Source organism: Mesorhizobium sp. CNPSo 4671, from assembly GCF_057784245.1.
Map to the genome: position 1 here is coordinate 664,977 of NZ_JBWLUW010000002.1, position 89,681 is coordinate 754,657.

80 protein-coding genes and 1 pseudogene (1 of these 81 only partly in view) are annotated in these 89,681 nt (G+C 65.1%); 51 read left to right on the top strand and 30 right to left on the bottom strand.

The genetic code is table 11. The annotated features are described in order from the left end of the window. The 5 genes from AC04SF_RS07765 to AC04SF_RS07785 form a co-directional block, all read right to left on the bottom strand. Positions 1-857 carry the 5' portion of a glycosyltransferase family 2 protein gene (locus tag AC04SF_RS07765; protein WP_488477251.1) on the bottom strand. The gene continues 181 nt to the left of window position 1, outside the view, so only the first 857 of its 1,038 coding nucleotides appear in the window; it begins with the start codon at positions 855-857; its stop codon lies off the left edge, out of view. Positions 858-861: 4 nt separating this feature from the next. Beyond that, the gene (locus tag AC04SF_RS07770) at positions 862-1,968 is read right to left on the bottom strand and encodes a glycosyltransferase family 2 protein (RefSeq protein ID WP_488477252.1); all 1,107 of its coding nucleotides are present in this window, start codon (positions 1,966-1,968) and stop codon (positions 862-864) included. Beyond that, complete coding sequence (locus AC04SF_RS07775) at positions 1,965-3,122, bottom strand: acyltransferase family protein (RefSeq protein WP_488477253.1); 1,158 nt, start codon at positions 3,120-3,122, stop codon at positions 1,965-1,967. Before AC04SF_RS07775 ends, AC04SF_RS07770 begins: the two co-directional genes overlap by 4 nt. 540 nt (positions 3,123-3,662) lie before the next feature. Beyond that, positions 3,663-4,904 carry an ATP-binding protein gene (locus AC04SF_RS07780; RefSeq protein WP_488477254.1) on the bottom strand — a complete coding sequence of 414 codons (1,242 nt, stop codon included), beginning with the start codon at positions 4,902-4,904 and terminating at the stop codon, positions 3,663-3,665. Then, positions 4,901-5,626, bottom strand: a complete 726-nt coding sequence (locus tag AC04SF_RS07785) for a response regulator (RefSeq protein ID WP_488477255.1) — start codon at positions 5,624-5,626, stop codon at positions 4,901-4,903. The genes AC04SF_RS07780 and AC04SF_RS07785 overlap by 4 nt, the downstream gene beginning before the upstream one ends. Positions 5,627-5,833: 207 nt before the next feature. On the opposite strand from AC04SF_RS07785, the gene AC04SF_RS07790 reads away from it, so the two are divergent. From AC04SF_RS07790 to AC04SF_RS07820, 7 genes are all read left to right on the top strand, one after another. After that, positions 5,834-6,535 (top strand): hypothetical protein, encoded by a 702-nt coding sequence (locus AC04SF_RS07790; RefSeq protein WP_488477256.1) that lies wholly within the window; start codon positions 5,834-5,836, stop codon positions 6,533-6,535. A 136-nt stretch (positions 6,536-6,671) separates the two neighbouring features. Continuing rightward, positions 6,672-6,884 (top strand): hypothetical protein, encoded by a 213-nt coding sequence (locus AC04SF_RS07795; RefSeq protein ID WP_488477257.1) that lies wholly within the window; start codon positions 6,672-6,674, stop codon positions 6,882-6,884. Then, on the top strand, positions 6,865-8,007 hold the full coding sequence (locus tag AC04SF_RS07800) for an efflux RND transporter periplasmic adaptor subunit (protein WP_488477258.1): 1,143 nt from the start codon (positions 6,865-6,867) through the stop codon (positions 8,005-8,007). Before AC04SF_RS07795 ends, AC04SF_RS07800 begins: the two co-directional genes overlap by 20 nt. Further along, complete coding sequence (locus AC04SF_RS07805) at positions 8,004-11,153, top strand: efflux RND transporter permease subunit (RefSeq protein ID WP_488477259.1); 3,150 nt, start codon at positions 8,004-8,006, stop codon at positions 11,151-11,153. Before AC04SF_RS07800 ends, AC04SF_RS07805 begins: the two co-directional genes overlap by 4 nt. Next, the gene (locus AC04SF_RS07810) at positions 11,137-12,396 is read left to right on the top strand and encodes an efflux RND transporter periplasmic adaptor subunit (protein WP_488477260.1); all 1,260 of its coding nucleotides are present in this window, start codon (positions 11,137-11,139) and stop codon (positions 12,394-12,396) included. Before AC04SF_RS07805 ends, AC04SF_RS07810 begins: the two co-directional genes overlap by 17 nt. 4 nt (positions 12,397-12,400) lie before the next feature. Beyond that, the gene (locus tag AC04SF_RS07815) at positions 12,401-15,538 is read left to right on the top strand and encodes an efflux RND transporter permease subunit (protein WP_488477261.1); all 3,138 of its coding nucleotides are present in this window, start codon (positions 12,401-12,403) and stop codon (positions 15,536-15,538) included. Positions 15,539-15,549: 11 nt separating this feature from the next. Then, positions 15,550-17,040: an efflux transporter outer membrane subunit gene (locus AC04SF_RS07820; protein ID WP_488477262.1), complete on the top strand. Its 1,491-nt coding sequence runs from the start codon at positions 15,550-15,552 to the stop codon at positions 17,038-17,040. Positions 17,041-17,089: 49 nt separating this feature from the next. Here the strand turns inward: AC04SF_RS07820 and AC04SF_RS07825 are convergent, their stop codons facing one another. Continuing rightward, positions 17,090-17,749, bottom strand: coding sequence for a response regulator (locus AC04SF_RS07825; RefSeq protein ID WP_488477263.1), 660 nt, complete (start codon positions 17,747-17,749; stop codon positions 17,090-17,092). A 683-nt stretch (positions 17,750-18,432) separates the two neighbouring features. Here AC04SF_RS07825 and AC04SF_RS07830 point away from each other — a divergent pair. From AC04SF_RS07830 to AC04SF_RS07855, 6 genes are all read left to right on the top strand, one after another. Further along, a complete protein-coding gene (locus tag AC04SF_RS07830; RefSeq protein WP_488477264.1) occupies positions 18,433-21,237 on the top strand; it encodes a beta strand repeat-containing protein in 2,805 nt (934 codons plus the stop codon). A gap of 286 nt (positions 21,238-21,523) precedes the next feature. Further along, positions 21,524-23,335 (top strand): type I secretion system permease/ATPase, encoded by a 1,812-nt coding sequence (locus tag AC04SF_RS07835; RefSeq protein WP_488477346.1) that lies wholly within the window; start codon positions 21,524-21,526, stop codon positions 23,333-23,335. Positions 23,336-23,346: 11 nt separating this feature from the next. Next, positions 23,347-24,642 carry an HlyD family type I secretion periplasmic adaptor subunit gene (locus tag AC04SF_RS07840; protein WP_488477265.1) on the top strand — a complete coding sequence of 432 codons (1,296 nt, stop codon included), beginning with the start codon at positions 23,347-23,349 and terminating at the stop codon, positions 24,640-24,642. Positions 24,643-24,850: 208 nt separating this feature from the next. After that, on the top strand, positions 24,851-25,537 hold the full coding sequence (locus AC04SF_RS07845; RefSeq protein ID WP_488477266.1) for an aspartyl/asparaginyl beta-hydroxylase domain-containing protein: 687 nt from the start codon (positions 24,851-24,853) through the stop codon (positions 25,535-25,537). Between the two features lie 104 nt (positions 25,538-25,641). Beyond that, positions 25,642-26,727, top strand: coding sequence for a histidine kinase dimerization/phosphoacceptor domain -containing protein (locus AC04SF_RS07850; RefSeq protein ID WP_488477267.1), 1,086 nt, complete (start codon positions 25,642-25,644; stop codon positions 26,725-26,727). Positions 26,728-26,915: 188 nt separating this feature from the next. Continuing rightward, positions 26,916-27,797, top strand: coding sequence for an EamA family transporter (locus AC04SF_RS07855; protein WP_488477268.1), 882 nt, complete (start codon positions 26,916-26,918; stop codon positions 27,795-27,797). A gap of 109 nt (positions 27,798-27,906) precedes the next feature. On the opposite strand, the gene AC04SF_RS07860 is transcribed toward AC04SF_RS07855, so the two are convergent. From AC04SF_RS07860 to AC04SF_RS07870, 3 genes and pseudogenes are all read right to left on the bottom strand, one after another. Next, the gene (locus tag AC04SF_RS07860) at positions 27,907-28,509 is read right to left on the bottom strand and encodes an autotransporter outer membrane beta-barrel domain-containing protein (RefSeq protein WP_488477269.1); all 603 of its coding nucleotides are present in this window, start codon (positions 28,507-28,509) and stop codon (positions 27,907-27,909) included. Between the two features lie 13 nt (positions 28,510-28,522). Beyond that, positions 28,523-28,873, bottom strand: a pseudogene (locus AC04SF_RS07865) (autotransporter outer membrane beta-barrel domain-containing protein); the annotation flags it as partial. A gap of 317 nt (positions 28,874-29,190) precedes the next feature. Next, the gene (locus tag AC04SF_RS07870) at positions 29,191-30,381 is read right to left on the bottom strand and encodes an AraC family transcriptional regulator (RefSeq protein WP_488477270.1); all 1,191 of its coding nucleotides are present in this window, start codon (positions 30,379-30,381) and stop codon (positions 29,191-29,193) included. Between the two features lie 207 nt (positions 30,382-30,588). Here AC04SF_RS07870 and AC04SF_RS07875 point away from each other — a divergent pair, with 207 nt between their 5' ends. The 6 genes from AC04SF_RS07875 (at position 30,589) to AC04SF_RS07900 (ending at position 36,964) form a co-directional block, all read left to right on the top strand. After that, entirely contained in the window at positions 30,589-31,734 is a 1,146-nt protein-coding gene (locus AC04SF_RS07875; protein WP_488477271.1) for a helix-turn-helix transcriptional regulator, read from the top strand. Positions 31,735-31,973: 239 nt separating this feature from the next. Then, the gene (locus tag AC04SF_RS07880) at positions 31,974-32,678 is read left to right on the top strand and encodes an outer membrane protein (RefSeq protein ID WP_488477272.1); all 705 of its coding nucleotides are present in this window, start codon (positions 31,974-31,976) and stop codon (positions 32,676-32,678) included. Between the two features lie 73 nt (positions 32,679-32,751). After that, complete coding sequence (locus AC04SF_RS07885) at positions 32,752-33,471, top strand: outer membrane protein (RefSeq protein ID WP_488477273.1); 720 nt, start codon at positions 32,752-32,754, stop codon at positions 33,469-33,471. 131 nt (positions 33,472-33,602) lie between these two features. After that, on the top strand, positions 33,603-35,006 hold the full coding sequence (locus AC04SF_RS07890) for an NfeD family protein (RefSeq protein WP_488477274.1): 1,404 nt from the start codon (positions 33,603-33,605) through the stop codon (positions 35,004-35,006). Continuing rightward, positions 35,003-35,767 (top strand): slipin family protein, encoded by a 765-nt coding sequence (locus AC04SF_RS07895; RefSeq protein WP_096448118.1) that lies wholly within the window; start codon positions 35,003-35,005, stop codon positions 35,765-35,767. Before AC04SF_RS07890 ends, AC04SF_RS07895 begins: the two co-directional genes overlap by 4 nt. A 75-nt stretch (positions 35,768-35,842) precedes the next feature. After that, a complete protein-coding gene (locus AC04SF_RS07900) occupies positions 35,843-36,964 on the top strand; it encodes a hypothetical protein (protein WP_488477275.1) in 1,122 nt (373 codons plus the stop codon). A 34-nt stretch (positions 36,965-36,998) separates the two neighbouring features. Here AC04SF_RS07900 and AC04SF_RS07905 read toward each other — a convergent pair whose 3' ends face one another. After that, positions 36,999-37,928, bottom strand: a complete 930-nt coding sequence (locus tag AC04SF_RS07905; RefSeq protein ID WP_488477276.1) for a LysR family transcriptional regulator — start codon at positions 37,926-37,928, stop codon at positions 36,999-37,001. Between the two features lie 96 nt (positions 37,929-38,024). Between AC04SF_RS07905 and AC04SF_RS07910 the strand changes: the two genes are divergently transcribed. Further along, positions 38,025-39,035 (top strand): zinc-dependent alcohol dehydrogenase family protein, encoded by a 1,011-nt coding sequence (locus tag AC04SF_RS07910; RefSeq protein ID WP_488477277.1) that lies wholly within the window; start codon positions 38,025-38,027, stop codon positions 39,033-39,035. Positions 39,036-39,224: 189 nt separating this feature from the next. On the opposite strand, the gene AC04SF_RS07915 is transcribed toward AC04SF_RS07910, so the two are convergent. From AC04SF_RS07915 to AC04SF_RS07940, 6 genes are all read right to left on the bottom strand, one after another. Then, entirely contained in the window at positions 39,225-41,537 is a 2,313-nt protein-coding gene (locus tag AC04SF_RS07915; protein ID WP_488477278.1) for a xanthine dehydrogenase family protein molybdopterin-binding subunit, read from the bottom strand. Further along, the gene (locus tag AC04SF_RS07920; protein ID WP_488477279.1) at positions 41,534-42,517 is read right to left on the bottom strand and encodes an FAD binding domain-containing protein; all 984 of its coding nucleotides are present in this window, start codon (positions 42,515-42,517) and stop codon (positions 41,534-41,536) included. The genes AC04SF_RS07915 and AC04SF_RS07920 overlap by 4 nt, the downstream gene beginning before the upstream one ends. After that, on the bottom strand, positions 42,514-42,987 hold the full coding sequence (locus tag AC04SF_RS07925) for a (2Fe-2S)-binding protein (protein WP_096448104.1): 474 nt from the start codon (positions 42,985-42,987) through the stop codon (positions 42,514-42,516). Before AC04SF_RS07925 ends, AC04SF_RS07920 begins: the two co-directional genes overlap by 4 nt. A gap of 105 nt (positions 42,988-43,092) precedes the next feature. Next, positions 43,093-45,351, bottom strand: a complete 2,259-nt coding sequence (locus tag AC04SF_RS07930; protein ID WP_488477280.1) for a xanthine dehydrogenase family protein molybdopterin-binding subunit — start codon at positions 45,349-45,351, stop codon at positions 43,093-43,095. Then, the gene (locus tag AC04SF_RS07935) at positions 45,341-46,399 is read right to left on the bottom strand and encodes an FAD binding domain-containing protein (protein ID WP_488477281.1); all 1,059 of its coding nucleotides are present in this window, start codon (positions 46,397-46,399) and stop codon (positions 45,341-45,343) included. The genes AC04SF_RS07930 and AC04SF_RS07935 overlap by 11 nt, the downstream gene beginning before the upstream one ends. Beyond that, positions 46,396-46,893, bottom strand: coding sequence for a (2Fe-2S)-binding protein (locus tag AC04SF_RS07940; protein ID WP_096448098.1), 498 nt, complete (start codon positions 46,891-46,893; stop codon positions 46,396-46,398). Before AC04SF_RS07940 ends, AC04SF_RS07935 begins: the two co-directional genes overlap by 4 nt. Positions 46,894-47,172: 279 nt before the next feature. Here AC04SF_RS07940 and AC04SF_RS07945 point away from each other — a divergent pair, with 279 nt between their 5' ends. Further along, on the top strand, positions 47,173-47,787 hold the full coding sequence (locus AC04SF_RS07945) for a TetR/AcrR family transcriptional regulator (RefSeq protein ID WP_488477282.1): 615 nt from the start codon (positions 47,173-47,175) through the stop codon (positions 47,785-47,787). A gap of 102 nt (positions 47,788-47,889) precedes the next feature. On the opposite strand, the gene AC04SF_RS07950 is transcribed toward AC04SF_RS07945, so the two are convergent. Together AC04SF_RS07950 and AC04SF_RS07955 are read right to left on the bottom strand one after the other, a co-directional pair. Next, a complete protein-coding gene (locus AC04SF_RS07950; RefSeq protein WP_488477283.1) occupies positions 47,890-48,519 on the bottom strand; it encodes a DUF2272 domain-containing protein in 630 nt (209 codons plus the stop codon). Between the two features lie 10 nt (positions 48,520-48,529). After that, positions 48,530-49,420, bottom strand: a complete 891-nt coding sequence (locus AC04SF_RS07955; RefSeq protein ID WP_488477284.1) for a hypothetical protein — start codon at positions 49,418-49,420, stop codon at positions 48,530-48,532. 379 nt (positions 49,421-49,799) lie between these two features. Here AC04SF_RS07955 and AC04SF_RS07960 point away from each other — a divergent pair, with 379 nt between their 5' ends. The 4 genes from AC04SF_RS07960 to AC04SF_RS07975 all read left to right on the top strand — a co-directional run bounded on the left by AC04SF_RS07960 (position 49,800) and on the right by AC04SF_RS07975 (position 54,462). Further along, positions 49,800-50,543, top strand: coding sequence for a DeoR family transcriptional regulator (locus tag AC04SF_RS07960; protein WP_488477285.1), 744 nt, complete (start codon positions 49,800-49,802; stop codon positions 50,541-50,543). A 118-nt stretch (positions 50,544-50,661) separates the two neighbouring features. Beyond that, positions 50,662-52,233: a sugar ABC transporter ATP-binding protein gene (locus AC04SF_RS07965; RefSeq protein ID WP_488477286.1), complete on the top strand. Its 1,572-nt coding sequence runs from the start codon at positions 50,662-50,664 to the stop codon at positions 52,231-52,233. Next, a complete protein-coding gene (locus AC04SF_RS07970; RefSeq protein WP_488477287.1) occupies positions 52,230-53,231 on the top strand; it encodes an ABC transporter permease in 1,002 nt (333 codons plus the stop codon). The genes AC04SF_RS07965 and AC04SF_RS07970 overlap by 4 nt, the downstream gene beginning before the upstream one ends. A 79-nt stretch (positions 53,232-53,310) precedes the next feature. Beyond that, positions 53,311-54,462: a substrate-binding domain-containing protein gene (locus tag AC04SF_RS07975; protein WP_488477288.1), complete on the top strand. Its 1,152-nt coding sequence runs from the start codon at positions 53,311-53,313 to the stop codon at positions 54,460-54,462. An 80-nt stretch (positions 54,463-54,542) separates the two neighbouring features. Here the strand turns inward: AC04SF_RS07975 and AC04SF_RS07980 are convergent, their stop codons facing one another. The 4 genes from AC04SF_RS07980 to AC04SF_RS07995 form a co-directional block, all read right to left on the bottom strand. Continuing rightward, on the bottom strand, positions 54,543-54,815 hold the full coding sequence (locus AC04SF_RS07980; RefSeq protein ID WP_199641784.1) for a hypothetical protein: 273 nt from the start codon (positions 54,813-54,815) through the stop codon (positions 54,543-54,545). Between the two features lie 220 nt (positions 54,816-55,035). Continuing rightward, positions 55,036-55,476, bottom strand: coding sequence for a VOC family protein (locus AC04SF_RS07985; protein WP_488477289.1), 441 nt, complete (start codon positions 55,474-55,476; stop codon positions 55,036-55,038). Between the two features lie 53 nt (positions 55,477-55,529). After that, positions 55,530-55,955 carry a BA14K family protein gene (locus AC04SF_RS07990; RefSeq protein WP_488477290.1) on the bottom strand — a complete coding sequence of 142 codons (426 nt, stop codon included), beginning with the start codon at positions 55,953-55,955 and terminating at the stop codon, positions 55,530-55,532. Between the two features lie 36 nt (positions 55,956-55,991). Beyond that, on the bottom strand, positions 55,992-56,414 hold the full coding sequence (locus AC04SF_RS07995) for an EF-hand domain-containing protein (RefSeq protein ID WP_488477291.1): 423 nt from the start codon (positions 56,412-56,414) through the stop codon (positions 55,992-55,994). 251 nt (positions 56,415-56,665) lie between these two features. Here AC04SF_RS07995 and AC04SF_RS08000 point away from each other — a divergent pair, with 251 nt between their 5' ends. From AC04SF_RS08000 to AC04SF_RS08030, 7 genes are all read left to right on the top strand, one after another. Further along, positions 56,666-57,100, top strand: a complete 435-nt coding sequence (locus tag AC04SF_RS08000; RefSeq protein ID WP_488477292.1) for an EF-hand domain-containing protein — start codon at positions 56,666-56,668, stop codon at positions 57,098-57,100. Between the two features lie 39 nt (positions 57,101-57,139). After that, positions 57,140-57,523, top strand: coding sequence for a hypothetical protein (locus AC04SF_RS08005; RefSeq protein WP_488477293.1), 384 nt, complete (start codon positions 57,140-57,142; stop codon positions 57,521-57,523). A gap of 96 nt (positions 57,524-57,619) precedes the next feature. Then, positions 57,620-58,216: an RNA polymerase sigma factor gene (locus AC04SF_RS08010; protein ID WP_488477294.1), complete on the top strand. Its 597-nt coding sequence runs from the start codon at positions 57,620-57,622 to the stop codon at positions 58,214-58,216. Next, the gene (locus AC04SF_RS08015) at positions 58,213-58,647 is read left to right on the top strand and encodes a hypothetical protein (protein WP_488477295.1); all 435 of its coding nucleotides are present in this window, start codon (positions 58,213-58,215) and stop codon (positions 58,645-58,647) included. The genes AC04SF_RS08010 and AC04SF_RS08015 overlap by 4 nt, the downstream gene beginning before the upstream one ends. Next, the gene (locus AC04SF_RS08020) at positions 58,644-59,045 is read left to right on the top strand and encodes a periplasmic heavy metal sensor (RefSeq protein WP_488477296.1); all 402 of its coding nucleotides are present in this window, start codon (positions 58,644-58,646) and stop codon (positions 59,043-59,045) included. Before AC04SF_RS08015 ends, AC04SF_RS08020 begins: the two co-directional genes overlap by 4 nt. 75 nt (positions 59,046-59,120) lie before the next feature. Then, positions 59,121-60,281, top strand: coding sequence for a hypothetical protein (locus AC04SF_RS08025; RefSeq protein ID WP_488477297.1), 1,161 nt, complete (start codon positions 59,121-59,123; stop codon positions 60,279-60,281). Then, on the top strand, positions 60,274-61,032 hold the full coding sequence (locus AC04SF_RS08030; protein ID WP_488477298.1) for an ATP-binding cassette domain-containing protein: 759 nt from the start codon (positions 60,274-60,276) through the stop codon (positions 61,030-61,032). Before AC04SF_RS08025 ends, AC04SF_RS08030 begins: the two co-directional genes overlap by 8 nt. Positions 61,033-61,096: 64 nt before the next feature. Here the strand turns inward: AC04SF_RS08030 and AC04SF_RS08035 are convergent, their stop codons facing one another. From AC04SF_RS08035 to AC04SF_RS08045, 3 genes are all read right to left on the bottom strand, one after another. Then, a complete protein-coding gene (locus AC04SF_RS08035; RefSeq protein WP_488477299.1) occupies positions 61,097-62,101 on the bottom strand; it encodes a zinc-dependent alcohol dehydrogenase family protein in 1,005 nt (334 codons plus the stop codon). Between the two features lie 48 nt (positions 62,102-62,149). After that, positions 62,150-62,401, bottom strand: coding sequence for a hypothetical protein (locus AC04SF_RS08040; protein WP_488477300.1), 252 nt, complete (start codon positions 62,399-62,401; stop codon positions 62,150-62,152). Positions 62,402-62,512: 111 nt separating this feature from the next. Continuing rightward, positions 62,513-63,262 (bottom strand): DUF899 domain-containing protein, encoded by a 750-nt coding sequence (locus tag AC04SF_RS08045; RefSeq protein ID WP_488477301.1) that lies wholly within the window; start codon positions 63,260-63,262, stop codon positions 62,513-62,515. A gap of 373 nt (positions 63,263-63,635) precedes the next feature. On the opposite strand from AC04SF_RS08045, the gene AC04SF_RS08050 reads away from it, so the two are divergent. From AC04SF_RS08050 to AC04SF_RS08060, 3 genes are all read left to right on the top strand, one after another. Further along, complete coding sequence (locus AC04SF_RS08050; RefSeq protein WP_488477302.1) at positions 63,636-64,856, top strand: helix-turn-helix domain-containing protein; 1,221 nt, start codon at positions 63,636-63,638, stop codon at positions 64,854-64,856. Between the two features lie 36 nt (positions 64,857-64,892). Then, complete coding sequence (locus AC04SF_RS08055; protein ID WP_488477303.1) at positions 64,893-65,525, top strand: Vgb family protein; 633 nt, start codon at positions 64,893-64,895, stop codon at positions 65,523-65,525. A gap of 143 nt (positions 65,526-65,668) precedes the next feature. Then, the gene (locus AC04SF_RS08060) at positions 65,669-66,499 is read left to right on the top strand and encodes an aldo/keto reductase (protein WP_488477304.1); all 831 of its coding nucleotides are present in this window, start codon (positions 65,669-65,671) and stop codon (positions 66,497-66,499) included. A gap of 17 nt (positions 66,500-66,516) precedes the next feature. On the opposite strand, the gene AC04SF_RS08065 is transcribed toward AC04SF_RS08060, so the two are convergent. Further along, a complete protein-coding gene (locus AC04SF_RS08065) occupies positions 66,517-68,667 on the bottom strand; it encodes an alpha/beta fold hydrolase (protein ID WP_488477305.1) in 2,151 nt (716 codons plus the stop codon). 171 nt (positions 68,668-68,838) lie between these two features. On the opposite strand from AC04SF_RS08065, the gene AC04SF_RS08070 reads away from it, so the two are divergent. Then, positions 68,839-69,147 carry a hypothetical protein gene (locus AC04SF_RS08070; RefSeq protein WP_488477306.1) on the top strand — a complete coding sequence of 103 codons (309 nt, stop codon included), beginning with the start codon at positions 68,839-68,841 and terminating at the stop codon, positions 69,145-69,147. 96 nt (positions 69,148-69,243) lie between these two features. On the opposite strand, the gene AC04SF_RS08075 is transcribed toward AC04SF_RS08070, so the two are convergent. Then, a complete protein-coding gene (locus AC04SF_RS08075; RefSeq protein WP_095203923.1) occupies positions 69,244-69,552 on the bottom strand; it encodes a hypothetical protein in 309 nt (102 codons plus the stop codon). A 174-nt stretch (positions 69,553-69,726) separates the two neighbouring features. Between AC04SF_RS08075 and AC04SF_RS08080 the strand changes: the two genes are divergently transcribed. Then, positions 69,727-70,383: a glutathione S-transferase family protein gene (locus AC04SF_RS08080; protein WP_488477347.1), complete on the top strand. Its 657-nt coding sequence runs from the start codon at positions 69,727-69,729 to the stop codon at positions 70,381-70,383. Positions 70,384-70,699: 316 nt separating this feature from the next. Next, complete coding sequence (locus AC04SF_RS08085) at positions 70,700-72,202, top strand: helicase HerA domain-containing protein (protein WP_488477307.1); 1,503 nt, start codon at positions 70,700-70,702, stop codon at positions 72,200-72,202. Positions 72,203-72,228: 26 nt separating this feature from the next. Here AC04SF_RS08085 and AC04SF_RS08090 read toward each other — a convergent pair whose 3' ends face one another. After that, positions 72,229-72,618, bottom strand: coding sequence for a Ros/MucR family transcriptional regulator (locus AC04SF_RS08090; RefSeq protein ID WP_488477348.1), 390 nt, complete (start codon positions 72,616-72,618; stop codon positions 72,229-72,231). A gap of 400 nt (positions 72,619-73,018) precedes the next feature. On the opposite strand from AC04SF_RS08090, the gene AC04SF_RS08095 reads away from it, so the two are divergent. The 4 genes from AC04SF_RS08095 to AC04SF_RS08110 all read left to right on the top strand — a co-directional run bounded on the left by AC04SF_RS08095 (position 73,019) and on the right by AC04SF_RS08110 (position 77,923). After that, the gene (locus tag AC04SF_RS08095) at positions 73,019-73,888 is read left to right on the top strand and encodes a DUF6502 family protein (RefSeq protein ID WP_488477308.1); all 870 of its coding nucleotides are present in this window, start codon (positions 73,019-73,021) and stop codon (positions 73,886-73,888) included. Beyond that, the gene (locus tag AC04SF_RS08100) at positions 73,885-74,958 is read left to right on the top strand and encodes a DUF5666 domain-containing protein (protein WP_488477309.1); all 1,074 of its coding nucleotides are present in this window, start codon (positions 73,885-73,887) and stop codon (positions 74,956-74,958) included. The genes AC04SF_RS08095 and AC04SF_RS08100 overlap by 4 nt, the downstream gene beginning before the upstream one ends. Before the next feature lie 647 nt (positions 74,959-75,605). Beyond that, complete coding sequence (locus tag AC04SF_RS08105) at positions 75,606-77,102, top strand: glycosyltransferase (RefSeq protein ID WP_488477310.1); 1,497 nt, start codon at positions 75,606-75,608, stop codon at positions 77,100-77,102. Continuing rightward, positions 77,102-77,923, top strand: a complete 822-nt coding sequence (locus tag AC04SF_RS08110; RefSeq protein ID WP_488477311.1) for a hypothetical protein — start codon at positions 77,102-77,104, stop codon at positions 77,921-77,923. The genes AC04SF_RS08105 and AC04SF_RS08110 overlap by 1 nt, the downstream gene beginning before the upstream one ends. 67 nt (positions 77,924-77,990) lie before the next feature. On the opposite strand, the gene AC04SF_RS08115 is transcribed toward AC04SF_RS08110, so the two are convergent. Next, positions 77,991-78,677: a GntR family transcriptional regulator gene (locus AC04SF_RS08115; protein WP_488477312.1), complete on the bottom strand. Its 687-nt coding sequence runs from the start codon at positions 78,675-78,677 to the stop codon at positions 77,991-77,993. Between the two features lie 309 nt (positions 78,678-78,986). Here AC04SF_RS08115 and AC04SF_RS08120 point away from each other — a divergent pair, with 309 nt between their 5' ends. The 8 genes from AC04SF_RS08120 to atzF are packed head-to-tail and all read left to right on the top strand — an operon-like array spanning position 78,987 to position 87,318. Beyond that, on the top strand, positions 78,987-80,114 hold the full coding sequence (locus AC04SF_RS08120) for a BMP family ABC transporter substrate-binding protein (RefSeq protein ID WP_488477313.1): 1,128 nt from the start codon (positions 78,987-78,989) through the stop codon (positions 80,112-80,114). A 46-nt stretch (positions 80,115-80,160) separates the two neighbouring features. Next, positions 80,161-81,276, top strand: a complete 1,116-nt coding sequence (locus tag AC04SF_RS08125; RefSeq protein ID WP_488477349.1) for an ABC transporter permease — start codon at positions 80,161-80,163, stop codon at positions 81,274-81,276. Then, complete coding sequence (locus AC04SF_RS08130; protein ID WP_488477314.1) at positions 81,276-82,202, top strand: ABC transporter permease; 927 nt, start codon at positions 81,276-81,278, stop codon at positions 82,200-82,202. Before AC04SF_RS08125 ends, AC04SF_RS08130 begins: the two co-directional genes overlap by 1 nt. A 28-nt stretch (positions 82,203-82,230) precedes the next feature. After that, entirely contained in the window at positions 82,231-82,932 is a 702-nt protein-coding gene (gene biuH, locus AC04SF_RS08135) for a biuret amidohydrolase (protein ID WP_488477315.1), read from the top strand. Between the two features lie 10 nt (positions 82,933-82,942). Next, complete coding sequence (locus AC04SF_RS08140; RefSeq protein WP_488477316.1) at positions 82,943-84,466, top strand: ABC transporter ATP-binding protein; 1,524 nt, start codon at positions 82,943-82,945, stop codon at positions 84,464-84,466. After that, the gene (locus tag AC04SF_RS08145; protein ID WP_488477317.1) at positions 84,466-85,134 is read left to right on the top strand and encodes a cysteine hydrolase family protein; all 669 of its coding nucleotides are present in this window, start codon (positions 84,466-84,468) and stop codon (positions 85,132-85,134) included. Before AC04SF_RS08140 ends, AC04SF_RS08145 begins: the two co-directional genes overlap by 1 nt. After that, complete coding sequence (locus AC04SF_RS08150; protein WP_488477318.1) at positions 85,127-85,477, top strand: cupin domain-containing protein; 351 nt, start codon at positions 85,127-85,129, stop codon at positions 85,475-85,477. Before AC04SF_RS08145 ends, AC04SF_RS08150 begins: the two co-directional genes overlap by 8 nt. Then, a complete protein-coding gene (atzF, locus tag AC04SF_RS08155; protein ID WP_488477319.1) occupies positions 85,474-87,318 on the top strand; it encodes an allophanate hydrolase in 1,845 nt (614 codons plus the stop codon). The genes AC04SF_RS08150 and atzF overlap by 4 nt, the downstream gene beginning before the upstream one ends. Before the next feature lie 17 nt (positions 87,319-87,335). On the opposite strand, the gene AC04SF_RS08160 is transcribed toward atzF, so the two are convergent. After that, positions 87,336-87,971: a class I SAM-dependent methyltransferase gene (locus AC04SF_RS08160; RefSeq protein WP_488477320.1), complete on the bottom strand. Its 636-nt coding sequence runs from the start codon at positions 87,969-87,971 to the stop codon at positions 87,336-87,338. 199 nt (positions 87,972-88,170) lie between these two features. Here AC04SF_RS08160 and AC04SF_RS08165 point away from each other — a divergent pair. Then, positions 88,171-89,681 (top strand): bifunctional AfsR/SARP family transcriptional regulator/alpha/beta hydrolase (locus AC04SF_RS08165; protein ID WP_488477321.1); only part of this gene is annotated, 1,511 nt, incomplete at its 3' end.

Below are 89,681 nucleotides of genomic sequence, written 5' to 3' on the forward strand. Positions count from 1 at the left end.
CCCCTTACGGCCCAGTAGAAATGGCGAAGCAGCCAGGGCGCATGGCGGATATGTTTCAGGCAGAGCCCGCCATTGCCCAGGCTGTAGTCGCGGTGGAGCTTTTCGATGGCTTTGCGATCCCGCCGGCCGTGATGATGGAATATCGTCATATCAGGCACATATTCGACCGCGATGCCGAGCAGCACCGCCCGAACGAGGTAATCGGTATCCTCCGCCGACCGCAATGGCCCGCCCGCGCCGAAGCGTTCGTCGAAATAGCCGATGCGGGCCGCGACATCGCGGTGCATCGTCATGTTGCAGCCCAGCACGAAGCCGCCGGGATGAATATCCGGCGTCAACCGCTCGCGCACCCGCGATCGCTTGATCGTGAAAGGCAAGTCCCTGGGATCGCCAAGCTCGACACGGCCTCCCCGGATGAGCCACTGTTCCCCGGAAGAATAATGTCGCTCCAGGTCGCGCAGATAGTCGCGATGCACCGCGCAATCATCATCGACGAAGACCAGCACGCGCCCCCGCGCCCGCCGCAACCCGGCGTTACGGGCCGCCGCCAACCCGCGGTGCGGCTCGCAAACGGGCGTGAATGGAATGTCCGACAGTGCGGCGATGCTGGCCAGGCGTTCCGCCGTGCGGTCGCTCGAGCCATTGTCGACGACCACGAGCTCGGCCGCGAAGTCGGCATGGGCTCGGCACGCGGCCTGCACCGACTGGATGCAGGCCTCGAGCACGGCGACGCGGTTGCGCGTGCAGATGATGAAGCTGACTTCCGGGCCTGACCGCTCCGCTCGCAGGCCGGCCGGGGCGCCGCCAAGCGCCGTCGAACGATCGCGCTGCAGAGGTTGATGGGCTTTGACGGTCATGCCTCTAGACCACCTGATGAGATGCCAGGACCGCCGCGGCGGGCGCGGATTTGAAGAAGTATTCCACGGCGTCCGCCTGCTTGCCGGCCGACAGCGAGGCGCGGCTGAGCCAGGGCGCCCAGGCGCCCGGCCGCAGCGCATATTTCTCGCGCCGCCGGATGGCGTTCCACTTCGCGGTCCGCGTCAGCAGTTCATGCGTCAATGGGGGCTGCTTTTCGTCGGCGACGAGCTGGTAAAGGAAATAGAACAGGTTGAGCGCGCCGGCCGCGAAGCTCGGCCGCGTCTCGTCCGGCAGTGAGCAGATCCGCTCCTCCAGCGCGAGAATGAAGTCGGCCGCGCGGGTGACCGTGTCGTGGCTGACCGCTTCGCCGATGTCGCGCAGGTCCCGCGTGGCGTCCGCCAGGCCCTCGCGCTCGAGGTTTTCGGCCACGATGCGCAAATGCGTCCTGCGCATCTCCTTGCTGTGCCGGTTGGTCACGCTTGCCTGGTGGACGCGGTAGACAAGCAGATTTTCGGCCATCATGGCTGCCGGGTAGCGAGCGGCCAGCCGCCTGAAGAGATCGAAATCCTCGGCGTGCCTGTAGGTCGGGTCGTAGTTGAGGGCGGCGTCTTCGATGACCTTCCTGTTGTAGACGACCGTCGGGTGCATGAAGATCGTGAAGAACATCGCCAGTATGGGCATGCGGCCGAACTGGAACACCGGATCGGGCTTGCCCCTGGCGATGCGGCCGCGGATCAACATGTCGACGCCGGCGCCGCAAAAGCCGAGCCCGGGCCGCTGCTCAAACAGCGCCACCTGGCGCGACAGGCGCCAGGGATAGGCGATGTCGTCGGCATCCATCCGCGCGACCAGTTCGCCGCGGGTGACCGCCAGCCCCTCGTTGAGCGTCGCGACGAGGCCACGATTTTCGCGCGAGATGATCGAGACGCGGCTGTCGGCCTGCCGGTATCGCTCGAGAATCTCGAGCGAATTGTCGCTCGACCCGTCATCGATCGCGATGACCTCCAGGCGGCGGTAATCCTGGCGCAGGATGCTTTCCAGTGCCGCGGCGAGGTAGGGGCCGGCATTGTAGACCGGCAGCAGGACGGAGACGAGCGGCGCGGCGGTCATCGTCTTGCATCCGTTCGCGGGAGGTCGAGGGAAGGCGTGCGGCCATCGGGCGATCCCACCGGCCGCGCAAACCAGCCGGCATGACCGGCCTGGGCTCGCCGGACATACGGGAAGTGGCGCTTGAGGCTGTTGAGCGGCCTTTCGAAAGCCATCCAGGAAATCGAAGCCACGACAATCGTGGCGGTGCTTGCAACCAGGAACCGTCCTGGTCCTTGCTGCGAAACATTGAGCGGAATCCAAGGCTGCGACTTGACGGCGAGCGACAGCAATATCGGATGATAGAGATAAACGCCGTAGCTGATACGGCCGAGACCAAGCAGCGGCGGCAGCTCCGTGAGCCTGCCAAGGGTGCCGCCAAGGCCGCGCGAACAGGCGGCGACGATGACCATCAGCGGCACCAGGGGCAGGACTTGCCGCACCAGCCAATGGGCCCATTCCAGCATCGGATCGGCAGGCGCCGGGACAAACCATTCGATGACAAGGAATGCGGCCGCGAAGGCAGGCCAGCCTAGCCGCATCCATTGCGGCAGGGCCGCACCTCTGGACCGCCAGCAGGCAAGCAGCGCGCCTGACGCCAGCGCATCCATGGATGCCGGCGGCAGCAGGTCGCGTGCCAGCGCAGGGGTGGCGGTGACCGGCCAGTAGAAGCGATAGGCCAGCGACAGCGCGATGACGCCGATGCAGATCGCCTCAAAGCGCCGCAGTGGGGCGAGCAGGACGACCAGCGGCCAGGCCAGATAGAACTGTTCCTCGATGCTCAGGCTCCAGAAATGGCACAGCAGCCAGGGCGTCCAGTCATTGCGCAGCGCATACCAGAAATTCGACAGATAGAGCGCATGCCAGATCAACGATCCCCTGGAGTTCTCCAGATCGAACAGCCAGACGAAACCCAGCACGGCAAAATAGGGAGGGAATATGCGCAGCGCCCGCCTGATGTAGAAGGACCGCAGCGCGGGGCCGGTTTCAAACGCGGCGGCCGCGCGCGCTTCCAGCAGCAGGCGGGTGATCAGGAAGCCGCTCAGCACGAAGAACAGCCGCACACCGATATGGCCCCAGAAGGAAGATCCTCCCGCCGCGAAGAAATGGGAGTACAGCACCATCGTCACGGCGATGGCCCTCAGTGCATCCAGTTGGATGTCGCGGGCGTTTGCCATCAGCTTGCGCCCATGTGATGTCCGTGCCGCCTGGCCCTCGACCCGGCACTGTCAAACCCGAGCCTTGCGAGTCCATCCGAGCCAGGAACGAACTCGACGGATGGACAGCTCAAGTTCGTCAAGCTGGCGGAATCCTCCACGGCGTATATCCAGTCGCAAACGAGTCCCCCAATTGATGGTTCGGTCACGGCATTGTGCGGTGCAACACAAAAAATCTAGCAGGCTGAAATACTTATGTGAGCAAGGCAAGAAATTGGCAAAAAACCGCCATTTTTCCCGCTTTCTTGCGATTTTTAATAGCACTTCAACCCTGTGGTTCGAGTTGTGTCGATCTACCCGCTTTGGTTGATCGGAAGCACTTCTGCCTTGGGAGACAGGACGTGCTCGAATCCTTGTAAAAAAATCTCGAAATTTGAGAAATCTACATTTTATCTATTTGAGTTCATACCGATCTACCCACGAATGAATTGGAATCATTGACTTTTCGCGGTGCAGCATAGTTGCCCTTTTCGTCGGCTGGCAAAACGGCTTGCTTACGCCTCACACAGCCTTGAACACCACCGTCTGCGCCAGCCCACCCCCCTTGCGGTTCTCCAGCGTCACGGTCCCGCCGTAGCGCTCGATAATCTCCTTGGCGATGGCGAGGCCGAGTCCCGCGCCCGGGATGAATTGCTGGCGGCCGGGGTCGACGCGGAAGAAGGGCTCGAAGGCCTTTTTGATGAGGTCGGGCGGGATGCCCGGGCCGTTGTCGGAAATGGTCAGCACGGCGCGCCTGTCGGTGGCCGCAAGGACGATGGTGCAGGCCTTGCCATGTGTGGCGGCGTTGACGATCAGATTGCGCAGGGCACGGCGCAGGCCGAGCGCGCCGGCGCGCACCGAGACCTTGTCGAGATGGCCGATCGAGACGGCATGGCCGAGCGAGACCATCTCAGCCTCGATGTCGCGCACCATCTTTTCCAGGTCCACCGGCTCGACGGCGTCCTGGTTGACCTCCTCGCGCACCAGGCGGATGGCGCTGTCGGCGATGCGGTCGAGTTCGTCGAGATCGTGCAGCCATTTGTCGCGCTCCTCGTCGAGGAATTCGGCGCGCAGCCGCATGCGCGTCATCGGCGTGCGCAGGTCATGGCCGGCGGCGGCGACCAGGCGCATGCGGCTTTCCATGGCTGTGCGCAGCCGCGAGGAGAGCTGGTTAAGCGCATGCGCGGTGGCCTTGACCTCGGCCGAACCCACTTCCGGCACCGCCGCCAGCACGCCGTCCGAGCCGATCTTGGAGACGGCGGCCTCCAGCATTTCCAGCGGCCGGATCAGCACCGAGGTGAAATAGACCGAGACGGCGGTGGCGCCGGCCACGATCAGCGAGATCCAGCCGGCGAGGATCAGCCATTCGCGCCCGGGCGGCTTGAGGTGCGGCACCTCTGCGATCGCCCAGCGCCTGTCGGGCATTTGCACCGAGGCGATCTGGCCGGCTTCGTCGGGCTTCTCGCTGATGATCGCCAGGAGGTCGAGGCCGCGGCGGTGCAGGATGTCGTTGAGCATTTCCGTTTCCGCGCGGGCGACCTTGCCGGCGGCCGGATGGTCTGAGAATTGCACCCGCAGTACATCCGGTATCGGCCCCGGCAGCAGCCGCACCACGAGCTCCATCTGCTGGGCAATCCAGGGCACGGTCAGCTCCGGCGGCGGCCCGCCGCCGCGCACGCTGATGACGGCGGCCGTCGCCAGACCGACGACGCCGACGATCGAAAGGACCAGCAGCAGGATGAGGCGGCGGCGCAGCGAGCTCACGCCTGCGCCTCCACCGCCTCGACGCGCGCGGTGAGCTGGTAGCCGCCATTGCGCACGGTCTTGAACAGCGGCCCGTCGCCGGTGTCGGCGAATTTGCGGCGCAGCCGGCTCATCAGTACATCGACCGAGCGTTCGAGCGGGTCGCGTTCGCGGCCTTGGGTAAGATCAAGCAGTTGGTCGCGCGACAACAAGCGGCCGGGGCGGTCGAGGAACACCTGCAACAGGTCGAACTCGGCGCCGGTGAGGTCGACGAGCTCGCCCCGCCCGTCCGTCACCTTGCGGGTGTGGGGTTCCAGCCGGTAGCTGGCAAAGCGGTAGATGCGGACGCGGGGGGCAGGCGCCTCCTCGGGTGTGGCGCGCCGCAGCACGGCGCGGATGCGGGCGGTGAGTTCGCGCGGGTTGAAGGGCTTGCCGAGATAGTCGTCGGCACCGAGTTCCAGGCCGATGATGCGGTCGACGTCCTCCTTCAGCGCCGTCAGCAGGATGACGGGGACATGCGGCTTGCGGTCGCGCAAGCCGCGGCAGATGTCGAGCCCCGAACCGTCCGGCAGCATGACGTCGAGCACGACAAGGTCGAACTGGCCGACGCCAAGCTTCTGCTCGCATTCGCGCCGGTCGGCCGCCACCGAGACGCGAAAACCCTGGCCGTCAAGATAGCGGCCGAGCAGCGTGCGGATCTCGCGGTCGTCGTCCACGACGAGGATATGGGGTTGTGATTGCATGATCATGCCCTTGCTTGCCCTGATTATAGGGAGCGCGCGCGCCAGCGGCATGGAAAATTGCAACGCAATGTTTCTGGCCGGGGGCGGGAAACATTCGGAAACAAATTGCCGCTTTGCGGAAACCTTCGGCAACATGCCGACGCGAAGCGGACAAACAGGCTTCCTATCCTCAGGGCTGTCCGATGCATGAGAGAAAGGAACACAATCATGCGAAGCAGACTTCTTGCGCTCGGCCTGTTTTCCGTCGCCGCAATCCATCCCGTGCTGGCGGCACAGCCCGATGCCGGCGCCGGCGAGCCGCCGGTCATCGCTCAGGATGGACCGGACCATGGCCCCATGCCCTGGTTCGGCCAGAATGGCCCGCAAGGGCCGATGCGGCACGGTCCGCAGGGTTTTGGCCCGCAGGGTCCGGAAGGCTTTGGCCCGCACCGCATGGGACCACCGCCTGAATTCATGCTGGCCGCCCGGCTGGCGGCGCTGGAGACGCGCGTCGGCATCCGCAGCGAACAGCTCGACGCCTGGCGCGACTACACCAGCGCGCTGCAGGCGGTGCTTGCACCGCCGAGCCATGATCGTGGTCCCGGTGGCACTGGTGGCCCCGGCCCTGGTGAGCCCGAGGCCAAGGGCCCCGATGCGGCACCGGGCGGCAAACCCGATCCCTTCGCCTTCCAGGAAAGGCTGGCCGACGACGTCACGGCTCGCGCGGCTTCGGCCGCCAAGCTGAAGGACGCGATCGCCGAATTGCGCACAAAGCTCACGCCCGAACAGCTCGAAATCCTGGCTTCGGCGGAACGCCCCCACGGACCACCCCCCGGTCCCTGGGGCGGCCCGCCGGAAGATGCAGCCGGACCTGGAGGCCCGCCCGATCAGGGCGGACAGCTTCCGCCACCCCAGCCCGGGAATGGCTGACAACTCCGACCGGTTGCGCCGGCCGGCCCGATGTCCAACCCGTTCGCGGGCCGGCCGGTCTCGTGGGATGGTGGCATGCTCCGCCATCCCACCGTTCAAATTCACGCCCATCATTCAATTCAATGGAAGCACGGCAATGTGGGAAGCCATGATGATGCTGCGGCTGATCGCATCGATGAGCCCGAGGCTCTCGGTCAGTCAGCGCGCCAGCCATGCCGCCACGCCGGCGGCGCTGCCGACCGACACGCTGAAGGGCGCGGTGCGCCTGAGCTTCGCCGCCTGGCGCCTGTCGCTGCCGGTTTCGCAGCGGCCCAACAGCCACGGACATCATGACCGCAAGATCGCGTAAGACCTATCTTGTCCTGGCCGGCGTGCTAATCGTCCTGGGGGCGATGGCGGCGCTGAGAGCCTATGGACGCGCGACCGTTGAATCGGCCACGCAAGCTATCGCGGCGCCGCAGGCCAGCCTGACGGTCGCGGTCGAAAAGGTGCGCTCGCAGGCGGTTGCCTCGTCGATCAGCGCCACCGGTACCGTCTCCGCCTGGCAGGAAGCAACCATCGGTGCCGAGACCTCCAGCCTCAAACTGATCGAAGTGCTTGTCTCAGAAGGCGATCATATAAGGGCCGGCGATGTCGTCGCGAGGCTCGACGCCTCGGTGCTCAAGGCACAGCTGGCGGAGCAGAAGGCTGCTGTCGATCAGGCCCAGGCGACGCTGGACACGGCGATTTCCGCCGCCGGCCGCGCCGACAGGCTGCTGGCCAGCAAGGCGATCAGCACCGAGACGGCTGAGGACAAGGCGACCGCCGTCAAGACCGGCCGGGCCGCGCTCGAGCAGGCCAAGGCGGCCGCCGACAGGCTGCGCGCCCAACTCGACCAGGCGACCGTCCGCGCGCCCTTCGACGGCATCGTCTCCAGCCGGCCGGCGGTTGCCGGTTCGATCGTCCAGGCCGGCACCGAACTGATGAAGATCATCCGCGACGGCCGGCTGGAAGTCGGCGTGCTCGTTCCGGAAAAGGATCTTCCCATGGTCTCGGTCGGGCAGGCGGCCAATGTCGTCGACGCTTCGGGCCGGGCCTTTGCCGGGCAGGTGTCCTCGATCGCCGAGACGGTCAGTTCGACGACGCGGCTCGCCACCGCCTATGTCGCGCTTGGCGAAGGTTCGGGCCTGAAGCCCGGCATGTTCGCCCGGGTGTCGATCGCGGGCGCCGCCTCGCAAAGGCTCAGTGTCGCCGAGGCCGCCCTGGTCTGGCAGGACGGAAAACCTGTTGTCTTCGTCGTCGACGCCGCCGGCAAGGCCGCCGCGCGTGCCGTCACCACCGGCGCGCACCAAAACGGCCGGGTCGCAATCGAAAGTGGACTGTCGGAGGGCGAGAGCGTCGTCGTCGCCGGCGCCGGGTTCCTCAGCGACGGCAACCTGGTGCGTATCGCCAAGGCGCAGCCCGCCGGCAAGGTGACGGAGGCGGCGCGATGAACGCCATTTCCTCCTGGTCGATCCGCAATCCGGTGCCGACCATCGTGCTGTTCCTGTCGCTGACCATTGCCGGCCTTTACGGCTTCATGCAGCTGCGCACCAACAACATGCCCGACATCGACCTGCCGACGGTCACCGTCACGGTCTCGCAGCCGGGCGCGGCGCCGAGCGAAATGGAAGTGCAGGTGGCCCGGGTGATCGAGAACGCGGTGGCGACGCTGGAAGGCGTCGACGACGTCTCGACCTCGATCGGCGAGGGTTCGTCCGTCACCACGGTCGAGTTCACATTGGGCATCGATCCCGAGACCGCCGCCAATGACGTCCGCAACGCCGTGTCCGAGGTGCAGTCGAGCCTGCCGGCCGCCGCGCAGTCGCCTGTCGTGGCCAAGATAAGCGCGACCGGCAATTCGGTGCTGACCTATGTCGTCGAGGCGCCCTCGATGTCGCCGGACGCGCTGAGCTGGTACGTCGACAATGATGTCGCCAAGGCGCTGCTCGGCGTCGACGGCGTCTCCAAGATCACCCGCTCGGGCGGCGTCGACCGGGTCATCCGCGTCGAGCTCGATCCGGACCGCCTGGCCGCGCTCGGCATCAGCGCCGGCGATGTCAGCCAGACGCTCGCCTCCAACAATGTCAACCAGCCGGGCGGCCGCACCAGCGTCGGCGGCCAGGAGCAGTCGGTGCGCACGCTGGCCAGTGCCGGAACCGTCGAGGCGCTGGCCGATACGCGCATCGCGGTCAATGGCGCTGGTGGCGTCAAGCTCTCGGATCTCGGCACCGTGGTCGACAGCTGGGAAAAGCCGCGCCAGGCCGCCTATCTCAACGGCAGGCAGGTCGTGGCCTTCAACGTCTACAGGTCGGTCGGGTCGAGCGAGATCGACGTGGTCAGGGCCGCGCGAAAGGCCGTGGCGGAAATAGGGGCGAAGACCGATACCGCGAAATTCACCGAGGTCACCTCGTCCTCCGGCTTCGTGCAGGAAAGCTATGACGCCGCATTCGAGGCGCTGTGGCTCGGCGCGTTGCTCGCCATCGGCGTCGTCTGGCTGTTCCTGCGCGACATCAGGGCGACGCTGGTTTCCGCTGTGGCCATGCCGCTGTCCTTGATCCCGACCTTCGCCGTCATGGCGGCGTTCGACATTTCGCTCAACAACATCACTTTGCTCGCTTTGTCGCTGGTGGTCGGCATCCTCGTCGACGACGCCATCGTCGAGATCGAGAACATCGTGCGCCATATGCGCCAGACCGGCGCCAGCGCCTACCAGGCGGCGATCGAGGCCGCCGACGAGATCGGGCTTGCCGTGGTGGCGACCACGGCGACCATCGTGGCGGTGTTCCTGCCGGTCGCCTTCATGCCCGGCATTCCGGGAAAATTCTTCTTCTCCTTTGCCGTCGCGGTGTGCGTGTCGGTGCTGTTCTCGCTGCTTGTCGCGCGCATGCTCACCCCGCTGATGGGCGCCTATCTGGTGCGCGCCGGTGGCCACAGCGAGGACGATCTGCCGGGCTGGGTGCCGACTTACCTCTGGCTGCTGCGCAAGGCGCTCGACCATCGCTGGATCACGCTTGTCGCCGGCATTGCCTTCTTTGCCGGTTCGCTCGCGCTGGCGACGAAACTGCCGACCGAATTCATGGCGGCGACCGATCGCGGCCGCTCGATGATCTCGGTCGAGTTGCAGCCGGGCTCGACCATCGAACAGACGACCGCCGTCGTCCAGGACATCACCAGGCGCCTGAAGGTCGAGCCGGCCGTCGACAGCATCTTCGCCACCATCGGTACGGCGGCCTCATCCGGCGGCGGGCCGAACCGTGGCTCGACCTCGGCGGAGGTGCGCAGCGCCAATGTCACCGTCAATCTGAAACCGCGCGGCGAGCGCGATGTCAGCCAGCAGCAGTTCGAGGCCGAGGCCTCACCGAAGCTCAACGACATTCCCGGCGCGCGCATCCAGTTCGGCGCCGACGGCTTTGCCGGCGCCAAGGTGGCGATCACGCTGGTCGGCGACGATGGCGAGGCGCTGCAGAAGGCCAGCGACGCGCTGATCGACGGCATGAAGTCGGTGCCCGGCCTGATCAATCCGAAGTCGACCGCGGCGACGACCAAGCCGGAGCTGATCGTGCGCCCCGACAGCGCGAGAGCGGCCGAACTGGGCGTCACGCCGACCGAGATCGCGGCGACGGTGAAGATCGCCACCATCGGCGACACCGACACCAGCCTGGCCAAGTTCAATCTCGGCGACCGCCAGGTTGCGATCGTCGTGACCTTGCCCGACGGCGCCATCGACGATCCGGCGAAACTGGCCGTGCTGCCGCTGATCGGCAGCAAGGGCACGGTGCCGCTCGGCGCGGTCGCCGATATCGGCTTCAATGCCGGGCCGAACAGCATCACAAGGGTGGGGCGCAGCCGCAGCGCCACGGTCGAGGCGGATCTATCCGGCCTGACGCTCGGCCAGGCGACCGAGGCCATCCATGCCTTGCCGGCGATGCGTAATCTGCCGGCCGGCGTGCAGGAACTGGCGCGCGGCGACGCCCAGCGCATGCAGGAGCTGTTTTCCGGTTTCGCCACCGCGATCGCCGCCGGCATCCTGCTGATGTACCTGACGCTGGTGCTGCTTTTCCGCGGCTTCGTGCAGCCGGTGACCATCCTAGTCGCGCTGCCGCTGTCGATCGGCGGCGCGCTCGGCTTCATGCTGGTTGCCGGCAAGGCGCTTGGCATATCGCCGCTGATCGGCATACTGATGCTGATGGGCATTGCGGCCAAGAACTCGATCCTGCTTGTCGAGTACGCCTTGGTCGCCGAGAAGGAGCGTGGCATGAGCCGCTTCGACGCACTGCTCGACGCAGCCCGCAAGCGGGCACGGCCCATCGTCATGACATCGATCGCCATGGGCGCCGGCATGCTGCCGATCGCGCTCGGCATCGGCGCCGACGCCGAGACGCGGGCGCCGATGGCGATTGCCGTGATCGGCGGGCTCATCTCCTCGACCGTGCTCAGCCTCGTCTATGTTCCCGTCGTCTACACCTTCATGGACGACATCCAGCGCTTCCTCGGCCGGTATTTGAGCCGGCTTCTGGTGGAGCGCTCCGATCCCGACAGCCAGACGGCGACCGCAACCCCAGCGAAAGATCATCCAGGCCATGTCCATCCAGTCTAGCCCGTCTTCCCTGCCGGCCCGCCGGTTCGCGGCGATACTCGTCACCACGGTTCTTCTGGCGGCCTGTTCGCAGGAGGGGAGCAAAGCTCCCGCCGGCATGGGCGGCGTCGGCAAGCCGGAAGTCGGCGTCGTCACGTTGCATCCGCAATCGGTGGCGATCACGGCCGAACTGCCGGGACGCACGTCAGCCTCGCTCACCGCCGATGTGCGCCCGCAGGTCAACGGCATCATCCAGGCACGGTTGTTCAAGGAGGGCAGCGAGGTGGTGGTCGGGCAGCCGCTCTACCTCATCGATCCGGCGAGCTACCAGGCAGCCTACGACAGCGCGCAAGCAGCCCAGCAGAAGGCCGAAGCAGCGGTGCCGACGGCGCAGGCCAAGTTCGACCGCTATGCCGGCTTGTTGAAGCAGAACGTTGTTTCCAAACAGGATTATGACGATGCTGCGGCAACGCTGGCCCAGGCCAATGCCGATGTGGCGTCGGCGAAGGCCAGTGTCGAAACCGCGCGCATCAATCTCGACTACACCAAGATCACCGCGCCGATCGCCGGCCGCATCGACAAGTCGTCGCTGACGCCGGGCGCCCTGGTCACCGCCAATCAGGATACCTTGCTCACCACCATCCGTTCGCTCGATCCGATCAATGTCGACGTCACGCAGTCGAGCACCAATCTGCTCAATCTGCGTCAGGCCATCAATGAGGGCCGGCTGAAGTTCAGCGGCCCCAATGTCAGCGTCAAGCTGAAGCTCGAGAACGGCACCATCTACAACCAGACCGGCAAGCTGGAATTCGCCGGCGCCAATGTCGACCAGACGACCGGCACTTTCGCGCTGCGGGCCGAGTTCCCCAATCCCGATCGTCTGCTTCTGCCGGGCATGTATGTGCGGGCGCTGGTCGAGGAGGGCGTCGCCCAGAACAGTTTCCTGGTGCCGCAGCGCGGCGTGACCCGCAACACCAAGGGCGAGGCGACCGCCATGGTCATCAATGCGCAGGGCAAGGTCGAGACGCGTGTGCTGGCCGTCCGCAACAGCGTCGGCAACAACTGGCTGGTGGATTCGGGCGTCGGCGACGGCGACCGCGTCATCGTCGAGGGCCTGCAGCTGGTGCGTCCCGGCGGCGACGCGACGGGTGTCGAAGTGACGATCGACGAGACCACCGGCGAGGTCAAGGACCGGGCACAGACCTCTTCGGCCGCACCTTCCACGTCCAAGATGGCCGATAGCAGCCAGTCGACCGGGAACTGAGGCGATGTCAGCATTCTTCATCAACCGGCCGATCTTCGCCTGGGTGATCGCCATCGTGATCATGCTGGGCGGCCTGCTCGCGCTCACCACGCTGCCGATCTCGCAATATCCGCAGATCGCGCCGACCACGGTCAACATCAGCGCCTCCTATCCCGGCGCCGACGCGCAGACGGTCGAAAATTCGGTGACCAAGGTCATCGAGCAAGGCATGACCGGCATCGACAATCTCGACTATATGACGGCGACCTCGACCTCGACCGGTGCGGCCACGATCACGCTGACCTTCACCAGTGCGGCCGATCCCGACACCGCCCAGGTGCAGACGCAGAACAAGCTGCAGCTGGTGCAGTCGCAGCTGCCGCAGGTGGTGCAGAGCAACGGCATCACCGTCTCCAAATCCTCGACCGGCTTCCTGATGGTCATCGGCTTCGTCTCCAGCGACGGCAAGATGAACTCGACCGATCTTGCCGACTATGTCGATTCGACCATCAACGACACGCTGAAGCGCGTCGAAGGCGTCGGCTCGACGCAATTGTTCGGCTCCAGCTATGCCATGCGCATCTGGCTCGATCCCGACAAGCTCGCCAAATATACGCTGATGCCAAGCGATGTGGCTTCGGCGATCGAGGCGCAGAACACGCAGGTCTCGGCCGGCCAGCTCGGCGGCATGCCGCAACGCAAGGGCCAGCAGCTCAACGCCACGGTGACGGCCAAGAGCCGGCTGCAGACCGCCGAACAGTTCCGCAACATTATCCTGAAGAGCCAGACGGATGGCTCGCTGGTGCGCCTCAACGATGTCGCCACCGTCGAGCTCGGCGCTGAAAGCTATACGACGGCTGCCAGATATAACGGCCAGCCGGCGGCCGGCGTCGCCGTCAACCTGGCAACCGGCGCCAACGCCATCAGCACGGCGGAAGCGGTGCGCTCGACGATCAATCGGCTGAGCTCGACCTTCCCGCAAGGGGTCGAGGTCGTCTACCCCTATGACACCTCGCCCTTCGTGCGGCTGTCGATCGAGGAGGTGGTCAAGACGCTGGCCGAGGCGATCGTGCTGGTGTTCCTGGTGATGTTCATCTTCCTGCAGAATCTGCGGGCGACGATCATCCCGACGATCGCCGTGCCGGTTGTGCTTCTCGGCACGTTCGGCGTGCTGTCGCTGTTCGGCTATTCGGTCAACACGCTGACCATGTTCGCCATGGTGCTGGCCATCGGCCTGCTGGTCGACGACGCCATCGTCGTCGTCGAGAATGTCGAACGCGTCATGCAGGAGGAAGATCTATCGCCTAAGGAGGCGACGCGAAAATCGATGAACGAGATCACCGGGGCGCTGGTCGGCATCGCCACCGTTTTGTCGGCGGTGTTCGTGCCGATGGCCTTCTTCGGTGGCTCGACCGGCATCATTTACCGGCAGTTTTCGGTGACCATCGTCTCGGCCATGGTGCTGTCTGTGCTGGTAGCACTTGTGCTGACGCCGGCGCTGTGCGCCACCATCCTGCGGCGGCCCAAGGACCATGCGACGCAGACCGGCCCGTTCGGCTGGTTCAACCGCGTCTTCGACCGCGGCACGACGGCCTATCGCGACGGCTCGCACGGCATCATCAACCGGTCCTGGCGCTTCCTTGCCGTGTTCCTCGCCATCGTTGTTGCCATGGGCTGGATGTTTGCCCGGCTGCCGAGCTCGTTCCTGCCGGAAGAGGACCAGGGCATCCTGATCACCAGCGTGTCGCTGCCGGTCGGTGCGACGCAGGACCGAACCGAGCGTGTGCTGGCTGAGGTGACCGAGCACTATCTCAAGGAGGAAAAGGACGCTGTCCAGGGCGTCTTTACGGCCTCCGGCTTCGGTTTTGGCGGCGCCGGGCAGAATGTCGGTATCGCTTTCGTGCCGATGAAGGAATTCAGCCAGCGCAAGTCTCCGGCTCTGTCTGCGCAAGCGGTGGCCCGCCGCGCCATGGGTGCCTTCTCCAAAATCAGGGATGCGCAGGTTTTCGCGCTTGCCCCGCCCGCGATCCAGGGCTTCGGCAACACCAACGGCTTCGACTTCTACCTGCAGGACGTCAACGGCGCCGGCCATGATGCGCTGATCCAGACGCGAAACCAGCTTCTGGGCCTCGCGGCACAGAGCAAGCTGCTGACCGCCACAAGGCCCAATGGCCAGGAGGACCAGCCGCAATTCTCCGTCGACATCGACCAGGAAAAGGCCAGCGCGCTCGGCGTCAGCCTCGCCGACATCAACAACACGCTGTCGAGCGCCTGGGGCAGCGACTACGTCAACGACTTCATCGATCGCGGGCGGGTGAAGCCGGTCTATATGCAGTCGGACGCGAACTTCCGCATGCAGCCGGAAGATCTGGACAAATGGCAGGTGCGCAATGCCAGCGGCGCCATGGTGCCGTTCTCGGCCTTCGCCTCCAGCCACTGGACATTCGGTTCGCCCCGGCTGGAACGCTACAATGGCTCGGCGGCGGTCGAGATCCAGGGTGCGGCGGCAGCGGGCGTGAGCTCCGGTGCGGCGATGGACGAGATCGACAGGCTGGTGGCGCAACTGCCGGCCGGCTATTCGCATGAGTGGACCGGGCTGTCACATCAGGAACGGCTTTCGGGCAACCAGGCGCTGTCGCTCTATGCGATTTCGGCGCTGGTCGTCTTCCTGTGCCTGGCGGCCCTTTATGAGAGCTGGTCGATCCCGTTCGCGGTCATGCTGTCGGTGCCGATCGGCATTTTTGGCGCGCTCGCCGCGGCGACACTCTTCGGCCAGACCAACGACGTCTATTTCAAGGTCGGCCTGCTGACCACGATCGGCCTCGCCTCCAAGAACGCCATTCTGATTGTCGAGTTCGCCATCGAACGGCAGGCGGCCGGCATGGGGCTCATCGAGGCGACTCTGGAGGCGGCGCGACAACGATTGCGGCCGATCCTGATGACGTCGCTGGCCTTCATCCTCGGCGTCACGCCGCTCGCCATCGCCAGCGGCGCCGGCTCCGGCGCGCAGAACTCGGTCGGCATCGGCGTCATGGGCGGCATGATCGCGGCAACGGTGATCGGCGTGTTCCTGGTGCCGCTGCTGTTCGTCACGGTGCGGCGCATCTTCAAGGGCAGGGCGGCCAAACAGGACGACAAGCCGGCGACGGCCAACCAGCAATAAGGAAACTTTCCATGACAGGTTTTGAACGTGGCCCAGTGGCCGCGGGGCGGCTCATTGTGCCCATGATTACGGCTATTCTGCTCAGCGGATGCGTTGTCGGCCCGGACTATCGCACGCCCATCCTGCCGATGCCGGCGAACTGGAGCGGTGAGAAGCCGACGAAATCCGTCCAGCCGGCGCAATTGTCGCAATGGTGGCAGCGCTTGCGCGATCCGCAGCTCAACACGCTGATCGAGGAAGCCGTCGCCGGCAATCTCGACGTCGCCACCGCCAAGGCCAAGATCCGCGAGGCGCGCGCCAGCTACCGCCAGAGCGCCGGCACATTGCTGCCGTCCGTGGACGGCTCCGGCTCGGTGACGCGCAACAAGTCGGCCGAGACCACTTCGGGGACCAATTCCATCTACTCAGAATACCAGGCCGGCTTCGACGCCAGCTGGGAGCTCGATCTGTTCGGCGCCAACCGCAGGGGCGTCGAGGCGGCGCGCTACGGCGTCGACGCGGCGCAAGAGGAACTGCGCTCGACGCTGCTGACCCTGGTCGGCGATGTCGCGTCCTATTACACCCAGGCGCGCGGCTACCAGGCCCGCATCGCGCTCGCCCGGCGTTCGGCCGTGTCGCAGCGGCAGACCGCCGAACTCACCCGCACCATGGCGCTGGCCGGGTCGGCGACGGCCGCCGATGTCGCCAAGGCGATGGGGCAGGCGGCCAGCACCGAGGCGGCGGTGCCGACGCTGGAAGCAAGCTATGCCGAGGCGGTGCATCGTCTGGCGGTGCTCACCGGCCGGCCGCCGGCAGCGCTCAGCGAGCGGCTGAAGCGCAGCAAGCCGATCCCGTCGCCGCGCCTGCCGATGCCGACCGGGATTCCCGCCGACATCCTTTTGTCGCGCCCGGATGTGCGCATAGCCGAGCGGCAATATGCGCAGTACACCGCCAAGGTCGGCCAGGCCGAGGCGGCGCGCTATCCCTCGGTTAGTCTGACGGGAAACATCAGCACGGCGGCGCTCAATCTCGGCGATCTTGGCAAGAACTCGTCGATCGGCTGGTCGTTCGGGCCGTCGCTCAGCGTGCCGCTGTTCAATGCCGGCCAGCTGCAGGCGGCCGCCGACGTCGCCCGCGCGCAGCGCGACCAGTATTTCATCGCCTACCGCGCGTCGGTGCTGACCGCGCTCGAGGATGTCGAGAATGCGCTGGTGCTGATGGCGCAGGAGCGCATCCGGATCGGCAAGCTTGCCGCGTCGGCGAAATCCTATGGCGAGGCGGCGAGCCTCGAAGGCACGCTCTACAAGGCTGGCGAGACCAGCCTGCTCGACGTGCTCGACGCGCAGCGCTCGCTCTACTCGGCCGAGGATTCACTGCTGCAAAGCCGCGTGCTTTTGGCCACCAACTACATCGCCCTCAACAAGGCGCTCGGCGGCGGCTGGGACGGCATAGTCGACAGCAGCAGGCCCGAGGTCGTCGACGTCAAGACCGGGCCACGGCTGGCCAAGGTGGCGGCGCAGTGACCGGCTGCGCCTGACATGGAGGTTGCGCTGTAATCTTGCGATAGCGGCCTCATTCGCGCCCGGTGCGGACACTCGATCCGGTCTGGCCGGCGGCGAGTTGCACAAGCTGGGCTCGCGAGGCGACCTCCAATTTGCGGTAGATGTTGTTCATATGGATTTTCAGGGTGCCTTTAGAGATGCCGATGTCGAGCGCGATCCGCTCGTACGGCTTGTCCGCGGCGACGAGCCGGGTGATCTCCAACTCCCGTTTGGTCAAGCGTGATGACAGTTTCTGCCAGTTGATGCGGCGGGACGCCTCAACCTTGAGGGCTTCGCCGACAATTTCGGTGGGCAACCAGTGACCGCCGGCGGCGACCTGGTGAATGCATGTGAGCAGCGTCCCGACCGCTGCCTCCTTCAGCACGATCCCGGCGACGCCGGCCATGACCACATCGTAGAGCTGTCCTTGTGATGCGCCGGCCGTCAACATCACGCAGCGCGTGTTCAGCGCTTCCCTGCCGAGTTCGACGGCAACGTCGAGCCCGCTGAAGCCCGGCATGTTCAGGTCGATCACCGCGACGTCGGGCAGGTCTTGCCTGATTCGGGTCACGGCGCTCCTGCCGTCCAGCGCGGATCCGACGACCGTATAGCCGGGATCGCGGGCAATCAGGTCTTCCAGCCCGTGCAGGAGCAGCGGATGGTCGTCGACAATGAACACAGTGGTGACCATCTTCAGCCACACTCCAACCCGATCCGCTCGCACATCCTATGCGATAACCCACCCTGGCAGCAGCATCGCGTTTTCGATAAGAGTTAGCAACTACTAAATTAGTTATGACGCGCCGACGCCACCAAGACGCCCGGTGCCGGATTGAAAAACTGGCGGTTTCGGGGTGTCATTGCCCGTCTGTCACTTGATGAGATCACGATCCTGACTCCTTCAGTCTCGTCGGCGAGAGTAAAACGTGGAGAATTTTCACGAAGTTCGGCTAACGACGTTGTTTTATACTTTCACGCTGGCGCTATTTAACGATGTTGAATTTTCATTTGCGTCTATAACCACGGTTATATAGACGCACCCACTGCAACCTGTGCAATATGGTTAGGGGAATATTAAGGCTCTGCCGGTCGACGTTAACCGCGTGAGCTTGGGGTGTGGGGCGTGGGGCGTGGCAGGCAGTTCGACGGCACGGGTGTTCCGTCATCCGGCAGCAGCAACAGCTGGCGAAGCGAGTTCAAACTTCGCCGCCGCCTCGGAGCTTTTGTCCAAATTCGTTCCCCTTGTTTTCACGAAACGATCGCTCATCGGTACGCCGCGTTCCGCGGGAGCCGGGCGCTCGGAGCTTGCAGTCAAACTGGGATAGACGGTCGCGGCCTGACCGCTGACCGGACGACAAAGTGGAGGAAATGGTAATGGCGACAGATATTGGCGGCGGTGTCCTTCTCGAGGCAACGACCACAGGGTCGGGAACTGGCAACTATGATTCGTTCCTGCGGATACAAGCAACGGGTGTCGAGGAGGGCTTCAACACCGACGAGAACGGCAACATACTCGACAACAAGGCGTCCTTCACCCACGACCTGCAATATAGCAACTTGCAGGCGATCACTGTCGACAACGTCCAATATATCGAGTTTCGGCTTGACCTGAATGAAAGCAACAATGACGTAAACGGTAACATCACGCTGACAGGCCTGGATATATACGTCTCCAATACCGGGGCAACTCTTGCTGACTATACTGCAGGCTTTACAACGGGGTTCACCACCGTCTTCCATCTTGACCCGTCCGACCCGCAGTTCTTGATCGATTCCAATCATGGCTCGGGAACGGACGATTACCGGGTGCTCGTCCCGGTCAGCTATTTTACGGCCGCCGGCGTCTCCCCCGGCTCCTATGTGACGCTGTCTTCGAGTTTCTCCGGCTCCAATGGCGGTTTCGAGGAGTGGCGCACCCTCACGACACCCGGCACCGGCACCGACACACCCGGAATCGGCATCGACAAGATCACGATCGACGGGGCAGCAACGGGCGACGGCCTGACGGCGCTCGCCGGCGATGCGATCTCCTGGCAATACACGGTGACCAACACCGGCAATGTCGCCCTGTCGAACATCGTCGTCACCGACGACCAGGGGGTGGTCGTCACTGCGGTGCTTGGGGCAGACAACACCCACAATATCGGCGACGTCAACAATGACGGCAAGCTCGACACCACCGAGACCTGGAGCTTCACCGGCAGCGGTACGGCGATTACTGGCGACTATGCCAATATCGGCCACGTTTCCGGTTCGGCAGGGGCGGTTTCGGTCACCGACGACGACGGCTCCAGCTATTTCGGCGCCGACCCTGAGATCGCCATCGACAAGGTGACGGTCGACGGCGCGACATCGGGCGACGGCCTGAACATCCTGGCCGGCGAAGCGATCTCGTGGAAATACACCGTCACCAATGTCGGCAACGTCGCGCTGTCGGGCGTCAACGTGACCGACGACCAGGGCGTGACGGTCACCGGGGTGCTCGGGGCCGATGCCGTGCACAATGTCGGCGACACCAACAATGACGGCAAGCTCGACCTGACCGAGGCCTGGGTGTTCACCGGAACCGGCGTCGCCGGCACCGGCGCCTACAGCAACATCGGCTCGGCCTCTGGCTCGTTCACCGACGATGCCGGGCATACGGGCACCGACAAGGCCACTGACGGCTCCAGCTACTTTGGCGCTGATCCGGAGATCGCCATCGACAAGGTGACGGTCGACGGCGCCACATCGGGCGACGGCCTGAACATTCTGGCCGGCGAGGCGATCTCGTGGAAATACACCGTCACCAATGTCGGCAACGTCGCGCTGTCGGGCGTCAACGTGACCGACGACCAGGGCGTCACGGTCACCGGGGTGCTCGGCGCCGATGCCGTGCACAATGTCGGGGACACCAACAATGACGGCAAGCTCGACCTGACCGAGGCCTGGGTGTTCACCGGAACCGGCGTGGCTGGAATAGGTAACTACAGCAATATCGGCTCGGCCAGCGGCTCATTCACCGATACCGCTGGCCACACCGGCACCGACACGGCAACCGACGGCTCCAGCTATTTCGGCGCCAATCCGCATATCACGCTCGACAAGAAGACCAACGGCGTCGACCATGGCCTCAACATCTTCCAGGGCCAGGCCGTGACCTGGACCTATGATGTCAAGAATGACGGCAACGTCGCGCTCGCCAATGTCGTCGTCAAGGACGACAATGGCACGGTCGGCACCGGCGACGACTTCAATGCCACGGCGATAACCAGCGGCGGCTTCAACACCGGCGACATCAACCACAATGGACTGCTCGACATCAACGAGACCTGGCATTTCCAGGCGACCGGCACCGCGCAGCTCGGCAGCTACGTCAACAATGCAACGGCCACCACCAATGCCTTTGTCGACACGGCCGGACATTCGCTCACGCCGACCGCCACCGACAGCAGCGACTATGAGGGCTTCTCGAACAAGGCGCTGACGCAAGGGTTCTGGGGCAGCCATACCGATGCCTGGGACAATGTCGCTGGCAATGAGGGCAATCCCACCAAGAGCGCGGTCGCCAGCGGCGTCCTGTCCAGCCTGGACGTCAATCCGCGCACCGACGGCTATCTGCTGCTCGGCGACAGCAATGGCGACGGCATTGCCAACGATGCGCACGATCTCCTGATTTCGATCTCGCTGGCCAAGGCCATCGAATCGAGTTCGGCCGGTGGCGACGCGCGCGTCATCATGCTGCAGCAGGCAATCGCCACCCAGCTCAACATCGACAATCATGTCGGTCAGCCCAACGACCTGATCGACGAGGCGGTGATGTGGTTGAAAGGGCAGGGGACCTGGGCCGGGCTCGGCGTCAATGTCGACGCCGACAACAATGGCATCGTCGATCAGAACGCAGCCGGCACCGCGCTGGCGGGGTCCACTGTCAAGACAAGCTCGGTCGCGTGGACCAAATATGTCGACGTCACCGACGCGAGTTCTGGGATCACCGACTGGAACGGCGGCAAGGAGGCCGACGGCGAGGGCCTGAAGAACGCGCTGATGTGGTTCAACCAGGGGCAACTGGTGACATCCGGGGCAGGCGGCCATGTAGCCTGGTTCGATGGGACCAACATCATCGACGAGCATCCCAACACGCTCGATCAATTCTGGCTGACGCTGCATGAAGTGGGGGGGCTGACGGGCATCGCCTGAGGCCGGCCCCGGCCTCCGGCCGGGTGCCTTGGCCGCGGCGCCGCCCGCATGAAATGGCATGACAAGGGGCTCCACCATCTTCAGTTTGGCGCAGGCGAGGACCAGGTCCTTGGGTCTGGTTTTGATCGGCTGCGCCCTTTTCCTTGGGCTGGGCGGCGTGCTGCCGGTATCGCCTGGCCTTGTGTCTGGCTGCCTGGCCCTGGCCGGGTTTGGCGCCCTGACGCTGTTTCGGGCACGCAATTCGCATAGCGCTGAAACCGGTCCGGACGCCGCCCCCGGCGCCGCGGTGACGGCGCGAAGGGCTGCCGGGTCCAGTGCCCGGCAGCCCAATACCCGGCAGCAGGGATCGGAACTCGCGGCGGCGATCAAATCCTGCCGCTCGGCGTTCATCTCCATCGCGCTGTTCAGCGGCGTCCTCAACGTGCTGATGCTGTCCAGTTCGATCTACATGCTCGAGGTCTATGATCGCGTGCTGCCGAGCCGCAGCGTGCCGACGCTGATCGGCCTCAGCCTGCTCGTCGCCATCCTCTATGCCGGGCAAGGCGTGCTCGATTTCATCCGCGGCCGTATGCTGGTGCGCATCGGCGGCGCCCTCGACGAGGCGCTCGGCGCCCGCGTCTATTCCAGCGTCCTCAAGCTGCCGCTCAAGGTCGGGCGCAACGGCGACAGCATGCAGCCGGTACGCGATCTCGACAGCGTGCGGACCTTCCTGTCGGGCTCCGGCCCGACCGCTTTGTTCGATCTGCCGTGGCTGCCGCTCTATCTGGCCATCATTTTCGTGTTCCATGTGCTTCTCGGCGTGACGGCCCTGATCGGCGCGATCGTGCTCGTGCTTTTGACCGTCTTTGCCGAGCGGCTGACACGCAAGCCGGTCACATCCGGCACCCAGACCGGCATCATCCGTAACGGCCTGACCACGACCGGCAACCGCAACGCGGAAGTGATAGCGGCGCTTGGCATGGGCGGCCGGATGGCCAGGCGCTGGGAAGAGGCCAACCGCGACTATCTCGCCGAGCAGCGCAGCGTCAGCGATATAGCCGGCGGCTTCGGCGCCGTGTCCAAGGTGCTGCGCATGCTGTTGCAATCGGCAATGCTCGGCATCGGCGCCTGGCTGGTGATCGAACAGCAGGCGACCGCGGGCATCATCATCACCGCATCGATCCTGAGCGGCCGCGCGCTGGCACCCGTCGATCTGGTCATCGCCAACTGGAAGGGTTTCGTAACAGCGCGGCAGGGCTGGCAGCGGCTGACCAGGATTCTCGCCGCATTGCCGGCCGACGCCGAGCCGATGGCCATGCCGGCGCCGAGCCGCCACGTCTTCATGCAAGGTATCAGCGTCGCGGCGCCCGGCACGCAGCGCCTCTTGGTGCAGGACGCCAGCTTTGCGCTGGAAGCGGGACACGCCGTCGGCATCATCGGCCAGAGCGGCTCAGGCAAGTCGACGCTGGTCAGGGCGCTTGTCGGGGCCTGGCCGTCCGCCGCCGGCAGGGTCAGGCTCGATGGCGCCGACCTCGACCAGTGGTCGCCGGAAGACCGCGGCCGGTTCATCGGTTATCTGCCGCAGGACGTCGAGCTGTTTGCCGGTTCGATCGCCGAGAACATCGCGCGTTTCGAGCCCGGCGCCGATCCCGCATTGGTGATTGCCGCCGCCCGGGCGGCCGGCGCGCATGATCTCATCGTCGGTTTCCGCGATGGCTACGAGACGCAGATCGGCGAACTTGGCGAGGCCGTCTCGGCCGGCCAGCGCCAGCGCATCGCGCTGGCCCGCGCGCTCTACCGCGATCCGTTCCTGGTGGTGCTCGACGAGCCGAATTCCAACCTCGACGCCGAAGGCGAGCAGGCGCTGTTCCAGGCGATTGTTTCGGTGCGGCAACGTGGCGGCATCGTCGTGCTCGTGGCGCACCGGCCAAGCGCGCTCGGCACGGTCGATTTCATCCTTGCCATGAGCCAGGGCCGCGTCCAGGCGTTCGGGCTCAAGGATGAGGTTCTGGCCAAGCTGTTGCCACGGCCGCAACCGGCTGTGGCCACCGTGCCGCACCTCAGGCTCGCCACCGAAGAGCCGGCGCCGCGGCCCGGCATGGCCGCGGCAGGCGAGTGAGGGGAGCAACGATGTCGAACTCCTCGCACCAATCCATCCAGCGCTACATGCATATGGGGCTCATCGCGGTCGCGGTGCTGGTCGGCGGTGTCGGCGGCTGGGCCTCGCTGACACGGATTTCGGGAGCGGTCATCGCCTCCGGGGTTCTCGTGGTCGATTCCCACGTCAAGGATGTGCAGCATTCGACCGGCGGCATCGTCGGCGAGATCGCGGCGCGTGACGGCGACCGGGTCAAGCGGGGAGCGTTGCTCGTGCGCCTGGACCCGACCGTGCCGGCGGCCAACCTCGCCGTCGTCACCAAGGCCCTCGACCAGCTGTCGGCACGCGAGGCGCGCCTTGAAGCCGAACGCCAGGGCGCCGATGTCATCGCCTTTCCGCAGGACCTTCTCGATCGCCGCGGCGATCCGGCGATCGCCGAGATCATGGCCGGCGAGCAGCAGGTTTTCGAGACGAGGCGTGCGGGCCGTTCCGGCCAGAAGAGCCAGCTGCAGGAGCGCATCCTGCAGCTGCAGAAGGAGATTGGCGGGGACACGGCGCAGGCGGACGCCAAGTCGCAGGAAATCACGCTTGTCGAGGAGGAACTGGCCAGCATACGCGCACTGTGGAAGAAGCGGCTGATCTCGATCGACCGCCTGACCGCCATGGAGCGCGAGTCGGCGCGGCTCGACGGCGAGCGCGGCCAATTGACGGCAGCCCTGGCGCAGGCCCAGGGCAAGATCGCCGAGATCAATCTGCAGATCCTCCAGATCGACCTCGAGCTCAGCACCGACGTCAACAAGGATCTGCGTGAGATCGACGGCAAGGTCGGCGAACTGACGGAGCGCAAGATCGCCGCCGAGGACCAGCTCAGGCGCATCGATATCCGCGCGCCGCAGGATGGCGTCGTGCAGCAATCCATCGCCCACACCATCGGCGGCGTCATCACCCCCGGCCAGACGATCATGCAGATCGTGCCCGACAGTGACAGCCTGACGGTCGAGGCCAAGATCGCGCCGAGCGACATCGACCAGCTCTGGGTCGGCCAGCCGGCGGCGCTGCGCTTCTCGGCCTTCAACCAGCGCACCACGCCGCAAATCAATGGCACGGTCGAGCGGACCTCGCCGGACACGACGACAGACCAGCGCACCGGCATCAGCTACTACACCGTTCGGATCGCGACCACGCATGCCGAGGTGGCGCGCCTCGGCGAGGTCAAGCTGGTTCCCGGCATGCCGGTCGAATCCTTCATCAAGACCGCGGACAGGACCGTGATCTCCTATCTCGTCAAACCGCTGCAGGACCAGATCAGCCGCGCCTTCAGGGAGTGAGGCGATGGTCTGGCTCCAATTCCTGGAGCAGACTTTGGTGGCGACAGGCGTGGCATACGTCCATGAGGGATGGTCGCCTCCGCGCACAATGACCGATCTTGTCACGTGCAGGGCTGCCGGCCAGGCCACAGTTGGTACACGGCGCATTGAACAAAATGTGTAAGCACAACCCGTAGCCGTCCGTTTATCATGTGGCGGAGGCAATGCGATGTCCCATACCTACGATCTTGCATCCGATGTGATCCGGCGTGTCTATGAAAAGCGAATAGACGCACCGGCGATCCTCGATGCCGCCATCGAATTTCCGAACGCGGCGAAATTCACCAATGCCTGGCGCGACATCCGTGACGAAGCGCTTGGCGTGCATCTGGGCAAGGTCCCGCGCTTCCATGACATCATGCCGGAGCAGGCCGATATCTCAGCCAATGACGGGCTGGACTGGCGCATGTTCGTGCTCAAGGCCTATGATATGGCGGTGCCGGAGAACCTTGCGCGCATGCCGGTTCTCAGCCGCTTGCTTGCCGAATGCCCGGAAGTCAAATCGGCGGCTATCTCGTTCCTCGCGCCGCGCAAGCACATCCCCGCCCACCGCGGGCCTTTCCGCGGCATCATGCGGTTCCACCTTGGTCTGGTCATCCCGCGACAGGCCGATGGCCGCCCGGCAACCATCATGATGATCGACCATCAGGAGAAACGGATCAGCGATGGCGAAGGCATGCTGTGGGACGACACTTATCCGCATGAGGTGATGAACAACGCCGATGAAGCCCGGATCGCCTTGCTCCTGGATGTCTGGCGGCCGGGCATGCCCTGGGACATGGAAATGCTGTCCCGGCTGATCGTGCGCGGCGTGCAGGCGGGGATGCGCCGCAGGGGCGTGTCGTTCGCCGGCTGAGCCCACGGATGGCCGGCGTGTGGAAATGCCTCCTCCTGCATTGGCGATGGCAGGCGCACCCTATCGCTGATACTGATGGCGCTCACGCAGCACAGGCGCCGCAGATGACATCCGATACACAGAAGGCCGAAGCGGTCGAGCAGTTGCTCGATACGCCGGACCTTGCCAGCGCGTTGGAAAGCGAACAGTTCAAGAAATTCCTCGACCAGGTGCCGATCGCCATTGCCGTCTCGGACCTCGGCGCGAAGGAGCGCGTCGTCTATGCCAACCCGGAATTCGAGAAGCTGTCAGGGCTGAAGGCGGCCCGGCTCGCCCAGAAGCAATGGGCGGCACTTTCCGGCACCGGCCTGCACCAGCAGAAGGACCGCGCGCTGTTCGAAGCGTTGGTCGAGGAGACCGATTTTGTCGGTACGTTCCGGCTGGAGCGGGCCGAGCATACGCCGGCGATCGTCGACGCCTACTCCAATGTCATCGAGGACGACAATGGCAAGGTCTGCTTCCGGCTGGTGGCGCTGGTCGACGTCTCGGCCCATGGCGAGACCGAAGATGCAGCTACGGTCGAGGAACGCGTGCGCGAGAAGGACACGCTGCTGCGCGAATTGCAGCACCGGGTGAAAAACAATTTGCAGATGATCACCGCGCTGATCCGGCTGGAGACGCGTAACGCGATGGAGCCGGACCAGAAGCGGTTCGAGAGGCTGGCCGGCCGCGTCGACGCGCTGGCGATCCTTTACCAGACGCTGTCGGGCGACGATCACAAGGACGAGGTCGATCTCGGCGTCTATCTCAGCCAGATCGCGTCGGCGGTGATGAACTCGCATGCGGTCGAGGGCATTCGCCTCGACATGAAGGTCGATACCTATCCGGTGTCGGTCAACGTCGCCATGCCAACCGGGCTGGTGGTGAACGAGCTTTTGACCAATGCGCTCAAGCATGCCTTCAAAGGGCGCGACGGCGGCACGATCACACTGCACAGCATCGTCAACGGCGATGGCTGCCGTATTGTCATCGCCGACGACGGCATCGGCCTGCCCGAAGGCGAGACCTGGCCCAAGCCCGGCAAGCTCGGCGCGCTGATCGCGCGTTCGCTGACCGAGAACGCCAAGGCAGAATTCGATGTGAATTCGAGCGCCAGCGAGGGCACGCGGGTCACCATCGTCTTTAAGCGCTCTGCCGCCGCCGCTGCTTAGGCAGGCAGCCCAACGGATGCCTTGAGTGGCCGGAAGGGTGTTCCCCGACTTGCGGGACCCATTCCAGCGCTTGCCCCAGCCGACTGTCGTCCCGTGCCTCACGACAGGCCCGCCCGGGCAGGCCATAGCTGCCAGGCATGCCGCCGGGTCGCGCGGATGCCCGGCACGGCAGGGGAGGGTGAACAGAAGTGACATCGATGCCGGTTGCCAATCGCGAAGCGGCGCCCTTGCCCGTCGCGGCGCTGATGGGGGCCATGGTGTCGATCCAGATCGGCGCCACCTTCGCCAAGACGCTGTTTCCTGTGATCGGCGCGCAAGGCACGACGACGCTCAGGCTGGTCATCGGCGCGCTGATGCTGATCGCGGTGCTGCGGCCTTGGCAGATGCGGCCGACGCGCGCCACCTTGCCGTGGCTGGCCGCCTATGGCGTGACGCTCTGCGCGCTCAACCTCCTGTTCTATGCAGCCCTTGCTAGGATCCCGCTCGGTGTCGCCGTGGCGCTCGAATTTTCCGGGCCGCTGCTGGTGGCGACGCTGACCTCGCGGCGCGCCAGCGATTTTGCCTGGATCGCGCTTGCGGTGGCCGGCATCATCCTGTTGTCGCCCTTCATCCATTCGCTGCAGCCGCTCGATCCGATCGGGGTGATGCTGGCGCTGGCGGCCGGCGGCTTCTGGGCGCTCTACATCGTGCTGGCGCAGAAGGCGGGCGCCGAGCTCGGCACCCGCACCACCGCCTATGGCATGGCGATCGCCGCCGTGCTGGTGCTGCCCTTCGGCGTGGCGCAAGCGGGAACAGGGCTGCTGGCGCCGTCGATCCTGGTCAGCGCGCTGCTCGTCGGCCTGTTTTCAAGCGCGCTGCCGTTCTTCCTGGAGATGGTGGCGCTGACCCGCATGCCGGCCCGCATCTATGGCACGCTGACCTGCCTGGAGCCGGGGCTGGGCGCGCTGGCCGGCTTCCTGTTTCTGCACGAAAGCCTGACGCCGCCGCAGGTGGCTGGCATCGCTGCCGTCATTGTCGCGGCCGCCGGCACCGCGCTGACCTCGAAGCCGCCGGTGCCGTCGCCAGAGTAGGGGCCGCGGCCACGCGGTTTATAGGCCGCGTGGCAAAGTCCGACGGGGTGTCACTGCTGCTTGGGCGGCGCTCCGCAAGGCGACGTCAATTGGCAGTGATCGGGCGTCGTCAGAACTTGACGCCGAGATCGACCTTGGCGCTGTTGTCGACCGCACCGCCGCCGAACTGGCCGGAATAGGACAGGCCGAGCGTGGCATTGACCGACATCGGCAGATCGAGGCCGGCCTCGACCACCGCGGCGTCCATGGCGATCGGCACGCCGGCGATGGTGAAGGCATCGCCGCCGGCGAAGGCGACGGTTGAGAGCGGCGTGACATCGCCAAAGGCGTGGCGCCAGCCGAGCATGCCGCGCGCGGTGGTGTCGATGCCGCCAAGCGTGAAATCGGTCGAACCGCGCAGCCCGAGCGTGGTGAAGGTGGCGTCGGTGGTCGAGCCGGCGCTGGTCAAGGCCGCCGCACCGCCTGTTTCGCCGAAACCGTCCGTGTGCAGGCTGACATAGGCGAGGTTGGCGAAGGGTTCGAACTTGAAACTACTGCTGGTCTCGGCCTTGTAGGCGAGTTCGCCGAACATCTGCCTGGTGCCGGCATCGTAGTCGGCCGACAGCCCATCCGTGAAGCCGTTGAAGGCAACGGAGCGTTTCGTCGAGATCCTGCTCCAGTTGTAGGCCGCCGTTGAGGATGGAGACCGTTCCCGTGCCTTCCCCTCCGACATAGAAATCGTCGCTGTGCAGCCATGCCGATCCAGCGCCGTCCACGGTGACGGTGCCGATAGCGCCCGCGAATCTGCCAACGGGGCCTTGTGAATCGCTGAGAGTCCCGCCGTTTATGATTTCCAGAGAACCGACGTCGCCGGCATTCCTCCCGACGAAATCCGTGAGCCCATTGGCACCAGCGCCACTTATCACCGTGGGGTTCGGCGAAAGCGTGTTGATGTTGGCGACATTGGTGGCATCAGGCACCGTACCCGGAGTCCAGTTGCCGGGGTCGAACCAATTGCTCGACGTTGCGCCGTTCCAGGTCACGGGGGCGGCCGCTGCCGGCAGGGTTGTTGCCACGAGGCCGGCTGCGCCAAGCATTAGCGCCAGCGAACTGACGCCAGGGCGAGGATTGCGTACCGGGTAGCTCGTCTGCGCGGTTCGAAGTCAGCGTCGCCCTCCGGCTTCCAAATGCAGTCAGCGGCATTCAATCCCCTGACGTGGCGGTCGTTTCGCCCTGACCCGACATGTCATCGGCGTCGGGCTGTTGTCTTGGGCAGGGCCGCATTGGAATTGGACTGGGGCGAGGTGCGGTGGCTTTTCCGCGCATTGTGATGGTTGGCACCATCGGTCGCTTCGGGAGTTGAGAGGGTTTCCGACGGACAGGGACGCCTGGCCGGCTGCGAAAGATCCGCAATCTATCTCGCGCTCGTTGGCGTGTGGCCGAAGCGGCGGCGGAAACAGCGGTTGAAGTACGACACATCGCTGAATCCATTGATCAGCGCGATTTCGCTGACGCGCATGGCGTCATTGTGCCTTTGCGAGAGCATCTTATGCGCTCTTAGCAGGCGCAGTTCGAGAACACGCTCGGAGAAGCTGATGCCTGTCTCTTGAAGCAGGTCCTGGACATAGCGCACCGACAGGCCGAGCTCCTTTGCGACACCTTGCGCGGAGATTTCTGGATCGGTGAAGCCGCCGCGAATTTTAGTCAGAATCGCTTGCGTCCGTACCGCACGTAGACCTCGCGCGCCCGCGTTGTCGTGCGCCGTCACAGGTGCGGCGATGGAAGCGGTGGCGGCGATCAGATCGGCAATATGATCGGCCACGAACTGCATGGTCAGTTGAGACTCGGCTTCTTTCTCATCGGCCAGAACGCCGACATAGGCACGAACAAGGGCGTTGATCATCATGGAGCTAGACACGACCGTCATCAGGCGATCCTCAAACCCTGCATATCGCTGACGCACGCGTTCGCGATCGGTCTGCACGGCGATCAGGCCGCATTGCCCGTCGCTCACCCGGATGATTGAGGGAGCGCTCTGCTCGACAAGAACGGACGCGCCTGGACTCAGATCGACGCTCCTTCCCGACTGGTCGACGCTGAGCGGGGAGTGTCCGGCATTGAGAAGCAACACGACATTGTTGGTGCTCTGGGCCGCAATGTCTTCAGTGGTTCTCGATATCGATTTGACTGTGCCGCGGATCGTGCCCACCGAAACGTCGCAAGCTCGAACAATCCTCAGCTCGCCTTCGAACGATCTGCCGATGGCCGGATCGGCACGCAGACGGACGTAACCGGATGTCAGCGATGAGATCCATTGCTCTTTCTGGATTTGTTCGCCGCCGATCAGGTCGCTGGAATTGTAGATAATCCTGTGCAGGCATCCCTCGTAGGACCGCGATCGATTTTCGCTGGCCGAGATCTGGTCGGTCGAATACGGCATTTCGGAAAAACTGCCTTTCGAAGCCGCGATCGAAGCGCCAAGATGCTCCGGCAAATCGGTCGATGAAAACACCGTCTTTCGTGACAAGTAAGCGCCCCCCGCTAAACCCGCAGTCTCAAAAAAATCCAACGCGGCGCTTTCCATTCCAGGAATAACCAGCGACATAGAGTGCCTGGCGTTCAACGGATCGCATTGAACCCTTAGTCGAGCTCAGTCACGCTTGGCGTCACCCGAAAGTATGACGCCAGCAAAATCATCTCGGCAGGATCGGCGTTCTTGCACCGATCCCGCCGCCCAAGAACGTTGCTGGTTTCATCTTTTGCCTGCCATCCATCGTGGGAGGGGCGGGCAGGCCGGGGTGTAGGAGAAACGGTGGAAAGGCTGAGCAGCGAAGTCCTTTTTTCGATTGTCGGCGATATCTACGATTGCGTGCTGAACCCCGACGGGTGGACCGGGGTGATGATCCGCATCACGCAAGCCATGGATGCGGCCTATACCACCATCGCGCTTGCCAGCACCGCCGGCAATCATGGCCGCTTCGCGGCCCAATCGCCGTGGGATCCGGAGCAGATGCGCGTGCTCCAGGAAGATTATGACTTCGACGCGATTCCCGGGCTGAAGGCCGCGGTCGTCGGCGATATCGACACGCCCGTCGCGACACTGTCGCATATGAGCGAAGCCGACCTGCAGCGGACGCCGTTTTTTCAGAATTGGGCCAAACCGCAGGGATTGCGTGAAGGCTGCATCACCAAATTCGTTCATACACCGGACCGTATCGGGCTCATGGGTTGCACCACGCGGGCGAGCAGGGAGGTGATTTCGGCCGAGGAGCAGCTGTTCCTGGCATTGCTGTCGCCGCATCTGCGCCGTGCGTCGCTGATCGGCGATCTGCTCGATCAGGCCCGCGTGGCCGCCAATCTTTATCGCGCGGCGCTCGACCATCTGGCCGTCCCTGTCGTTCTGACCGGCGCCAACGGCGCGATCCTCCATGCCAATGGAGCCGCCGAGCTGATGCTCTCGGGGCATGGTCCCATTCTTTCCAAGAACGGCGTGCTCCAGACGGAGAACCCCGCGGTCGCCCGCGCCCTGCTGGAAGCGATCGCCGGCGCCGCGGACGCGGATGGCTCGCTTGGGTCACGCGGCATCGGCCTGCCGATTTCGGCCCCGGGTCAGCCGCCCGCCGTCGCCTATGTGCTGCCATTGACCGAGGGCACAGCGCGCGCGGCTTTCCGGCCCGCCTGTGCCGCTGTCTTCGTCTCGACCACGACATCCTCTTCGCCACTGCCGGAGGCCGTTCTGACCACGCTGTTCGATCTCACGCCGGCGGAGGCGCGGGTTCTGCTGCGCATCGGCAGCGGCTTGCCGGCGTCCAGAAGCGCCTTGTCGCTCGGCATCGGCGAGAACACGCTGAAGACCCACCTCAACCGCATCTTCGCCAAGACCGGCACGCGCCGCCAGGCCGATCTCGTCAAACTCATTTCGGATATTGGCACGCCCGTTGCGGCTCCTGGATCATAGTGCGGGCCGGCTGAGGTTGCCAATCTCCGCCTTGCCGGGGAATCGGCAGCTTGCTGACGCGCCGATTGGCTGCGGCCGATCGGCCACAGCGATCGGGAAAGTGCAGCGGCGCGTTCCAGGACAATTCCAGTGCGGCCCAGCCCAAGACGCGGCCGGCGGACAATGCAACACCGGGTGCTCGATCGCCGCGGAGCATTTTTCGTGGCGGGGAACCACAACCCCTGGGCGGCAGACAAACAATGAAAACGATCCTACTCGCTACGGCCTTCATCCTCGCGCCGATCGGCATGGCGTGCGCGGCTGATATCAATGAGGTTTCGCCCGTTTCCGGCTACGACTGGTCCGGCCTCTATGCCGGCGTCGACATCGGTTACATGGCCGGAAAATCCAATTTCTTCGTCGCCGGCGGCGGCTTCGGTGGGGCCTCGGACCTTAACCTTCCCCTCGATCCAGACGGTTTTATTGGCGGCATTCATATCGGCGCCAATTACCAGATGGAGAACCGTTTCGTGATCGGCGCCGAGGCTGACATTGCCTACAGCAATGCCGACGCGATAACGCCCCTCGATGCTAGTGGCGGTGGTTTCAGCACATTGCTTAAGAGCGAACTTAAGTGGTCGGGCGCGGCGCGGCTGCGAGCGGGCTACGCTTTCGATCGGACTTTGCCCTACATCGCTGCCGGCGTGGCCGCGGCAAAGTATGAAGTGACTGCGATTGGCAGCAGCGGCGCCATCCAAATACCATTCCATGATGAGACCCATGTCGGCTGGACCGTTGGCGCCGGCATCGAGCACGCCTTCACCGACCGGTGGATCGCGCGGGCCGAATATCGCTACTCCGACTTCGGCAGCAAGGACCTCTCGATAGCAGCCGGTCTGCTCACGGAAACGCATGTCGATCTGCAGACGCACGATGTCCGGGTCGGCCTCAGCTACAAGTTCTGACCCGCCAGGCTGAACGCCCCCGCGCGCCTTTGCCGCGCGGGGAAACGCAATATTTCGGAACAGCAGACAAACGATGAAAACCATTCTTCTCGCGACGGCCCTAATCCTTGCACCGATCGGCATGGCTTGCGCGGCGGATACCAATGAAGTCCTGCCGGTTGCCGCCACCTACAACTGGTCCGGTGCCTATATTGGCGCGCAAGCCGGATACGCTTGGGGCGATGCAAGGGTCGGGCAGACCTTCGCCCCGGGCAGCTTCGACGATTACGGCTGGGCTTACAGTCCGTCGGGTGGTTTCGGCGGCCTGTATGCCGGCTTCAACCATCAGTTCGAGAGCGGGCTGGTTCTTGGCGTCGAGGGTGATTACAGCTTCGCCGGCGTGAAAGACACCACGCTGTATCGAGCGCTCGGCGTTGACGACCCTGCCTTTGGCGGCGAGCTCAAGCTGGATTCAGTCGGATCCGTTCGCCTGCGGGCCGGCTACGCGATGGATCGGTGGCTGCCTTTTGTTACCGCAGGCCTGGCGGTGGAATCCTACAAGCACGCCACAGTGGATCTTCCCAGCGGTGTTGCCTATGCCGACGCCAAGGGTACGATAGCGGGCTATACGCTGGGCGCTGGTGCGGAATACGCCGTCACCGACAATTGGCTGGTTCGCGGCGAATACCGCTTTGCCGATTTCGGCCGCCACACCTCCGTGCGCCACTCGACTTTCGATGGGGCGCCCTTCAATTCGGATGCCATCGAATTGACGACGCACGATATCCGCATCGGCATTGCCTATAAATTCTGACCATTGAAGCCGCGAATTTCCCTTTGAGAGGGAAGATTGCGTGCCTGGCCACGTCCGTCAATCGCCGACGTCAGCTCCCCCATTGGACTTCGCTGGGACACCACCCATATTGAGTCCATGGAGCTTTGAGCGTGTCCTTCGCGCGGGTGGCCCTTCTCGCCGTGGCCTTTGTCGCCGTGGCTGCATTTTCTCCCTTCTCCTCGGCTGGGAGCGAGAGGGTTGCGCTGAGTGTCGCCATTGACGGCGCCATCGGGCCGGCGAGCACCAGGCAGCTCGAGGAAGCGCTCGATGTCGCCGCCAAGCGGAACGCCGAAGTCCTCATCCTGCAGCTCGATACGCCCGGCGGGCTGGTCACCTCGATGCGCGAGATGATCGCCGACATCCTGGCTTCGCCGGTGCCCGTCATCGGCTATGTGGCGCCGGCCGGCGGCCATGCGGCGAGTGCCGGCACCTATATCCTCTACGCCACCCATGTCGCGGCGATGGCGCCGGGCACCAATCTGGGTGCTGCGACACCGGTCGAGATCGGCGGGCTGCCGTCGCTTCCCGGCGGCGAAAAGGGCGATCAGAAGGACCAGGGCAATCAGAAGGACCAGGGCGATCAGAAGAGCCAGGGCGGTCGGCCCGCAGGCGACGCGATGATGGCCAAGGTGACCAATGACGCGGTCGCCCTGATCCGCTCGCTCGCCGAACTGCGCGGGCGCAATGGCGACTGGGGCGAGAAGGCGGTGCGCGAGGCGGCAAGCCTGTCGGCCAATGCGGCGCTGCAGGAACATGTCATCGACTTCGTCGCCAACGACACCACCGAGCTGTTGCAACTGGCCGATGGGCGCACCGTCGACGTGGCCGGCAAAAAAGTGGTTCTGGCGACCAAGGGGCTGCCGGTCGAGACGCTGGAACCCGGCTGGTTCATCCGGCTGCTTGCCGTCATCACCGATCCGAACATCGCGGTCATCCTGATGCTGGTCGGCGTCTATGGCATCGTCTTCGAGTTCACCAGTCCCGGCGCGGTCGCGCCTGGCGTCATCGGCACCATCTGCCTTGTGCTCGGCCTCTATGCGCTCAATCTCTTGCCGATCAACTATACCGGCCTTGCGCTGATGCTGCTCGGCATCGCCTTCCTCATCATCGAGGCGTTCAATCCCACCGTCGTGCTTGGTGTAAGCGGCGTGACTGCCTTTCTGTTCGGCGCCGCCATGCTGCTGCGGGCAGAGGGGCCGGGCTTTGCCATGTCCTGGGCCATCATCGGTCCAGCAGCCGCGCTGACGCTTGGGCTGGCGCTGCTGACCGGCACCTATGTCTGGGCGGCGCGCAAGAACCCACCGCGCGTCGGCGGCGAGGCGATGCGCGGCCTGCCCGTCGAGATCCTCGACTGGCAGGGCGGCGAGGGCCATGTGCTGGCTCTGGGCGAGCGCTGGCGGGCAAAGGCCGACGAACCGATCGCGGCCGGCGACAGCGTCGAGGTCAGCGACATCAGCGATCTCGTGCTCACCGTGCGGCGGCGCGATCCGGGAGAGAATGGAGCAAGACAATGAGCATCGGTTACGTGGCCTATCTGCTGCTTGCACTGGTCGTGGTCGTGTTCCTGTCGGCGGCCGTCCGTATCCTCAGGGAATATCAGCGCGGCGTGGTTTTCACACTCGGCCGCTTCACCGGGGTCAAGGGTCCCGGTCTCATCATCCTCGTTCCCTTCGTGCAGCAGATGGTGAAGGTCGATCTGCGGGTGGTGGTGCAGGATGTCCCGCCGCAGGACGTGATTTCGCGCGACAACGTCTCGGTCAAGGTCAACGCGGTGCTCTATTTCCGCATCGTCGACGCCGAGCGGGCGATCATCCAGGTCGAGGACTATATGGCCGCCACCAACCAGCTGGCACAGACCACGCTGCGCTCGGTGCTCGGCAAGCACGAGCTGGACGAGATGCTGGCCGAGCGCGACAAGCTCAACAGCGATATCCAGGAGATACTCGACCAGCGCACCGATGCCTGGGGCATCAAGGTTTCCAATGTCGAGATCAAGCATGTCGACCTGAACGAAAGCATGATCCGCGCCATCGCCAAGCAGGCCGAGGCCGAGCGGCTGCGGCGCGCCAAGGTGATCAATGCCGATGGCGAACAGCAGGCGGCGGCGAAACTGGTCGAGGCGGGCCGCATGCTGGCAGCCGAGCCGCAGGCCATGCAACTGCGCTATTTCGAGGCCTTGCACGACATCGCCGGCGAGCGCTCGTCCACTGTGGTGTTCCCGCTGCCGGTGGATCTGCTCAGCCAGTTCATGAAGGGGCAGGGTGGGGCAAAGTAAGAAACCAGTCGCAAAATAGCCGCTGTTGCAGGGAATCGTTCGACTGGCAGCTGCGTGGCACGCGGGGGAGAAGCCATGATGAGATTGTCGATCATGGCCGCTCTCGTTCTTGCAGGTTCCGCGGCGCGGGCAGGCGACATCCCCTATGCGCCCTCCGCAGACGTCCCCGACTATGTCGCGACCATGACGGTGCAACCATCGGGAAATTCGACCGGATCCCATACGAGGATCGTCACACATCATGACGGCTGGGCCCGTGTGGACGAACTGGGGACTGTCATCTACGCAAATCCGGCAAAGCAAATAACAGTCTCACTCAGCAAGGATTCAAACTATTCCTCTGTTTCGATAAACCGTGAGACGTCGACATCCTACGAACGAATTCGCGCAGTAACCGAAACCGGCCAGACCGAGACGCATGCCGGCGAGCGATGCGACGTGCGGGAAGTTGTGCGCCGCGATCCAGACAAGCAGGCCCCTCAACTGCAATGGCTGAGTTGCCTGACTGCTGATGGTATCGAGATTGCCACCAGGGTGTCTGTGAACAGCTCGCTGTTTCAATCGATGGCGATTGTCAGACTCGAACGCCGCCCCGTGTCCGCCGAGGAGGTCGAACTGCCTGCCAATTTGTTGGACGTTGCCCAATGGCTGCACTTCGATCAGCCACCCCAAGCTGCAACCGCAGTCAAGCGCCCGCCGGATTTTGCCATGCACATGCAATGGCAAGGTGCGGTCAGGGCATTGCGGCGGCACGATCCGTGGACCTACGATGAAATATCGTATCCCGATGGACGGCGAACCCTGAATATCCGCAATGACCAAACGGGGCAGGCACTATCCTTCAGGGCCGCCAAGGGCGGAGCGTTTGAGCGGCTCTCCATATGCGCGGAATGCCGGCCCGGAGATTCGCTGGCTATTCACCTCGGCCGCAATGTCATCCCGGAGAGCATGGGGCGCACGGACAGTGTTCTCGGCGAGGCGTGCGACTGGTTCGACATGGCTCCGGGTACGTTTGACATAAACCTTTCGCAATGTCTGACGCAGGACAAAATCCCGCTAAAAATCGGCAGTGGTGGAGCGTGGGGGCCACGTGAGGAATTTGTCGCCGATGAGGTTCAGCGCCGAGAGCTCAAGCCCGACGAGATTCTTCCCCCCAGCGATGTCCTGAACCGGTCGAACTGGGATTTTCCAGGATAGGTGGGGAGATTGGCGAAAACCGAATGACGGCACCTCACCCTCGCCACGGCGGCTCCGGCGAAAATCGCTTGGTGATCCAGTCGGCGAAGGCGCGGGTCTTGGCGGCTTGTCCCTTGGCTGAGGGCACGACGACATAGACCGCGCCTTCGTCGGCCAGCGTCCACTCCTCTAGCACAGGCACCAGCCGTCCGTCGGCGAGCTCGCGGCCGATCAGCCAGTCTGTGCTCATCATCAGGCCGAGGCCCTGCACGGCGGCCTCGACCAGCACCTCGGCATCGTCGCTGACCAACGGCCCCGAAACCTCGACGCGCGCGCGCCGGCCCTCGCGGTCGGTCATCTCCCAGGCCGGAAAGGTCTGGAAGCCGCTGAAGCCCAGGCAGGAATGGTCGAGCAGCGCCTGCGGTGTCCGCGGCCTGCCCCTTCGGGCGAGGTAGGAGGGGGCGGCGCAGAGCAGCCGGCGCCGCGTCGCCACCTTGCGCGCCACCAGGCGCGAATCCTCCAGCGCGCCGAGCCGCACGGCGACGTCGAAATTCTCGGCGACCAGATCGACGAAACGGTTGGAGAATTCTGCCTCGATGCGGATATCGGAAAATTCGGCAAGGAATTGCGGCAGCAGCGGTCCGATCCACATGCGCCCGAACGTGCCAGGCAGCGCCAGCCTGAGCAGGCCGCGCGGGCCGCCGCCGGCATGCGCCGACGCGGCGGCCTCGGCCTCGTCGACGGAGGCGAGGATGGCGCGCACGCGCACCAGGAATTCGGCGCCCGCCTCGGTCAGCGACACGCTGCGCGTCGTGCGATGGAGCAGCCTGACCCCCAGCCGTTCCTCCAGCGATTGCAGGCGCCGCGACAGGATGGTCGCGTCACGCCCGACACGCGCCGCCGCCCTGGTGAAGGAGCGCGCCTCGGCGATGGCCGCGAAGGCCGCCATTTCGGCAAGGGCCGCAGGCTCGTAAGATTGCTGCATGTTTCGCAGTACTTAAATGCAAAATGGAATGATTATCCAGAAATAGCGCAGCAGATAGGCTCACTCAACCATCAATCGTCCCACCGGAGTGAAACCATGAAAGCCATCGAACTGAGCCAACCCAGGCTCGACGCCTTCCGCGCCGTCACTGTCGCCACCCCCGAACCGCAGCGCGGCGAGGTGCTGATCCGCCAGCGCGCGGCAAGCCTCAATTTCGTCGATGTCGCGGTGGCGAGCGGCAACTATCCCGGACCGAGCTTTCCACTCATCCCCGTCGCCGACGGCGCCGGCGAGATCGTCGCGCTGGGCGAGGGCGTTACGGGTTTCAGCGCTGGCGATCGCGTCGTCGCCCATGCCAAGCCGCGCTGGATCGGTGGCCGGCCGCGGCCCTACGAGATGACGCAGATGCGCGGCATCTCGCTGCCTGGGTCGCTGGCCGAATATGTCGCGTTGCCGGCCAATTCCCTCGTGCCGGTCCCGGCGCATCTCTCCTTCGAGGCGGCGTCGACATTGCCGATCGCCGGCACCACCGCATGGAACGCCATCCGAGCCGCCAATGTCGGGCCGGGCTCGGTCGTCGTGCTGCTCGGCACCGGCGGCGTCTCGATCTTCACCCTGCAACTGGCGAAAGCCGCCGGCGCCACCGTCATCATCACCTCGTCGTCGGACGAGAAGCTGGAGCGGGCGAAGGCGCTCGGCGCCGATCATCTGATCAACTACCGCGCGACATCAGACTGGGACGGCAAGGTGCTGGAGCTGACCGATGGCCTCGGCGCCGACCTCGTCGTCGAAACCGGCGGCACCGCCACCTTCGCCCGCGCCATCAACGCCACCGCACCCGGCGGCACGCTGTTCACCATCGGCTTCGTCACCGGCGCCGAGGCCACGATCAACCTGCTGCCGATCATCATCAAGGCACTGAAGGTGATCGGCAACAACACCGGGTCGGTGTCCGACCTTCGCGACGCCGCCCGCGCCATCGGCGCTGCCGGGATCGCGCCGGTCGTCGACAAGGTGTTTTCACCCGATGATGCGGCCGAAGCCTACGCCCACATGGCCGCCGGCGGCCTGCACTTCGGCAAGCTGGTGTTCGGATTGGAGTGGTGAGGTTTGCGCCTGGCCGCCCCCCCTCTGCCCTGCCGGCCATCTCCCCCTCAAGGGGGGAGATCATTCGCTTCATCGTCTTCGCCAATGATCAAGGCTGTAGAGTTGGCGGAGCGTCAAAGCTGCCAATCTCCCCCCTTGAGGGGGAGATGCCCGGCAGGGCAGAGGGGGCGCCTCGCACCACGCCTCTGTCTAAATCAACTTCTCCAAGGTAATCGGCAGGTCCCTGATCCTCTTTCCCGTCGCATGGAATACCGCGTTGGCAATCGCCGGCGCCACCCCGACGATGGCCAGTTCTCCGACGCCCTTGCCGCCGAGCACCGAGGAGTGCAGGTCGGGGATGCCCACCGAGATCACCTCGATGTCGGGAATGTCGGCATTGGTCGGCACGAGGTAGTCGGCGAGGTTGTTGTTGACGATGCGGCCATGGCGGCGGTCCATGATGCCTTCCTCCAGCAGCGCCTGGCCGATGCCCATGATGATGCCGCCCTTCCACTGGCTTTCGGCGAGCTTCGGGTTGTAGAGCCGGCCGGAATCCAGCGCCGACACCACGCGTGAGACGCGCACCGTGCCGAAATCCTCGTCGACGCGCACCTCGATGAAATGCGCGCACCAGGAGTGGCGGGAATAGTCGCCCTCGGTGTGCGGCAACGCCATGGCGATCGTGGTGTAGTTCTTGTAGCGGTCGTCGGCCGTCGAATTGGCCGGCATGGTGTCGCCGGTCGCCTCGATATGGTCGCGGCCGACGCTTTTGAGCAGTTCGGCGATCGAGATATCGGGGCCGTCGCCGCGTGGCGAGCCGATGCGGCCATTGGCGACGACCAGCGTGTTGGCCTGCAGCGCATGGAAGGGCGAGCGCGGATCGTTGATCGCCAGACCGACCAGTTGGTCGAGCGCCGAGGTCGCCGCCTGGTAGACGGCGCCGGTCATGACGCCGGCCAGGCGCGAGCCGCCGGTGACGCCGGCGCGGGGGAAGCGGGAATCGCCGAGCTTCACCACCACGTCGTCGGCCGGCACGCCGACCGTCTCGGCGGCGGTCTGCGCCAGGATGGTGTAGGTGCCCTGGCCCATGTCGATGGACGAGCTCTCGACCTCGACCGAGCCGTCGGCCAGGATGCGCACGACAGCCTCGCCATAGGCGCGCCGCACCGGATAGGTGCCGGCGGCAACGCCCCAGCCGATCAGCTGATTGCCGTCGCGCATCGAGCGCGGCTTTGGCGAGCGCCTGGCCCAGCCGAAGCGCTCGGCGCCTGCGGCAAAAGCCTCGCGCAACTGCCTGGTCGACCAGGCCTTTTTGGCGTGCGGGTCCTGCTCGGCATAGTTCCGCAGCCGGATCTCCAGCGGATCGATGCCGACCTCATAGGCAAGCTCGTCGATGGCGCTTTCGATGCCGAAGGCCGAGGGGTTTTCGCCCGGCGCGCGCATGGCGCCCGGCACCACGGAATTGACCCGCACGACATTCTGCTTCGAGGAGAAGTTCGGCGTCGCGTACATGATCGAGGTGACCGATCCCAGCGGCTCGACCCACATGCCGTCGATGGATGTTTCATTGACGCCGCGATGCACGATCGACTGGATGACGCCGTCATGGTCGGCGCCAATCGTCACCGTCTGCCGCGTCGCCGCGCGGCCGCCATAGCCGGTAAAGGTCTGCGGCCGGGTCATCACCAGCTTCACCGGCCGTCCCAGCATCTTGGCGGCGCTCGCGGCGACCGCGCCATGGCTGAGCGCCAGCGCCTTGGAGCCGAAGCCGCCGCCAATATAGGGCGAGACCAGCCGCACATTCTCGAACGGCACTTCGAACCATTCGGCATAGGTGCGGGCCATGCCGTCGAGCCACTGGCTCGGCTCCCACACGGTCAGATGATCGCCCTCCCAGCGCGCGATCAGGCCATGCGGCTCCATCGGCGCCTGGTATTCGCGCGGCGTGTTGTAGGCGGCGCAGATGCGCACCGGCGCGGCGGCGAAGGCGACCGGGGCATCGCCCCATTCCTTGGTCATGGCGTCGATCGGAATGCCGTCGCCGGCCTTGCCGTCGCTGAGGTCGACGATCGCGGGCGCCTCGTCATAGCTGACCTTGACGAGGGCTGCTGCCGCGACCGCCTGCTCGAAGGTTTCGGCGACGACAGCGGCGACATGCTGGCCCGAGAAGGTGATGTCGCGCGCCAGTGGGCAATAGGGCTTGTCCGGTGGCGGCGTGCCGAACCAGTCGGATGCGGACCTGAGGCTGATGATGGTGTCTGGTGTCAGCACCTTGAGCACGCCCGGTGCCGCCTCGGCCTGCGCGGTGTCGATCGCGCGCACCTTGCCGGATGCGATCGTGCTTTCGACCAACACGGCATAGGCGAGGCCTTCGAGCTGTTGCTCGACGGCGTATTTGGCCGCCCCCGTGATCTTGGCGGGGCCGTCGACGCGCGACAGCCGGCCGCCGACGGCTTCCGCCAGCGCGCCGTCCGACGCGTCACCCCGTTTTGATTCACCAACTCTGATGTTGTGAACGGTCATGCCGTCTCTCCCAATTTGAGGATGGCGCGCGCGACAACGCGCGGCGCGAGCTCGATCTTGTAGTGGTTGGCGCCATGGTCGACGGCGCCTTCGACGGCGAGCAGGCTGGCGGCGCGGACGGTTTCGGGCTCCAGCACCTTGCCTTTCAGCGTGTCTTCCACGGCGCGGGCACGCCACGGTTTGGTCGCAACGCCGCCAAGCGCCACGCGCAGGTCACGGATGGTGCGGTCATCGGCCTCGAATTCGATGCCGACCGCGGCACTCGCCGCCGCGAATTCATAAGACTGCCGGTCGCGGATCTTCAGATAAGTCGACCGGCGGGCGGCGGCGGAGCCGGGGATTTCGATGGCGGTGATCATCTCGCCCGGCTCGATCGCATGTTCCTTCTCCGGCGTGGTGCCGGGCAGCAGGAAAAAGTCATCGACCAAAAGTTGGCGATCGCCGAGATGGACTGTCGCGTCGAAGGCCACCAGCGCGGTGGCGAGGTCGCCGGGATACATGGCGATGCAGGCCTCGCTAGTGCCAAGCACCGCGTGGCCCCTGGTGACGCCGCCGATCGCCGAACAGCCGCTGCCTGGCTCACGCTTGTTGCAGGCGGAAAAGTTCGAGGGATCGCGGAGATAGGGGCAGCGTGTTCGCTGCATCAGATTGCCGCCGATGGTCGCCATGTTGCGGATCTGCGCAGAAGCCGCCTGCCACAGCGCTTCGGACACTGCGGGAAACTGGCTCTTGATGTCGGCATGGTCGGCGACATGGCCCATTTTGGCGAGCGCGCCGATGCTGGCGCCGCGTTCGTCGACCGCGATCCGATCGAGCCCCTTGAGGTAGGTGATGTCGACCAGCGTGTCGGGCTCGGCGACGCCGCATTTGGCGAGATCGATCAGCGTGGTGCCGCCGGCGAGCAGCATGGCGCCGGGCAGGGCGGCCGCCTGGCGTGCCGCATCGACAGAGCCGGCGCGGAAATAGGAAAAATCCCTCATGATGCGACCTCCAGGGCCGCCTGGCGCACGGCGGCGACGATGTGCGGATAGGCGCCGCAGCGGCAGAGATTGCCGGCCATGTATTCGCGGATCTCTTCGTCGGAGCCGGCATGGCCCTCGCGGATGCAGGCCACCGCCGACATGATCTGGCCCGGCGTGCAATAACCGCACTGGAAGGCGTCCTGCTCGAGGAAGGCAGCCTGCACGGGATGCAGTTCGCCCTCCCGTGCAAGCCCCTCAATGGTGGTGATGGCGCGGCCCTCGGCTTGCGCCGCCAGGGTGAGGCAAGCCAGCACGCGCTCGCCGTCGATATGGACGGTGCAGGCACCGCACTGGCCGTGGTCGCAGCCCTTCTTGGTGCCGGTCAGGCCGAGCCGCTCGCGCAAGGCGTCGAGCAGCGTGACACGGGGTTCGAGTTCCAGGTGATGATGTGTGCCGTTAATGTCGAGATGTACGGGGATTTTCGTCATGGGCGTCGGGCTCCAGTTGCTTGACGCTGGTGGGATTATTTCATGTTGGACAGGTGGAGGCCCACCTGTCCGTCCGGCGCTTTCGTTCCGGGCGTTCGTCACTTCTCACCCCAGCAGATCCTCGATGCGGATCGGAAAGCGGCGGGGCCGCACGCCGGTTGCATGCCAGATCGCGTTGGCAACCGCGCCAGCCGTACCGGTGACGCCGATTTCGCCGACGCCCTTGATGCCGAGCGCATTGACGTAAGGGTCGTCCTCATGGACCAGGATCGCCTCGACCGACGGCACGTCGGCATTCACCGGGACATGGTATTCGGCGAGGTTGGCATTCTGGATCCGGCCCGAGCGCCGGTCGGTGACGGCTTCCTCGTGCAGCGCGAAGGAGACGCCCCAGATCATGCCGCCATAATACTGGCTGCGCACAAGCCTGGGATTGATGACCCGCCCTGCGGCGAAGGCGCCGACCAGCCTTGTGACGCGGATCTGGCCGAAATCGGGATCGACCTTGACCTCGGCGAAGACGGCACCATGCGCGTGCTTGGCATAGGTCTCCTGGGACGCCGGGTCTGGAGCGCCCTTGCCGTGGCCTTCGATCTCCGTCAGGCCGGCGCGTGTGAGGATCTCGGCGTAGCTTTCGCTGCAATTTTCGTCGTCGCGGCGATACAGCCGGCCGCCGCGCGCCACAACGCCCTCATTACCGGCGCCGAACAGCGGCGAGGCCTCGTTGCCGGTGGCGAGATCGGCGAGCCTGGCGATGACGGCGGCACCCGCATTGTGGATCGCCATGCCGGCCGTCGCCGTATGGCCGGAGCCGCCGGCAATGCCCGCATTGGGCAGGTCGGAGCTGCCGGCCCTGAAGTCGACCTGGTCGATGTCGAGCCCCAGCCCATCGGCGGCGATCTGGGCGAAGGCGGTCCAGGCGCCTTGCCCCATATCCTGCGCACCGGTCTCCATCAGGCCGCTGCCATCGGCCTTCAGCACCGCACGCGCTTCGGCCTGGAACATCAGGGCCGGGAAGGTCGCGGTGCCCATGCCCCAGCCGGTGAGGAAACCGTCGGCGTCGCGCATCAGTCGCGGCTGCAGTGGGCGGCTCGCCCAGCCGAACGTCTCGGCCGCCTGTCTGTAGCATTCGCGCAGCGCCTTGGAGGAAAACGGCTTGCCGGTCATCGGCTCGACCTCGGCATAGTTCCGCAGCCGGAATTCCAGCGGGTCCATGCCGCAGGCGTGCGCCGCCTCATCGATGGCGCTTTCGAGCGCGATCGAGCCGGTGGCTTCGCCGGGCGCGCGCATGAACAGCGGCGTCCCGGTGTCGAGCCGCACCGCCTCGTGCGAGGTGGTGATGGCAGGGCTGGCATAGAGCGTGTGCGAGGCGTCCGCCGCCGGTTCGAAGAAATCGTCGAAGGTGCTCGACGTGGTCTTGGCGTGATGGTCGATGGCCGTCAGCCGCCCCTCGCCATCCATGCCCATGCGCAGGGTCTGGAGCGTCGGCGCGCGGTGGCCGACCGGCCCGTACATCTGCTCGCGCCGCAGCACCAGCTTGACGGGACTGCCAACGAGACGCGCCGCCAGGATGCCCAGCACCTGCGGCCCGGAAATCATGCCTTTCGAACCGAAGCCGCCGCCGAGGAAGGGGCTGCGGATGTGGATGTTTTGCGGCGCGATGCCAAACAGGCCGGCGATGCGGCCCTGCGCCATGGCCAGGCCCTGGCTCGGCGTGTCGATCGACAGCCGGTCGCCATCCCAGGCGGCGACGATCGCGTGCGGCTCCATGGCGTTGTGGTACTGGGCCGGCGTCTCGTAGGTGGCCTCGATCCGCGTCTTCGCCGATTTGAGGCCGGCCTCGACATCGCCCTTGTGCTGGACGGCCGGATTGCCGACGCCGACCCCACGCGGCACGAAGCTTTCGGCACCGTCTAGACCGACGCGCGCCGGCAGCGCTTCATAGCGCGGCGAGAGCAGCGCCGCCCCCTCGGTCGCCGCCTCCAGCGTTTCGGCGATCACGACGGCGATGCTCTGGTTGGGGTAGCGGATCTGATCGTTCTGCAGCAGGTCGAGCCGGAACATGAAGGGATGGTCCTTGGCATCCGGGTCGGCGGCGAGCGCCGGCCGGTTCTTGGGCGTCATCACCTCGACCACGCCCTTGTGCGCCTTGGCTGCCTCGATATCCAGCGAGGCAACGCGGCCGCGCGCGATGCTGGAGACAGCGAGCACGGCGTAGAGCATGCCGGGCGGATGGTTGTCGGCCGCGTAGCGCGCGGCTCCGGTGACTTTCAGGAAGCCGTCGCGGCGGGTCAGTGGCTGACCGATGCTGGAGCCCTGCCTGATATGGGCGGGTTGCTGGTTGAGGCTGAGTTCAAGCGTCATGGTGCGCTCCGGGACTGTTTGAGAACGGGGAGGCAGGAAGGGCCGGCAGCCGCTCGGGCGTTCCCGCCAAGGCAGACGTCAGCGCCCTGACCACGATGCGGCGGGCAAGCTCGATCTTGAACGCATTGTCGCCGGAGGGGCTGGCATCGGCCAAGGCGGCGTCCGCCGCACTGGCGAAGGTCGCCGCGTTGGCATCGGCGCCAAGCAGGACGGCCTCCGCCGAGCGCGCCCGCCACGGCTTGGCCGCGACGCCGCCGAGCGCCAGCCTCGCGGCGCGGATTTTGCCGCCATCGACGACAAGTGCTGCGGCGGCCGAGACGACGGCGAAAGCATAGGAGGTGCGCTCGCGGACTTTCAGGTAACGGGCATTGGCAGCGAAGGAGGCTGCCTCCGCCGGCAGGCGCACCGCCACGATCAGGTCGCCCGGCTCCAGCGCATTCTCCCGCTGCGGCGTTTCGCCGGGAAGCCGGTGGAATTCAGCCAGCGTGACGTGGCGCCGGCCCTTCTTGCCCTCGATCTCGACGACGGCGTCGAGCGCCACCAGTGGCACGCAGAAGTCCGACGGATGGGTGGCGATGCAGGCATCGCTCCAGCCGAGCACCGCATGCAGGCGGTTCTCGCCGCCCAATGCATCGCAGCCGGCGCCTGATACACGCTTGTTGCAGGCGCTGGCGGTGTCGTAGAAATAGCTGCAGCGCGTGCGCTGCAGGAGATTGCCGCCGACCGTGGCGGCGTTGCGAAGCTGCGCCGAGGCTCCCGACAGCAACGCTTCGGCCACCGCCGGATAGGCTTTTGCGAACGCCGCGTCGTGGGCGAGATCGGCATTGCGGACCAGCGCACCGATGCGCAGGCCGCCATCGTCCAGCCGCTCGATGCGGTTGAGTTCCGGCAGCCGCGAGATGTCAACGATGCGCTCGGGGCTGGTGATGCCGCCCTTCATCAGGTCGAGCAGATTGGTGCCGCCGGCCAGGTAGGCCGAGCCCGGTTCGGCCGCCGCCGCGATGGCGTCGGGAATGGTGGCGGGTCTGATATAGTCGAAGTCTCTCATGCCGCGGCCCTCCGGTCGGCTGTGGCAAGTTTCTCCTGGGCTTCCAGGACGGCCTCGACGATGCCGCCATAGGCCGCGCAGCGGCATATGTTGCCGCTCAGCCCCTCGCGGATGCGTTCGGGATCGTCGCCGGCCTGTCCCTCGGCGATCAGGCCGAGCGTGCTCATGATCTGGCCGGGCGTGCAGAAGCCGCACTGGAAGCCGTCATGGGCGATGAAGGCGGCCTGCACCGGATGCAGCTCTTCACCATGGGCCACGCCTTCGATGGTCAAGACATCGGCGCCGTCATGGCTGACCGCCAGCGCCAGGCAGGAGTTGATGCGCTTGCCGTCGACCAGCACCGTGCAGGCGCCGCACTGGCCGCGGTCGCAGCCTTTCTTGGTGCCGGTGAGGTCAAGCCGCTCCCGCAAGAGGTCGAGCAGGGTTACGCGCGGGTCGACCTCCAGCGCGTGTCGGTGTCCGTTGATGGTGAGGGTGATGGGAAGGCTGGTCATGGGCGTCTGGCTCCAGTTTGCTTGACGCGGATGGGAAGTGAACTGGTGCCTTGCCGGAGAAGGGCAAGGTAACCTTAAGGTCAGGTGTGGGCGGAGGTGGAGATGACAGCGGATGTCCCGGGAAACAGGCGGGCAGGGGAGATGTCGGCTTGCAGGTTCGAAAGACGTGACATACCGCTTCCCCTTCTTATATGATAAAGGCACTCCACTAAAGCGGAGGCGCCTCCGTTTGTTAGGTGGGAGCTGGCCCGGCCGGGTTCAAGCCCCCATATTTGGTCCGTGGAGAAAAAATTGGCAGACGCCGACATCGCCTCAGAGAAGGCCGCAGTGGAAAAACCGCTGCGCGCCGACGCTCAGCGCAACCGCGACCGGCTGGTCGAGGTGGCGGCGTCGGTCTTTGCCGAGCGCGGCATCGACGCCTCGCTGGAGGAGGTCGCGCGCCGCGCCGGTGTCGGCATCGGCACGCTCTACCGGCATTTCCCGACGCGCGAGCATCTTGTCGAGGTGGTCTACCGCCGCGAGGTGGAGGCGCTGTGTGCTGCTGCCGGCGAGCTCGCGGCGAAACATCCTTCCGACATCGCGCTGGAAGAATGGATGCGGCGCTTCGTCGATTACATCGCCACCAAGCGCGGCCTGGCGACCAGCCTGCGCATACTGCTCACCACCAATTCGACGCTGTTTTCCGACACGTCGGGCCGCGTCTCGCAGGCCCTGCGGCAACTGGTCGAGGCGGCGGTGGCCGACGGCACCATCCGCGGCGATGTCGACGCCTCGGACGTGCTGCACGCGCTGTCCGGCATCTACTCCGCCCCTGATACGCCGGAATGGCGCGACCGATCACGGCGGCTGGTCAAGCTGTTGATGGACGGGTTGCGGTTCGGGGCGGGGAAATAGCCGGTGGATGACAGGCTGTCGCCAGCCTCTTTATGGCTGAAGCCTCCGAGAGCGTTCCAATGACGATCGTCGTCAGCATCGATCGGGTCGCTCTTCACGGCTTCAAAGCGAAACTTTGATCACACCCACGAAGGTTCGCCTGCCGTCCCTGATCCTGCCATTCGAATCGAGTTTGTAGGTTGTTCGGGTGACGGCCTGTTTGACGTTGCCGCCAATGACATCAGCCTCACCTGGTCGTATTGCAACGACAATATCGCAATGACTGCAGAAGCTATCCGCGGTTTTCTCGCGAATCTTCCTCAGTTCCGTCTTCGCGTCAGCGAAATTGGATGGTGGCGTCCTGCAGCTTTCGCCGCTTCGGCTTGCCCACAACAGGTCGCCAATCGCAAGCGTCGTCGCGGCCGGATCCTCAAGGGATAGTCCAGCGAATTTTCCCGAGTCGATTTTCGACACATAGATCGAATGATTGTCTTGATATGGAAACCGCTTCTTGGCGCCGGCTTGCTTGAAACAGTAACAGATGAACGCTCCCGACCATGCTGGAGCATCCCTGCCGTCGAGATCGATGCCGATCGACTGCCAGTACTCCCCGACATAGGTCCAAAATGGATGCTTGGCTTCCATGCGGGGGTCCGTGAACCCGATTAAGGTTCCGTCGATCTTTTCCACCGGTCCGCCCCAGCGCGTCCATTCGCGCCGCGCTACTGTTGTCAGGTCATCAACGAATGTCATTCTTGCCCCCTCAGACAAAGTTGCCGGCCGAGCGAGACCATTTCTTCTGCTGAAGTCCGGCCCGGCGAGTCACGAGGGCTGCTTTCAAGTTCTTAACGCGCTCAGGCTCCCCATGTCCGCCGACTTCGAGCAATGCATCAAACGGCTTCTTGGCGAGAAGCGCTGCCTGCAATTCATCAAACCCTGCGCGGCCCTGGTGCCTCACATCCATCACCACGCAACAGATGTCGGCACCTCTGCCGTCGAGCCCCAGTCTTTTGTCGGCTTCCTTCACCAGCCTGCTCGCAGTATTGATCATGTGCTGAACCTGCAGAAGCCGCGCTTCCGGATGGCTGCCAGTCCAATGAATGAGCTTGGCCGCGGCTATAACCTCGGCGTCTTCGACATCATCAAGTGTTGGATTGAAGTAAAGTTGCAGAGGTTCTGTAGACCCCGCGTCCTCCATGGGAATGATCTTGCTATCCTCAACCTTCACGATGCGTCCGCCACGCACCTCAAGATTGGGAAAATAGTCCACCACCTCCGGACGTTGCAGCATATCACGGAACCAGCGTATGAAATCACCATCAGGAACGTGAGCTGCAAATTGTCCGAACCCGAACGTAAATCTCGCTCGATCATATGTATTGAGAGAGATGAAGCTCTGCCCTTCGCAAATCGCCGTTGGCTCGATGAAATCACACCAGAACGGATAGACGGTCTGATAGTCGGAGGCTACGTAAAGTTGCTTCCGTGCTTCGTCCGAACCGAAGAATCCGCCATCGTTTGAAAGGCCAAATCGCTCGACTCCTGTCTTTTTGTTCCGATAGGAGACTTTTGAGCCGATTGCGAAAGCGGATGCGTTATCCGGTCTGGCGGAGTAATGCTTTCCGTCGCGCACTACATCAAAATGAATGGCCACGAGCTATCCCCCCGGATTAGTCTTAGACCGATATTGATTTGATCATAAGCGCCTGGATTACGTTCTGCAAGAAATTCGGTGGTGATCTTCAGCGATTTGTAAATTGAGTGCAGTCGGCGAGCGCTGCCGTTTGAGACGCAGTTGCGAGATTCCAAGATGTTTTGTTCGGCATAGCGTGACTGCTTGTGCCGACTGGATAGGCAGGGCTGTGGTTTGATGCGGGGGATCCGTCAAAGCTTGATGGTGCGCGAACCGTCCGAAGGTGAGCACGGCCTGTCATTTGGAGAGTCATGCCAAGCCGGCTCACACACCGCGCTTGCATCTGAATGCGAGCGGTTGTTAAAATCCTCACATTTCAAGGGATGCACAGGCCCAACGCATGACTGCTCGCAAGGCGCAAAGGACGGCACGGCTGATCGATCTGCTGTCGCAGCGACGGGTTATCCATCTCAGCGAAGCGGCGGCGCTGCTTGGCGTCTCGGAGATGACGGTGCGGCGCGACATCGCCACCAACCAGGGGCAGATAGCCTATCTCGGCGGGCACATATTGGCGGCGGCCGAGATCGAGGCCGATGTTCCCTACGAACTGGCGACCGCGGCCGACAGCCATGCGGCGGCGAAGCGCGAAGCCTGCGCGCATGCGGTGCGCAAGATACGGCCCGACGAGACGATCTTCATCGACTGCGGCACGACGCTGATCCATCTGATCGATCTCATTCCCAACAATTATCAAATAACGGCAATATGTTACGCCATGAATGTCGCGGAGCGCCTAAGCCGCAAACCCAATGTCACCATCATCATGCTGGGGGGCGTCTATCACCCGGCGTCGGCGTCATTTTCGGGCACGCATGATTTCGACATTTTGAACAGCGTCGGCATCAACGCCGCCTTCCTGTCCGCCGCCGGCGTCGATGCCAAGCGCGGCGCCACCTGCGAGCATTTCCACGAGGCGGTGGTGAAACAGAAGGTGATGAGCCTGGCGCGCGAAAATTATCTGGTTATCGACTCCAGCAAGATCGGCAAGCTCAAGCGCGCCTTTTTCTCAGCCATGGACGGCTTCGACGCTATCATCACCGAACATGGCGAGGTCGGGCCGGATTCATTCCGGCCGCCAGCCTGACTCCGTTTGACATTTCCCCAAGGTGATGGAAAAGTCACAAAAAAAGTAAGAGAAGTCTCAAAAGAGACTCCGGACAGTCTGGGTAGGGGACGCGTCAAAGGGAGGAAGTGCGGGCGTAATGATCGAACAGGGTTCGATTGCGCTGATTTCCGGGACCCCCTTGCTGCGTGTCGAGGGCGTCAGGAAGCGGTTCGGCGGCGTCAATGCGCTGCGCGGTGTCAGTCTCGAAATCCTGTCCGGTGAAGTGCACGCGCTGCTCGGCGAAAACGGCGCCGGCAAATCGACGCTGATCAAGATCCTGAGCGGTGTGCATGTGCATGATGGCGGCTCGATCGAGATCGACGGCAAGCCTGTCTCGTTTTCCTCGCCCGCCCAGTCGCGCGACGCCGGCGTGGCGGTGGTCTATCAGGATCTGAGCCTGGTCGAGTCGCTCTCGGTCGCCGACAATCTCCTTTTGGGACGAGAGCCGAAGACGCGGCTTGGCTTCTTGAAGAAACGCCAACTGGCGGCGCAGGCCGAAGCCTTCCTCAAATCGCAGAACATCCCGCTCGATGCCCGCGCCATGGTCGGCTCGCTGCCCTTCGCCTATCGCCAGATGACCGAGATCGCCAAGGCGCTGATGGGCGATGTGCGCCTGCTCATCCTGGACGAGCCGACCTCGGCGCTGACCGACGATGAGGAAAAAATCCTGTTCGAGGCCATCCGGGCGGTCGCGGCGCGCGGCGTCGGGGTGATCTATGTCACCCATCGCCTCAACGAAGTGTTCCGCATCTCGAACCGGGTGACCGTGTTCCGTGACGGGCAGAACGCTGGAACTTTCGTCACTGCGCAAACCAATATGCGGCAATTGGTCGGCGCGATCGTCGGCCCGGATCATGCTGTGCTGAAGACGGGCAGCACGGCATCACGGCAAAGCGTGCTGTCATCCGTCGGGTCATCCGAAAGGCCCGTGCTCGAATTGAAAGGCGTCAGCAATGACCGGCTCGACGGGGCCAGTCTCGAATTGCGCGCCGGCGAGATCCATGGCCTTGCCGGGCTGATCGGCAGCGGACGCACCGAGATCCTGCAGACCATCTTCGGCCTGCGGCCCGTCCAGTCGGGTGAGGCCAGGCTGGACGGTGTCTCGTTGAAGGACGTCGATCCGGCGGCAGCAATAGGGCTGGGCATCGCGCTGGTGCCGGAGGACCGGCACGTCCAGGGCCTGGTCCTCGAACATTCGATCGAGCGCAATCTGACCTTGCCGCGCCTGCCGTATTTTTCGCGGCTTGGCTGGCTGCAGCGGCGGCCAGCGAGCGAACACGCCGATGCGGCGATGCGCCGGCTTTCCGTCAAGGCGCCAGGCGCGTCGACCCTGGTGAAGAACCTGTCCGGCGGCAACCAGCAGAAGGTGGTGTTCGGCAAATGGAACGAGCCGCGGCCGCGCGTGCTGTTGCTCGACGAGCCGACGGTCGGTGTCGATGTCGGCGCGCGCGAGGAGATTTACGGCGTCATTCATGCCGCCGCAGTGGCCGGCAGCGGGGTACTGCTGGTGTCTTCGGACCTTTCCGAGCTGCTGCAGCTCTGCGACCGCATCTCGATCGTCGTCGATGGCCGCATCACCAGGACGATTGCGCGGTCGGAATTCGGCAGCGCCGAAGACCTCCATCACCTCATTCAACTTTCGCAGCCATCGGAAGAGCACGCGGCATGACCGACACTGAAAGCCCGGCAAAGGCAGCAATGGCGAAGGGCGCCGCCAACCAGCAGGGCGGTCGCTCGGCGTTGCAGCATCTGCTGCAGGGCGAGCGTCCCTACATGCTCTATGTCGCCTTCGCCATCATGCTGATCGTCTTCAGCCTGGCATCGCCCTGGTTCCTGTCGATCGACAATTTTCTCAACATCGGCCGCCAGACGACGCTGGTGTCGATCATTGCGGTCGGCATGACATTCGTCATCATCTCCAGGCAGATCGACCTGTCCGTCGCCTCGACGCTGGCGCTTTCGGGCATGAGCGCGTCGCTGGCCATGGCTCTTGTCGCCAACAACTGGGTCATCGGCGCGCTGGCCGGGCTGGGCACCGGCGCGCTGATCGGGCTGATCAACGGTGTCTTGACCACGCGCCTCGAAATCCCGTCCTTCCTGGTGACATTGGGCACGTTGAGCGGCGCGCGCGGGCTGGCGCTAATGGTCACCAACACCAAGCCGGTCATCATCACCAACGAGCATTATTTCGCGATCTTCGGCGAGGGCTCGGTGCTCGGCGTCCCGGCGCCGATCCTGTGGACGCTCGGCGTCACCGTCGCCGGCATATTGCTGCTGCACTACAGTGTCTATGGACGGCGGGTTTACGCCGCCGGCGGCAACCCGACGGCGGCGCTTTATTCCGGCGTCCATATCAAGCAGGTCACGACGCTCGCCTTCGTGCTGACCGGCACGCTCGCCGGGCTGGCATCGCTGATCCTGTCGGCGCGCTCGCACGCGGCGCGGCCCGACGTCGTGCAAGGCATGGAACTCGACGTCATCGCCTCGGTCATCCTCGGCGGCTGCAGCCTGTTCGGCGGCCGCGGCTTCGTGCTCGGCACGCTGCTCGGCAGCCTGATCATCGGCACGCTCAACAACGGGCTGGTGCTGCTCGGCGTCAGCTCGTCGCTGCAACTTGTCATCAAGGGAGCAATCATCGTCGCCGCGGTCGCGTTCACGAGGAGGTAAGGCGCGCATCTCGCGGATATCAGCAGAAGACAGCCGGCTCCAAACGGCAAACAAACGTCAGAAATCAACGGAGGAAGTCATGAAACAATCGGCAAGAATCCTGTTCAGCACATTGAGCCTCGCCGCCAGCGCCTTTGCGCTGTCGACGACCCTAGGCCTGGCGCAAACGCCCGACACCTGCGTTACCGGCGTCGACATGGCGACGCTTGGCCCCAAGGGCATTGTCGGCCAGGGCCCGCATGGCGAAAAGGCAGCTTCGCCCGACGAGCTGAAACTGACCGACGACGAAGCCGCCAAGGTCAAGGCGGGCAAGTTCAAGGTCGGCATCTCCATGCAGACGGTCAACCTCGACTGGTCGCAGTTGCAGGTGGCGGGCATCAGCGAAACGCTGGCCAAATATGGCGTCACCGTCACCGGCGTGGCGTCGGCCGAATATCAAGTCGACAAGCAGATCGCCGATATCGAGAACACCATCCAGCAGCATCCCGACGGCATCATTTCCATCCCCGTCGATTTCACCGCGACGGCGCCGACCTACAAGAAAGTGGGCGAGGCCGGCATCAAGCTGGTGTTCATGGACAGCATTCCGGTTGGCCTCTCGTCGCCGAAGGATTTTGCCTCGATGATCTCGGCCGACAGCCAGGGCAATGGTCAGATCGCGGCAACGATCCTGGCGTCCTGCATGCCCAAGGGTGGCACGATCGGGCTGGTGAATTTCGGCGTTGACTATTTCAGCACCAATGAGCGGACCAAGGGGGTCAGCGAGTGGATGAAGGCGAACCGGCCCGACATCGTCTTGAAGCAGGTCGACTTCACCGATCCCTCGAAAGTCTCGCAGATCGCCGGCGACTTCCTCACCGGCAATCCCGATGTGAAAGGCCTGTTCGCGGTCTGGGACCAGCCGGCGCTCGACACGCTATCCTCGATGCGTGCGCAAGGCATCGACATTCCGATCACCACGGTCGATCTCGGCCTGCAGTCGGCGATCGAGATCGCCAAGGGCGGGCCACTCAAGGCAACCGGCTCGCAGCGCCCCTATGATCAGGGCGTCGCCGAGGCGATGGCCATGATGAAGGCGCTGATCGGGCAACCCACGCCCGCCTGGGTCGGCGTGCAGTCGCTGCCGGTGGTGCAGTCCAACGTGCTGGAATCCTACAAGACCGTCTTCCACAAGGATCCGCCGGCCGAACTGGTCGACGCCTGCAGCAGCGCCAAGCCGAAGTGCAATTGAGGTAGGGGAGATGGGCGCGGGGGAAACCCGCGCCCATGTCTGGCTGACGCTAAAGACGTGCACCCCTGCTGGCGGCGCGGCTACGCCTTGGCCTCGACCAGGATCACCAGCGATTCCGGCACCACGCCATCATGCGCCATCGCGTCGGCTGCTGCCTTGCTCTGCATCAGCGCGGCCATCTTATCCATGTCCGGAACATCCATCATCACGGCCACCCGTTTCGGGTTCTGCGGATCGACGAAGGTGCGGATGTTGGTGATCCCCAGCGAGCCGAAAAGCTCCTTGCGCTTGGGTGAACTGAGCCAGTGCTTGCTGTCTTTCGAGATGTCGTGATGGCCGATTACGGTTGGCATGGCATCCTCCCCAGGGGTAACGTCGGCGGCCGATATCGCCCGCCGATACTGCGATCCACCTGTGCAGGCCAGTGAGCGCCGTTTCCCGTAGACTGTCAATTAGCTGTTGCTGATGGAATGGTTGCCAACGGTGTGACGTGCGTTCTACCCCTCCCTGGAGTCATGAATTGGAAACCATTGCTGCCGGTCGACGATATGGCGACCGAGGCGGGACTGATGCCTATTCCGAGACTGCTCGATTGCCGATCGCGACGCCACCCCAGTCCTCAGGCGCGACGTCGGCGATCGATTGCGAGAACGTCCAGCGGTGGCCAGCGAAGTCGCGGCAGGAATATTGGCGCTCGCCATAGGGGTAGCTGGCCGGCGGGCTCAGGATCACGGCACCGCGGCGCGCAGCTCGCTTGTGATGGGCGTCGACATCCTCGACACGCACCATCACCGCGAACGGCGCGCCGGCCTGCTCGCATATAGGTTCGCTGTTGTTCGATCCGGTGACAATCACCGCTCCGTACCCGAAGCCGAGCTGCTGGCGGTGGTTGCCGATGATCAGCCGCTGTTCGAACCCGAAAACCTGGCAGAGCCAGCGGCTGGCCGTCTCGACGTCGGGATAGGACAGCACGGGTATGACCGCGCTCGCGGGCATCGAGCGATTGGCGATCATGTCATTCTCCATGGTGTTCCGCGCAGGGGCGATCGAGGACGGATTTCCCCGCTTCAACTATAGGGCGACCAGCATTGCTGGCGAGGCCCGTTATAGGGCTGATAGCTGTTGTCCCAGGCACGGTAGGAGACGTAACGCCCATAGCACCAGCGTATATGCGCGGCTTCCAGACGGACGGCGGGAGGCGGCGGCGATGGCGCGACGGACGCAGCCGCGACACCGGCGGCAAAGGCGGCGGCGGGGAACCAGTAGCCGTTGTAATAGCGATAGCCTGGCCGCACGCGGACATAGCCGCGATAGCCATTGTAGTAGTATCCGCCGCCGACGACGTAGAAGCCGCGGCGAAACCAGACCGGTGTCGGCCCTGTGGTGAACGACGCCGGGGCAGGGGCCGGCACGACCGGCAAGGCCTGGGCCGGCGAGGCCAGTACCGTAGCTCCAATCATCAAACCGCAAAACGCTGTGATTGTCCGTTTCATCTTTTCACTCCTGTGGATGGGGTCGAAGGGTTGGGATCACTGACGTCGGAGCGCCCGCAGTTCGGAGATCGAAAGCGCGCCATCGCTGTTCGTGTCCGCCTGCAGCAATCGGTCCGGAATGAAGGCGGCAAACTCGTCGCGCGAAATCTTGCCGTCGCCATTGCGGTCGATACGGCGGGCCTGGGCTTGGAAGCCGGCGAATTGGGCGGCCTGGAAGTCGCGCTTCGACTTCACCTGCTCGACCGCGGCACGCACTTCGTCCGCGTCGAGCAAACCATTGTGGTTGGCATCCATCCGGTCGAACATCTGCGCCCGCGCGGCCCGGATTTCGCTGAATTCGAGCTTGCGGTCGCCGTTGGTGTCTATGTGCCGGAAGAGGTCCCTGGCACTGCCGTCCGCCGCACAGGCGCTGGCGGTGCAGAGCAGCATGCCAGCAAGAGCCATGACGATCTTGTTCATATTGATCTCCGCATTGGGTCGGATGGTCCGCCGCGGACCGTCCTTGCAGAGCCTTCTACGCAGCGCCTGTGGTGGTCCTACGCAAAGCGAGATGATTTTTTCGAGGTGCGGCCAGCACAGCCGCCTATCCCCGCCTCGATAGAGAATTCAAGGCCGGCAAAGAATCTTGCGTGTCGAGCGTAGGAGCCCGGCTCTCGCTGCGTATCGGTCAGCAGTCGCCCCCCGCGGCCTGACAATGAAAGGACATCATCATGAAACGCTCAGTACTGATTGCGGCCTTGCTCATCGGGCTCACACCGCTCTGCGCGGTGCAGGCACAGGACATGCCGGGCCAGCGCATCCTGCAACGGATCGATACCAATGGCGACGGCGTCATCTCCAAGGATGAGATGACGGCCGCCCGCGAGCGCCTGTTCAAGCGGCTTGACCGCAATGGCGATGGCGTCATCGACGAGAAGGAGATGGAGAGCGCCCGTCAGGCGATCAAGGATCGCGCCGAGGTGGCGCAGGCGCGGCTCGGCAACCGCTGGCGGCGCATGGACACCAATGGCGACGGCAAGGTGTCAGAACAGGAATTCGCCAGCAGCATGCCGTTGTTTGACCTCGTTGATCGCAACGGCGACGGCAGGCTTTCGGCGGACGAGATCGCAACCGTCCGCAAGCTGATAGCTGAGCGTTCCAACTGATCGCAGCAATTATTCCCTTTACAAAACAAGGAGTACGACATGTTGTCTTCGGTAAAGATTCCGATTTTATGTCTCGGTGCGATGCTTGTCTGGTCGACCGCTTCGCCGGCCGCGGCCGAGGAATGGCAACGCCCGACCGTGCATGGCGGCGAGATCAACCGCAGCGTCGGCAAGGACGGCAATGTCTACACCGGCTCGACCACCCGGACCGGTCCCAATGGCGGCACCTACACGTCGAGTTCCAAATGCGTGGGTGGCGTTGTTGACCGCTGCGCCAGAAGCTATTCTGGCACCGGGCCGAACGGGCAGTCCTTCTCCGGCAAGCAGGTATCGGCACGCGGGCCGTTCCGGGGCCGCTCGGCCGGCAGCTTCACCGGCCCGAACGGCAACACGGTCCATGGCTTCCGCCGCTGGCGGCGCTGACATCTGGTGTGATGGATTTGAATCCGAAATTCGTTTCTGTGCTCTTCCTGATCGATGCGAATTTCGGATTCGCCGAACCAGCAGTCTCGTCCATGGATGCGCGCCGCCGTGCGACATGAGGAGCCCCGTGGCGACGATGACCTTCTGGTGCGCATCGCGGCGGGCAGCCAAAGCGCACTGTCCGAGCTTATCGCCCGCCATGGCCGTGGGCTGCGAATGTTCGCGACGCGCTATCTCGGCAATGCTGGCGACGCCGAGGATGTGGTGCAGGAGGTGTTCGTGACCGTCTGGAAACAAGCCGGGAGGTTCGATCCGGCCAAGGGGCGGGCTTCGACCTGGCTCTATCGGATCACCGCCAACCGGTGCATCGACCAGCGTCGACGCAGGGCGCTACGCAGCTTCATCGGGCTCGACGATATCAGGGACGAGGTCGCCTCGCCTGAGGCGGATGCCGAGGCGACGACCGCTGCGCGGCAGGAACTGGCGATCGTGCGCGACGGGCTCTCGCGCCTGCCGGAGCGGCAACGCATGGCGGTGCTGCTCAGGGCCGTCGGCGATCTCGACATCGCGGCGATCGCCGAGGTGATGGGCAGCAGCATCGGCTCAGCCGAGCAATTGCTGGTGCGCGGACGGCGCGCGCTCAGGGATCATTTGGCAATGGCGGCCGTGGGCCGTGAAAGGAAGTCCTCATGACACGGGACGAATTCGAACGAAACCGTCGCCGCTTCGGCGACACCGTCGAGGCATGGCCGGCGCCCTTCCGCCAGCAGGCGCTGGCCTTGATGGCGGAGGAGCGGAATGACGATCCGGATGCCGCGCTCGACCGCCTCGTGCTCGAGGCGGCGCTGACCGATGGCGATGACCAGGAACTGGCTAGCAAGGTGCTGGCTCGCATCGAAGCCGGCTCCGCCGGCCCATCCTTCCTGGCGCGCCTGCTCTTGAGTCCGGCCGGGTTCGCGGCCTGCGCCGCTGCCGCGCTCGTGGCGGCGACGCTGGCAGGCTACCAGGTGGCGCGGCTGCAGGACGATCCGTCCGACACGGAGCTTCTGGCTCTGGCGTCGGGATCGTCGCCTGCCGATAGCGGTGTTGTCGCGGATGATCCGGCAGGGGAGGGCTCGCTTTGAAGCGTTCCTGGATATGGACGGCGACGCTGGTGCTGCTTGCGCTTTCGCTGGCCGTCAACTTCTTCCTGGTCGGCTATGCCATGCAGGGCCTACGCCAGGGCGCGGCGGCGCGCGTGCTGTTGTCGGAGATTGCCAGCTCTTATCCGCCCGAGGTGAGGAAGGAGTTCCGTGGAGTGCTGCGCGACAACCGCGCGCGCACCTTCCAGGCACTGCGCGACCTGCGCACCGCGCGCGCCAATCTGGCGGCGGCACAAACAGGCAAACCCTTTAACGAAGCGGCGGTGAAGGACGCGATGGCGGCGGTGCGCAGCGCAACGACCAACCTTCAGGCGACCATGCAGGACTATCTCCTGGCCGCTCTGAAGAACGTCAACGCAAAGTCCGTCCAGGGCGGCTGAGCCGGCCCTACTGGCGGCACAATTGTCGCCGACCTATGTCGATGTCCAACCGGTTGCGATCGCGAAGATGGAACAATGCGGCACGACAGGCTTGTCCTGATCCTGATTTGGCGCGAGCTCTCGGCTGGCTTGCGCTCGATGCGCCGCCGCGACCTTGCCTGGATCGTGGCTGGCGGTGGGGCGCTGCTCGCCTACGCCATCGCCGATATCGCTATCGCGCTGCAGGCCGCGGCGGCCACGCTGCTGCAGGCGCAGATGCTGTGGACGGTCGGCCTGCCGGGAGCACTTCTTTGCCTTGGCGGCTTCGCCGGCAGTGCGGTCGCAAGACTTTGCCTGTCGCGCGCCTTCGCGCCTTTCCTGAAAGCATTGCCGCTCTCACTGGTCGAGCGCCGGCGCATGGCGGCGGTGGCGGCATGGGCGCTGGGCGTTCCTCTTGCCTTAATCGTCGCGGCGGCCACAGGCCTTGGCTGTTTCGTCATCGCCAAACCATTGGCGCCGGCCTGGGGGCTTGGCGCCGTGATGTTGTTTGGCTCCGGCTTCTGCCTGGCAGCCGTGCTGCGCCTGCGGAGCGCTCGCGACCTGGTCGGCATCGGCAATGCCGATCCGGCTGGGGAGCCGGGCGGGCGCAAGCCCTGGCTCGGTGCCTTCGATCGTGCGACGCCGGCCTGGCTCTCGAGCTGGGCATGGGGCCTGCCGGCCGGCCGCGTAAGGTTTTCATGGCGGCTGGCTGGCGCGGCCATACTGCTCGGTCTCGCTGCGGTCGTTGCCGGCTCCATCAGCCTTGCCCACCATGATGCCGTGCCGGCTGCCATGGCCGGGCTGGCCGGCGGCCTTCTGGTCTTCATGCTGAGCGCGCGCTTCCATCCACTCGGCTCGCCGGTGTTGCGCACGGCGCCGCTAGGCTTCGTCAGGGCCTGGCTGCGCCTGGCGCGGCTGCCCCTGCAATTGTCGGTCGCTTTCTTTCTCTTGCCGGCGGGCGCTGCCCTGGCGGCGGAACCGTCGGCCTGGGCGATGCCGCTCGCCAGCGGCTTCTGGCTGCTGGTGCTGAACGGCGCCTATGCGGTGTTTGCAGCCTATTTCATGACCGCACCGTTCGTCGCCGCGCTGAGCTTCCTCAGTGCCATCGCCTACGCCAGCTACGAATCGCTCGAATATGGGCGCACGGTGCTGATTGGTCTTGCCGCCCTTGTGCTGTTTCTGTGGCACCGGGCGCAACGGAGATACCGCCATGGATAGCAGCATCGATCCTGCCGAAATCCTCGCGGTTCGCCGGCTCAGCGCCGGCTATGGTGGCCGCGCGGTCGTCAGCGGCATCGACCTGTCGCTCGTCAGGGGCGACATCCTCGGCCTGCTCGGCGCCAACGGCTCTGGCAAGTCCACTTTGCTCAGGGCGATCACGGGCCAGATCCGGCCGCTCGGAGGGAGCGTGACGGTCGACGGCGCCGACCTTGCCGGCGCGCCGGAGCGCGCCAAATCCGGCTTCGGCCTTGCCATGGATCCATCCGACCTGCCGGCGGCGCTGAGCGGGCGGCAGTATCTCCAACTCGTCGCCTCGATCCGCGGTTGCGCCGAAGATGACTGGCCTGGCGTCGATGTCGCCGAACGGCTTGGGCTGAAGCGCTGGATCGAGCGGCCGATCGCCGAATATTCGCTGGGCACGCGGGCCAAGATCGCCATTGCCGCGGCCCTGCTCGGTGCGCCGCCGCTGCTGATCCTCGACGAGTCCCTGAACGGCCTCGATCCGCTTGCCGCCTTCGAGGTGAAGCGCATCATCCTGGCCTTGGCTTCCAGCGGCCGCCATGCCGTCATCATCTCCAACCATGTCGTGGAGTCCGTGCCGGGCCTGTGTAACCGCGCCGTCCTTCTGGCCGACGGCCGCATGGCGCGCGCCTGGCAGGCCCGGCAACTGGCCGAGGCCGGCCGAATGCCCGGCGCCTTCGAGGCCGAAGTCATGCGGGCGCTGACGGTCCAGGCGGCCGATGGATGAGGGCACCTTTCGCTTGAACGGCTGAAACGCAGCCGTTTCGCGACGGCTGCCACCACGCAGGTTTTCAGATCTCCAGGCAAACCTTGCCGAAATGCTTCCGGGCTGCGTAGTGCGTGAAGGCGGCGGCGATGTCGCGCAGCGGGAAACGGCGGTCGATGACGGGCTTTATGCCGTTGATCTCGATCGCACGGATCATGTCCTCTTGATCCGCCCGACTGCCGATCGAAATACCGCTGATGCGGATCTGGTTCGAGAACACGGCCGGGATCGAGACATCGGCGGCAAAGCCGGTCAGCACGCCAATCAGGGCGATGTGACCGCCTGTGCGGCAGGCGGCTATCGACTGCGCCAGCGTGGCAGGGCCGCCGACCTCGATCACGTGGTCGACGCCGCGTCCTGCCGTCAACTCCCTGGCCTTGCGGCCCCAGTCCGGCACGGCCTTGTAGTTGATGACGGCATCGGCGCCGAGGCGGCTCAGCCGCTCCAGCTTTTCCTCGTCGGAGGAAGTGGCGATGACCCGGGCGCCGGCGGCCTTTGCGAATTGCAGCGCAAACAGCGACACGCTGCCGGTGCCGAGAACCAGCACCGTGTCGCCGGGCTTGACCTTGCCGCAGACGACCAGGCCGCGCCAGGCAGTGACGCCGGTGCAGGTCAGCGTCGCGGCTTCGGCATGCGTGTAGCCCGCCGGAGCTTTCGTGAAGGTCTGTGCCGGCATGCACACATATTCGCTGGCGAAGCCGTCGAAACTTTCTCCTGGAATGTCGCGCCTTGTGGCGGGGGTCATGTCGCCGTCCTGCCACCAGGGGTAGAAGGTGCTGACGACGCTGTCGCCGGGCTTGAGCGCATCGACGCCGCTGCCGACGGCGATCACTTCGCCCGCGCCGTCGGACAACGGCACGCGGCCATCGGCCAGCGGTGTCTTGCCTTGCACCGCGAAATCGTCGCGCATGTTCAACGAGCAGGAGCGGATCCTCACCATCAGGTCACCGGGTCCCGGTTGGGGTGGGTCTTCCTCGACCAGGTCGAGCCGGTCCAGGCCACCCGGCGCCCTCAGCCTGACGAGCTTCATTGTCTTCTCCGATGTGTGGGGACGTTCGGGTGGCGTGGGCGGGTGGATCTATCGGACTTGCCAGCCAGAGATCACCCGCAGCCAGGGTGCGAGATGAAAGGCGCTCATCAAGAGATACATCGCTGCCATGCCGGTCAGCGGCGAGGTGCCCATGCACAGCATGGTGGCGTCACTGCCCTGCAGGCAAGAGAGCAGGGCCATCACGGCGAAGGTCGGTGCCGCAGCGAGGCACAGCCAGTCGGCTATGCCTAAGGAGGCGGTGCTTTCGGAGGGGGCGCTGCCGGAATGGATATCGCTCATGGTCGTGATCCCTTGATGGTCGTGGCCTGTCAGGGCGTGGTTCCTCGCCCCCACCTTCGTGGGGGCGAGGAACCCAAGCTGGGCAGGGGGCTTCGCTCTTGCCAGGTTCTGCTACTCGGCCTTGTCCCTGAAGGCGGCTTCGCCAGCGGCGGCGACTTCGGCCCATTTCTTGTCGGCGCCCGCTTCATAATTGTCGTGCCAGTTCCACCAGCTGTAGAGCGGGGTCTGCGGGTAGCCTTCGGGCGAGTCCTCCCAGACCTCCTGGCGGCCGAGCGGGGTGGCGTCGAGATAGCTCCAGACCGTACCCATCGCCTCGTCGCCGCGGCTGTTGATGAAATAGGTGCGGAAGATGCGGTCGCCCTCATGGATGAAGACGTTGTGGCCGTGCCATTCGTCGACGCCGAAATCCTTGTCGAAGCTGTCGGTGATCGTGTACCAGGGCATCGCCCAGCCCATCCGTGTCTTCAGCCGCGCAATATCGGCCTGCGGGGCGCGCGAGGCGTAGGCAAGCGTGGTGTTGCGGGCGTTGAGATGGGCGAGGTGGCCGACCTGGTCGGCGCCGAGCGAACAGCCGCGGCAGGCGTGATCGGGCCAGCCATAGACGCCCGGCTCGAAGAAGGCGCGGTAGACGATCAGCTGGCGGCGGCCTTCGAACAGGTCGAGCAGGCTTGCCTTGCCGTTCGGGCCTTCGAACACATAGGCCTTGTCCACTTCCATCCACGGCATGCGCCGGCGTTCGGCGGCGAGCGCGTCCTTGGCGCGCAGCGTCGCCTTTTCCTTCACCAGCATCTTTTCGCGCGCGGCGTCCCATTCCTGCCTGGAAACGATCGGCGGGGTCTGCATTGTCATGTGCTTGGTCATTGGTCTTCTCCTTTGCCAGTGGTGCCGTCGCGGGCCACCTGGGAATCCAGGCTAGGGCGGTGAAGCGGGGAGGGGTGAGTTACATCTGCGACGGGATTTGCATCCTCCGGCCCGGCGCAGCAGGGGTGGCGGGGCCGTGCGGTGTGTTCGAGATTGTCGGTTGCAGGCATTTTCAACTACCTCTAATGAGATGCTTAATATGAATACCTGAGATGCTCAGGCTATCGAGTGCCGGAATTGGCGTCAATCGTGCCGGTGGTGTTCTCAGCCAGATGGCTAGGTCTCCCTCGGCTCGATGCGGCTTGCTGGCCGGCAGTGGTGATTTAAGTTAGGGCGGTGCGGGGGTGGGAGTTACAAGTGTGACGGGATTTGAATGGACTCGCTGATTACCGCGGCAGCGCTGGCGCTGGCGGCGGGCGATCCGCTCGGCGCGCTCGACCGCGTCGCCTTGCGCGAGGATGCGCCGGCGCTGGCGCTGCGCGGCATCGCCATGGCGCAGCTCGGCGATTTCGACCGCGCCAAGCTGCTCTTGCGGCGCGCGGCCCGCGCGTTCAGCCCGAAAGAGGCTGTCGCGCGCGCCAGATGCGTCGTCGCCGAGGCCGAGATCGCGCTGGTCTCGCGTGACCTGGGCTGGCCGGCCAAGGCGCTCGACGCGGCGCGCACGACGCTGGAAAAGCATGGCGACCGGCTGAACGCGGCGCATGCCGGCCATCTCAAGGTGCGGCGCCTGCTGCTGATCGGCCGGCTCGACGAGGCCGAGCATGTGCTGGCCGGGCTCGACCCGACGCCGCTGCCGCCGGCCGCGCGGGCCGCGCATGAACTCGCCGTCGCCGGCATCGCCATGCGGCGGCTCAGGACCCGGCCGGCGCGCGCGGCACTGGAATGGGCGCGCAACGCCGCCCGGCAGGCGGGCATTCCAGGCCTGATGGCGGAGGTCGCCACCGCTTCGCTCGCGCTGGAAACGCCGGCGGCGCGGCTGATCACGCAAGGTGCTGAGCGGCCGCTGCTGCTCGAAGAGGTCGAGGCGCTGCAGGGGTCGCCGGCGCTGGTCGTCGACGCGTTTCGCTACGCCGTGCGTGCCGGGGACAGGACGGTCTCGCTGGCGAGCCGGCCGGTGCTGTTCGCACTGGCGCGTGCGCTTGCCGAAGCCTGGCCCGGCGATGTCTCGCGCGAGGAGCTCGTGGCACGGGCCTTTGGCGGCAAGCATGCCGATGAATCGCATCGTGCACGGTTGCGCGTCGAGATCGGGCGGCTGCGCGCCGAGCTTGCCACGCTGGCCGACATCAGCGCCACCAAGCGCGGCTTCACGTTGGCGCCGCGCCAGGCGCGCGCGGTGATGGTGCTGGCGCGGCCAATCGAGGAGCGGCACGCCGCCGTGCTCGCCTTGCTCGCCGATGGCGAGGCCTGGTCGAGCTCGGCGCTGGCGCTGGCGCTCGGAACCGGCCAGCGCAGCGTGCAGCGGGCGCTCGAGCCGCTTGCCGAGGCCGGCAAGGTGCAGTCTTTCGGCCACGGAAGGGCGCGCCGCTGGATGACGCCGCCGGTGGCCGGATTCACGACCACCTTGTTACTCCCGGCGCCGCTGGCAACTGGTTAGGAATGGATCATTCCACCATCAAACGAGGATCAAGACATGAAACATTCACCGGCCGAAATCCTGCGCGAATACGGACCCTTTCCCGGCGTGGAGCGGATACATGGGGTGAGCTTCGACGGCGAGAATGTCTGGTTTGCCTCTGGCGACAGGCTGAATGCCTTCGATCCGCAAAGCGGACAGAAGCTGCGTTCGATCGATGTCGCCGCACATGCCGGCACCGCCTTTGACGGCCGGTATTTTTACCAGCTCGCCGATGATCGCATCCAGAAGATCGATCCCGATACCGGCGCGGTGGTCTCCACCATCCCGGCGCCCGGCGGCGGCCGCGATTCCGGGCTGACCTGGGCCGAAGGCACGCTCTGGGTGGGGCAATACCGCGAGCGCAAGATCCACCAGATCGATCCCGAGACCGGGAAAATCCTGCGCAGCATCGAATCCAGCCGCTTCGTCACCGGCGTGACCTGGGTGGATGGCGAGCTGTGGCACGGCACCTGGGAAGGCGACGAGAGCGATTTGCGTCGCGTCGATCCCAAGACCGGCAAGCTCCTGGAGCGGCTCGACATGCCGGCCGGCATGACCGTCTCGGGGCTGGAATCCGATGGCGCAGACCGCCTCTACTGCGGCAGCACGTCAACCGGAGTGGTGCGGGCGGTGCGCCGGCCGAAATGAACCGGTTCCCCTGACGCAGACATCAGGGCTGCGAAGTTCGAGCCTGGCGAATTTGTCAACGGCGACTGGTCGTCGCCCCGGCGCGTGCCTAGATAGGCTGCGTTGGGCGACCGCCCGGACATCTCTTCGCAAAGGACCCGACCATGCCCGCACAGATCACGCTGAACGACGGCGCCACCATCCCGCAGCTTGGCCTTGGCGTGTGGCAGGTCGATCATGGCATCACGGCCCAAGTCGTGGGCTGGGCGATCAAGGCCGGCTACCGGCTGATCGACACGGCCGAAGGCTACCAGAACGAGGAGGGCGTCGGCGAGGCGATCCGTGCGGCCGCTGTGCCGAGACGCGAGCTGTTCATCACCTCGAAACTGCGCAACGGCGCCCACCAGCGTGACGCGGCGCTGCGCGCTTTCGACGAGACGATGGAAAAACTCGGCGTCGAGCAGATCGACCTGTTCCTGATTCACTGGCCGGTGCCCAGCCGGGACAGATATGTCGAGGCCTGGAAGACCCTCATCGAGCTCAAGCAGGCCGGCCGTATCAAGTCGATCGGCGTTTCGAATTTCAACAGGGACCATCTGGAACGCATCATCGGCGAGACCGGCGTGGTTCCGGTGGCCAACCAGATCGAGCTGCATCCGCGTTTCCAGCAGCGCGCGCTCAGGGAATTTCACGCCCGGCACAACATCCATACGGAAAGTTGGAGCCCGCTGGGCAGCGGCCGGCTGCTCAGCGACCCGACGATCGCGGGCATTGCTGGGAAGCACGGCAAGTCGGCGGCGCAGACGATCATCCGCTGGCACCTTCAGCAAGGGCTGATCGTCATCCCGAAGTCGGTCCGCCAGGACCGCATCGCGGCCAATTTCGATGTCTTCGATTTCGAACTGGACGCGCAGGATTTGGAGACGATCGCCGGCATGGATTCGGCTACCGGCCGCGACGGCCCGAACCCGGCTACGGCGGCGTTTTTGTTTTGACGGTCGCGTGCCCTCTCTCACAGGGGGAGGGCATGTCCTTCCTCCGGATCTGAAGGCGATTCGCTGACCCGGAAGAACGAAAGCAGGCCCGGCAGGCCGCTCGCTTCCATCTCGCCCAGCTCCTGGAATATCAGGCTGGAACCGACCACGAGATCACGCACGGTTCGCGACGCGATGATGTCGCCCGGTTCGGCATTATCGAGCAGCCGCGATGCCAGTTCGATCGCGATCCCGGTAAGATCGTCGCCGCGCTCCTCGCATTCGCCGGTATGGACCGCGCAGCGGACATCGAGGCCCGATTGTCGCAGGCGATGACGGATCGCGATGGCGCACTGGATGGATCGGGTCGGCCTCTGGAACACGGCGAGAAATCCATTTGCCGCTTTCCTGATCTGCCTGCCTTCTGCGGTGAGCAATTCGGCACGGATTTCTTCAGCGTGGCGTTCGACAAGGTCCGCGCCGGCACAGGAGGGTGGGGTACCCATCTCCAGCAACAGCACCGACACCAGGATCCGTTCGCCTGGCGCCGACGGCAAGGTGCCGGTAACGAAGGACTGGATCTCGTCGACGAGACGATCGGAATTCTCGCCCCAGATCACGTGATCGCGGCCGGCGAGTTCAATGTATCTGGCGCCTTCGATATGCGTCGCCAGATAGCGCCCTTCTTCGGGTTTTACCCAGCGGTCGCCGGTCGTCTGCACGATCAGTGCTGGAACATGAATGGTAGGCAGAATGTCACGGATGTCGATTTCTGTCCCCCAGCGCCAGAGCGCGATGGCGTCGGCGGGCGAGGCTGAATTCCTGAGGTACGCGGCGAACCATTCTCTCTCGAAGCTGTCATTCATCAGGCTGGGTGCCGCATTGCTCATGTCCGTAGGCTCGCCCCATTGTCTCTCGACGGCGGCCAGGTCTTCTTCCACCTGCTCGCTTGTCCTTGCCCATGGGTAATCCTTCGACCACCTGCCCCTGGCGTAGGTACCGTTGAGCACAAGTGCCGCGGTGCGCTCGGGATAGGTCGCCGCGAACAGCATGCACATGGGTCCGCCTTCAGAGCTGCCGAACAGAACCGTGCGCTTCGAGCCGACCGCATCCAGCACCGCCCGCATATCCTCCATTCGCTCCTCGAGGGTCGGCAAACCAACGCTGCGGTCTGACAATCCCGTGCCGCGCTTGTCCATGCGGACCAGGCGCGAAAAGGTGCCGAGGCGATGAAGCACGTGCGAAAGTCGCGGCGACGACCAGGCAAGATCGAGGTTGGAAACCCATCCAGGAACATAGATCAGGTCGATCGGTCCATCGCCGGTTACCTGATAAGCGATGTTGATCCCGGCCGATTTGGCATAGTGGGTCGAGGCCTGCCGCCGCTCGCCGGCATGGGTTGGCGTCGGTGGCGACGCTCCGGCGGGCGCGGCAGGGCTTGCCGTCCTGGACTGAGCTTGCGGCGCCATGCGGCGCGCTCGCAGTTCGTCATAGAGGGAGCGGGTTTCCGGCTCGGGCTGCAGGTTGAGCTCGCGCTGCAGCACACCACGGCAATTTTCATATTGCCTCAGCGCAAGATTGATCCGGCCCTGAGCCGCCAAGGCTCGCATCAGGGCTCGGTGGATGTCTTCCCGCAGGGGCTCCATGGTCAGCAGGCGCGTTGCCGCGCGTACACAGGATGCCGGATCGACCGCCGAGTAGTGCGCAACGAGCCTGTCCAGCGCCGCGACCGCCATCGCCCTCAGGCGCTCGCGCTCGACCCGCAGCCAGTCTTCGAAGGGCTCTTCCTTCAGCCCAAAGCCGTCGAGCAAGTCGCCGCGATAGACGAGAAGCGCCTGTTCGAGATCTTCAGTCATTGAACTGGCGGCCAATGCCTCGAACCGGGCGACATCGAAATCAAGTTCATCGAGATGGAGGGCGACGTTGTCACCGTCGGTGAGGAAGCGGCCGCCTGACGCCTGCATGGCCTTCCTCACGGCCGACACCGCCTGCCTGAGGCTCATCCTGGCCTGAGCCTCGCTGTTGACGCCCCAAAGCAGTGTCGCGAGCTTCTCGCGCGACTGCGAATGCCCCGCTTGCAGTGCGAGATAAGCCATCATCGCCCGCGCCTTGCGGCTGAAGGCCGGGACCACCGCCCCGACGCCGGCAAAGTCGAAACCACCCAGCAGATAAAGATGAGGCCCCGTCATCGGATCCCGCCCCAGCCACGTGTCGACTGCGATTGTTTCGTGTAGCGGCCTCTATTTCAATCGCCATCTGCCGGCAGCGCTGTTTTTCACGATTCCATCACGCAGCTTTCACCTGCTTCGTCACGCCGGCAACCGACAGTCTGCCGACAGGAGAAACCCCGGGAGATTGCCATGTTGCCCTCAAGCTCCACCGATTGGCCGTTTCAGCTCGATGCTGGTCCACGGCCGGACTTGTATCGGGCGCCTGCACCAGCACAGTTGCGCCACGGTATCGCGCTTGAACGCTACCTCGATCGGCAAAAGGCCAGTCGGGCATCGGCGATATCCAGTGCCGATTTGGGGAAAGCCCTCAAGCCACTGCTGCTAACGACCGCGCGGATCGTCGTACGCCTGTTGGGCCGGGGTTTGAAGAAGGCAAAGACCGCCGGTGCTCCTGATGTGGATGGCGAAGCGCTCCGCTTTTCCCATGGGAGGAAGTAAGCGCTCCTGAATGGCGGATGGCTCGAGCGAAAGCCGACATTGCAAACCGCTCAGGCCCGCTGATGGACGGCGATGCATCGGGACGATGACGCGGCGTCATATCCCCGAGCCATCCAATTGCTGCGCGTCGTCGCCCTCCCAGGGGGCCGGCAGCGAGCCGCCGCGGCTGAGATTGGCCGAGGGCAGGGGCATCCAGCATTTCAGCTCCGGCTCGGCATATTCGACGACGCGGCCGGGTGAGGAATCCGACGCCCGCCAGCCTTCGCCGGCGAACTGGTCGCCGCGCGCCCAGTAGGCGAGGTCGACTTCCGCCGGCCCTTGCTCGGAGGGACGGACCGTGACCAGGATCCGGCTGCCGTCCTTGGGCGCTGTCGACATGTGGCGCCACCGTTCGGGCTCGTCCATCGCAATTCCTCCTGCCTTGGTGCGAGATGAAGTGTCGCCTCGCCATCGATGGTGGTCAACCCACACTTTGTCAGATTAGATCGGCCACCTCCGTCCTAGGTCTGGCGATGTTCGCCAGGACAAGGAGAGGCATCTATGCATGACAAGGTCGAGCCAATGCCGGCTGGAAGCGAAATGAAACTGTACTTCAGCCGCAATCCCAATCCGCGCCTGGCGGTCGCGGTGGCACGCCATCTCGAGGCGCAGGTGACTTTCGAATTCGCGTCACCCTTCGCGCCGGGGCAAGCGGAGCGATTCCGGCCGCTCAATCCCAACCTATCCATTCCGATCCTGGCATGGCCCGGCGGCAGCCTGTGGGAGGCGGACGCGATCGCCTGCCGGCTGTCACGCGCGGCGCGTTCCGATTTCTGGCGCACCGGCGAGGACGAGCCCGACATGATCCGCTGGCTGAGCTGGGGCAAGGAGAATTTCGTGCGGGCGTGCGACGCCGTGCATTTCGAGCGCGGCACCAAGCAGCGCTATGGGATCGGGCCGATCGACGAGGAGAAGGTCAAAGAGGGGTTGCATGACTTCCACAAGGGGGCCGCGATCCTGGAGGCGGAACTGGCAGACCGGCCATGGCTGGCCGGACCATCGCTTAGCTATGCCGATTTCCGCATGGCGACCTTCCTGCCCTTCAACGATGCCGCCGGCCTGCCGCTCGGCGACTATCCCGCGCTCATCAGCTGGTATCGCCGGCTCGAAGCCATCGATGCCTGGCGCGACCCTTTCGAGGGGCTGGATGCACCGCCTTTGCCGCCGGTGCCGCGGCAAGGGGCGGAAGCTCGTTGATGCAAGGGAAAACTGACGACCGGCGCATACACAAAGGGAACTTGAAGACGCCGGCCGCCATTTGGGGCGTTGGGGTGCATCCCGTTGGGGCGCGATGCAAGGTCAGGCTAGACGGATGGCCGGCCTCTGCAATCGCAACGCCGGCCTATGGTGAATAACAGGTTACTATCCACAGGGGGCGGCCGGCGGCGGCCACTCATGGCGGCCCCTTCCTCACAACTGTGAGCAACACCGGCTGACCGGCCATCGGTGCTCGACGGGCAGCACCTGGGTTGCTAAGCCCCATGCCGCGCAGGAGACCTTTTTGAGTCGAGACATGACCGTTGCGATCGAGATGGGACACACCACGGCGGGCGCCCCAGCGAACCTCGATCTCGAGGAGCTGCTGGCGACCCGCCTTCTGGTGCAGGGCAATTCGGGCTCCGGCAAGTCGCATCTGTTGCGCCGCCTCCTGGAGCAGAGCGCGCCCTGGGTGCAGCAGACCATCATCGACCCCGAAGGCGACTTCGTCTCGCTCGGCGAGCGTTACGGCCATCTGGTGATCGATGCCGAGGAGCATACCGAGCGCGGCCTGCAGGCGGCCGGCGAGCGGGCGCGCATCCACCGCGTCTCTACCGTACTCAACCTCGAAGGGCTCGACGCCGAGAACCAGATGCGGCGCGCCGCCGCCTTCCTCGGCGGGCTGTTCGAGGTTGCCCGCGACCATTGGTACCCGATGCTGGTGGTGGTGGACGAGGCGCAGCTGTTCGCGCCGGCGGTGGCAGGCGAGGTTTCGGACGAGGCGCGCAAGCTCTCGCTTGGCGCCATGACCAATCTGATGTGCCGTGGCCGCAAACGGGGGCTCGCCGGCATCATCGCCACGCAGCGGCTGGCCAAGCTCGCCAAGAATGTCGCGGCGGAAGCCTCCAATTTCCTCATGGGCCGCACCTTCCTTGACATCGACATGGCGCGCGCCGCCGATCTGCTCGGCATGGAGCGGCGCCAGGCGGAAGCATTTCGCGATCTGGAGCGCGGGCAGTTCATGGCGCTGGGGCCGGCGCTGTCTCGACGGCCGCTCGGCCTGCGCATCGGCCCGACCGACACCAGCCCGCGCAACGGCACGCCGCGGCTGATGGCAATGCCGGAATCAGCCCTTGAGGACGCCCGTGCGATCATCCTGGCGGCACCGCCGCCCGAGACGGTGCGCACGCCGCGCCGGGTGGCGTCACCAGACCTGCTCGACCAGCTGATGGCGGCGAAATCAGCGGCGCTGGAAATCCGCCCCGAACCGGCGGAGCCGCAAATCAGCGCCGAGGATCTGGCCGAGCGGCGCGAGCGGGTCGACCGCGTGCTGCGCGCCATCCTGGCGCAGCCCGATGCGGGTTTTCGCGTCATCGGCGTGCTTTACCAGGAATTCGTCGTGCGCTGCCGCATCGAAGGTCTCGGCTCTGTGGTGCCGGACCTCGCCGAGTTCCGCCGCATGCTGACGCGCGCCCGCGCCGGCCTTGGCTCCGAGACGACGCAGGATGACGCGTGGCGCGACGTATCCGTGCGCGCCTCGCTGCTGCCCGACGACATGCAGGGCGTGTTCATGATGATCGCGCGGGCGGCGAAGGAGGGCTGGCCGTGCCCGAGCGACGCCGCGATCGCGCGCGCCTATGGCTCGCACTCGCTGCGCCGCGCCCGGCGTCTCCTGACCTATATCGAGGAGCAAGGCCTGATCGTCTGCCAGATCGACGGCACGGGAAAGCGCACCGTGACGCTGGTCGAACTCGCCTGGGCCACGGCGCCCGGCGACCCCAATGCCGAGGAGGCGGAGCAGGGGAGCCTGGCGCTGTGAGAGCGGCGCGCGCCGCCTCCGGCCGCCTATTTTGATTTGCGGCCCAGCCCCATGGATTTGGCGAGTTTCGAGCGGGTCGCGGAATAGTTTGGGGCCACCATCGGGTAGTTGGAAGGCAGGTTCCACTTCTTGCGATACTGGTCCGGCGTCAGGCCATAGTTTGTCTCGATATGCCGCTTCAGCGATTTGAAACGCTTGCCGTCCTCCAGGCAGATGATGAAATCGGGCGTGACGGATTTTTTCACGGGGACGGCATATCTGATCTCGTCGGGCCCGCCATCGGCAACGCCATCCGAAATATTCCGGATCGACGCGTGTATTTTCCCGATGAAGTCGGGAAGCTCTGCGGCGGGAATGGGGTTGTTCGAGACATAGGATGAGACAATGTCGGCGGCTATCAAAATAATGGGATCGATATGCTTTCCATTTCCAGAAAACGTGTTGGCGCCGTCGGTGACTTCACCAGGCGTTTCTTCGAAAATTCCTCCGGTCCGGACTATGGTTGGTCTGGCATAAGGCTTCTTCAAAAGGTTTCTCCTTGACGAGCATGGGCTGGCTGATGCATCTGCCGGATCATAGTTGTGGGAAAATTTCACACGTGTCAACTGCCGTGAAACTCGCCCCTGGATGATTTCGGCCAAGTCGAAGCACCGTTCCCCGTCGGGATGCGGGCAACCAGAACTGGCGCGACAGAAGGAGCGCCGATGCCGCTTCTTTGGCGAGCGCCCTTGTGGAAGCATTTCCCACAAGCTATTTTCGGCAGGAATTTCCGAGGGATGGATGACCGATTTCACGATTGGCGAGTGAAGGACGACGATGAGCAAATCGGCGGGACAATATCTGGATGCCGCAGGGGTCCAGAACGCGTTGAACCGGGTTCTTCGCCCGCTGGTGCGGTTGGCCATCAAGTGCGGCGTGACCTTTCCGGCCTTCGTCGATCTGCTGCGCCAGCTCTACGTCAATGTGGCGGAGCATGAATTCGCCCTGCCGGACAAGCAGCAGACCGACTCCAGGGTCAGCCTGCTGACGGGTGTCCACCGGAAGGAAGTCAGCCGGCTGAGAGGGGCGGGCGCTCCGGTGCGGGTGGTGCCCGATGCCGTTTCCAGGACGAGCGCCATCGTCGCGCGCTGGCTCGCCGATCCGCAGTTCGTCGACGCCAAGGGCGTGCCGTTGCCGCTGGCGCGGACGAGCGAGGCGGGCGAGCCGTCCTTTGCCGGCCTTGTGGAATCGGTGACCCGTGATCTCAGGCCACGCGCCGTTCTCGACGACTGGCTCGACCGGAAGCTGGTCGAAATAGACGGCAAGGACCGGATCGTGCTGTTGGAAGGGGCAATGGTGCCGCGCGGCGACGGCGAGGTCCGGCTCTACTACTTTGCCCGCAATCTCGGGGATCATGCGGCCGCCTCGGTCGAGAACGTCCTGGCCGATGCTCCGCCCTTCCTCGAGCGCGCCGTCCACTATGACGGGCTGTCGGAAGAGCTGGCCAGGTCGCTCGAGGCCTACAGCCGCGAGATCGCGGTGGAGACGCTGCTGCGCCTGAACAAATACGCAAACCAGGCCATTCAGAGCGACCCGGGCGGGACCAGCCGGTGGAACTGGGGTGTCTATATCCTCACCTCCGACGGCACGTCGCTCGTTGCCGAGGAAGAGCTTGAAGACAAGGGTGCCGGCGGAGAGACGGCATGAGCGGGAGGCCGACGAGACGGGGTTTCCTGACGCTCGCAGCCGCCGTGCCGGCGGCGTTTTTCAGTCTGCTCGCGCGGGCGACCGACCCGTCGAAGGACCAAGGCATTGGCGGCACCGGCTGGACGGCGGGGAACGATGGCGACCAAGGCATCGGCGGCACCGGCATCGTCGGGACGATCCAGCGCTTCGGCAGCATTTTCGTCAACGGCGTGCGGGTTCAGTACCAGCCTGACGTGCCGGTCTGGATCGACGACGTCCGCGTCGCCGCGAACAGCCTGAAGATCGGGCATGTCGTGCGCGTCGCGGTGGTGCAAAAGGCCGATCGTGTCATGACCTCGGCGATCCATGTCACCAGCGAGGTGGTTGGGCCGGTCGAGCGCAAGACCGCCGGCTGGATGCGGGTGCTGGGGCAGCAGGTCGACATCAGCCAGCTTGCGCAGGGATTGAAGGCTGGGGTGGGCGATATCGTGGCCGTCCATGGCATTCGCCGACCCGACGGGAAAATCGTCGCCAGCCTGGTGGAAGCGAGGCCGCGTGAGCAGACCTATCAGCTTCGCGGCCTGGCGGCGGTGCGGTCGGGCGCGTTGCTGGTCGGGCAGCTCAAGATCGGACCCGGATCGTCGCCGCTGGCAAATCGGCGCGTTCAGCTGACCCTCACCAAGGCTACGGGCGGATACAAGGTCCTGCATCTGGAAGCGGAAGCGCCGGTTCCCCAGGCCAATGTCGCCGATGTTCTCTACGAGACGTTTCTGCAGCGCCGCGGACGGCGGCTGGAATCGGGCCTGGGCGTCGCCGTCGACAACCAGAACGGCGACGTGAAATCGACCGGCGCCGTCAGGGCGTTTATCGAGGTCGGATTTGATCGCGAGGGCAATATCGTGTCGGCGTCGCGTGGTCGCGGTGCGGGCGGGCCAAACCGCTCCGGCATGCCCGGGCCCAACTCACCCGGTCTGCCTGGTCAGCCTCCTGGGCCGGGCGGACCGGACGCGCCCGGCGGTGGTCCGGGCGGCCCCGGTGGGCCGGGTGGACCTGGCGGTCCCGGTGGGCCTGGTGGCCCTGGCGGGCCTTAGAGCCTTCATCGTTTCCCGGAAGCCGCCATCGCGTCGTCATCCCTGGGCGAAGCAGGAGCGCAGCTCCGTCGCGAAGACCCTGGGATCCATTCCGTGACCTTAGCCGTGGCGTGCAGCGGAGCAGAATTCTGCACCGTGGCGAGGCTTTGAAGTCGCGGCATGGATCCTGGGGTCTGCGAAGCGTCGCTGCGCTCCTTGCTCCGCCCCAGGATGACGAAGCGATTGATGTGCCAGCGTGTGGAGGGAGCGGTAATCCGGCCGGTCCGTCCTTTGCGATAGACGGGACCGGCCGGCACAGCCGTACGGGGCTCGTTGGGTAGGGGGTATGAGCTTTTTTGGTACGGCTGCTTTCCGCGGACCATGCGGGGGGCGGACGGTCCGCTGAATCCTATGGAATGTCTTGGCTTCCTTTCCTCTTACAGTCGCTGACTGACTCAATGTGTGGGAAAATAACCCACAAGTCAACCGTTACTTGACGTGGGTAAATTTCCCACGCATAAGAAGTCGACACCTGGGGACGATCATTTGCAAACCCTCGGGCCTCGGAACAAGGGCAAAACAATCCGAAAGGATGCGGCTTTGACCGCCACGGATTTTGTTGCCTCCGGATTGATTGATTTCGGTGAAGCAACCTCAGAGGTAAGCCATTGAAAAAACTGTATATTGATGCGTCCCTGCCGTTTCGCTGGGGGCCGCATCCGCCAGTGGGCATCCCGCGCGTCGAAACGGCGCTCATTCGTCAGGCGCTTCGTTGGAAGTCCTCGCCGGTCGGCTTCTTCATCGTCGACGCGTGGGGGCAGGGCCAACGGCTCGATGAAACGGAGCTCCGCTATCTCCGCCGGCTGGTCGACGGTGACCTGCCGCAGCCGGTTAGCGGCGAGGGCAGCTCGTATCTGGCGCGGCTGTGGAAAGTGCTGTCGATCATGCGGGAGGCGCCCTTCGCCTGCGGGCGCGAGTTCGATCGCGTGGCGGCGATCTTCCTCTCGGGTTCCGAGAAGCGACGCGGGATCAAGTTCCAACTGTCCAAGACGGCCATCCGGCTTTTCAAGATCGTGAAGTCGGCGCTGCGGCCAAGCAGGCTCGACACCGGAGATCCACTGAAAGACGAAAACGCCATCTGCTTTCTGTCCAGTGCGAGCGTGCACGAGTTCGCCGCCAAGAAGCTCACGGGAAAAGCCAAAAGCGGCATCTTCACCTTGATGCACGACCTCATTCCGATCGACTTCCCGCAATTCGTCGGTCCGCATCACGCGCGCGGTTTCGTCCGCAACACGGCATGGCAGCTGGAAAATGCGCAGCTGCTCGTCTGCGTGTCGAAATACACCGCCGACAGGGTGAAGTGTCATGCGAAAGCCTCCGGCCTGCGCCGGATTCCCCAGGTCGCGGTTGCATCGCCCGGCGCCTTCCTGAGGGAAAGCGTCACCGACCGGGAGATGTCCGTCGCAAAGCAAAACCGGAACCGCAAATTCGTCCTCTACTGCTCGACGATCGAGATCCGGAAAAACCACATCCTTCTGCTCAAGGTCTGGCACCGGCTTTTGCCGCTGCTGGGGGACAGGCTGCCGACGCTCGTTCTGTGCGGCCGGTGGGGCTGGATGTATGAGGAACTCACCGCCTTCATGGCTGAGCATCCCGAGCTTGCCGAGCATGTCCAGTTCCGCTCCAACCTCAGCGACCGGGAGCTGGCGGAGCTCTACCGGGATGCCGAATTCAGCGTCTATCCCTCGGCGGTCGAAGGCTGGGGCCTGGGGGCTGCCGAGTGCCTGGATTTCGGACTGCCGGTGCTGATCTCGGACGCGCCGTCGCTGACGGAGGCGACGCAAGGCCTGATGCCGACCATTCCCGCGCACGACGTCGAAGCCTGGTGCGCCGCGGTCACCAAGGCCTGCACCGATCCGGTCTGGCTGGCGGAGTTGCGCCACACCATCGCGACGCGATACCGCCCGATCCGCGAGCGCGCGTTTTTCGCGACCATTGTCGACCATGTCGCGGAAGTCGACCATGCCGCAGAACTCGACCCTGTCGCGGAGACCGCTTCAGACGATCCGACGCCCAGGATTTACGGGCCGCATCCGGTGCTGGCCGGGCCGGCCAGACAGGCCGGCGCATTGGTAGCCGATCAACCCGTTTTTCGCAGGGCGTAATGGGAAGCATCGTGAACATGTCGACGCTCGGCGGGGCGCGGGAACGGCCCGGCATTGATGCCGTCCGGGTGATGGGGACACCGCGCTCCGGCACCAATCTGGCGAAGTATCTTCTCGAACGCTATCTCGGGGTACAAATCGTCTTCGATCAGGGATTCTGGAAACACGGGATCTTCCCGGCGCTCATGAGCGGGCGCGAGGTCGACCATGGGGGCTTGCCCATTGTCGTCATGAGCAAGGATCCGGTCACACAGATCCTGTCATGGTTCCGCCTTGCCAGGAACGACACGATTTTCAAGCCGAACGGGAATCTCGGCTCGTTCCTCGAGCAACCGTTCGAAGTCAGGCAGGATTTCACCGAGCCCAAGCGCATGGAATACAGGTTCCGCTCGCCGGCCGATTACTGGAACCAGTTCTATTTCGCCATGGATGCGCTTCGCCGCACCGGCGCGCCTGTGCATTTCGTCGCCTATGAGCAGCTTGTTGCGGCGCCGGCCACGTCGCTTTATCTGATCTCTGATTTCCTCGGCTGTGTCAGGCCTTTCGACGTTCGCAGCGAGGTGGCGATTCCCAGGCACAAACTCGGCGCGAGTAATGACTTTGATCCCGCCGAAAGCGCGACGAATGAAAAGGCCTTCGATCCGGCGCGCGCCGAGCTGACATCGGCGCTGGCCAGGATCGGCTGGCGCAACGCGAGCACCATCCTGCGCGCCATCGACGACGATGTGCTCGATGCAACAGGACGGGCCGGGTTTCGTGAGACGTGCCGCGAGGCGGTTGGCCCGGCCGCGATGCTGAGGTCGCTGGTGGGGTTTTGGTGAGAGCTTGTTGCACCACTGTGCGGCACAGCTGGACCACGTCCCGGCGCCGCTGACGCCGGGTGGATCCTCAGCCTGAGGTGACTCGTATCGTGGTGGCCGCCTTCGGCTGGTCGCCGACGGCAAAGACGGCGCTCGCCTCGCTGACGATGGAGACGTGGTCGCGCGCGGCCTTGCCGGCGGCGGCGCCGTCGCCACGCAGGATCGCGGTAACGATGGCGTCATGCTCCTGCCAGGATTTGGCCAGCCGTCCGGCCAGCCTGAACTGGGCGCGGCGGAACGGGGCCAGCCGGCTGCGCGTCGTCGCGGTCAGCTCTTGGATGTGCGTGCTGTGAGCGCCGCGATAGAGCCGGCTGTGGAACTCGGTGTTGAAGTATTCGTAGTCTTCTTCGGCGCCCAGCCGCACCAGCCGCGCCGAGGCCTGGTGCTCGGCCTCGAGCGCGCGGCGCTCGCTGCCGGTCATGCGCTCGGCGCAGAAGCGCGCGCATATGCCTTCCAGCTCGGCCATGCTTTCGAACATCGAGGTGAGATGCTCCTGTGTGACGACGGCGACGATGGCGCCCCTGTTGGGCCGCCTTTCGACCAGGCCCATGGCGCTGAGCTGGCCGAGCGCCTCGCGCACCGGCGTACGTGACACCTCGAAGCGGGCGGCCAGCGAAACCTCGTCGAGTTTCTCGCCCGGACGCAGCACGCCGGTGACGATGCGGTCGCCGATCGCCCTCACCATCTGATCGACGGTCGTGCCCGACCGGATCAAGCTGCGCTTTCCCGACAAATCCGCTTCGCCTCCCGTGCTCCGGCGTCCCAAGCGATGAAATCCAGCGGCCATACGGCGCGATCCCGACTCAGGCCATACCCTCTATGCCTATGTTTTAATCTTCCTGTCAAATTGGCTGTTTTCAAGGCATAAAGTGCATGCAATTGCCTCTCGCTTGTGCACGCATCATTGCATCATCGATTGATTTTATTGACTAAATTTCGAAATTTGAACTGGCACGACGATTGCATGCACTTTCTTGAGAAGGCGTTAACCGACCCGGAAAGGGTCCTACAGGGGAGCATTCACATGACCGACAGATTCATGCTTAGCCGCCGCCAGTTGCTCAAGACCTCCGCCGCTGGAACGGCACTCGGCCTTGCCTCGGCGGCCTTTCCCATCAGCAGAGCCTTTGCCGCCACCGCCACCGTCGGCTTCATCTATGTCGGGCCAAAGGACGACTATGGCTACAACCAGGCGCATGCCGAAGGTGCGGCGGCGCTGAAGGGCATCGAGGGCATCACCGTCGTCGAGGAGGAGAATGTCCCAGAAACGGTCGATGTCCAGAAGACGATGGAATCGATGATCAATCTCGACGGCGCCTCGCTGATCTTCCCGACCTCGTTCGGCTATTTCGACCCTCACATGCTGGCCATGTGCGCGAAATTCCCCGACGTGCAGTTCCGCCACTGCGGCGGTATGTGGGACAAGGCCAAGCATCCGATGAATGCCGGTTCCTATTTCGGCTATATCGGCATGGGCCAGTATCTCAACGGCGTCGTCGCCGGCCACACTTCGAAGACCAAGAAGCTCGGCTTCGTCGCCGCCAAGCCGATCCCGCAGGTGCTGCTCAACATCAACTCCTTCCTGCTCGGCGCGCGCTCGGTCGATCCGACCATCACTTGCCAGGTCATCTTCACCGGCGAGTGGTCGCTGGCGGTCAAGGAAGCGGAGGCCACCAACGCGCTGGTCGACCAGGGCGCCGACGTCATCACCTGCCATGTCGACAGCCCGAAAGTTGTGGTCGAGACGGCGGCCGGGCGCGGCGCCTTCGTCTGCGGCTATCACGCCAACCAGAGCCCGCTGGCGCCGGAAAAATACCTGACCGGCGCCGAGTGGAACTGGGCCAAGGTCTACAAGATGTTCGTCGACGACCTCGTCGCCGGCACGCCGCTGCCCAACTTCACCCGCGGCGGCCTGGCCGACGGCTTCGTCAAGATGAGCCCGCTCGGCCCCGCCGTCGGCGAGCCGGCGCGCAAGCAGTTCGACGCCACGTTGGCCGAAATGATGAAGGGTGGCTTCTCCGTCATCAAGGGGCCGCTGAAGAGCAACAAGGGCGCTGTCGTCGCCACTGCGGGCCAGGCCTTCGTCGAGACCGCCATCGAGCTCGAAAGCATGGACTATCTCGTCGAGGGCGTCGTCGGTTCGACTGCCTGATCCGAGGGGGAGCGGGGTGATGACGGATACGGTGACAGGGGCCGGCATGCCGGCACTCTTCGGCGCCAGGGTCTATCCCTCGGCGCTGGAATGGACTGCGCGGCGGGCGGAGGCTTTCGTCATTCCGCTGGCGGCGTTGATCGTCGGCATGGCGCTGTTCAGCCTGTTCATTGCGCTCGTCGGCAAGTCGCCGGTCCTGCTCTACGAGACCATGTGGCGGGGCGGTTTCGGCTCCTGGTTCTCCATCCAGAACTCGCTGTCGCGGGCCGCACCCTTGCTGTTGGCGGCGCTGTGCGTGGCGCTGCCGGCGCGGCTTGGCCTTGTCGTCATCGGCGGCGAGGGCGCCATCGTGCTCGGCGGTGTTGCCGCCGCTGCCATAGGCGTGGCGCTGAGCGGCGCGCCTTCGCCAATCGTTATTCTTGCCATGGGCGTGGCGGGCCTGGCCGCCGGCGGCATCTGGATCGGTGCCGTCGGCGCGCTGCGCCACTACCGGGCCGTTAACGAAACCATCTCCAGCCTGCTGATGGCCTACATCGCCATCGCGCTGATGAACCAGCTGGTGGAGGGGCCGCTGCGCGACCCGGCCTCGCTCAACAAGCCGTCGACGCAGCCGCTGGCGGAGATCTACCGCATCGGCAACATACCGGGCATGGACGTGCATTGGGGGCTGGTGGTCGGCGTCGTCGCCTGCATTCTCTCCTGGGTGCTCATCGAAAAGACCCGCTGGGGTTTCGCCGCCCGCATCGCCGGCGGCAATGTGCGCGCCGCGCAGGTGCAGGGGCTGGCCGTTGGGCCGCTCATTGTCGGCTTCACCGCGCTGGCCGGCGGCTTCGCCGGGCTCGGCGGCATGCTGGAGGTCGCCGCCGTGCAAGGCAGCGCCAATGCCTCGCTCGCCGCCGGCTATGGCTATACCGGCATCCTCGTCGCCTTCCTGGCCCGCCACAATCCGCTGGCCATCATCCCGGTGGCCATCCTGCTCGGCGGCATCGACGCGTCCGGCGGGCTGATCCAGCGCCGCCTCGACCTGCCTGATGCCACCGTGCTGGTGTTGCAGGGCATGATCTTCATCGTCATCCTGTTCAGCGAAACCTTTTATGGCCGCTTCAAGGCCTTCAATCCCGATTTGTGGAAGAGGCCCGATCTCTTGAAGGGGACTGCCTGATGGACGCGACCGAGATCGGCCTCTGGGGCGTGCCGCTGGCCATTCTGGGTGGCGCCATCCGTGTGTCGACGCCCTTCATCTTCGTCTCGCTGGGCGAGGCGATCACCGAGCGGTCCGGCCGCATCAATCTCGGGCTCGAAGGCACGCTCGTCTTCGGCGCCATGACCGCCTATGCGGTGGCGGTGATGACCAACTCGCCCTGGCTCGGTCTGCTCGCCGCGGCCTTCGCCGGCCTGTGCTTCGGGATGTTCCATGGCTGGATCTGCAAATTCCCCAAGGTGAACGACATCGCCATCGGCATCGCGCTGATGCTGTTCGGCTCGGGCCTGGCCTTCTTCTTCGGCAAGCCGTTCATCAAGCCGAAGGCGCCCAATCTGCCGGCCATTCCGTTCGGCGGCTGGTCCGACATACCGCAGGTGCAGGCAGCACTCGACGTCAACGTGCTGTTCCTGATCGGGGCGGTGCTGTCGGTCATCCTGTGGTGGGCCTTTCGCAACACCCGCGCCGGCCTCATAGTGCGCGTCGTGGGCGACAGTTCGGACGCGGCGCGCGCCATGGGCCTCAACCCCGATACGGTGCGGCTCGCCGCCACCGGCGTCGGCGGCGCGCTGGCCGGCATCGGCGGCGCCTACCTGTCGCTCTACTATCCCGGCAGCTGGACAGAGCGCATCTCGTCGGGTCAGGGCCTGATGGCGGTGGCGCTGGTCATCTTCGCGCGCTGGAACCCGCTCGGCTGCTTTGCCGCGGCGCTTCTGTTCGGCGGGGCGGGCGCGCTTGGCCCGGCGCTGCAATCGGTCGGCGTCACGCAAGGCTACTATCTGTTCTACGCCGCGCCCTACATCCTCACCCTCATCATCATGATCGCCACCTCGTCGCCGACACGCTCGCTTGCCGGCGCGCCGGGCGAATTGTCGATCACCAAATGACTGGCACCAAATGACTGGAGTTTTGCCGATGAACGCCAGAGCCGAATTCACCCAGCGCACGATCGATGCCGAGCCCTATCCGTGGCCCTATAATGGTGACCTGCGCCCCGACAACACGGCGCTGATCATCATCGACATGCAGACCGATTTCTGCGGGCCGGGTGGCTATGTCGACCATATGGGCTACGATTTGTCGCTGGTGCGGGCGCCGATCGAGCCGATCAAGGCGGTGCTCTCGGCGATGCGGGCCAAGGGCTACACCATCATCCACACACGCGAGGGGCACCGGCCCGATCTCGCCGACCTGCCGGCCAACAAGCGCTGGCGCTCGCGCCGCATCAATGCCGGCATCGGCGACCCCGGCCCGTGCGGGCGCATCCTGGTGCGCGGCGAGCCGGGCTGGGACATCATCCCCGACCTCTACCCGATCGAGGGCGAGCCGATCATCGACAAGCCGGGCAAGGGATCGTTCTGCGCCACCGATCTGGAGCTGATCCTCAACCAGCGCGGCATCGAGAACATCGTGCTCACCGGCATCACCACGGATGTCTGCGTGCACACCACCATGCGCGAGGCCAATGACCGCGGCTATGAATGCATGATGCTGGAGGATTGCTGCGGGGCGACCGACTTCGGCAACCATCTGGCGGCGATCAAGATGATCAAGATGCAGGGCGGCGTCTTCGGCACGGTGTCGAATTCGAAGGCGCTCGTCGCGCAGCTGCCGTGAGGAGGCCGCGATGAGCGACAGGAAAGCGGTCGGCGTCGAAACCATCGGCATGTCCATGCGTTTCGGCGGCTTCACGGCGCTGGACGCCGTGTCGGTGAAGGTGCCGGCGGGCTCCTTCCACGCGCTGCTCGGCGAGAACGGCGCCGGCAAGTCGACGCTGGTCAAATGCATGATGGGTTTTTATCACCCGACATCAGGTGACATCCTCGTCGATGGCCGCGAGGTGGCGATCGCCAGTCCGCGCGACGCCTCGGCGCTCGGGCTCGGCATGGTCTACCAGCATTTTACGCTCGTGCCGTCGCTGACGGGGGCGGAAAATCTCGTCATCTCGCGCGAAAAAGTTCCTGGCATCATCGACTGGCGCAAGGAGCGCGGCGAGCTTGCCGTGTTCATGGAGCGGATGCCGTTCAAGCTGCCGCTCGACGTCAAGGTGGCGGAGCTCGCGGCCGGCGAGAAGCAGAAGCTCGAAATCATCAAGCAGCTCTATCTCGGCCGCTCCTTCCTGGTGCTGGACGAGCCGACCTCGGTGCTGACGCCCGGCGAGGCGCAGGAAGTGCTGGGGCTGGTGCGCGACATGACCAAGGCTGGCGACCTCACCGTGCTGATGATCTCGCACAAATTCCATGAGGTGACCGCCTTCGCCGACGATGTCAGCGTGCTGCGCAAGGGCAGACTGACGGGAACCGGCCGCGTCGCCGATCTCGACCACAAGGCGATGGCGGCGATGATGATCGGCGACCAGCCGATCGCCGCGCTCGACAGCCGCGCGGCGCCAAAACCCGATGCCGAGATCGTGCTCAAGGTCAAATCGCTGAAGGCGCCGGACCGCACCGGTCTGAAGTCGATCCGCATCGAGGACCTCGGGGTGCGTTCGGGTGAGATCGTCGGCATCGCCGGCATTTCCGGCAACGGCCAGAAGGAATTCCTCGAAGTTCTGGCCGGCCAGCGGCCGCGCGACGCCGGCGAGGTGCTGGTGCGCGGCTCCGCCTATGCGGCGACGCGGGCCGAGGCGCGCGCGCTCAATGTGCGGCTCATTCCCGAGGAGCCGCTGAAGAATGCCTGCGCCCCGAAAATGACGGTGGCCGAAAACATCTCCTTCCGCACCTTCGACATGGACAGCAACGGCAGACCGGTGAGCTGGATCAACGCCAGTGCCATCCGTGCCTTCAGCGCCAGGCTGGTCGAGCAGTTCAAGGTCAAGACCGCCTCGCTGTCGTCGCCCATCGCCTCGCTGTCGGGGGGCAATGTGCAGCGCGCGGTGCTGGCGCGTGAGCTGACCGGCGAGGTCGACCTGCTGATCGTCTCCAACCCATGTTTCGGCCTCGATTTCTCGGCCGTCGCCGAAATCCGCGCCCGCATCATGAAGGCGCGCAATGCCGGAGCCGCCGTGCTGTTGATGTCGGAGGACCTCGACGAGTTGCTGGAATTGTCGGACCGCATTTTCGTCATGTCGGACGGCGCGCTGGTCTACGAGACGCCGATCGCCGGGGCGAGCGTGCAGACCATCGGCGAGCATATGGCGGGACATCATTGATGGCGGAAATCGATGCGCAGCCGTTCGCCTTTGCCTTCAAGCCGCAGACGATGGCGCTGGTCGTCATCGACATGCAGCGCGATTTCGCCGAGCCGGGCGGCTTCGGCGCCAGCCTCGGCAATGATGTCAGCCGGGTTACGGCGATCGTGCCGACGGTGAAGAAATTGATCGAGGGGTTCCGCGCCGCCGGCCTGCCGGTAATCCACACGATGGAGTGCCACCGCGCCGATCTATCCGACCTGCCGCCGGCCAAGCGCAATCGCGGCAATCCGTCGATCCGCATCGGCGACGTCGGGCCGATGGGCAGGGTGCTGATCGTTGGCGAGCCGGGCACGGCGATCCTCGACGAACTCAAGCCGCTGCCGGGCGAGATCGTCATCGAGAAGCCGGGCAAGGGGGCCTTCTATGCGACCAGCTTCGGTGACGAACTGAAGCGGATTGGCGCACAGCAGCTGGTTTTCGCCGGCGTCACCACCGAGGTCTGCGTGCAGACGACGATGCGCGAGGCCAATGATCGCGGCTATGAGTGCCTGCTCGCCGAAGACGCGACGGAAAGCTATTTCCCCGAATTCAAGGCGGCGGCCATCGCCATGATCCGCGCGCAAGGCGCCATCGTCGGCTGGACGGCGACGACCGACCAGGTGCTGCAGGGACTTGCCGATGGCTAATCTGAGTTTTGCCGGCCTCGTCGGTGGCGGCTGGCGCGACCTGGCGTTCGAACCTTTTCGCGAGGGCATCACCGTGCACTGGCTGCTCAAGGGCGGACCGGTCGAGCCGTCGGTGGCGATACTCGACTACCGGGCGGGCGCCGGCGTGCCGCGCCATCGCCATGTCGGGCTGGAAACCATCGTCGTGCTCGCGGGCACGCAGAGCGACGAGAACGGCGATTATCCCGCCGGCAGCGTCATCCTGAACCCGGTCGGGACCGAGCATTCGGTGTGGACGAACGACGGCTGCGTCGTGCTGATCCAGTGGGACTTGCCGGTGATCATTCTGGGGGAGGCCAAATGAGCGAGATCCGCTTCGATATCGGCAGTCTGCATGCGGCCTATGCGGCTGGTGTCACTGTCGCCGCCATAATCGATGCCGTGCATGAGCGCATCGCGGCGGCCGACGATCCCGGCATCTTCATTCACCTCGCCGGCAAGGCGGAGATGCTGGCGCAGGCGCAAAAGCTCGGACCGTTCGACCCGGTGGCCAAGCCGCTGTGGGGCGTGCCGTTCGCGGTCAAGGACAACATCGATGTTGCCGGCATGCCGACCACCGCCGCCTGCGCCGAATATGCCTATGTGCCCGACAAGGACGCCACCGTGGTGGCGCGGCTGAAGGCCGCCGGCGCGCTGGTGGTCGGCAAGACCAATCTCGACCAGTTCGCAACCGGCCTTGTCGGCGTGCGCACGCCCTATCCGATCCCGAGGAACGCCGTCGATGCCAGCCTGGTGCCAGGCGGCTCCTCGTCGGGGTCGGCGGTGGCGACGGCGCGCGGCATCGTCTCCTTCGCGCTCGGCACCGATACGGCCGGCTCCGGCCGCATCCCCGCCGGGCTCAACAACATTGTCGGGCTGAAGCCGACTGTCGGCGCGCTGTCGGCCGCCGGCGTGGTGCCGGCCTGCCGCACGCTCGACTGCGTCTCGGTGTTCGCGCTCACCGTCGACGACGCTTATGCGGTGTTCTCCGTCGCGGCGGCCAAGGACCCGGCCGATGCCTATTCGCGAACCGTGAAGGTGCCGGCGCTGGCCGCGCACCCCCCGGTGCTGAGCGTCGGCGTGCCGGCGAAGGCGGACCTGCAATTCTTCGGCGATGGCTCGATGCAGGCGGGCTTCGAGGCGGCGCTTGGCCTGCTGGAAAAGCTTGGCTGCCGGCTGGTCGAAATCCCCTTCGGTGATTTCTACGCCACCGCCAATCTGCTCTATGAAGGCGCCTGGGTGGCCGAACGCTATGCGGCGATCCGCGATTTCATGGACGCCAACGAACCCGCGATGCATCCGGTGACGCGGAAAATCATCGGCGGCGCGCGCGGTCTGTCGGCGGCCGATGCCTTCAAGGGCCTGTACGCGCTGCAAGCCTACAAGGCGAAGCTCGCCCCGGTCATCGCTTCGGTCGACCTGTTCTGCGTGCCGACCGCGCCGACGCATTATGCGCTGGACGCCGTGCTCGCCGACCCGATCACCACCAACAGCCGGCTCGGCACCTACACCAATTTCGTCAACCTGCTCGACATGTGCGGCATCGCCGTGCCGACCGGCAAGCGCGATGACGGGCTGCCGATGAGCGTGACCTTGCTGGCCATGGCGGGCAGGGACTGGCTGACCGCGGCACTTGCCCGCGACGTCCATGCGGCGAGCGGCCTGCCGCTCGGCGCAATCGGCTGGGCGCAGCCGGGCAGCGCACCGCTTGACGAGCGCGCGCCGGACGGGATGATCGATCTCGTGGTTGTCGGCGCGCATCTGTCGGGCATGCCGCTCAACGGCCAACTCACCCAGCTCGGCGCGCGGTTTTCGCGAGCGGCAAGAACATCCACAGCCTACAGGCTCTATGCGCTGGCCGGCCAGTCCGTGCCCAAGCCCGGCCTGATCCGCGTCGCCGAAGGCGGCGCCGCCGTCGAGGTCGAGGTCTGGCGGCTGTCGGCCGACGCCTTCGGCCGCTTCGTCGCCGCCATTCCGCCGCCGCTCGGCATCGGCACCGTCGAGCTCGAGGACGGCAGTTCGGCCAAGGGTTTCCTGGCCGAAACCGTTGGGCTCAGGGGTGCCTCCGACATCTCGTCCTTCGGCGGTTGGCGCCGGTTTGTCGAGCGCGGCGAGGCGGTGGCGGAGCCGGGCGAGCAGCGGTCAAAGAGAGCGGTGCCGGGCTGAGTGGCGGCAAAGGCCGCTCAGCCTGTCGCCGCGATGCCGGCATGGTGGCTGCCCAATTGCCAGAAGGGCAAGGGGAAGCGGCTATGCTGTACCTCAAGCAGGCGAAAACCCGCCGCGCCGATCAGGTGCAGCGGATCGCGGTTGAGGTGGCAGCCGCCGGCGATCGATCCCCACAGCCGGTTCAGCCGCTCCTGCCAGCGGCGGCAGCGCGGCCCCTCGGCCTGGCCGTGCTCGACGAAGATCAACCGGCCCGTCGGCTTCAGGATGCGCCGGATTTCGCCGAGCGCCGCCTCGGCGTCGGGAATGGTGCAGAAGGCATAGGTGACGACCACCGTGTCGGCGAAGCCATCGGCCAAGGGCAGGCTTTCGCCGCCGGCGCGGATGCATTCGACCGGGAATGGCATGGCACGGCTCTTCGGCGCGGCGAGGCCGAGCATGGTGCCGTCGGGATCGACGCCGATCAGGCGCTCGACCCTGGAGGCGTCATAATAGGGCAGGTTGAGGCCTGAGCCGAAGCCGATTTCGACGACGACGCCTTCAGCCCTCGGGATGACGCGCCTGCGCATCCGCGAAAAGGCCCCGGCAGAACAGCCGGCGTGGACGAAATAGGGGGCGACGCAGCGGGCGTACCAGGAGAGGCAGGTCTGGCACATGGTTCAGCCTCCATGCCCGGTGGCGGCAAGGACGCTGCGGGCAAGCGGTTCTGGTGTGCGATGGCTTGATGTATTGACCGGTGACATTTCTCGCTCCAAGGGAGTTGATCGGGCCCGATCGCCCGACATCGCGGGGATGGATAGAAGGCCGGCGTCCCCTCAACGTCCTCTCGAATCCCTTGCGGCCGCGTGCGGATCGATGGAGCGGATACAACTCAGACTTCTGGGTTTTCCGGAGTTCCGGCTGAACGGGCAGCCGATAGAGCTCGCCTTGCGCAAGGCGGCTGCACTCCTCATCTACCTCACCGAGGCCGGCGGACCAGTGGCGCGCGACGTCGCCGCCACGCTGCTGTGGCCTGAAGCCGACGCGGAAGCCGCCCGCGCCCGCCTGCGGCGCACGCTCTACAAGATCCGCATCGCGTTCGGCGAAGAGCTCTTATCCGCCAGCGCGGCATCGCTCAGCCTGCGCCCGGCGCTCCTGGTCGAGGCCGACGCCATCGCCTTCGATCATGCCTGCGATGCCGGGCAACTCGACGAGGCCGCCGGCCTCTACACCGGCGACTATCTCGCCGGCTTCTCGCTGCCGGATTGTCCTGAATTCGAGGAGTGGGTGTTCTTCCGCCGCGAGGCCTTGCGCAGCCGGCTGGTGCAGGCGCTGGAGCGGCTGGTCGAAGCCAGGATCGCCGGGGGCGACGCGCGTGGTGGGGTGCTGCACGCGACGCGCCTTGCCGCCCTCGACCCCTTGAGCGAAAGCGCCCACCGCCATCTGATCCGCGCCCATCTGGCGGCCGGTGACCGGGCGGCGGCCGAGCGCCAGGGCGAGGCCTGCGTGCGGCTGCTGCGCGACGAACTCGGCGTGGCGCCGGACCCCGCCACGCTCGCTCTGCTGCGCGCGAGCGATGCCGAGCCGGAGATGCCCAGAACCCGCTATGTCGCCGTGGACGGCATCCATATCGCCTACCAGACCATAGGCAGCGGCCCTGCCGACATCGTGCTCGTTCCCGGCTTCATCTCGCATGTCGAGCGCATCTGGGAAGACCGGAGCTGCCGCGCCTGGCTGAATGCTGTGTCGCGGCTCGGCCGGTTGATCCTGTTCGACCGGCGCGGCATGGGCCTGTCCGACCGCGTCGGCGCCCGCCCGACCGTCGAGGCCACCGCGCGCGACATACTGGCGGTGATGGATGCCGCCGGCAGCCGCCGCGCTTTGCTGGTCGGCGCCTCGGAGGGCGGGCCGGGCTGCATCCGCTTCGCCGTCGACCATCCCGACCGCCTGACCGGCCTGGTTCTGTGGGGTTCGCTCGCCAAGGGCAGCCACGCGCCCGACTATCCCTTCGCGCTCACATCGGCGCAATACGACCTCTGGCAGCAGCGCCTGCTCGCCGGCTGGGGCGGCCCGGCCGAAATCGAAACTTTTGCGCCCAGCGTCGCCTCCGACCGCCAGGCGCGCGCCTGGTGGGCCGGCCTGCTCAGGGCCGCTTCCAGCCCCGGCGCGGTCGCCGGCCTGCTGCAGGCGCTGCGCGATGCCGATGTGCGGCCGCTGCTGTCAAAGGTCTCGGCCAAGACGCTGGTGCTGCACCGCAGGGGTGACCGCGCGGTGCGGTTGGAGGCCGGGCGGTACCTGGCGGCAAGGATAGCGGGGGCGCGGTTTGTCGAGGTCGATGGGCAGGATCACTGGTTCTGGGTGGGGGAACAGCGGGCGCTGCTGGAGGG

Excerpts from the sequence above, each read along its gene's own strand:
- AC04SF_RS08030 (WP_488477298.1), top strand. The coding sequence starts at position 60,274 with ATGGATAGCAGCATCGATCCTGCCGAAATCCTCGCGGTTCGCCGGCTC.
- AC04SF_RS07970 (WP_488477287.1), top strand. The coding sequence starts at position 52,230 with ATGACCGACACTGAAAGCCCGGCAAAGGCAGCAATGGCGAAGGGCGCC.
- AC04SF_RS07965 (WP_488477286.1), top strand. The coding sequence starts at position 50,662 with ATGATCGAACAGGGTTCGATTGCGCTGATTTCCGGGACCCCCTTGCTG.
- AC04SF_RS08095 (WP_488477308.1), top strand. The coding sequence starts at position 73,019 with ATGAGCAAATCGGCGGGACAATATCTGGATGCCGCAGGGGTCCAGAAC.
- AC04SF_RS07830 (WP_488477264.1), top strand. The coding sequence starts at position 18,433 with ATGGCGACAGATATTGGCGGCGGTGTCCTTCTCGAGGCAACGACCACA.
- AC04SF_RS07905 (WP_488477276.1), bottom strand. The coding sequence starts at position 37,928 with ATGCAGCAATCTTACGAGCCTGCGGCCCTTGCCGAAATGGCGGCCTTC.
- AC04SF_RS08125 (WP_488477349.1), top strand. The coding sequence starts at position 80,161 with ATGCCGGCACTCTTCGGCGCCAGGGTCTATCCCTCGGCGCTGGAATGG.
- AC04SF_RS08085 (WP_488477307.1), top strand. The coding sequence starts at position 70,700 with ATGACCGTTGCGATCGAGATGGGACACACCACGGCGGGCGCCCCAGCG.
- AC04SF_RS07925 (WP_096448104.1), bottom strand. The coding sequence starts at position 42,987 with ATGACGAAAATCCCCGTACATCTCGACATTAACGGCACACATCATCAC.
- AC04SF_RS08145 (WP_488477317.1), top strand. The coding sequence starts at position 84,466 with ATGGCGGAAATCGATGCGCAGCCGTTCGCCTTTGCCTTCAAGCCGCAG.
- AC04SF_RS08065 (WP_488477305.1), bottom strand. The coding sequence starts at position 68,667 with ATGACGGGGCCTCATCTTTATCTGCTGGGTGGTTTCGACTTTGCCGGC.
- AC04SF_RS08015 (WP_488477295.1), top strand. The coding sequence starts at position 58,213 with ATGACACGGGACGAATTCGAACGAAACCGTCGCCGCTTCGGCGACACC.
- AC04SF_RS07900 (WP_488477275.1), top strand. The coding sequence starts at position 35,843 with ATGATGAGATTGTCGATCATGGCCGCTCTCGTTCTTGCAGGTTCCGCG.
- AC04SF_RS08010 (WP_488477294.1), top strand. The coding sequence starts at position 57,620 with ATGCGCGCCGCCGTGCGACATGAGGAGCCCCGTGGCGACGATGACCTT.
- AC04SF_RS08110 (WP_488477311.1), top strand. The coding sequence starts at position 77,102 with ATGGGAAGCATCGTGAACATGTCGACGCTCGGCGGGGCGCGGGAACGG.
- AC04SF_RS07815 (WP_488477261.1), top strand. The coding sequence starts at position 12,401 with ATGTCAGCATTCTTCATCAACCGGCCGATCTTCGCCTGGGTGATCGCC.
- biuH (WP_488477315.1), top strand. The coding sequence starts at position 82,231 with ATGAACGCCAGAGCCGAATTCACCCAGCGCACGATCGATGCCGAGCCC.
- AC04SF_RS07885 (WP_488477273.1), top strand. The coding sequence starts at position 32,752 with ATGAAAACCATTCTTCTCGCGACGGCCCTAATCCTTGCACCGATCGGC.
- AC04SF_RS07950 (WP_488477283.1), bottom strand. The coding sequence starts at position 48,519 with ATGACATTCGTTGATGACCTGACAACAGTAGCGCGGCGCGAATGGACG.
- AC04SF_RS08160 (WP_488477320.1), bottom strand. The coding sequence starts at position 87,971 with ATGTGCCAGACCTGCCTCTCCTGGTACGCCCGCTGCGTCGCCCCCTAT.
- AC04SF_RS07860 (WP_488477269.1), bottom strand. The coding sequence starts at position 28,509 with ATGTCGGAGGGGAAGGCACGGGAACGGTCTCCATCCTCAACGGCGGCC.
- AC04SF_RS07935 (WP_488477281.1), bottom strand. The coding sequence starts at position 46,399 with ATGAGAGACTTCGACTATATCAGACCCGCCACCATTCCCGACGCCATC.
- AC04SF_RS08100 (WP_488477309.1), top strand. The coding sequence starts at position 73,885 with ATGAGCGGGAGGCCGACGAGACGGGGTTTCCTGACGCTCGCAGCCGCC.
- AC04SF_RS07990 (WP_488477290.1), bottom strand. The coding sequence starts at position 55,955 with ATGAAACGGACAATCACAGCGTTTTGCGGTTTGATGATTGGAGCTACG.
- AC04SF_RS08000 (WP_488477292.1), top strand. The coding sequence starts at position 56,666 with ATGAAACGCTCAGTACTGATTGCGGCCTTGCTCATCGGGCTCACACCG.
- AC04SF_RS07870 (WP_488477270.1), bottom strand. The coding sequence starts at position 30,381 with ATGTCGCTGGTTATTCCTGGAATGGAAAGCGCCGCGTTGGATTTTTTT.
- AC04SF_RS07920 (WP_488477279.1), bottom strand. The coding sequence starts at position 42,517 with ATGAGGGATTTTTCCTATTTCCGCGCCGGCTCTGTCGATGCGGCACGC.
- AC04SF_RS08070 (WP_488477306.1), top strand. The coding sequence starts at position 68,839 with ATGTTGCCCTCAAGCTCCACCGATTGGCCGTTTCAGCTCGATGCTGGT.
- AC04SF_RS07975 (WP_488477288.1), top strand. The coding sequence starts at position 53,311 with ATGAAACAATCGGCAAGAATCCTGTTCAGCACATTGAGCCTCGCCGCC.
- AC04SF_RS07915 (WP_488477278.1), bottom strand. The coding sequence starts at position 41,537 with ATGACCGTTCACAACATCAGAGTTGGTGAATCAAAACGGGGTGACGCG.
- AC04SF_RS07770 (WP_488477252.1), bottom strand. The coding sequence starts at position 1,968 with ATGACCGCCGCGCCGCTCGTCTCCGTCCTGCTGCCGGTCTACAATGCC.
- AC04SF_RS07845 (WP_488477266.1), top strand. The coding sequence starts at position 24,851 with ATGTCCCATACCTACGATCTTGCATCCGATGTGATCCGGCGTGTCTAT.
- AC04SF_RS07810 (WP_488477260.1), top strand. The coding sequence starts at position 11,137 with ATGTCCATCCAGTCTAGCCCGTCTTCCCTGCCGGCCCGCCGGTTCGCG.
- AC04SF_RS07940 (WP_096448098.1), bottom strand. The coding sequence starts at position 46,893 with ATGACCAGCCTTCCCATCACCCTCACCATCAACGGACACCGACACGCG.
- AC04SF_RS08025 (WP_488477297.1), top strand. The coding sequence starts at position 59,121 with ATGCGGCACGACAGGCTTGTCCTGATCCTGATTTGGCGCGAGCTCTCG.
- AC04SF_RS07850 (WP_488477267.1), top strand. The coding sequence starts at position 25,642 with ATGACATCCGATACACAGAAGGCCGAAGCGGTCGAGCAGTTGCTCGAT.
- AC04SF_RS08080 (WP_488477347.1), top strand. The coding sequence starts at position 69,727 with ATGAAACTGTACTTCAGCCGCAATCCCAATCCGCGCCTGGCGGTCGCG.
- AC04SF_RS07790 (WP_488477256.1), top strand. The coding sequence starts at position 5,834 with ATGCGAAGCAGACTTCTTGCGCTCGGCCTGTTTTCCGTCGCCGCAATC.
- AC04SF_RS08075 (WP_095203923.1), bottom strand. The coding sequence starts at position 69,552 with ATGGACGAGCCCGAACGGTGGCGCCACATGTCGACAGCGCCCAAGGAC.
- AC04SF_RS08045 (WP_488477301.1), bottom strand. The coding sequence starts at position 63,262 with ATGACCAAGCACATGACAATGCAGACCCCGCCGATCGTTTCCAGGCAG.
- AC04SF_RS08130 (WP_488477314.1), top strand. The coding sequence starts at position 81,276 with ATGGACGCGACCGAGATCGGCCTCTGGGGCGTGCCGCTGGCCATTCTG.
- AC04SF_RS07820 (WP_488477262.1), top strand. The coding sequence starts at position 15,550 with ATGACAGGTTTTGAACGTGGCCCAGTGGCCGCGGGGCGGCTCATTGTG.
- AC04SF_RS08005 (WP_488477293.1), top strand. The coding sequence starts at position 57,140 with ATGTTGTCTTCGGTAAAGATTCCGATTTTATGTCTCGGTGCGATGCTT.
- AC04SF_RS07785 (WP_488477255.1), bottom strand. The coding sequence starts at position 5,626 with ATGCAATCACAACCCCATATCCTCGTCGTGGACGACGACCGCGAGATC.
- AC04SF_RS08055 (WP_488477303.1), top strand. The coding sequence starts at position 64,893 with ATGAAACATTCACCGGCCGAAATCCTGCGCGAATACGGACCCTTTCCC.
- AC04SF_RS07795 (WP_488477257.1), top strand. The coding sequence starts at position 6,672 with ATGTGGGAAGCCATGATGATGCTGCGGCTGATCGCATCGATGAGCCCG.
- atzF (WP_488477319.1), top strand. The coding sequence starts at position 85,474 with ATGAGCGAGATCCGCTTCGATATCGGCAGTCTGCATGCGGCCTATGCG.
- AC04SF_RS07775 (WP_488477253.1), bottom strand. The coding sequence starts at position 3,122 with ATGGCAAACGCCCGCGACATCCAACTGGATGCACTGAGGGCCATCGCC.
- AC04SF_RS08050 (WP_488477302.1), top strand. The coding sequence starts at position 63,636 with ATGGACTCGCTGATTACCGCGGCAGCGCTGGCGCTGGCGGCGGGCGAT.
- AC04SF_RS07985 (WP_488477289.1), bottom strand. The coding sequence starts at position 55,476 with ATGATCGCCAATCGCTCGATGCCCGCGAGCGCGGTCATACCCGTGCTG.
- AC04SF_RS07960 (WP_488477285.1), top strand. The coding sequence starts at position 49,800 with ATGACTGCTCGCAAGGCGCAAAGGACGGCACGGCTGATCGATCTGCTG.
- AC04SF_RS07825 (WP_488477263.1), bottom strand. The coding sequence starts at position 17,749 with ATGGTCACCACTGTGTTCATTGTCGACGACCATCCGCTGCTCCTGCAC.
- AC04SF_RS07800 (WP_488477258.1), top strand. The coding sequence starts at position 6,865 with ATGACCGCAAGATCGCGTAAGACCTATCTTGTCCTGGCCGGCGTGCTA.
- AC04SF_RS08150 (WP_488477318.1), top strand. The coding sequence starts at position 85,127 with ATGGCTAATCTGAGTTTTGCCGGCCTCGTCGGTGGCGGCTGGCGCGAC.
- AC04SF_RS07980 (WP_199641784.1), bottom strand. The coding sequence starts at position 54,815 with ATGCCAACCGTAATCGGCCATCACGACATCTCGAAAGACAGCAAGCAC.
- AC04SF_RS07805 (WP_488477259.1), top strand. The coding sequence starts at position 8,004 with ATGAACGCCATTTCCTCCTGGTCGATCCGCAATCCGGTGCCGACCATC.
- AC04SF_RS08035 (WP_488477299.1), bottom strand. The coding sequence starts at position 62,101 with ATGAAGCTCGTCAGGCTGAGGGCGCCGGGTGGCCTGGACCGGCTCGAC.
- AC04SF_RS08040 (WP_488477300.1), bottom strand. The coding sequence starts at position 62,401 with ATGAGCGATATCCATTCCGGCAGCGCCCCCTCCGAAAGCACCGCCTCC.
- AC04SF_RS07895 (WP_096448118.1), top strand. The coding sequence starts at position 35,003 with ATGAGCATCGGTTACGTGGCCTATCTGCTGCTTGCACTGGTCGTGGTC.
- AC04SF_RS07910 (WP_488477277.1), top strand. The coding sequence starts at position 38,025 with ATGAAAGCCATCGAACTGAGCCAACCCAGGCTCGACGCCTTCCGCGCC.
- AC04SF_RS07840 (WP_488477265.1), top strand. The coding sequence starts at position 23,347 with ATGTCGAACTCCTCGCACCAATCCATCCAGCGCTACATGCATATGGGG.
- AC04SF_RS08060 (WP_488477304.1), top strand. The coding sequence starts at position 65,669 with ATGCCCGCACAGATCACGCTGAACGACGGCGCCACCATCCCGCAGCTT.
- AC04SF_RS07880 (WP_488477272.1), top strand. The coding sequence starts at position 31,974 with ATGAAAACGATCCTACTCGCTACGGCCTTCATCCTCGCGCCGATCGGC.
- AC04SF_RS07930 (WP_488477280.1), bottom strand. The coding sequence starts at position 45,351 with ATGACGCTTGAACTCAGCCTCAACCAGCAACCCGCCCATATCAGGCAG.
- AC04SF_RS08140 (WP_488477316.1), top strand. The coding sequence starts at position 82,943 with ATGAGCGACAGGAAAGCGGTCGGCGTCGAAACCATCGGCATGTCCATG.
- AC04SF_RS08120 (WP_488477313.1), top strand. The coding sequence starts at position 78,987 with ATGACCGACAGATTCATGCTTAGCCGCCGCCAGTTGCTCAAGACCTCC.
- AC04SF_RS07995 (WP_488477291.1), bottom strand. The coding sequence starts at position 56,414 with ATGAACAAGATCGTCATGGCTCTTGCTGGCATGCTGCTCTGCACCGCC.